Below are 94445 nucleotides of genomic sequence, written 5' to 3' on the forward strand. Positions count from 1 at the left end.
ACACGGGCCCCTGCCACCCCCCCCCGGGGCCCCCCGCCCACCGCCGCCCCCGGGCCGCCGTCTCCCCCCGGCCGGGGGGCCCGGTTCCCCCGCACCGGGGCGGTCCCCCCCCCCCGACGAGGGGGTTCGCGGTGAAGGCTGTGATCATCGGCGGCGGTATCTCGGGCACGGTGACCGCGATGGCGTTGCGGCGGGCCGGCATCGACGCGAGCGTTCACGAGGCGTACCCGTCGGGCGGCGAGGACGCGGGCGCGTTCCTGACGATCATGCACAACGGCATGGACGCCCTGCGCGCGATCGGCGCCGACGGACCGGTGATCGACAACTCCTTCGGCGCGGTCGGGCTGGAACTCGTGACGCCGGACGGGCGCACCGTCGACAGGCGTTCCTACGACATCGACGGCCTCGCCGGGCCACGCACGATGACGCGGGCGTCGCTCTATCGCACGCTGCAGGAGGAGGCGATCTCGCGCGGGATCACCGTCGAGCGCGGGAAACGGCTGGTTTCCGCCTCCCCGGGGGTCGCCCGGTTCGAGGACGGGTCCACCGCCGAGGGCGACATCCTGATCGGCGCCGACGGCCTGCGCTCGGTCGTCCGGACGATCATCGACCCGGACTGCCCGCCTCCGCGCTCGACGGGCCTTGACGTCGTCTACGGCTACACGACCGACACGAGCGTCCCGCAAGCGCCGTCCGTCTACCGGATGATCCAGAGCCTGCACGCCTTCTTCGGCTACACCAGCGCTCCCGACGGCTCGACGTACTGGTTCGCGCGGCTGCCCGCGGCCGAAGGTGTCCGAACAGGACTGTCGGCGGCCGAATGGCGCTCGACGGCTTTCGCCGCCTTCGACGGGGAACCGTTGCCTGCCGCGGAAATCATCCGGTCGACGGGGGACGACGTGTTCGGCGGCCATTCCTACGACGTCCCGTCGACACCGGTGTGGTCCACCGCGTCGATGGTGCTCGTCGGCGACGCGGCGCACGCGGCTTCACCGGCCGCGGGGCAGGGTGCGTCGATGGCACTGGAGGACAGTGTCGTGCTGGCGCAGTGCCTGCGCGATCTTCCCGACGCGCCAACGGCTTTCGCGGCTTACGAGCGACTGCGGCGGGCGCGGGTGGAGAAGCTGGTGGCCAGCAGCGCCGCGCTGTCGTCGGGGACGAATTCCGACGAGGGACGGAATTGGCTGTACCGGCACCACATCGAGTGGGACGAGTCGATCGTCGGGTGACGTCCGTCACATGCTTCGTATTCCGTGGGTGGCGCTTCATGATCGTTAGTACGGTCCGCCTGGAATCGAGCAAAACAACCTGGGGGTTGATGATGGCAAACAAGATTCGCGCGCTTCTGCTCGCCACCTTCGCGGTGGCGGGGCTGGCCGTGGTGAGCGCGCCCGCCGCGCAGGCGGCGTCCTACACGCAGGTGGGCTACGCGAGCTCGTTCGGTCGGCAGGTGTACCTGTGGCGCAACAACGACAACGGGTGCATCCACGCGCAGGGCAAGAGCATGCGCAACGGTGACGAGGTGATCTTGCGGGTGGTCAGCGGCGGCCTGGTCATCGGTGAGGATGTGCAGCGTGCCAACGCCACCGGCGTTTCGGTGAACACGCAGTCGCTTTGCAACAAGGGCGGCGCCGGATTCCGGGGTCTCGTGAAGGACGCGAACGCGAACGGACCGGAGACGGGCACCTACCAGAACTGGTAGCGGGGCCATCCTGTGCTTCAAGCCTGAGACTTCCGGTGAGCATGCCCGCGAAGTGGCGGGTCCGTGAAGGACGCTTTCCCCGCATTACACGCGGTGAAGGGCGCTTTCCCCGCATGGCATGCGGGGAAAGCGCCCTTCACCTCCCGGCGAGCTACTTCTTGTAGAGGGCTTCGATGTCGTTCGCGTAGTTCTTGTTCACGATGTTGCGCTTCAGTTTGAGGCTCGGCGTGATCTCGCCGCCCGCCTCGGTGAAGTCCTTCGACAGGATCGTGAACTTCTTGATCGCCTCGGCCTGCGACACCGCGCTGTTGGCCTGATCGACGGCCTGCTGGATCTCGGCGCGCAGTTCGGCGTCATCGGCCAGATCGGACACGGTGGCGTCGGAAGGCTTGCCGTGCTGCGACTTCCACGACGGGAAGTACTCCTCGTCGATGGTGATCAGCGCGCCGATGAACGGCCGCTGGTCGCCGACCACCATCGCCTGGCTGACCAGCGGGCTGGCCTTGATGGTGTCCTCGAGTCCGGACGGGGCGACGTTCTTGCCGCCCGCGGTCACGATGATCTCCTTCTTGCGCCCGGTGATCTTCAAGAATCCGTCGCGGTCGAGTTCGCCGAGGTCGCCGGTGTGGAACCAGCCGTCCTCCAGCGCTTCGGCGGTCGCCTCGGGGTTGTTGAAGTAGCCGCCGAACACGACGTCACCCTTCAGCAGGATCTCGCCGTCGTCGGCGATCCGCACCGAGGTGCCGGCGACCGGCCGTCCCACGGTGCCGACCCGGAAGCCGTCCTGGGTGCCGACGCAGGCCGCCGCGGAGGTCTCGGTCAAGCCGTACCCCTCGAACACCGGGACACCGATGCCGCGGAAGAAGTGCGCCAGCCGCGTGCCCAGCGGGGCGCCGCCGGACACCGCCGCGACGCACCGGCCGCCCAGTGCCGCGCGCAGCTTGCTGAAGACGAGCTTGTCGAACAGCGCGTGCTTGACCTTCAGGCCCAGCCCGGCCCCGCCGGTGTCCTGCGCCTGGCTGTAGGCGACGGCGGTGGCTTCGGCGGCGTCGAAGATCTTGCCCTTGCCGTCGCCGTGCGCCTTCTGCTTCGCGCTGTTGTAGACCTTCTCGAACACGCGCGGCACGGCGACTACGAACGTCGGCCGGAAGGTGCCGAGGTCGGCGACGAGGTTCTTGACGTCGGAGGTGTGCCCGAGGGTCACCCGCGCGCTGAGCGCGGTCACCGCGATGGCGCGGGCGAGGACGTGCGCCAGCGGCAGGAACACCAGCAGCGAGTTGCCCTGCTCCATCAGCTGCGGGAAGGCGGCGATGTCGGCGCGGATCTCGGCCAGCAGGTTCCGGTGGGTCAGCTCGACACCCTTGGGACGGCCGGTCGTCCCCGAGGTGTACACGATCGTGGCGAGGTCGCTCGCCTTCACCGAACGGCGGCGCTCGTGCAGGTCGTCGTCGCTCAGCTCGGCGCCCCGCGCGGTGAGGTGGTCGACGGCGGGCGCGTCGGCGGCCTCGATCTGCCAGGTGTGCTGGAGCGAGTCGAGGCGGCCCTTGACCGATTCCAGCGTCGCGAGGTGCTCGTCGGTCTCGACGAACACGCCCTTCGCCTGCGAGTCCGAAAGGATCCAGTGGACCTGCTCGGCCGAGGAGGTGTCGTAGATCGGGACGGTGACCGCGCCTGCGGCCCAGATCGCGAAGTCGATCAGCGTCCATTCGTACCGGGTCTTGGACATGAGCCCGACCCGGTCGCCCGGTGCGATGCCCGCCTGTGCCATTCCCTTGGCCACGGCGAGAACCTGGGCGGCGAAGTCCTTCGCGGTGATGTCCAACCAGGTACCGTCGACCTGGCGGCGGAAACTCACGACATCGGAGAACCTCTCGGCGTTCGCCCAGACGACGTCCGCGAGGTTCTCGTCGTCGGTCACCGGATGGGCGGCGGGGGCGCTGTATTCGCGCACGAGGAACCTCCGTGTTCGCGTGCAAGTGGTGTGACCGGTGTTACCCGCCAGTCAACTTAGCGTGCCGTGCACCTTAAGACCATGCTGACGAATCGGCCATACCGAGGGCATGACATTCTGCCGTTCGTGAACCAGGCGCCGCCAGCTCTCGACATCGTCGACGAGACCTTCCTCGTGGTCCCGCCCTCCACCGTGGCCGCCGCCTTCGCCGATCCGCGATCTTGGTCACGTTATTGGCCGGACCTCGTTCTCGAGGTCTACACCGACCGCGGCGACGAGGGATTGCGCTGGACGGTGCGCGGTGCCTTGATCGGTACGATGGAGGTGTGGCTCGAGCCGGTGCTCGACGGCACCTTGCTGCACTACTTCCTGCGCGCCACCCCCGCCGGTCCCGGCGGGGAGCCGCTCGGCCTGGCACCGCGGGAACTGCGCCGCGAGTTCGATCGCCGGGCCCGTGCCGCCAAGGCGATCGCGCTCGGGCTCAAGGAGGTCCTGGAGGACGGGCGCGAACCCGGGGTCGGTCCCCGGAGCGAGTAGGGGAGAGCATGCGGGTTCACGTGGTGTCGGACGTGCACGGCAACGCCGACGCGCTCAAACGCGCCGGTGACGGCGCCGACGCGCTGATCGTGCTGGGCGACCTGCTGGACTTCGTCGACTACCGCGAGCACGACAAGGGCATCATGGGCGCGCTGTTCGGCGCCGAGAAGGTCGGCGAGTTCGCGCGGCTGCGGCGCGAGGGCACCCGTGACGAGACCGTTGCCTTCTCGCGCTCGTTGTGGGCCACTTTGGCCGATCCCGCCGCCGCCGTCGGCGAGGCCATCGTCGACCAGTACGCCATCCTGTTCGGCGCCCTCACCGCGCCGACCTACGCCACCCCCGGCAACGTCGACGACCCGTCGCTGTGGCCCGAGTTCGCCGGCGACGGCATCCAGGTGCTCGACGGCGAGGTCGCCGAGGTCGGCGGCCTGCGCTTCGGATTCGTCGGTGGCGCGCTGCTCCCGCCGAACGTGGTCCCGCGCCGCAACGGCTTCTGGCGGCCGTACCTGCGCACGCGTGAGGAGTACGACGTCGCGGTCGGCGCGCTGGAGGACGTCGACGTCCTGTGCACGCACATCCCGCCCGCCGTCCCGGAACTGACCTACGACGTGATCGCGCGGCGGCCCGAGATCGGGTCGGCGGCGCTGGTGGACCTCATCCGCGACCAGCGGCCGCGGTGGTCGGTGTTCGGGCACGTCCACCAGCCGCTGACGGCGCGGACGAGGCTCGGCAGGACCGAATGCCGTAACGTCGGTCACTTCAAAGAGACGGCACAGCCGTACGTGCTGCGCTGGTGACCGGCGGTCCCGGCTAGAGTTTGTGACATGGCCGAGCAGTCCACGCAATCCATCGAGGTCGACGCCGAGCCCGAGCGGGTCATGGCCGTCATCGCCGACTTTCCCGCGTACCCGGAATGGGCCAAGGCCGTCCGGGAGACCGAGGTGCTCGGCGAAGACGACAAGGGCCGCGCCAAGCAGGTGAAACTCACCCTCGACGCCGGGCCGATCAAGGACGTCTACACCCTCGAGTACGACTGGGACGCCGACGGCAACGGGGTCAGCTGGCACCTGGTCAAGGGCCAGATGCAGAAGGCCCAGAACGGCCGCTACGCCCTCGAAGCGCTGGGCGCCGGGCGCACCAAGGTGACGTATACGCTGTCCGTCGAGCTGGCGCTGCCGATGATCGGGCTGCTGCGCCGCAAGGCCGAGAAGATGGTCATGGACACCGCGCTCAAGGAGCTCAAGAAGCGCGCTGAAGCATCCTGAGTCGAAGGGTAGGCATGCGGATCCTCCTGTTCACCGGCAAGGGGGGTGTCGGCAAGACCACGCTGGCCGCGGCGACGGCCGCCGCGCTGGCCGGGCGGGGCAGGAAGACGCTCGTGGTCTCGACCGATCCCGCGCATTCCCTCGGCGACGCCTTCGGCCGCCCGCTCGGCGCCGAACCGTCCGAAGTGGACACTCTCCTGCACGCGGCCCAGATCGATTCCCGCGGCCTCGTCGACAGCACCTGGCGCGAACTCCGGCAGGAACTGCAGACCGCGCTCGCGGGTGCCGGGCTCGATTCGCTCGACGCCGAAGAGCTGACCGTGGTGCCCGGCGTCGACGAACTCCTCGCCCTCACCGAAGTCCAGCGCCTCGCCGAGCACGGTCCATGGGAGACCGTCGTGGTCGACTGCGGGCCGACCGCGGAAACCCTGCGGCTGCTCGCTTTGCCGGAAGCGGTTTCCGGGTATCTGACGAGGGTGTTCAAACCCGGCGCGCGACGGACGGCGGCCGCGGTGCGGCGGCTCGGCGCGCATCTGGAATCGCTGCGGACGCTGCTCACCGATCCGGCCACCACCACCGTGCGGCTGGTGCTGACCCCCGAACGCGTGGTCGTCGCCGAGGCTCGCCGCACGCTCAGTTCCCTGGCCCTGCGCGGGATTCTGGTCGACGGCCTGATCGTCAACCGGCTGATGCCCGCCCCCGGTTTCTGGCGTGGTGCCGCGGCCTCGTGGATGCGGACCCGCCGCACGCAGCAGAACGCCGTCCTCGCCGAACTCGCCGACGCCGGATTCGGGCCGGACGAGGTGAAGCCGGTCGAACATCGCGCCGTCGAACCGGTCGGCCTGGAAGCCCTGCAGGAAATCGCGTACGAGCTCTACCAAGGCCTGGATCCGTTGTCAGGAAACGGAAAGGGTGTCACCCCGTTGCTTCAGGTGTCCGAATCGGACAGTGGATACCAGTTGCGGATCGCGGTGCCGTTGCACCGGGATTCCGAAGTGGACCTGGCCAGAGTGGACGATGATCTCGCCGTCACCGTGGACGGTTTCCGGCGGCTGATCGCGCTGCCGGAGATGTTGCGCCCGTGCCGGATCACCGGTGCGGAATCCGACGCGCACGGCCTGGTCGTGAGCCTGGCCGGGAACCGGGGACCCGGGTGAGCGAGAACAGTCAGGACACCGGAACGGCGCATCTGAGCCTGATCGAGGAGATCCGGCTACTGATCGAACTGGTCGTCGAGCACGCCGCGCCGTGGCTGGAGGACGTCATCTCCGCCGGGCACGGCTGCGCGGAACACGAGCCGGACGGCTGGTGCCCGCTCTGCGCGATCGTCGAGGTCTTCCGCGGCGGACGGCCCGAGTTCGTGGCGCGGTTGATGGAGCAGGCCGCGCAGCTCGTCGCGTTGCTGCGCGCGGTGCTCGCCGACCGCTGGGAGCCCGAGGGCGGGGTGCATATGCCGGGGTTCCAACCTGCGCGGAAGGAGCCCGTGGCCGAAGATGTGCCGGTGGGAGCTTCGCGGGTCCAGCACATCGCCGTGACCAGGCGCGACGCTTGGCAGCCGGACCAGGAGAACTGAGTGCTGACGGTAGGGGTGGACGTCGGGGGCACGAGTGTGCGCGCCGGCGTGGTGGACGAGCACGGCTCGCTGATGGACACCGCCAGGGTCGGCACGCCCGGCGAGGAGAACGCGCTCGAAGACGCGATCGCGGGGGTCGTGGAAGACCTCCGCAACCGGCACGACGTCTCCGGCGTCGGGCTCGCGGTCGCCGGATTCGTCGCCAAGGACCGGCGGACGGTGATGTTCGCGCCGCATCTGTCGTGGCGCGCCGCGCCGGTCGCCGAGCGGATCGAGAAGCGGGTCGGGCTCCCGGTCACCCTGGAGCATGACGCGAACGCCGCCGCGATCGGTGAGTACCGCTTCGGCGCCGCTCGCGGTGCCCACGTGGCCGCGCTGATCGCGCTCGGCACCGGGATCGGCGCTGGTCTGCTGCTCGACGGCAAGATCTACCGGGGCGCGCACGGCGTCGCCCCGGAACTCGGGCATCTGACGGTCGTTCCCGGCGGGCGGGCCTGCCCGTGCGGGAAGTACGGCTGCTGGGAGCGGTACTGCAGCGGGACGGCACTGGCCGCGACGGCGGTGGAACTGCTCGCGCGGCATCCCGGCCGCTCGACCGTGCTGGCGCGCGAGACCAGGGGCGACCCCGGCTCGGTGACCGGGCGCCGCGTCGCCGGAGCCGCCCGCGACGGCGACCCGATCGCCCAGCGCGCGATGACCGAGCTGGCGAAGTGGCTGGCCGAGGGGCTGGCGCTGGTCGCCGACGTCTTCGATCCCGAAATCATCGTGATCGGCGGCGGGGTGTCCGAATCGGCCCCGTTGTTCCTCGACGAGGCGCGGGAACATTACGCGGGCAAGATCACCGGCGCCGGGCACCGGCCGCTGGCCCGCATCCGCACCGCGCACCACGGGGACGACACCGCCATCGTCGGCGCGGCCGCGCTGGCCGTCGACGCGGCGAAGGCGCTCGGCGCCGAGGTCGGTGTGACAGGCTGAAACCGTGACCCGCCACGATGGCAACGGCTTCGTGAAGTGCGATTTCGGGCATCTTCACTGGGGACTGAACGGTGCCGCCGGGTTGCTGTTGTCCGATCCCGGCCGCGGTGTCCTTCTGCAGCGGCGGGCCTGGTGGGTGCATCACGGTCGCACGTGGGCGTTGCCAGGGGGCGCGCTCGAGGCGGGGGAGAGCGCGCACGAAGCCGCCACCCGTGAGGCGCACGAGGAGGCCGACATCCCGCCCGCCGGGGTCCGCGCGCTGGCGGCGTCGCACGTCGACCACGGGAACTGGCGCTACACCACGATCCTGGCCGCGCCGATCGGCAGGCTCTCGGCCAGGGTGAAGAACGCGGAGAGCGCGGAACTGCGCTGGGTCCGCGCGGCGGAGGTCGCGGATTTCCGTCTGCATCGCGACTTCGCGGTGGCCTGGCCGGGATTGAGGGAACACTTGGATCGCAGGCTGGTACTGGTGGTCGACGGCGCGAACGTCGTCGGGTCACGGCCGGACGGCTGGTGGCGCGACCGGCGCGGCGCGGCCGAACGGTTGCGGGACAAGCTCGCGACGCTGGCCGAGACCGGTTTCACCGATGCCGCGCTGCCCGGCGGCGGGGAGTGGACGTGGTGGCCGAAGATCGTCCTGGTCGTCGAGGGCAAGGCCCGCGGAGTCGCGGCCGTGCCCGGTGTCGAGGTCGTCGACGCCGAGGCGGACGGGGACTCCCGGATCGTCGCCGTGGCCCGCTCCGCCCGCGCCGAAGGCCCGGACGACCACGTGGTCGTGGTGACCGCCGATCGCGAACTCCGCTCCCGCGTCGAGGCCCTGGGCGCTTCCACCCTCGGCCCCGGCACCCTGCTGGGTCACCTCGATCGCGTTTAGCGGGCTGAACGCGACGCGTCAGGGGCGCGGGATCGTGCCTTCGCGCATCTCCGCGATGAGCGAAGCGACGACGGCGCGAAGACTGCCGTTGGACCGCTTCGCCACCGCGCGCTGACGCACGTAGCTGGGCCCATAACGCAGGATCGTCTCCACCGATCGGAGTTCGTCGACGCAGTCCAGGCGCCGGGCCACCGGTTCGAGCCGGTCCAGCAGGTCGAGGGTGTCGTCGGTGACGAGCCGCTCGTTGCCCGCGGCGTCGAGGATGACGATCGCGTCGACGCCGTAGCGGGCCGCGCGCCACTTGTTCTCCTGGACGTGCCACGGCGGCAGCGTCGGCAGGATCTCGCCGTCGTCGAGGCGGGTGTTGAAATCCTCCACGAGACATTGCGTCAGCGCCGCGATCGCGCCGACCTCCTCCAGCGTCGGGAGCCCGTCGCATACGCGCATCTCGATCGTCCCGAAATGCGGCGCGGGCCGGATGTCCCAGCGGATCTCGGAGAAGTGGTCGATCACGCCCGTGGTGAACATGTCGTCGACGTAGCTCTCCAGCTCGGTCCACTTCCGGAACTGGAACGGCAGCCCGGCCGTCGGCAGTTGCTGGAACATCAGCGCGCGGTTCGAGGCGTACCCGGTGTCCTCCGCTCCCCAGTACGGCGACGAGGCCGAAAGCGCTTGCAGGTGCGGCGCGTAGTTGAGCAGCGCGTCCAGGATCGGCAGGACCTTGTCGCGGTGCTCGACGCCGACGTGCACGTGGACGCCGTAGATCAGCATCTGCCGTCCCCACCACTGGGTCCGGTCGATGAGCTTGGCGTACCGCTCCTTGTCGGTGACCTTCTGCTGGTACCACGTCGAGAACGGATGCGACCCGGCCGAGAACAGCTCCACACCCAGCGGGTCGAGCACTGAATGCACGACGTCGAGTGAGGTGTTCAGATCGGCCTTGACCTCGGCGATCGTGTCGCAGATCCCGCTGATCACCTCGATGGTGTTGAGCAGCAGCTCCTGCTTGATCTTGGGATGCTCTTCCGCGCCGTCGGGACGGACGGCGTCGAGCACCTGCTCCGCGACCGACGAGAGCTCACCGGTCCGCCGGTCGACGAGGGCGAGTTCCCATTCCGCGCCGACCGTCGACCGGCGCGAGGGACTGAAGTCGATCTTCATGATCGGAATTGTCCGACAGCTCAGACCTGCGCGCCGTTGTGCGGATCGGCGCCGGGCGGCGGCCCCTGGCGAACCCGCAGCAGGAGCAGGGCGATCGCGGTCGCGAGGGCGAGGATGCCGAGCGGGGTACCGAGCCGCGTGCCCATGCCGATCAGGTTGGGCGCGATCAGGAGCAGCAGGCCGAGCACGAAGAACAGCAGGACGACGAAGGCGCCCTTGCGCGGACGCGGCAGGGGAGGCGGCTCGGGCGGCATGAAATGCCCCTCGTCGTCACCCGGCCCGGCCGGATCGTCCTCGAAGAGGGTCTTGTCCCAGCTGGTGCCACCACCCCGCCAGCCCGGTTCGGGCTCCGCCTCCGAAGAATCGGGCCGGGGCGTCTTCTCCGCCGGCTTCTCCTTGGTCTTCTCGGCGGGTTTCTCCAGGTCGTCTTCGGGGAAGAGGCCGACGCCCTCCGCACGGAGGTCGGCCACGATCTCGGCGAACGTCGCGTCGACGTCCTCCGGCCCGTCCTTGCCTCTGCTCATCCGGCGTCCACCTGTCCCGCCCGGCGCACGGACCGGGCGAAGTCCACCGTACGCGTGAAGATCAGGCCCGCGTCGTGGTCTTGGGTGGCGACGTGGAAGCTGTTCTCCAGCACCACCTCGGTGACGTCCTCGCTGCGGATCCCGTCGAGGATCACCTGGGCGTTGACCGGCTCCACGATGTGATCGACGGCCGAGTGGAGCAGGAGCACGGGCTGGGTGATCTTGGCGAGGTCCGCCCGCGTCACCCGCCACAGCTGGGCGAGGCTCGCCGCGGCGCGCACGGGCGTCCGGGAGTAGGCGAGTTCGGTTTCGCCCGGCTTCGCGATGTCGTTGGCCACGCCGGGTACCGAGGGCAGGACCCTCGACAGCACGGGCAGCAGTTTGGCGTCCCACCGCAGCGTCATGATCGAGGGGTTCACGAGCACGATCCCGGCGATCCGGTCGCCGAACTCCTCGGCCAGCCGCAGGGTCAGCGTCCCGCCCATCGACAACCCGGCGACGAACACCGAGTCGCAGGTCGCGAAGAGAGCCAGCAGCTCTTCGCGGACCGCGCCGTACCAGTCTTCCCAGCCTGTCCGGTTCATGTCCTGCCACCGGGTCCCGTGCCCTGGCAGGAGCGGGCAGCGCACGGTGTAACCGGCCTCCGCCAGATGATCGCCCCAGGGCCGCATACTCGCGGGAGTGCCGGTGAAGCCGTGGCACAGCAGGAACCCTGCTTCGGTCGAACCGGTGTGAGCGAACGGTTCCGCGCCGGCGAGGACGGCCATGCGATCGCCTTCCGTGAGAGCTGGGTAGGTCTCCTATGTTCGCACGAGCGGAGCGGCTTGTGGGCCCCCGGCCGGTGCCGGAATCGGGCCGGACCGGGTGTGAGATCCGTCGCTGGGTACGGGTAACCGGGTGGACTTCGTTGTGCCTGAGGTGCGCGATTCGTAGTCTTGACCATCGGGCGCGGGGGTTGAGCTGCTAGGAGGAGTTTTCGCAGTGCTGTACTGGCTCATGAAACACGTGTTTATCGGGCCACTGCTCAAGGCGCTGTGGCCCACCAAGGTGGTCGGTGCGGAGAACATCCCCGAGACCGGCGGCGCGATCCTCGCGGGCAACCATCTCGCGGTGGCCGACTCCTTCTTCATGCCGCTGCGCGTCAAGCGCAAGGTGACCTTCCCGGCCAAATCGGAATACTTCACCGAAAAGGGCTTCAAGGGCCTGCTGAAGAAGTGGTTCTTCACCGGCGTCGGCCAGTTCCCGATCGACCGCTCCGGCGGCAACGCGGCGCAGGCCGCGCTCGACACCGCGACCCGGCTGGTCCGCGAAGGACACCTCCTCGGCATCTACCCCGAAGGCACCCGCTCCCCGGACGGCCGCCTGTACAAGGGCAAGACCGGTGTCGCGCGGATCGCGCTCGACTCCGGCGGCGTCGTCGTCCCGGTCGTCATGATCGGCACCGACAAGGTCAATCCGATCGGCTCGAAGATGTGGTGGCCGCGCCGCCTCGAGATCCGCTTCGGCAAGCCGCTCGACTTCTCCCGCTACGAGGGTCTCGCCGGTGACCGCTTCATCGAGCGGTCCATCACCGACGAGATCATGTACGCGCTCATGGAGCTCTCCGGCCAGGAGTACGTCGACATCTACGCCGCCAAGGCGAAGGAACTGCTCGCCGCCGAAGAGGCCGGGATCCGCCCGAAGGTGCCCTCGCAGCCGTCCGCCCACGACGTCGCCCGTATCCCGGACACCAAGGTCGGCTGAGAGCCCACTAGGGTTCTCCGGTGCGCTTTTTCTACGACACCGAATTCATTGAGGACGGCGTGACCATCGATCTGGTGTCGATCGGTGTCGTGGACGAAAGAGGCCGCGAGTTCTACGCGGTCTCGACCGATTTCGACCCCGGCAAGGCCGGCCCCTGGGTCCGCGACAACGTGCTCCCGAAACTCCCGTCACCCGCCGACCCGGCGTGGCGCAGCCGCGAGAAGATCCGCACGGATCTGCTCGAGTTCTTCGGCAAGCCACCCGGCGGCATCGAACTGTGGGCCTGGTTCGCCGCCTACGACCACGTCGCGCTGGCGCAGCTGTGGGGTCCGATGCCCGCCCTGCCGCGTCAGCTGCCGCGCTTCACCCGTGACCTGCGGCAACGCTGGGAGGACGCGGGCAAGCCGAAGCTCCCGGCGGCCCCGGACGACCAGCACGACGCGCTCGCGGACGCGCGGCACAACTACCAGCGGTGGCAGATCATCGAGTCCTACTGGCACCGGTAGGCCCTCGCCTTACGGCTGTGCCGCGCGTGAAGGCCCCCTTCCCTCGGCTCAGCCGAGGGAAGGGGGCCTTCACGCGCGGCGGTTGTGACTGCTGGTGCATGTGGGGCCGTCTGTGGCGGTCGTCGAGTCCGTGAAGGCCTCCTTCCCTACCGTCAAGGTAGTGAAGGAGGCCTTCACGGACTGGGCCAAACCTCCCTACGCGAAGCCCGGCGTCCCCCGTCTGCCCTGCGAGGAAAGGTCCTTTCCTGGCAAAATTTGCGAGGAAAGGACCTTTCCTTGCAGCCGCCGCACCCTCACCGGCGTGAGTCGACGGCCTCCGCCAGCGTGTCCAGCAGTTCGGCCGTCGTCTCCCACCCAAGGCAGGCGTCGGTGATCGACTGCCCGTAGGTCAGCGAAGCGGCCTCGCCCAGCGTCAGGTCCTGGCGACCCTCCACCAGGAAGCTCTCCAGCATCAGCCCCGCGATGCCCCGCTCACCGGCACCGATCCGCCCGGCGAGCTCGCGGACGACCGCGGCCTGCCGCACGTGGTCCTTCGCGCTGTTGCCGTGGCTCGCGTCGATGATCACGCGTTCCGGCAGCCCCGCTTTCGCCAGCCGCGCCAGGGTGTCGGTCACCGTCTCGGGGTCGTAGTTCGGCCCGGCGGCACTGCCGCGCAGGATCACGTGGCAGTCCTCGTTCCCGGCGGTGGTGATCAGCGCGGCGAGCCCGTCGGGGTTGATACCGGCGAACACGTGGCTCGCGCCCGCCGCGCGGGTGGCGTCGACGGCGACCTGGACGTCGCCCTCGGTCGAGTTCTTGATGCCCACCGGCATCGACAGCGCACTGCACAGCTGCCGGTGCACCTGGCTCGCGGCGGTCCGCGCGCCGATGGAACCCCAGGTCACGGTGTCGGCGATGAACTGCGGAGTGATCGGGTCGAGGAATTCGCAGCCGACCGGCAGGCCCAGCGCGGAGACGTCGAGCAGCAGTTTGCGCGCCATCCGCAAGCCGTGGTTGACCTCGTAGGTGCCGTCGAGGCCGGGGTCGTTGATCAGGCCCTTCCAACCAAGGGTGGTGCGCGGCTTCTCGAAGTAGACACGCATGACGATGTGCAGGTCGCGGCGGTGCTCTGCGGCCTTCGCGGCGAGGCGGCGGGCGTAGTCGAGCGCGGCGTCCGCGTCGTGCACCGAGCAGGGCCCGACGACGACGAGGAGCCGGTCGTCCCGGCCGTCGAGGATGTCGACGGCCGAGGCCCGCCCGGCTAGGACGGTCTCGGCGATTTCTTCCGTCATCGGATGCTCGTGCCGCAGCATCGCGGGCGACAGCAGCGGATTGATGGCCGCCGTGCGGTGGCCGTCGAGGGCGATGAGGGTGTCGGCGGAGGGAGACATCGCGGGTCTGGTTCCTTTCGAAAGGGATACCGACCCGCGGGAACTCGCCGAGCCGGTGTGATTCCGGCTCGGGGTGGTTCGTCAGCGCAGGTTCACGCCGCCGTGCCCACCCGGGGCCGGCTTCGTAAACCAGAAATAGCGCTGCACGACGCCAAGCTAGCACATCGCCGCCCGTGGACCGATTCCCGAGGTGGTCCGCCCTGCACCGATCCAGAGAACTGCCGCTACGCTGGCGTCGGGACATGTGACTGTCATCTCTACGGAACACAAGACGGAGGCTTCTGATGCGTGTCGGTGTGCTGACCGGCGGTGGCGACTGCCCGGGGCTCAACGCGGTGATCCGCGCTGTGGTGCGCAAGGGCATCGAGGTGCACGGCTGGGACATCGTCGGGTTCCGCAACGGCTGGAACGGTCCCCTCACCGGGGACAGCCGTCCGCTCGGCCTGAACGACGTCGAAGACATCCTCACCCGCGGCGGCACGATCCTGCGCTCCTCGCGGACCAACCCGTACAAGGTCGACGGCGGCGTCGACAAGATCAAGGCCGTGCTCGCCGAGCAGCAGGTCGACGCGCTCATCGCGATCGGCGGCGAGGACACCCTCGGCGTCGCGAAGCGGCTCACCGACGACGGCGTCGGCGTCGTCGGGGTGCCCAAGACGATCGACAACGACCTCGGAGCCACCGACTACACCTTCGGCTTCGACACGGCCGTCTCGATCGCCACCGAGGCCATCGACCGGCTGCACACCACGGCCGAATCGCACCACCGCGCCCTGGTCGTCGAGGTCATGGGGCGGCACGCGGGCTGGATCGCGCTGCACTCCGGCCTGGCAGGCGGCGCGAGCGTGATCCTGGTGCCGGAGCGGCACTTCAACGTCGACCAGGTCGTCTCGTGGGTCGAGCGCCGGTTCGAGAAGGAGTACGCGCCGATCATCGTCGTCGCCGAGGGCGCGCTGCCCGAGGGCGGCGAGGAGAAGCTGCTCACCGGGGAGAAGGACGCCTTCGGGCACGTCCGGCTCGGTGGCATCGGCACCTGGCTCGCCGACGAGATCGCCGCGCGCACCGGCAAGGAGTCCCGCGCGGTCGTGCTCGGGCACGTCCAGCGCGGCGGTACCCCGACGGCCTACGACCGGGTGCTCGCCACCCGGTTCGGGCTCAACGCGGTCGACGCCGTGGCCGACGGTGACTTCGGCGTGATGGTCGCGTTGCGTGGCACGGACATCGTCCGCGTCAAGCTCGCCGAGGCGACCGCCGAGCTGAAGACCGTTCCGGTCGAGCGGTACGAAGAGGCCGAAGTCTTCTTCGGCTGAGCGGTGTTTTCGGAGGAAGGCCCCTTACCCCGTGCTGATCTTGGGTAAGGGGCCTTCGCCGACCTTGCGGCTTCGACCTCGCGGCGAGTTGAATCGGCCACCTGGGGTATCTGGGTGGAAGGGCGGGGTTCTCATGGCCGGAGCGGGATCCAACAGGCGCGAGTTCCTGAGATGGCTGGCCGCGAGCGGGACGGGGGCGGCGCTCGCCGGACTGCTGCCCGGTACGGCCACGGCGGCCACGAACGAGATCGTCGTCATCACGCGGGTCACGCTGATCGACGGCACGGGTTCGGCTCCGCGCCGCGATGTCTCGGTCGTGCTCGTCGGCGACCGGATCGCCTGGGTCGGTAACTCCGGTCAGGTCCCGGAAACCGGTGGCGCGCGGGTGATCGACGGCCGCGGCAAGTACCTCATCCCCGGTCTGTGGGACATGCACACCCACGGCGCGGACCTCGAAGAGATCATCCCGCCGCTGCACCTGGTTCACGGCGTCACGGGTGGCCGCGAGATGTGGGGATACGCGGAGAACCGCGCGACCAGGGACAGGATCGAACGCGGTGAGCTGCTCGGCCCGCGTCTCGTGGTCGGGAGCGGCATAGTCGACGGGCCGGTCACGCTACTGGGCCCGCCGGTGATCAAGGTGTCGACCGAAGCCGAGGCGCGCGCGGCCGTCCGCGCGGAGAAGGCGGCGGGCGCCGAGTTCGTCAAGACCTACTCCTACCTCGGGGCCGACGCCCTGCGCGCGGTCGCGGACGAGGTCCGCCACCAGGGGCTGCGTTTCTCGGGGCACTGGCCGTACAAGGTGTCCCACTTCGACGCGAGCGATCTCGGCCAGCACAGCTTCGAGCACTTCTTCGGGGTGTCCATCCACTGCTCGTCCCGGCGCGACGAGATCCTCGCCAGGTTGAAGGCGACGCCCTTCGACCCGGCGGCGCCGCGCGACTTCTTCAACCTGGCGCGTCGTCTGGAGTTCGAGTCGGTCTCCACGTACAGCCCGAGCGCGGCCTGGTCCTATTTCGGCAGGCTGCGGCGCAACGGCACCTGGCATTCGCCGACGCTGACGATCAACCGGATCGTCACGCAGCCCGCCGAAACCCATCAGCGGGACCCGCGGCTGAAGTACGTCCCCGCCGACATCCGCGAGAGCTGGGCGATGGGCATCGAACGGTTCGCGCCGAAGACGCCGTCGGACATCGCCCTGCAGGAGCGGTACTACCAGGAGACGCTCCGGCTGGTCGGGTTCGCGCACGAGGCCGGTGTCGGGATCATCGGCGGCACCGACTGCCTCAACCCCTACACCTTCCCCGGCAGCGGGCTGCACGAGGAACTCGCCTTCCTGGTCGAGGCGGGGCTTTCACCGGTGCAGGCGTTGAAGACCGTCACCGGCGACGCGGCGAAGTTCCTCGGCAGGGAACGGACGTCGGGCACGGTCGCGGCGGGGAAGGAGGCGGATCTCGTGCTGCTGGAGGCGAATCCGGCCGCCGACATCCGCAACGTCGCGAAGATCGACCTGGTGATCACCCGTGGCCGCGTCCTCGACAAGGCGACGCGACAGCGGATGCTCGACGCCGTCGAGACCGCCGCGAACCGGCCGCCCGCCACCGCCGCGAGCGCCCGGATCCAGTCCCTCGCCCGCCGAGGTTGCTGCTGTTGACCCCGCGGGGTCAGCGCCCTCGGCAAGGGGCATGCTCGCTGCCGGGAGGGAAGCGTGGTCGGGAGCCGACCATGGCCCCGATGTCGCGGTGGAGAACTCGTATTTGTCTACCTACTGGTGTGGAGCTTGTGCGGGTTGCCGACGCGGTCCGGGTGGGGACGATTCCGGCCGTTGAGCGTCCGGAATCTTCCGTTGATCAAGAGGTGAGACCGGGCGACGACGCCCGCGGAACCACCCTCGTCCAGGTCAGGCGTAGGTACACAAATGCGGGTTCCCCTTGGAGACGCTCAGTGTCTCCAACGCGACATGGGGAACAGTAAGGCAAGGTTGTCGTGGTCGGCACTTCTGCGGTGCATACTCCCTCGAGGTCCGCGCCCGCCGCCCGTGTCGCGAACACCGCTGCTCCAGCGTCGAAGCGTGATGTCCTGAAGGCCCCCGTTGAGACCTTCAACGTCTCAACGGGGGCCTTCAGGACATGCCATACTTGAGTTACCCCTCAATAGAACCCCACTTAGCATTCGCGACCCCCTCGAAGAACCTTGCAAAGTAACCAAATCGGGCCCGTACTTCGAAAGTGTCCCGTGTGGACGGTTGCGAGGGCGGTGGGTCCTCTTTTGCCGAGTCCGCGACCACTTCAACTTCAGCACGCCATATTTGCCTTACGGATCGATGAATGCAGGGGTCAGACGAGCGCGAGGGGGTCCAAAAGGGACACCGCCCGCGCGATGTCCTCGGTGAGCGGCCGGTCTTCGAGACTCGGGTCGAGCACGGCCGCGGCGGCCTCGTAGGCGTCTCGCGCGGGCAGGGCGACGAGTTCGGCCTTCCGCATCCGCAGCGCCCGGACGGCCGCGACCAGTTCGCACGCCAGCACCTGCTGGTACGCCGTCCCGGCCGCGGTCGCCGCCCGCGCGGCCTGGGTGGAGAAGCTCGCGTGGTCCTCGATCCCGCGTGAGACGACGGCGGTGCCCAGCGTCGCCGGGAGCGCGGCCTGCCGCAGCTCGGTGAGCGCGTCGTGCGCGACGTACTCCAGGATCATCACCCCCGAACTGCCCGACGGCCCGGCCGCGAGGAACGGCCGCAGCCCGGTGAACTCCGGCTCCACCAGGTCCCCAAGCCGGGCCACCGACAGCTCGGCGACCTGGTGGATGGTCGCGCGGACCTGGTCGAGCGCGGTCGAGACGTACGCGGTGTGGAAATGCGCGTGGTGATAGGCGTCCTGGTGCACCGTCGAGATCATCGGGTTCTCGGTGCTGGCGTTGATCTCCACCGCGAGCACGTCGCGCAGGTAGTGGATCGCGTCCAGTGCGGGGCCCTGCACCTGCGGGAACGCCCGGAGCCCGAACGGGTCCTGGATACGCCGCCCCGGCCGGGGCGTGCCCTCCATCCCGAGCAGCCGCCGCATCTCCGCCGCGCACGCGACCTGCCCGGCGTGCGGCCGGGCCTCGTGCACGGGGGTCGCGTAGGCCTCCGGGTTCCCGTCGAGCGCGATGTAGGTCAGCGCGGCGACGACGTGACTCGCTCGCGTCAGTGTGTCGAGCCGCATGGCCGCGAGGGTCGCTTCGGCCAGCGTCGCGGCGTTGCTGCTCATGAATGCCAGCGCGTCGCCCGCCCGCGCCGGGACGGGAGGCACGTGCCCGGCCAGCCACGGCCGTTCGCCGGTGAGGGCGAGCGCGGTCTCCGCGAGCGGTGCGAGGTCGCCGGTGCCGATCGCGCCGAGCCGGTGCACCAGCGGCAGCGCCCCGGTCCGGACGGCGTCCGCCAGCGCCCCGATCAGCTCGGGGCTGAGCCCGGACCGCCCGGCCAGCAGCTGGTTGAGCCGGATCAGCATCATCGCCCTGGTCTGGCCCGCCGACATGACGTCGCCGCTGCCACCCGCGTGACTGCGCAGCAGCCTCAGGCCGTGATCCGGCGACTCTCCCTCGCCGACCGGGTCCTCTTTGTTGGCGCCGACGCCGGTGGTGCGGCCGTAGACGATCCGGCGCGTACTCAGTTCCTCGGCGAGTTTCCACGCGCTTTCCGCGCCGCGCAGCGCGGCGATCGAGACGTCAATGCCCAGCGGACCCTCGGTGTTCGCGGCGGTCACGACGTCCGCGCAGCGCAGGGTCCGGCCGTCCACCCGGATCACGGAGGCCTCCTTTCACGACCGCCCCACTATGACGCCTCAGTCCGACGGCGGCTGCCACGGCGGGCGGTTGCCCCAGTCCCACTTGGGCATCGGCTCGGGAACGGTGACCTCGCGGCCGGGCTGGGAGAACATCACCGCGAGCCTGCTGCCCCATTCGACATAGGCGGCGAACGCGGAGCGGAACTCCGGGTCGGCCGGGAGCCCGGCCTCGTCGGCGGCGTCGAAGAGCAGGTTCACCCAGCGGCGGCGCTGCTCTTCGGTGATGGCCCTGCCGAGGTGCCGTCCGACCATGTGCCGGTGGCCGCCGTGGTCGTGGCTGTAGGTCTCCGGCCCGCCGAAGACTTCGGCGAGCCAGACCGCGACGTGCTCGGGGTGGCCGGGGTCCATGTCGCGGAAGACCGGCTCCAGCAACGGGTCTTTCAGGACGTGGCCGTAGAAGAGGCGGGTCAGGCGCCGCAGGGCGTCCATCCCGCCCGCCCATTCGTACAACGTCGGCGTCTCGGTCACGTACTGTCCTCTCAGCGGTGATCTTCCGGTCCGGCAAGGCAACCACCACCGGCCGCTCCGGACAACCGCTTACTTTTCGGTGCGTACCAACGGGAGTGGCGATGAAGCGGTACCACTGCGCGGTCGAACTCGCCGTCGACGTCCTCGGCGGCAAGTGGAAGCCGGTGATCCTGTCGCAGCTGAAGGAAGGCGTGCACCGGTACGGCGAACTGCGGCGACGGATACCGGGCGTCAGCGAGAAGATGCTGACCCAGCACCTGCGTGAGCTGGAGGCGGACGGCCTCGTGCGCCGCGAGAGCCTGGACGGCCGGGTGCCGCGCGTCGAGTACCGGCTGACCGAGGACGGGGAGCGGTTACGCCCCGCACTCCAGGCGCTCTACGACTGGGGTGTCCAGCGGGCCGCCGCCACCGGTGTCACGTTCGAGCCGTTACCTATTCACTGACTGTCCTCGTCGAGGTGTCGCTCTAGCGCGTCGATCCGGCCCTCCCAGAAGCGGCGGTACGGCGCGAGCCAGGCGTCGACCTCCGCGAGCGGCTCCGGCCGGAGCCGGTAGCACCTCCGCTGCGCGGCGACGCGGACGGTGACCAGGCCCGCCTCGCGTAGGACACGCAGGTGCTTCGATACGGCCGGTTGGCTCAGTTCGAGGACCTCGACCAGCTCGTTGACCGACCGTTCGCCGTCGCGCAGGAGGTCGAGGATGGTCCGCCGTCGTGGTTCGGCGAGGATCTCGAAGGTCTGCATCATCCGGGAAATGTGCCCTGTGCGGCATATTTCCGTCAAGGAATGTTCGAAAATGTCCATCCGAAAGTCTTGGTCTGAACCATTGACGGAGTGGTCTAGTCCACTTAGCTTGTGCGTGTCCCGCCGCGATCTTCTCGTCACTCGCGGTGATCTCGAAGGGAGAACGCATGTCCCGTCTGAGCAGGTTCACCGCGATCGTGGGCGCCGCGGCCGTCACGCTGGGCGCGCTGACCGTCGCCGCGCCGGCACCGCAGGCGACCGCCGCGGCACCGGCCACTTCGGACGCTTCGGTCGGCAAGGTGCTCGGGTACTTCGCCGAATGGGGCGTCTACCAGCGCAACTACCATGTGAAGAACATCGACACGTCGGGTTCGGCGAGCAAGCTGACCCATATCAACTACTCGTTCGGCAACGTCACCAACGGCGGTTGCGCCCTCGGTGACGCCGAAGCGGCGACGAGCAAGTTCTACGACGCGGCCTCCAGTGTGGACGGTGTGGCGGACTCCTGGGACACGGGCGCCCTGCGCGGGAACTTCAACCAGCTGAAGAAGCTCAAGGCCAAGTATCCGAACCTCAAGGTGCTGTGGTCCTTCGGCGGCTGGACCTGGTCCGGCGGATTCGCCGAGGCCGCGAAGAACCCCGCCGCGTTCGCGGACTCCTGCTACAACCTGCTCAACGACCCGCGCTGGGCCGGGGTCTTCGACGGTATCGACATCGACTGGGAGTACCCGAACGCCTGCGGTCTCTCGTGTGACGCCAGCGGCGCGGCCGCGATCAAGAACCTCGCGCAGGCGCTGCGGGCGAAGTTCGGCTCGAAGCTGGTCACCGCCGCGATCACCGCGGACGGCACGTCCGGCGGCAAGATCGACGCCGCCGACTACGGCGGCGCGGCACAGTACTTCGACTGGTACAACGTCATGACCTACGACTACTTCGGCGCCTGGGCCGCGCAGGGACCGACCGCCCCGCATTCGCCGCTGACCGACTACGCGGGCATCCCGACCGCCGGCTTCCACTCCGACGCCGCGATCCAGAAGCTGAAGAGCAAGGGCGTCCCGGCGGGCAAGTTGCTGCTGGGCATCGGGTTCTACGGCCGTGGCTGGACCGGTGTCACCCAGGAGGCCCCTGGCGGCACCGCGACCGGTCCGGCGGCGGGCACCGAACCGGGCATCCAGGACTACAAGGTCCTGAAGAACACGTGCCCGGCCACCGGCACCGTCGCGGGCACCGCGTACGCCAAATGCGGCAGTGACTGGTGGAGCTACGACACCCCGGCGACCATCGGCGGGAAGGTCGCCTACGCGAAGGACCAGGGTCTCGGCGGCGCCTTCTTCTGGGAACTGTCCGGGGACACCCCGGACGGCGAACTGATCACCGCTCTCGCCAAGTAAGCCTCGCGGGGAAGCGCGTGAAGGCCCCCTTCCCTCGGCTCAGCCGAGGGAAGGGGGCCTTCACGCGAGTCCGTCGGTGGCGGGGATTACCGTCACCCCATGGGTTTCGAGGGTTTCGGTGAGTACGCCATCGACTTCTACGACGGTCTCGAGGCCGACAACTCCAAGTCCTACTGGGACGAGAACCTGGCCACCTACAAGGCCGACGTCCGCGCGCCGATGGAGGCGCTGCTCGCGGAACTGGTCGCGGAGTTCGGGGACGGTTTCGGCGAGGGGAAGGTCTTCCGTCCGTACCGTGACGTCCGGTTCGCCAAGGACAAGACGCCGTACAAGACCCACTGCGGCGCGGTGATCGAGCAGGGACGCGGCGGTGGGGCCTACTACGTCGAGGTCGGGCCTGCCGGGCTGCGCGTCGGCGGCGGCTGCTTCCACTTCGAGTCCGACCAGCTCGCGCGCTTCCGCAGGGCCGTCGACACCGAAGTCCACGGCACCGAACTGGCCAAGCTGCTCGCCAAGCTGGAGAAGGCGGGCTGGGAGATCAAGGGCGATCGCCTCAAGTCCAAGCCGCGGGGCTTCGCCGAGGATCACCCGCGCATCGACCTGCTGAAGTACCGCTCGGTGTACGCCGTCCGGGGCTGGGAGCCGGACGACGTCCTGCACGAGCGGGGTGCGCTCGATCGCGTGCGGAAGGCGTGGCGGCAGGTGCGGGCGTTCAACGAGTGGGCGCGAGACCGGGTCGGGCCGAGCGAGAAGCCGCGCCGATAACCGTCGAACCCTGTTCGGTGGTTGTCCATCCTCCAGGTGAACTGACACTTTTCTTGAACTTTCGGTATCGGTAAAGACGGATCACCGATGAGGGACTACGCTGTACGAACGTGAGCCGACGCGCGAAGATCGTTTGTACCCTGGGCCCCGCGACCGCTACGCCGGAGAAGATGCGGCAACTCGTCGACGCCGGGATGGACGTCGCGAGGATGAACTTCAGTCACGGGACGCACAGCGACCACAAGCAGGTCTATGACCTCATCCGGTCCGCCGCCGCCGAATCCGGCCGCGCGGTGGGCATCCTCGCTGACCTTCAGGGGCCGAAGATCCGTCTCGGCACCTTCGCCGGCGGCCCGGTCGAGTGGCACAACGGCGACATCGTGCGGATCACCGTCGAGGACGTCGCGGGCACCCACGACCGAGTCTCGACCACCTACAAGGGACTCGCCGACGACGCGAAGCCCGGTGACCGCCTGCTGGTCGACGACGGCAAGGTCGGCCTCGTGGTCAAGGAGGTCGACGGCCCGGACGTCGTGTGCGAGGTCACCGAAGGCGGCCCCGTCAGCAACAACAAGGGTGTCTCCCTGCCGGGTATGGACGTCTCCGTGCCGGCGCTGTCCGAAAAGGACATCGAGGACCTCGAGTTCGCGCTCGAACTCGGCGTGGACTTCATCGCGCTGTCGTTCGTCCGCTCGCCCGCCGACATCGACCTGGTCCACCAGGTGATGGACCGCGTGGGCAAGGGCCGCCTCCCGGTGGTCGCGAAGATCGAGAAGCCCGAAGCGGTCTACAACCTCGAAGCCATCGTGCTGGCCTTCGACGCGGTGATGATCGCCCGTGGTGACCTCGGTGTCGAACTCCCGCTGGAGCAGGTCCCGCTGGTGCAGAAGCGCACCATCCAGATCGCCCGCGAGAACGCGAAGCCGGTCATCGTCGCGACGCAGATGCTCGAATCGATGATCAACAGCTCCCGCCCGACCCGCGCGGAGGCCTCGGACGTCGCCAACGCGGTGCTCGACGGCGCCGACGCCCTCATGCTCTCCGGCGAGACCAGCGTCGGCCGCTACGCCATCGAGGTCGTCCAGACCATGGGCCGGATCATCGAGGCCGTCGAGACCGACTCCCCGGTCGTGCCGCCGCTGTCGCACGTCCCGCGCACCAAGCGCGGCGTCATCTCCTACGCCGCCCGCGACATCGGCGAGCGGCTGAACGCCAAGGCGCTGGTCGCCTTCACCCAGTCCGGTGACACGGTCCGGCGGCTCGCGCGGCTGCACACGCGGCTGCCGCTGCTGGCGTTCACGCCGGAGGAGAGCGTCCGCAGCCAGCTCGCGATGACCTGGGGCACCACCACCCGCATCGTGCCGAAGGTCGGTTCCACCGACCAGATGATCCAGCAGGTCGACCACGCGATGCTCGAAATGGGCAAGTACGCCAAGGGTGACCTCGTGGTCATCGTCGCCGGTTCCCCGCCGGGAACGGTCGGCTCGACCAACCTCATCCGGGTGCACCGTCTCGGCGAGGACGACCACGCCTGACGCCGGTCACCGCACGCGCGTGGCCCTCGGCTGTGCCATGAAAGGTCCTTTCCTTGCAAATTTCGCAAGGAAAGGACCTTTCATGGCGTCTTTTGCCCTGGTTCATGGACTCGATGATCGCCGCAGCCGGTGTGACCAGTGCTGCTGCTGAGGCTCGCGACGGCCTCCCGGGCCGTCCCACCGTAGGTATCCGAAACACCCTTGGCCAGAACCGTCGTTACCACTCACGACGGCCCGCGCTCCCTCCCAACCCGGACCACGGAAGCCCACCCGACAAGTCCCGAAGGTGGCCTTCGCGACAAACGTCCCGCCTGACGGGGGCCCAGGGCACCCTTACGGCCTAAAGTCCATGACATGACTGAGATGGCCAGGGAGGCCGCGGCCGGATTCGACACCACCGGCGGAGTGGGCGGTCAGCCCGTGCTCGACCGGTTGGTCGCGCTGCTGGACTTGGAGAAGATCGAAGAGAACATCTTCCGCGGCGTCTCACCGGCCCATTCGCCGGTGCGCGTGTTCGGCGGGCAGGTCGCGGGGCAGGCGCTGGTCGCCGCCGGCCGGACGGTGCCCGAGGAGCGGAAGGTCCACTCGCTGCACGCCTACTTCATCCGCGGCGGCGACCCGAGTGTCCCGATCGTCTACGAGGTCGACCGCATCCGCGACGGCCGTTCGTTCACCACTCGCCGGGTCGTGGGCATCCAGCACGGCAAGGCGATCTTCTCGCTGTCGGCGTCGTTCCAGAAGGACGAGGGCGGCATCGAGCACTCCGAGACCATGCCGGACGTGCCCGATCCCGAGTCGCTCCCGACGTTGCAGGAGCGCGCCGAGGGCTACCTCATGGGCCACCTCGACCGGCCGCGCCCGATCGACCTGCGCTACGTCAACGATCCGCCGTGGGTGACCCGGAAGTCCGGTGAGCGCCCCGCCAGGAACCAGGTCTGGATGCGGGCCGACGGCAAGCTCCCGGACCAGCAGCTGCTGCACGTCTGCGTCCTGACCTACGCCTCCGACATGACGTTGCTGGACTCGGTCCTCGCGCGGCACGGCGTCTACTGGGACCTCGACAAGGTGCTCGGCGCCAGCCTCGACCACGCGCTGTGGTTCCACCGCCCGTTCCGGGCCGACGAATGGTTCCTCTACGACTCCGCGTCGCCGACCGCTTCGGGTGCCCGTGGGCTGGCGACGGGCCGGTTCTTCGCCGCGGACGGGACGCATATCGCCACCGTGGTGCAGGAGGGCCTTCTCCGGGTGGTGTGAACGGTGACGTTCCGCATCAGAGGGCGTTTCGTCCACCCTTTAGAGGGAATGGCGAAACGCATTAACATCTGGAGCCAGAGCATTAAGTAATGGCCGCGGGCATAAAGGGAGGGCCGGAACCGATCGGGGGACGGCTCCGGCCCTGCACCGGGGGTGAATCCGGCTTCGACGGGTATCCTTCCGGAGTCCCATCGGTGCAGCTCGCGGCCCCGCGCCCGTGCCGCGAGCGGATGCGCGACCGCCGGTGAAGGCGGGCGTACCGCGTTGCACGATGCTCAACCTACAACGGCAATCTGCAAATTGCAGGATGAAAATCCGGAAGTGTCGGAAAATGGTCCTGTGACCATCTCACCGAATGTGTCTCGGGCTGGTTAGATGTGCTTCGTGCGAGGTTCGGCGAACACCGTTCTACTCGCCGTGTCGCGATCGGTGTAGCTCGGACAGCCCTGTGGAGGTGCCGTGATGACGAGGGGTCAAGGGCCCACCGTGCGCCGCCGGAGACTGGCGAGCGAACTGAGGCGGTTGCGTGAGGCGGCCGATCTCACCATCGACGAGGTGAGCGAGAAGCTCGAATGTTCGGCGTCGAAGGTCAGCCGCATCGAGACGGGCCACGTCGGTGTCACCCCGCGCGACGCGCGCGACATGCTCGAGCTGTACGGCATCGCGGGCGACGAGCAGGAGGCGCTCGTCCAGCTGGCCAGGGAAGCGCGCAAACGCGGCTGGTGGCACGCGTACAACGAGGTGTTCACCGGCACCTTCGTCGGCCTGGAGGCGGACGCGAGTTCCCTGCGCGCGTTCCAGGCGCTGCTCGTGCCGGGACTGCTGCAGACCGAGCGCTACGCCAGGGCCGTGATCAGGGCGATGCGGCCCGACGCCGAGGAAGCCGAGGTCAGGCGCCGGGTGGCGGCGCGGATGGCGCGGCAGGAACTGCTGACGGACCCTTCGCCGCCGGAGTACTGGGCGGTGATGGACGAAGCGGTCCTGCATCGCACGGTCGACGGTGCCGAGGTGATGGCGGAACAGCTGTACCGGATGGTCGCGATGGCGGGGCGGGCGAACGTGACCATCCAGATCGTGCCGTTCGGCGCGGGTGCCCATCCCGGGATGGAGGGTCCGTTCCTCATCATGGGCTTCCCCGAACTGGCCGATACCGACGTGGTCTACGTCGACAGCACCTCCAGCGGGCTCTACCTGGAGGAACCCCCGGACGTCCGGCGATACGCGTTGATGTTCGACCATCTCCGTGCCGCCGCGTTGAAACCGGACGACTCGGTCGAGGTGATCGCCGAGGCCGCCGGAAGGTTCGCCGAACAGGCGGCCCTCCCGAATACACCGCAGTATCGAGACCTCGGTGTGCTCGAGGTCCCTGGAAACAAGTAAGGAGCGGGGAGCATGACGCCCAACGATGATCTTTCCCAGGCCCACTGGCGGAAGAGCAGCCACAGCGGTGGCGGCAACGACTGCGTCGAGGTCGCCTTCACCGGTTCCGGTGCCGCGCTGAGGGACTCGAAGGATCCCGAAGGAGGAGCCTTCCGTCTTTCGCCGCACGCTTGGCGTGGGCTGCTCGGCGCGGTGCGCCAGAGTGGCCCGGCTCACGACTAGAGACGCTGAACTTCGACCCCTTACGCCCCCCGAGCAGGGGATGGGCGGGAGTAAGGGGTCGAATCACGTCCGGGTGTAGGTGATCACCCGATGCCGCGAGGCACCCCTCAGGACGAATCTGGTCACTACCAAACCAGGTAGTGAGTTCCTAAGGGGAAACGTGATGCACAGCAATGACGCGATGCTCGTCGGAGTACTGGCCGAGGTGGCCTACCGGCGGGAAGAGCTGCAAAAGGCGGGCCGCAGTGTCTGGGTCGACCGGGCTCGGCGGGCGTCCAAGCGGGTCCGGGCGCACCGAGCCGAAGTCCGGGTGCCCGTCCAGCAGCGCCGCGAAGCCGGGCAGATGCCCGCTCGCAGCGGTGAGATCACCCGGTAGAGGCCGAGTGCGATGAAGCTCTCGGTGAAAACCCAGGCGAAGTTGTCGGTCCGGTAGGCAAGAATGCACCTCGTGCCCCGTCTTGGCTCCGGAATCCCGATCGTCGCCCGCACTCAGGAGATGCGGCAGCTCCGCGCCGCCTTCGCCCGTGCAGAACGGGCCGAGGCCGGCGCGGTGCTGCTCTCCGGTGACGCCGGTGTCGGCAAGACCCGTCTGCTGACCGCGCTCGGCGAATTCGCCGCGGGCACGGGCGCCCTGGTGCTCACCGGGCGCTGTATAGACGTCCGCGAAGGCGGGCTCCCTTATCTTCCGTTCGCCGAGGCGCTGGCGCCCCTGGCGACGACCTCGGATCCCGCGGTCACCGCCGCGGTCCGGGCCCGGCCGGCGCTGGGCAGGCTGCTCCCGCAGATGCAGCAGGCGGAGGACTACCCCGCCATCGAAGACGGTCAGCTCACCGCGAGCGAACGGGTGTCGACGCAACGGCTCGGGCCCGAACAGGACCTCGGCCAGCTCCAGCTGTTCGACGCGGTACTGGGGGTGCTGACCGTCATCGCTCAGCGCCGGCCCGTGGTGATCCTGCTGGAGGATCTGCACTGGGCCGACGGTTCCACCAGGAACCTGCTGTCCTTCCTGCTGACGAGGCTGCGCACCCAGCGCCTGCTGGTGGTGGCGAGCTATCGCGAGGAGGACGTCCACCGGCGGCATCCGCTCCGGGCGCTGCTGTCCGAGGTGGTGCGGCTGGGCGCGGTCGAACGTGTCGAGGTCAAGCCGTTCGGCGCCGAGGACGCGCGTGCCTTCGTCGAGGCGCTGGCCGACGAGCCGATCGGCCAGGATCTGATCGCCGACATCGTCTCCCGGTCGGAAGGCAATCCGTTCTTCGTCGAAGAGCTGCTCGCCTCCGCGAAGGACTGCCGCGATCTCCCCGCCGGGCTGGCCGAAGTGCTCCTCGCCAGGGTGGAACAGCTTTCCCAGACCACGCGCCGGGTGCTGCGCGTGGTCTCGGTCGCCAAGGACTCGGTGGCGCACGCCGCGCTCGCCGAGATCTCCGGGCTGGACGAACTCGAACTCGACGAGGCGCTGCGCGAGGCGGTGCAGCATCACGTCCTGGTGATCGAGAACGGTTTCTACACCTTCCGCCACGCGCTGCTGCAGGAAGCGGTCTATGGCGACCTGCTGCCCGGGGAGCGGGTGCGGATGCACGCGGCGTACGCGGCGCGCATCCGGAACCGGACCCAGAGCCGGGGCCAGTACGCGCGGCTCGCGCACCACAGCCTGGAGAGCAAGGACTTCGTCACCGCGCTGGCCGCGTCGCTGCACGCGATGGACGAGGCGGAGAAACTGGGCGCGCCCGGTTCCGCGCTGCGGCACGTCGAGCAGGCACTGTCCATCTGGGACGCCGTACCCGCCGCGGACCGGCCGTCGGACGTCGACGAACTCCGCCTCCTGCACGAGGCGTCGTACTTCGCGAGCACGTCGGGGGAGCCGGAACGCGCGGTCGCCTATTCGCGGTCCGCGACCGAGGCCCTCGGCCCCGGCGTCGGCAACGAGCGGGCGGCCAAGGTCTGGCGACGGCACGCGGAGGCGCTGCTCTCGGTCGACGGCACGCTGGACGAGGTCGTCGACGCGATCGACAAGGCCTGGGAGCTGGTCGAACACACCGAGGCGAGTTCCGCGCGGGCCTGGGTGCTCGCCACCCGTGCCGGGATCCTGCGCTTGATCGACAGGCCCGACGAAGCGCTGCAGTGCGCGCTGGCCGCGGTCGCCGACGCCAGGGCCGTCGGCGCGGACGGGGCGGAGGCGGCGGCGCTGGTCTCGCTCGGGACGCTGGCCGATTCGGCGGGCGACGTCGAGGAGGCACGGGAGCGGCTGCGCGAGGCCGAGCGGAAGGCCAGGGATTCCGGCGCGCTCAACGGCGAACTGCGGGCGCTGCACTTCCTCGGGCTGAGCTACGACGACAGGGCCGAGATCCATTCCGCGCTGAAGTACTACGCCAAGGGCATCCAGCGGGCCAAGGAGACCGGGCTGACCTGGAGCTCGTTCGGCATCGAGCTGCGGACCAAGCACCTCACGCTGCGGTATGTCAGCGGGGACTGGCCGGACGACGACGACGCCGGCCGCGCGGGCCGCGGGGTTTCGAGTGTCGTCGCGGGACGGTTCCTGGGGATCTGGGCGCAGTTCGTCGTCGGCCGGGGCCGGTTCGAGGACGCGGACAAGATCCTGCCCAGTCTGCGACAGCACTGGAGCGCGGACTATTCGATCGCGCTGGCGTCGGGTGACGCGGCGATCCAGCTCGCGTCGTGGCGAGGGGACCACGCGGGCGCGGTGCGCCAGGCGCGTGAGCTGATCGACTGGCTCGAAGAGGTCGAACCGGCGGTGCTCGGCGGGATCCGGATCAGCGTGCACGGCCTCGCGGCCGCCGTCGCGCAAGCCGCCGAAGCGCGGGTCCGGGGCGATCTGGCGATGGTGGAGGCCGCGGTGGCGTCGGGCGAGAAGATGCTCGCCCACGGGCGCCGGTGCGCCGAACACGGCATCCCGCGTTCGGTGCAGCTGGGCCCGGAGGCCCTGGCGTGGCTCGCCCGGCTGGAGGCGCTGGGCGCCTGTCTGCACGGCGCGGGGGAGCCGGCGTTGTGGGCGAAAGCGGTCGAGGCGTTCGGGTACGGCGCGGTGTACGAGCAGGCGATGTGCCGTCTGCAGCACGCGAAATCCCTGCTGGCTTCCGACGGCGACACCGAGCTGGCCGCGTCCGAGTTGCTGGCCGCGTACGCGGTCGCCGACCGGCTGGGTGCCTGCCCGCTGCGGGGAGCCGTCCGGGAGCTGAGCCACCGGGCACGCGTCGAACTGCCCGGGGAGCCCGCGGCTCCGCGTCGCGACGTCGTCGACCCGCTCACCGACCGCGAACGGGACGTGCTGGAGCGGGTCGCGCTCGGCCGGACCAACCGTCAGGTCGGCGAGGAGCTGTACATCAGCGAGAAGACGGTGAGCGTCCATCTCTCGCGCGTGATGGCGAAGCTCGGCGCGAGCCGCCGGGCCGAAGCCGTCGCGATCGCCTACGACCGGGGCCTGCTGGCCGCCCCGACCTCTTCCTGACCCGCGTTTCGTCCTCTGGATGCGGTACTCGCGGACGCAACCACCGCATCCAGAGGACTGAACGCAGGGGAAATCAGCGGCGCGGGAGGCGGCGGAGGACCTTCAGGCTGGCGCTCAGGGCTCGCGCCCACAGCTTCGGCGGGATGCCGCGGCCGGGGCGCAGCGGCATCCCGCGCTGCAGCGCGATCGCCTGGGCCTCGGTGTACTTCAGCAGCCCTTCGGCACCGTTACGCCGCCCGACGCCGGACTCCTTCATCCCGCCCATCGGCAGCCCCACGGTCCCGAAGGTCGCCGCGAAGCCTTCGTTGACGTTGACGGTCCCGGCCTTCAGCCGCGCCGCGACCTCCCAGCCCGCGCGGCCGTTGCGCGACCAGACACTCGCGTTCAGCCCGAACTGCGTGTCGTTGGCGCGCTCGATCGCTTCGGTGACGTCGGTGTAGCCGTAGATCGACACGACCGGACCGAAGGTCTCCTCGGCGAACAGCTTGACGTCCTCGGTGACGTCGGTGAGCACGGTCGGCTCGTAGAACAGCGGGCCGAGGTCGGGCCTGGCCTTACCGCCGGTGAGCACCTTCACGCCCTTGGACCGGGCGTCTTCGACGTGCGCCGACACGGTCGCCAGCTGGTCTTCCGAGGTCAGCGAACCCATCTGCGCCTGGTAGTCGAGGGCGCCCCCGAGCCGCAGCGCGGCGGTCTTGGCGACGAAGGCGCGCGTGAACTCCTCGCGGATGGACTCGTGGACGTAGATCCGTTCGACGGAAACGCACAGCTGGCCCGCGGAGGAGAAGCACGCGGTCACCGCGCCCGCGGCGGTCTTGGCGATGTCCGCGTCGGGCAGCACGATCATCGGGTTCTTGCCGCCGAGTTCCAGCGAGTAGCTCGTCAGCCGCTCCGCCACCTTCGCGGCGAGACCCTTACCCGTCGGCGTGGATCCGGTGAAGCACAGATAATCCGATTCCTCGACCAGCGCGTCACCGATCCGTGAACCGCGGCCGAGCACGATCTGCCAGACGCCGGCGGGCAGCCCCGCCTCCTCGGCGATCTCCTGCAGCCACAGCGCCGAAAGCGCGGTCTGGTTGTCCGGCTTCTGCACGACGGCGTTGCCCGCCGCGAGGGCGGGCAGGACGTCCATCGCGGTGAGCGCGAGCGGGTAGTTCCACGGGGAGATGATCCCCACGACGCCCTTCGGGTGCCGGAGCTCGCCGACCTTCGTCAGCACCGGGATCAGCCCGGCGGCACGACGCGGCGAAAGGATCTTCGCGCTGTGCTTGCCGTAGTAGGCGGCCACGAGCGCGGTGGCGCTGACTTCGTCGAAGGCGTCCATCCGCGCTTTGCCCGCCTCGATCTGCACCAGGTCGAGCGCCTCTTCCTGGCGCTTCAAAACGAGGTCGTGCAGGCGGATCAGGATGCGCTGGCGGTCTTCGACCGAGCGTTCGGCCCACGAGCGCTGCGCCTCCCGCGCCTGGTCGAAGACGGCGCGGACGTCGGCGTCGGTGGCCTGGGGGAGCGTCGCGATCGGTTGTCCGGTGAACGGGGCGCGCATCTGGACCGGCGCGGAGTCCTTGCCGCCCACGACCCGCCGCACGAGCCGTTCCGCCCTCGCCGCGGCCGGGGCGCCGGGGACGCCGCCGATGGTCGCCGGGCCTTCGGTGTGCTGGCTCGCGCTCGCCGGTGTCGTGCTCGTCATGCCGTCTCCGTTCCATGCGGCGTGGAGCCGGGAGGCGCCACGCAGAGCCCAGGTGTTACCGACGAGTACAGCATACTGCCGGTATGGAGACTGTCCAGCGCTGATATGAATAAGTTTCACATATTGCCGGGTTGGGGCGGATTGTCGGGGGACGGGCGCAGGATGTCCTGCTGCTGCAACGCCGACCCCGCCGGTGGTGTCGGAGGAGACGGCGGCTCATAGGCCTGAGGTGGCGGTTGCTGCGGATACTGCTGCTGAGGGACGCTCGGTGGGTAAGGAGCATAGGCGACCGGATAAGGGGCCTGAGGGGGCGACACGGGCTCCCGGCGATTGGCCACGATCGCCAGGACGATGGTGAGCAACGCCACGAGTCCGCCCGCGAGCAGGATCCAGAATCCGCCCCCGGTGCCGTAGCGCGAGACGAACCGGCCGGTGTCCTGGCCGAAGCTCAGGCTCGCCGAGATGTCCATGCCGAGCATCCAGACGCCGATCGCGGTGCCGGCCCCGCCGGCGATCAGCAGTGTCCTCGACGTCGTCGCCGCGGGCGAACCCGAATTCCGCCGGTACGAGGCGAAGCCCACCGCGGCCCCGGCGAACAGCGTCAGCGCCGCGGCGGACAGCGGGATGCCGTACCGGGCGACATGGGTCTTGTCGTAGAACTCCTTCTCCTCCGCCGAGGGTTCGATGTCGAAGGACCGCGCCCACCCGGTCTCGGCGAATTTCGACACCGTCTTGCCTTCGGAGATCTGCTCATAGGTCGACTGCGGAAGAAAGGTGGCGACCAGGACCAGCAGCCCGGCGAAAACGCCCATCATCGCGGCGAACAACCGGGGGAGCCGCGCGTCGGACGGCGGACGCGGTGCGGCCACGGGAGTTTGGACGGGCTGCATTGCGCCGAACGGACCAGTCGGCTGGTACGGCTGCTGCTGCGGCGCGCTCATGGTGGGCTCCTCCGCCGGTTCTGTTGTCCAGCAAGGAATTCCACCACGAATCGGCCGTGGAGATAAGTGTCACCTGTGCTCTGGTGAACGATCTCCGCGCGTGCTACGCGGGGAGTTTCGGCCAGGCGATGGCCGCCAGTTCCCGCGCGACGCGGCACGCGTCCGGTGCCTGCACGGCGAGAATGGCGTGCTCGACCTGGTCCCGCTCCGGGTCGGGTCCGCCGATGTGGCTCGTGAGCACCGTGCAGCCGCCGGAGACCTCCTGGACGAAGGACCGGCGCCCGCCCAGGCGCTCCTCTTGTACGTCCCCGGCGGCCTTCGGATGCGGGCCGAGGCCGAATTCCATCCGGACGAGCCGTGGCGCGCCTTGGTCACCCCAAAGGCATTGGTGGCCGGAGAGATCGCCTTTCCCGGAGACCGCCTCGCCCAGCCGCGCGGAGACCTCGGTGCCGGACAACAGTGCGGAGCAGGCGTCCAGCCGGGCCAGCGAGCCATCGCGGTATTCGAGATGCCTCGCCTGCTTCCCCGTCGCGAGTGACCGGGCGACACCGTCCAGGATCTTCGTGGCCACGGTCAGCACCTCCGGTCCGGCCGCTTCCCGGTTTTCGAAGAACGTGCCGATCCGCAACGAGGAATCGTCGGTGAAGAGCAGGTGGAGAAGAGGCTGGCCTTGAAGATCCGAACGGACCACGCGCAGACCTCGGGGGAGCGACGGCTCGGTGACCGGGGTGGCGGTCGCCAGGCGTTCCTTCGCCCGGTCGTCCGGGAAGCCGAAACTGATCAGGGCCGCGGATCCCGCGATCCTGATCTGGAACGAGCAGGCGCCCATGCTGAGCGTCGGTTCGGACAGCGGAGAAGTCGTCTTCTCGATCTCGGAGAAGTCCAGCAGGCCACAGAAGTCCACCGTCGCGGGGTCGCCGAGCGCTTCGCGCAGCGTCAGGGGCCCTGTCGGGGGCGGGGCCGCCGAGGTGGGCGGCGGGGTGTCCGGTGATGGCGTCGCCGCGCAGCCGGTGAGCATGAGAACGGCCGTGGTCAGTGCGGCGAACGCCGTCGATCTCCCCATGGCGGCAGCCTACGGGGACGCGTCCTCGTACAACATCACCGCGACCCGCTTCCATTCGTCGAGCAGTTGCCGTCGCCGTTTCGGGTCACCGCCGAGTTCGGCGTCCAGCGCGAGGCCCCGGGTGAGGTTCACGGTCAGCCAGAAGAGGATCTCCGCGCGTTCCTTCGGCAGCTCCCCGGCGATCGAGGTGATGTGCTCCAGCGTCGAGCGGCCGAGCGCGCGGTCGACCGGGCGGATCGCCTCGCGCAGTTCGGGGTCGGTCCGCGCCGCGACCCACAGTTCCGTGGCGGCCGTCGACAGCGTGCCCGAATAGCCCTCCCACAGCAGGTCGATCGCCGCCGCGACCCCCGATGCGCCGCCGGGGAGCGCGGCGATCGACGCGGCCAGCCGTCCGCGCAGTTTCCCGGTCAGATGCTCGACGGCGGCCGCCATCAGCTCGGCCTTCGCCGAGAAGTGGTGCTGCACGGCGCCCTTCGACACGCCGGCGCGGGCACAGATCTCCTGGACCGAGGTGCGCGCGTACCCGAGGTCGACCAGGCAGTCGATGGTCGCGTCGAGCAGGGCGGTCCTGGTCTGCTCGCGGCGCTCGGCCTGTGTCCGGTGGGTCTTGCCCAGTACGGCCATCGAACCTCGACCCCCTTTACGTGCAGCTCGGTACGGATGTACATTCCGGTTGGAACTTACATCCTAAGCGTCATGTTTTCCAGGTCCTGATCAGGAGGCGTTGGCCGTGCCCTTGCAGATCCAGAAGAGTTCGTGGAGCACGACGGAGCTCGAAGACCTCCGGGACCTCGCCCGGACCTTCTGCCAGAAGGAACTCGTGCCGAACCAGGAGCGCTGGGCGGCCGAGAAGAAGGTCGACCGAGAGCTCTGGACCAAGGCGGGCGAAGTCGGCCTGCTGGCACTGTCCATCCCGGAGGAGTACGGCGGTGGCGGCGGCACGTTCGCCCACGAAGCCGTGCTCTACGAAGAGCAGGCCCGCTCCGGCGACAGCGCGTGGGGTGTCACCGTCCACAATGGAATCGTCGCGCACTACATCCTCGAGTACGCGGGCGAAGAGCAGAAGAAGGCGTGGCTGCCGAAGTTCGCCTCCGGTGAGATGGTCGGCGCGGTCGCGATGACCGAACCCGGCACGGGATCGGATCTGCAGAGCATCAAGACCCGCGCGGTACGCGACGGCGACCACTACGTGATCAACGGCGCGAAGACGTTCATCACCAACGGTTTCCACGCCGATCTCGTGGTCGTCGCGGTGAAGACCGATCCGGACGCGGGCGCGCAGGGTGTCTCGCTGATCGCCGTCGAGACCGACACCCCGGGCTTCAGCCGCGGCCGCGTCCTCGACAAGATCGGCCTCAAAGGCCAGGACACCGCGGAGCTGAACTTCGACGACGTCCGCGTTCCCGCCGCCAACCTCCTCGGTGAGCAGGAAGGCCTCGGCTTCATCCAGCTGATGCAGCAGCTTCCGCAGGAACGGCTGATCATCGCCGTCACCGCGGTCGCCGGGATGGAGGCCGCGATCGACCAGACCATCGCCTACACCAAGGACCGGCAGGCCTTCGGCCGCCCGATCTACAACTTCCAGAACACGAAGTTCAAACTCGCCGAGGCCGCGACCGAGGCCGCGGTGTCCCGCGCGTTCCTCGACCAGTGCATCGAACGCCATCTGCGCAAGGAACTCGACGTGCAGGGCGCGGCGATGGCGAAGCTGTGGACCACCGAGCGGGTCAACAAGGTCGTCGACGACTGCCTGCAGCTCTTCGGCGGCTACGGCTACATGTCCGAATACCCGATCGCGCGTGCCTGGGCCGACATCCGGATCTCCCGGATCTTCGGCGGCACCAGCGAGATCATGAAGGAAATCATCTCCCGCACGCTCTGAGTGATCCGCTGGCGTAGAAAGGAAAGACGTGGCGAAGAAGGCCGGCCCGCTGAGCGGGCTCAAGGTCGTCGAACTGGCCGGGCTCGCCCCGGCCCCGTTCGCCTGCACGATCCTCGCCGATCTCGGCGCGGACGTCATCCGGGTCGACCGGGCGACACCGGGCAACGACGTGATCGGCTTCCCGAACGATCCGCTCGCCAGGGGCAGGCGCTCGATCGGGATCAACACCAAGACCCCCGAGGGGGTCGAACTGGTGCTGAAACTCGCCGACGACGCCGACGTGCTCATCGAGGGTTTCCGCCCCGGGGTGGCCGAGCGGATGGGCATCGGGCCGGAGCAGGTCCACGCCCGCAACCCGCGGCTGGTCTACGGCCGGATGACCGGTTACGGCCAGGACGGGCCGCTGGCCACCGTGGCCGGGCACGACATCAACTACATCGGCATCTCCGGCGCGCTCGAACCCATCGGGCACGCCGGGCAACGGCCGGTGGTGCCGCTCAACCTCGTCGGCGACTTCGGCGGCGGTGGCCTCCTGCTGGCGATGGGCGTACTGGCGGCGCTGTTCGAACGCCAGTCGTCCGGCAAGGGACAGGTGGTCGACGCGTCCATGGTGGACGGTGCGGCCCTGCTGACCACCAGCCTGCACGGACTGCTGAACTCCGGGCTCTGGCCGGGCGGACGCGGCGAGAACATGCTCGACGGCGGCGCGCCGTTCTACGACACCTACGAGACCGCCGACGGCAAGTACGTCGCCATCGGCGCGATCGAGATGCGGTTCTGGGGCGACCTGGTGAAGGTCCTCGGGCTCGATCCCGAGGAGACCCCGGTCCACGTCGACAAGAACGAGTGGCCGAAGCTGCGCAAGATCGTCGCCGAAGCCGTCGCGAAGCACACCCGCGACGAACTGGTCGCGAAGGCCGAGGGCACCGACGCGTGCCTGACGCCGGTGCTCGCGCCGGGGGAGGCGCCGTCGCATCCGCACAACGTCGCGCGCGGGACGTTCGTCGACATCGGCGGAGTGGTGCAGCCCGCGCCCGCGCCGAGGTTCGACCGCACCCCGGCCGAGACGCCGGAACCGCCGCGGCCCAAGGGCGCGGACACCGCCGGCGTCCTCGCCGAACTCGGGGTGGACGCCGAGGGTGTCGAGCGGCTCAAGGCCGCGGGCACCATCGTGTAAGCCGAAGGTCGCGTGAGCTGAAGGGGACTTTCCCCGCATGAGACGCGGCGAAAGCGTCCTTCACCGCATGGCATGCGGTGAAGGACGCTTTCAGCCCCCGTCCAGGTCGGACCGCAGCATCGAATAGAGGACGTGGTCGCGCCAGGCCCCGTCCCGGAAGGCGTAGCCGCGCAGCACACCTTCGCGGGTGAAGCCCGCCTTGGTCAGGGAGCGCTGCTCGGCGACGTTGCCCGCTTCCGTCGACGCCTCGACGCGGTTCATCTGCGTATGCGCGAAAAGGTAGCGGACCAGCGACCGCTGCGCCTCGGTCCCGTATCCGTGGCCGCGTGCTTCGGGGATCAGCACGAGACCGGCGTTCCAGCAGTACGACGTCGAGCCGGACCTGGTCTTGTGCCAGGAGACGAAACCGAGCCGCTGGCCGTCGAGGTCGATCATCAGCATCCCGTTGTCCGCGGCGAGCATGCCGGTCTCGTGCCAGCGGCGGCGCAGGAAATGCGGGTCGTGCCAGCCGTGCCATTCGAACTCGCCCGCGGCCCGCGGATCGTTCGTGAGCGCTTCGAGCATCGGCAGGTCTTCTTCGGACACCGGTCTGAGCGCGACTCCGGTTTCTGTCATCTGACAGACACTAGGACCTCGGGCCGTCGAAACTGCCGTGACGCCCCGCGCCCCCGCTGAATCGGCTCGCGCCCTCGACGGCTTCTTCGGCGAGCCCGCCGCCGATCAGCGCGTTCGAAAACTCGGACCGCAGTGCCTCTTCTTCGGTGAGCCCGTACTGGCCGTAGGCGGACTTGCGGTCCGCGCGCAGGCACGCCTGCGGGAACGCCGCCAGTTCGCGGGCGAGGGCCTGCGCGGCGCTCACCGCCTCACCGTCGGGTACGACGCGGTTCGCCAGCCCGATCGCGAGTGCCTCGCCGGCGTCGACCGGGCGGCCGGTGAGGATCAGGTCCATCGCCCGCGAGTGCCCGATCAGCCGGGGGAGGCGCACCGTGCCGCCGTCGATCAGCGGGACACCCCAGCGGCGGCAGAACACCCCGAAGACGGCCGTGCTGTCCGCGACCCGCAGATCGCACCACAGCGCCAGTTCGAGGCCGCCCGCGACGGCGTGCCCGCGGACCGCGGCGATCACCGGCTTCGAGAGGGCCAGCCGCGTCGGCCCCATGGGACCGTCGCCCGCCGGGCTGAGCGAGTTGGTGCGGCCGGTGCCGACGGCCTTCAGATCGGCTCCGGCGCAGAAGGCGTCACCCGAACCGGTGAGCACGGCGACCGCGGCCTCCTCGTCGCCGTCGAAGGCACGGAACGCGTCCGCCAGCGCGGCGGCGGTCGGGCCGTCCACCGCGTTGCGGGCCTCGGGCCGGTCCAGGGTGATCGTCGTCACCGGCCCGTCCCGGTGGACGAGAACGTTTTCGCTCATCTATCGCTCCCTCGGGCGGTTCAGGGTGGGCATGGAGGCCCGGATCTCCTTAAAGTGGTGACAAAGTCCGCAGCGCGCGCGGAGTCATCGTCGCCGACACTACGGTGTGATGGGATGGGGCCATGTCGCCCGGCTTGAAGAAATTCGTTGTGATCGCTGTCGTCGCGCTCGTGCTCTTCTTTCTGATCAGCAGGCCGACTCAATCCGCCGACGCCGTCCACACCGCGCTCGGCTGGCTCCGGTCCGGTGCCGAAGCCATCGTCACGTTCGTGCGGAGCCTCTTCTCCTGACCCGTCGCGCCGATCACCGGTGTCCCTGGTGACGCCGGTGATCACCGTGCGCAGCCACCTGCGGATATCACTCCCTGTCACCGACCTCGGATTTCGGTCGGGCGACTCGACCATCCGGGTGGATTGGCCCCGAAAACCCGCAGGTCGACGAATTCGTGCCCAGGAAGCTCTGGCGGAAGAGACCTCCGCGCCCCTACGGTGCTCACATTGCGTGATCGGTTGGTCTTCCAGGCGCCGGAGCCGGCCTCCTGGGCGAGGGTTTCCGCAGGTGCAAGCCCCAGGGCGAAAGCGGACATCCAGCCGGGCAAGTAAGTCAGGACTTGTCAGTCGGGGAATCATGAGGAGGCAGGGATGACCGGAGATCCCGGAGTCGACGCGTTGATCCGGCAGTGGGCCGCCGAGCGCGAGCAGACCCCCGAGGAGCAGGAGGTCGACCGCATCGCGTCCGCGTGGCTCGCCGACGCGCCCCGTCAGGCGCCCGGGATCCCCGGCCAGCGTCAGCAGTCCGGTCAGGCGCGCTGGGCGCCGGTCGAGGCCGCCGACCCCGGCTACCTCGACGCCATGCGCAGCCGTCTTCCCGATGTCCCGCAGGATCTGCTCGTCGCCGCCGCGGGATGGTGGCAGATGGTCGGCGGCGTCGCCGAGGCCGAGGCCTGGTGGGACGCCGGCATCAGCCCGCTCGACCAGCGCGCGCTCGACTACCGCGCGGCCGGGCTCGCCCCGTCCGACCTGAGCCGCCGTCTCGGTCCGATGACCGTTTTGCAGCACCTTCGCCGCGGCAGCGCCCCGGCCTGGTGCGTGGCACGGCTGGCGAGGCAGCAGAAGTCCGCCTGATGAGAACTTCTCGCACACGCGGGTGAACCGGCGTGGCAGAGGCGATCCCGGCGACCGCGTAACGCTAACCTGCGCGGGCTCGTTGTTCGAGCATCGGTCGTGATCGCCGCCCACGCTGGAGGACCCGCTTCGTGCGCACCACCCCGGAAAACGACGAGCTCGTCGCCGACCCGGCCAAGCCCGTTCCGCCACGTCGCGGGGCGGGCGGCGCCGTTCTCGTCAGGCTGGTGGTCGTACTGGCCGTCCTCGGTCTCGCCGGGGGCGGGATCTGGCTGGTGACCAAGGCGTCCGCCCCGGTCGCGAGCCCGACGACGATGGAGATCCCCGCCTTGCAGGTCAAGGCGGCGGACGTGAAACCGGGAACGGTCGTCCCGGTCAACGCCACGCCCGCCGGCGGAGCGGCCCAGCAGACCTCGCCGCAGCAGGCGCAGCCGAAAACGGGCAAGGACCCGCTGGCCGCGTGGACCGAACGGGCGGCGCAGGCCACCGGCATCCCGGCCAGGGCACTGCTCGCCTACGGCACGGCCGAGCTGGCGATGCGCCAGCTGCAGCCGAGCTGCAAGATCTCGTGGGCCACGCTCGCCGGCATCGGCCGGATCGAATCGAATCACGGTCAGTACGGCGGCGCGGTCCTCGGCCAGGACGGCCGCCCGTCGAAACCGATCATCGGTGTCCCGCTCGACGGCTCACCCGGCGTCAAGGCGATCGGGGACACCGACGGCGGTCAGTTCGACGGGGACGCGGCCGTCGACCGCGCCGTCGGCCCGATGCAGTTCATCCCCAGCACCTGGCGCCGCTACGCCGCCGACGGCAATCGCGACGGTGTCGGCGACCCGCAGCAGATCGACGACGCGTCGCTGGCGGCGGCACGTTATCTGTGCGTCGGCAACCGGGACATGTCGGCCGCCTCGGGCTGGTGGCAGGGCATCCTGTCCTACAACAACTCGACGGAGTACGCGCAGAAGGTCTTCGGGCTGGCGGACGACTACGCGAAGGCCGTGCAGTCCCGCTCGTGAGGGACTCTGGCGTGTTGCTTGCGACATCGGGTCGTTCTGGCCAACGGTGTTTAGGTGCCTATGCCGGGTGAGCCCGGTCGCGGCCGGGCCGTGAAGGGCCCCTTGAGGGACTCAGAGTCCCTCAAAGTTCCCCTCACCTCTCGTAGACGAGCCTCACGAGCCTCAGCGGCACCACCAGGCGCAACGGCGGCGCGTGAAGGACCCCTTCCCTCGGCTCAGCCGAGGAAACTCGACCTTCACACCTTCCCCAGTCTGTGAAGGCCTCCTTCCCTACTTTGAGCGTAGGGAAGGAGGCCTTCACGGACTCCGAGCCGCGAGAGCGCCGGAGCCGGGACCAAGGTCCCGAGTGCCCCGGTCGGCGAAGTTTCGGACCGCCGCCAGTGCTAGCGTCGATGCGTGCCCGCACCGTCTGTCACCCTGCGCCGTCTCGGCATCGCCGGCGTCTGCCTGGTGAGCCTGGCGCTGTGCTGCGGGCTCGCCTGGTGGCAGTGGGAGCGGTTCTCCTCGGCGAGCGGGACCTTCCAGAACCTGGGCTACGTCCTGCAGTGGCCGCTGTTCGGATTGTTCCCCGCGTTCATGTTCTGGCGGATCCGTAAGCTCCGCCGCCAGGCCGCGGAGGCCGACACCCCGGAGCGGACGGCCGAGACCGCCGTCCCCGAAGTGCCCGCTCCCCGGCAGAGGCGCGCCCCGGCGCCTCGGCCGCCCGCCCCCGAAGACGACGAGCTCGCCGCTTACAACAGGTACTTGCGCGAACTCAACGCCCGCGACGAGTAGTTCCCCAGAGAGGTTCGAGACCCTATGACCACCCGAACTGACGACGCCGCCCCGGCCCGCTCGGTCTCGCTGGGCGGGCCGCTGATCCGGTTCCGCGTCGCCGCGTACGCCACCGGTGTCGCCCTGCTCGGGCTGGTCGTCGAGATGCTGCTGCAGTACGTCTTCCGCGTGGAACTTCCCCAGTTCGTGAAGATGATCCCCATGGTCCACGGCGGGCTCTACCTGATCTACCTGCTGCTCGCGGTCGACCTCGCGATCAAGGCCCGCTGGTCGATGAAGGGCACCCTCCTCGTGCTGATCGCCGGCTGCATCCCGTTCTTCTCGTTCGTGATGGAGCGCAAGGTCACGCACAAGGTCGACGCGGGTCAGAAGCTCTAAGCCCGGCGCCGGAAGGTCAGCGCCACCAGGAACGACAGCGCCGTCACCACGGCCGCCGCGGTGAAGGCGGCGGTCATCCCGCCGACGGTGGTCTCCGCCGGGCTCCCGGACGGCGTCCGCGTCACCGCGCCGAACACGGTGATCAGGATCGCGAGCCCCAGCGTCGCCCCGACCTGCTGCATCGTCTGCAAAGCGCCACCGGCGGCACCCGCGTCCTCGGTCGGCACCGTCGCCATGATGATCACGCTGAGCGGGGAGAACGCCATCCCCGCGCCGACGCCCATCAGCAGCATCGGCCCGAGCAGATGCGCGAAGTAGCCGCTGTCCGTGGTGAGCGTGGTCAGCCAGACGACGCCGGAGGTCATCAACGCGGTCCCGGTCAGCGCGAGCGGTTTGGGCCCGAACCGGGGGAGCAGCCTCGGGATCAGCCTGCTGAGCAGGAACATGCAGACCGCCATCGGCAGGAACGCGAAGCCGGTCTCCAGTGCGGCGAAACCCGCGATGTCCTGCAGGAACTGGGTCAGGAAGAAGAACATCGACATCATCGCCATCGGCCCGAGGAAGAAGTTGACGTAGGCCGCGGCGCGGTCGCGTTCGGCGAACAGGCGCAACGGGATCAGCGGTTCGCCCACCCTGGTTTCGATGGTGACGAACGCGGCCAGCAGAGCCAGTCCGGCGGCGAGAGCGCCGAGGGTGATCGTGTCGCCCCAGCCGTGTGACGCGGCGTGGGTGAAGGCGAACACGAGCGAGCCGACGCCGAGGGTGCCGGTGAGCGCGCCGGGCAGGTCCAGCCGGGCGCGTCGTCGCGGAGGATCGGCGACATACCGCGAGGTGAGCAGGACGATCGCGAGCCCGAACGGGACGTTGATGTACAGCGCCGCGCGCCACGAGATCCATTCGGTCAGCAGCCCGCCGAGCAGCAGGCCGATCGCGAAACCGCTGCTGGACATCGCCGAGAACATTGCCAGCGCGCGCACCCGTGCCTTCGCTTCGGTGAACGTGCTGGTGATCAGCGCCAGTGTGCTCGGACCGGCGAGTGCCGCGCCGACACCCTGCGCGATCCGGGCGGCGATCAGCATTTCCGCCGAGTCGGCGAGGCCGCCGAGCAGGGAGGCGGCGGTGAACACGCCCGCGCCGACGACGAACATCCGGCGGCGGCCGAACAGATCTCCAGCCCGGCCGCCGAGCAGCAGCAAGCCGCCGAAGACCAGGCTGTACGCGGTCATCACCCAGGAGAGGCCGGTGTCGGTGAAGCCGAGGTCGGATTGGATGCGGGGGAGCGCGACGTTCATCACCGTCGCGTCGAGGATGAGCATGAGCTGGCAGGTCAGCACGATCGGGAGGACCAGCCGGTGCGGACGCGGTGGGGCCTGTGCCGTCTCCGGCCTAGGCTCGGTACGCAGGGTTCGCTCGGTCAAGGAATACTCCAAAGACATAACGAGATGAAGCGGAGAGACTCTCCACTTGAGGTCGTGAGCGATGATATGGAGACTGTCTCCGCTTACGCAAGTGGATTCGGAGAATGTCTCCGTTTTCGTCGCCCGAGGAGGTGCAGATGGTCACGGCCGATCCGGCCCGGCCCATGCGCGCGGACGCGCGGCGCAACTACGAGCGCATCGTGGCCGTGGCGAAGAAGGCGTTCACCGACGACGGGGTGGACGTGCCCGCCGACGACATCGCCAAACGCGCCGGGGTCGGCGCGGGCACGCTGTACCGGCACTTCCCGACCCGCGACAAACTGATCGAGGCGGTCTATCGCGACGAGATCGACGGGATGGCCCAGCAGGCGTTCGACCTGCTCGACCGGCTACCGCCGGGCGAAGCGCTCGAGGCGTGGCTGGCCACGCACGTCGCCTACGTGGTTGAGAAGCACGGTCTCGCGACGACACTGAAGGCGTCCGTCGACGCCGGGTCCGAGGTCTTCGCCTGGTGCCAGTCGCGGCTGCGGTCGGCGTCCGACGCGATCGTGAGGGCGGCTCAGGACGCGGGTGTCCTCCGGGAGGACGTCACCGGGATCGACATCCTGCGGCTGGGCCATGGAGTGGGTTCGGCGGCGAGCAAGGCGTCGCCTGAGGACGCGAAACGGCTGCTCTTGGTCGTGCTGGACGGCCTCCGGACGCCATGAAAGGTCCTTTCCTTGCAAATTTTGCAAGGAAAGGACCTTTCATGGCGCGCGCGGGGCGCAGATCAGGAGCCGATCCCGGTGAGGGACCGCACCTCCATCTCGGCGTGCTTGACCGGATCGGCCTTCGAGCGCCCGACGAACGTGCCGACGAAGCCGCACAGGAACGAGAACGGGATCGACACCAGACCCGGGTTCTTCAGCGGGAACCAGTGGAAGTCGACGCCCTTGATGATCGAGTCCGCCGCCCCGGACACCACCGGCGAGAAGAACACGAGCACCAGGCTCGCGATCAGTCCGCCGTAGATGCCCCACAGGGTGCCGGTGGTGTTGAACCGCTTCCAGAACAGCGAGTACAGCAGCGTCGAGAGGTTCGCCGAGGCCGCGACCGCGAACGCCAGCGCCACCAGGAACGCGATGTTCTGCCCGTTCGCCAGGATGCCGCCCACGATCGCGAACGCCCCGACGGCGACCGCGGTCAGCCGGGCGACCCGGACCTCCGCGGCCGGTTCCGCCTTGCCGTGTTTGAAGATGTTGGCGTAGACGTCGTGGGCGAAGGAGGCCGACGCGGTGATCGTCAGCCCGGCGACGACGGCGAGGATGGTCGCGAAGGCCACCGCCGAGACGACGCCGAGCAGTACGGTGCCGCCGATGTTCAGTGCCAGCAGCGGCGCCGCCGAGTTCTCCCCGCCCGGCGCGTTCTTGATCGCCTCCGGGCCGACCAGCGCGGCCGCGCCGAAACCGATGACCAGCGTGCAGAGATAGAAGACGGTCATGCACGCGGTCGCCCACACCACCGAACGCCGAGCCTCGCGCGAGTTCGGCACCGTGTAGAAGCGCATCAGCACATGCGGCAGCGCGGCGGCGCCGAGGACCAGCGCCAGCGCCAGCGAGACGAAGTCGAGTTTCGTGACCTCGCTCTTGCCGTACGAGCCGCCCGGCTGCAGCAGCTCGTCACCGAGTGGGCTCTTGTCGGCGGCGGCCGAGAGCAGGTTCGAGAAGCTGAAGCCGAACTTGCCGAACAGGAACACGGTGATCAGGGCACCGGTCAGCAACAGGATGGTCGCCTTGATGATCTGCACCCACGTGGTGCCCTTCATCCCACCGACCAGCACGTACAGCACCATGACGATACCGACGACACCGATCACCAGCGCCTGGCCGATCCCGCCGTGGATGTCCAGCAGCAACGCCACCAGCCCGCCGGCGCCCGCCATCTGCGCGAGCATGTAGAAGAAGGAGATCACCAGCGTCGACGTCGCGGCCGCGGCGCGGACCGGGCGCTGCTTCATCCGGAAGCTCAGCACGTCGCCCATGGTGAAGCGGCCGGTGTTGCGGAGCAGTTCCGCGATCAGGAGGAGATCGACCAGCCAGGCGACGAGGAACCCGATCGAGTACAGGAAGCCGTCGTAGCCGTGGATCGCGATCGCCCCGGCGATGCCGAGGAACGACGCCGCCGAGAGGAAGTCGCCCGAAAGCGCGATGCCGTTCTGCCGCCCGGTGAAGGCGCTGCCCGCCGCGTAGTAGTCCGAAGTGGAGGAGTTGCGCGTGCTGGCGCGGTACACCACGTACAGGGTGATCGCGACGAACAGCGCGAAGACCACGACGTTCAGGATCGGGTCGTTGTCGGGGATGCTCATCGCTCACCCGCCTCGACCGAGGCCCGCAGCCGCTCGACCTTGGGGTCGAGCCGCTTGTTGGCGAACCTCAGGTAGGCGATCGTGATCAGCACCGTGCTGGCGAACTGGCCGAGCCCGAGCAGGATGCCGACGTTGACCTCGCCGAACACCTTCCGGCTCATGAACTCGTGCGCGTAGGCCGCCAGCAGCACGTAGGTCATGTACCAGGTGAAGAACAGCAGGCTCATCGGGAACACGAACCGCCGGAAGGACTTGCGCAGCGCGACGAACTCCTTGCCGTGCTGGATCCGGTCGAAGTCCGGGCCGGTGCCGCGGGGCGGCGCGGGCGCGGGCGCTCGCCCCCGGACGAACAGCGCGGGCATCTGCCCGGTGTCCTCGAGAGCGTTGCTCGCCGCGAAGGGACGCGCGACGTCGGTCATGGGTTCCTCCGGGGGCTTGCTGGCATCCGGGCGCGGTATGGAGCGCACATACTAACTACGCCTTCGAGTGCTCTGAAAAGGCGACCCCGCTTGCGTGAACGCATGTGCGGGTATTCGTTTTCCGGTCGCGATTAGGTTCCGGGAATTCGTTTCGGCCGGAATGACAGGGCCTTTATCACTCGTAATAGTGAGCAAGTTTGTCACGCGCGGTCGTCGCCCGAACGGAGCACTGCGGCAAATGGTTGAGGGTGACCACGCTGTGTCCCTCGTTTTGGTGACAGATCGTAGTTTTGCTTCCTGGTCGCGCCGGGCTTCGATACTCTGCCCGCCATCGCGAGGCGGGGAAGATCCCCTGGCTCACCCGGTATCCCGAAAGAAATCACCTGCCTCGGGGTTGCCGAGCCGACCGGAACGGCAAGGCCACAACATCGGGCACAGATTTGGGCTTGACCCACCCATTGGGGGCACGGAAAGTAGTTCGACCGGGCGACGCGGCTACCGAGCGTAGGCTGTTCGGGTGACCCAGGCGCACCCTGCGTCGGCGCAAGCTGTAACCGGAATTCCCTCGTTTGTGACGCGGAGGCGGTTTTCGGTCCTTGTACATCGTTCGGGAATACACTTTTCGCAGGTCAGCGCCCGTGTGCTGAACGGAATTGACGGTACCCGGATTGGTGTACGATTCTTTGGCCCGGCTGACCCGCAGTGATCGATTGGCAAAGCAAAGTTGATCTCGACGACCATGCACTTCGCAGGTTGCGACCTGCACGTGCAGGTGCAAGACCTTCCGGAGCGGACCGGTGTCCCTGGGGGCACCCGGATCGCCGGACCGGGTCTCTCCTGTCGCGGTCGATCACGTGGTCAGGCCGGGGCCGAGTTCTCCGCAGGTAGGTTCCTCGCGGGAACGGACGCCTCAGACCGTGCCAGGACGCCGGACAGGGAGTCACCTACGTGACCGTTGCAGGAGAAGGCCAAGTGCCTGTCGGGGAGCTGCTGGGACGCACTCCCCGGCCATCGCGGTGGGCCACCGGCTGGCGCGCGCTCGTGCGCTGGCGGGACTGGAGCCTGCCGGTGAAGCTGTCGGCCGTGACACTGGTGCCGATCCTCATCGCGCTCGCGCTGGGCATCGCCACCATCGCGAGCCAGGTCGGCCGTTCCGACGGCTATCAGCGGCTCGACCGCCTCGTCGCGCTGAGCGGGCAGATCCGCACGCTCGCCGACGGGCTCGGGCGCGAACGCACCCAGTCCGCCGCCGGGCTGACCGCCGGCACCGTCGGCGGCACCCTCGAGCTCGCCTCCGCCCGCGGCGACGTCGACACGGCCATTCCGTTGTATCGCGCCGCCGCGGTCAGGGCCGTGGAGGCCGAGCCGTCACTCGCGCAGGCGAAGGACGCCGCGACCGCCCAGCTGGACAAGCTGGCCGACATCCGGCAGCGGGCCTCCGCCGGACAGCTCGATCCGGTCCAGGCCATCGGTGAGTACACCGAAGTCACCACCGCGCTGCTCGCCGTCGACACCGCGCTGGCCGCCGGCGCCAGTGAAGACGCCCTCGGCAGCACCCCCGCCGCGTTGCACGACCTCGCCGTGATGAAGGAACAGCTGTCGCTGAGCCAGGCGCTGGTCTCCTTCGGCATCGCCCGCTCGGGTCTCGCGCCGAGCGAGCTCACCCAGGTACGCACCGCCGAACTCCGGCTGGCCGACCGGTTCACCGACTTCCGCGCCGCCGCTTCGGAACAGCAGCGCCAGGAGTTCGCCGCCGTCGTCAGCGATGACGCGATGGAGACGCGCGACAGGCTCGCGAAGACCGCCCTGGGCGACCAGGGCACGCCCACCGAACAAGCCTTCCGCACGCTGTCCGCGCAGGGCTGGACCGACGCGTCGACCACGATGATCACCAAGGTCGGCGAGGTCGCGAACCAGTTCGGCGCGCGGGCGAACGCGGTGTCGGCCGAACTGGTCGACGACGCCAGCAGCGGCGCGGGCCTGCTCGCGGTCCTGCTGTTCGGCGCGATGGTGCTCGCCGTCGCCGTCGTCTTCCTCATCACCCGCCAGCTGCTGCGCTCGCTGAAGGTGCTGCGCGCCAGCGCGCTCGACGTCGCCGAGAAACAGCTGCCCGACGCGGTCCGCAACATCCAGGAGGGCCGCTCGCAGGGCACCGACGTCCACCCCGTCCCCGTCGGCAGCGACGACGAGATCGGCGAGGTCGCCAGGGCCTTCGACAAGGTGCACCACCAGGCGCTGCGCCTGGCCACCGAGCAGGCCTCGATGCGGACCGGCTACAGCAACGTGTTCGTCAACCTCTCCCGCCGCAGTCAGAGCCTCGTGCAGCGGCAGCTGCAGCTGATCGAACGGCTGGAGCGTGACGAGGAAGACGCCGACCAGCTCGCCACGCTGTTCCAGCTGGACCACCTCGCCACCCGCATGCGCCGCAACAACGAGAACCTGATGGTCCTTTCCGGCGCCGAGCCGGGCAGGCGGTCCGGTCAGCCGGTCTCCGCCAGTGACGTGGTCCGCGCGGCGGTGTCCGAGATCGAGCAGTACCAACGGGTCACCGTGCAGAACCCGCCACCGGTCCGGCTGGTCGGGTACGCGGCCAACGATCTGATGCGCCTGATCGCCGAGCTGCTGGACAACGCCACCGCCTTCTCCGCCCCGGAGACGCAGGTGACCGTCGCGACCCGGCTACTCGAAGACGGCTCGTTCGGCATCGACATCCTCGACAAGGGCATCGGGATGAACGAGGCCGAGGTCGCCGAGGCCAACGCCCGGCTCACCGAGGCACCCAACGTCGACCTCACCACCTCGCGCCGGATGGGCCTGTTCGTGGTCGGACGGCTGGCCAGCAGGCACCGCATCGGTGTCTCGCTGCACGGCGGCAAGGACATCGTCGGCGTGCGCGCCACCGTCTCGGTCCCGGCGGATCTGGTGATGGTCCCGGTGGGGGATCCCGGTCCCGCCACCGGTCCGATCACCCAGCGCCTCGCGCCGCTGCCGCCGCAGCAGCCGGGCGGCCTGCCCCGCCGCCAGCGTCCCGCCAACGGCTCGCGGCCTGCCATGCCGAGCGTGCCGTCGCAGGGCGGTGACCGGTGGCCGTCGGCGAACGATCTGGCCGGGCACACCAAATCCGGGCTGAACGGGCACACCCACACCCAGGAACCGCGGCCGCCGTCGGACGTGGAGATCTCGGGAACCGCGTTGTTCAGCCCGATCCCCAAGGACCAGACGACACCTCCGCCCGCTCAGCCGCCGTCGGCGCCGCAGCCTCGCCTGCCGGAGCCGGAGCCCGCCGCCGAATCCGAGCCGGTCGCGAAGGAAGCGGAAAAGCCCGCCGAGCCGAAGAAGGCCGCGTCCGCCGCGACGGAAGGCGAGCTGCCCAGCGGCAAGGAGCTGTTCGAGGCCAAGAACAGCACCACGCTGAGCGAGTGGTGGAGCCAGGCGGCCCCGCCCGCCGCTCCGGTGGTCCCGCCGCCCACCGCGTCGGAGACGACGCCGATCTTCGACGAGATGCTTTCGGCGTGGTTCCGTTCGCCCGCCCCCGCGCCGGAGAAGTCCGCGGCCAAACCCGCGGACAAGAAGGAGAAGCAGGGGAAGAAGGAGCCCGCCGAGAAGAAGGCCGCCGAAGCCGGTTCCGCCGACGAGCAAGAGGCCCGCAACTGGGACTTCGCCAGCGACAAGGCGTTCCGCACGGTCCAGGAGGTCTCTCAGACCGCCCCGTCGACGTTCACCCAGGCCGGGCTGCCGCGCCGCCGCAAGGGCGAGCAGCTGCTGCCGGGCAGCGCGCTGTCGTCGATCCCGGCCGCCGAACCCACCGCCAAGTCGGAGCTGCCGGTCCGCGACCCCGCGAACGTGCGCGGGAGGCTGAGCAGCTTCCAGCAGGGCGTCAAACGGGGCCGCAAGGAGACCGCGGGCAAGACCGCGCCCGCCACCACGCAGCTCCCCGCCCCCGAGACGGCCGCGGCCCCGGAACCCGCCAAGGCTCCCGACGCACCCGAGACCGCCAAGGCGCCGGAGACGGCCGCTCGGCCCGCCTCGCCGCCTGCCACGCTGCCCACCCGGCGTCCGGAGAAGAACGCGCAGGCAGCGACGCCGGAAGCGGAGCCCGCCACCGCCGTCGAGCGGACCGACGCGTGGAACTTCGGTTCCGACGAGGGCTGGAAGGCCGCCCAAGCGGTGTCCCAGTCAGTGCCCTCGAAGACGACTTCGGCAGGATTACCCAGGCGCCGTCGCGGGGAGCAACTGCTTCCGGGCAGCGCGGGACCCCCCGCCGGGGCGGTCACCCCCCGACCACAGCGAGACGCGCACGACGTGCGCGGTCGCCTGAGCAGTTTCCAGCAGGGCATCCAGCGCGGACGGCACCGCACGGCCCAGGCGACCGAAGCCAACCACGAAACCCTGGAGGGTGAATGACCTCGCCGAACCCGGCCCAGCCCCAGCAGAACCAGTTCGGGTGGCTGGTGAATGACTTCGCCGAGCGGGTGCCCGGAGTGGCGCACGCCGTGGTCGTGTCGGCGGACGGCCTCCTGCTCACCGCGTCGAGCAGGCTCCCGCTCGACCGGGCGGACCAGCTGGCCGCGGTCGCGTCCGGGCTGGTGAGCCTGACCCAGGGCGCCGCACGGTGTTTCGAGGCAGGCGCGGTCAACGAGACCGTCGTCGAGATGGAACTCGGCATCATGGTGCTGATGTCCATCAGCGACGGCTCCTGTCTGGCCATCCTCGCCGCCCCGAACTGCGACATCGGACAGGTCGCCTACGAGATGACGATGCTCGTCGACCGGGTGGGCCAGATCCTCACTCCGGAACTCCGCGCGCAATTGCAGGGCGCCGGTGGGTCGCTGATCGGCGAACCGGTGGGATGATGTCTCGATGAGCACCGGGTCCGGATCCTTCGGTGAACAGCCGGGGACGGGTGAACGACAGCCTCCGCGCGCGGGGGCTGCCAATGCTGCCGGTTCACGGGACGACGGCACGTTCGCCGACGTCCTGAACGGCTTCACTCTGGATTCGGGCCGTGGTCGTCGGAAGCGCAAGAAGAGCAAGCAGTCCGAGGATTTCCCGGTGAGCGGAGCACACGCCGCCGGGGAATCGGCAGTCCCGCAGCCGACCGATCAAGGAGACCGCGTGACCTCACTTGCTTCTCCACCCGACAGCGGCGCAGGCGCCGTCGGGCCGAGACCAGGTGGTCTTTTCGACCCGGGCCCGCCCAGTGGCGAGTTCATCATGCCCGCCGTCTTCGAGCAGGGGCCGTCACCGCTCGAAGAGACGGCGATCGTCCGTCCCTATGCCCTCACCGGCGGCCGGACCAAGGCGAACTACGCTCTTGAGCTGGAGACGCTCATCTCCACCAAGGACCACGTCGCCGCGGGTAGCCTCCCCGCGGGGGCCACGGAGCAGATCGAGTGCGTTTCGATCATCGAAGAGTGCCGGACCCCGCGCTCGGTCGCCGAGATCGCGGCGACCTTGCGGGTACCGCTGGGTGTGGCACGCGTGCTGATCAGCGACGCGGCGGACGCGGGACTGGTCAGCGTGCACAAGACGATTTCGGGCAATGACGGCGCCGAGGCACATCTGGTGTTGATGGAAAGGGTTTTGAGTGGACTCCGTCGGCTTTAAGGCACCGCGGGAAACCGCGCCCCCGACCATGACATCCGCGAAGATCGTCGTGGCGGGTGGCTTCGGTGCGGGTAAGACGACCTTCGTCGGTTCGGTGTCGGAGATCGTCCCGCTCACCACCGAGGCGATGATGACGGACGCCAGTCGGGGGATCGACAACCTCGACCAGACGCCCAACAAGTCGACCACCACGGTCGCGATGGACTTCGGCCGCGTGTCCCTCGACGCGGACCTGATCCTCTATCTGTTCGGCACGCCCGGGCAGCAGCGGTTCTGGTTCATGTGGGACGACCTCGTCCGCGGCGCGATCGGCGCCGTGGTGCTGGCCGACACGCGGCGGCTGGCCGACTCGTTCGCCCCGATCGACTTCTTCGAAGACCGGGGCCTGCCCTACATCGTCGGGGTCAACACCTTCGACGGCATCCTCGAACACGACATCAACGACGTGCGTGAAGCGCTGTCGATCGACCCCAACATCCCGATCGTCCGCTGTGACGCCCGGGAGCGGGAGTCGACGAAGCAGACGTTGATCACGCTGGTCGAATACGCCATGCGGCAGTGGATCGCCTTGCGGGCGAGCAACGCGAGGTGACCTGACGGCGGCAGCGTAGGGGCTGCCGCCCAGGGGACACCTCACTCACTTTTCGTAGGTCAGCAGTACCGCGCGCCCGTCCATCGTCCGGGTGCCGGTCAACCGCAGGTCCGTCCGGACGCCGCCGCCGAACACCTGCTTGCCGCCGCCGAGCACCACCGGGTGCACGACGACGTGGAACTCGTCGATCAGGCCGAGGTCGGCGAGCGCCGTGGCCAGTTCGGCCCCGCCCATCAACAGCAGATCCTTGCCGGGCTTGCCTTTGAGCCTGGCGACGTTTCCGGCGAGGTCGCCACCGATGACCTCGGTGCCCCAGTCCGCGGTTTCGAGCGTCCGCGAAAAGACGATCTTGGGTGTCTCCCGCCAGATCGGCGCGTACGCGAGGTCGTGCGGGTGATCCGAAATCTCCTCCGCCCGCGGCCAGTACGACGACATCATGTCCCAGACCCGCCGTCCGTAGAGGAGGGTGTCGGCGCGGTCGTTGAGTTCCTGGGAGTGGGCGGACAGCTCCGGGCCCATCGCGGCCCAGTCGAACTCGCCGTTCGGGCCTTCGACCCGGCCGTCGAGCGAGGTGTGGACGGCGTAGACGAGCTTGCGCATGGCTTGATCCTTCCGGTGTGGCGCCCGCCTTCCGGGCGCCGGACACCAAGGGGTCGGAGCGGAGCCGGGGTTCTCGACATGGCCTCTTCGCATTTAGAGGACTAAATGCGAAGAGGCCATGTCGCCGGCTTTCAAGACAGGCTGGGAGGGAGCCACAGATTCGGGTGCCCTTGAGAGGTAAGGCAAAGGTCCGTGAAGGCCTCCTTCCCTACCTTGAGGGTCAGGGGCCCGGCGAAGTCGCATAACTGCTGGTCGGCTCCACCGTTAGAGCGGGACACAGCGAAAGTGTCGTGATGGACCCGGCGGGAGCGGGGTCACGCGAAGCGGCCACACCCGGCTCTCGACTGTCCTCAAGGGACATTTTATGAGACGAATGTGCCCGGTTTGGGCAAGTTGCGCGGTTTCAGGAGGGGGTCGTGAGTGTTAATGAGCGTTCTAACCCGAATCGCCACTCACGACCCCGCCCCGAACCGTACATAGCGACATCAATCGGATACTCAATCACCCGGCGATGTCCCTTGTGGACACTGAACCCGCTGGCGTCCCTAACCAGGCCTGCCCCACGTTGATCAAACTCCACCACCGGCGCATACGACCCCGTCGCAGCCAGGACGTCTGACCTGCAAGATCACGGACTTCCTGGCCCTCCAAAACCGTACATAGAGGCATCAACCGGAAGTTTTGCCGCCTGGTGAGGACGCTCGGTACCGGTCGGCGCTCGACACCCTCGCCGCATTCAGAGGACTGAATGCGAAGAGGCTCAGTACTCGTCGTGCCGCTTCCACCAGTGCCCGGGGCCGTCGGTCCCGCGACCGGACTCCTCCCACGCCTCCTGCCGCCCGAACGGCGTCAGGTCCAGGTAGCGCAGCGTCCCCACCAGCTGGTCGGCGCCGCGGCCGGCGGTGAAGTACGTCCGGAACACCTCGTCGCCGTCACGCAGGAAGACGCTGACGCCGAATCCGCCATCGATGCCGCAGTCCGGGTTGAAGTCGTCGGCGGTCGAGACCCACGGGACGGTCCAGCCCATCCGTTCCTTGTATCGCTCGATCTCGGGCAGCGTCGCCGGCGCGACCACATACAGCGTGGTGTCGCGGGCGTGCAGGTGCGCGAGGTGGCCGATGTTGTCCACGACCATCGAGCAGCCGGGGCAGCCCGCCTTCTGGCCTGGGTTGAGCATGAAGTGGTAGACGACCAGCTGGCGCCGTCCCTCGAACAGGTCCAGCAGCGTGACCCGCCCCTGCGGTCCCTCGAATTCGTACTTGCCGTCGAAGCGGACCATCGGCAGCCGTCGCCGTTCGGCGGCGACCGCGTCCGCGGCCCGGGTGAGTTCCTTTTCCTTGATCAGCAACGCGTCTCGCGCGACCTGCCATTCGTCGGCCGAGACGACCTCCGGCAGTGTGACGGTCTCAGTCATTTCGTTCGCCTTTCTGCAGTTCCGCCAGATGCTGTTCCATGCGGTCGAAGCCGCCTTCCCAGAAGCGCCGGTACCGCTCGACCCAGTCGGCGACATCGCCGAGCGGAGCGGCCTCCAGGCGGCAGGGCCGCCACTGCGCGGTCTTGGTCCGGCTGATCAGTCCCGCGCGCTCGAGGACCTTCAGATGCTTGGAGATGGCCTGGAGGCTGACCGAAAAGGGCTCGGCCAGCTCGTTGACGCTCGCCTCCCCGGTGGCGAGCCGGGCGAGGATGGCGCGCCGCGTGGGGTCCGCCAGTGCGGCGAACGTGGCGCTGAGCTGATCAGTGGTCATCGCTGCTCAATCAATCGGTTGTTTAACCCTTCGGTTGAATATACTGGTGCGTGTCGATCTGTCAAGAACGAGTGAGAGCGCCGTCACGCGAGTGGATGGGTTTAAAACAGTAGGAAGTCCAAGTATTTTGGAGGGTATGACCACCGACCTGCACCGGCCCGTGAATCCCGTTCGCTTCGTGACGGCGTCGAGCCTCTTCGATGGGCACGACGCGTCCATCAACATCATGCGGCGCATCTTGCAGTCGCAGGGCGCGGAGGTCGTTCACCTCGGGCACAACCGGTCGGTCGACGAGGTCGCCACCGCGGCCATCGCCGAGGACGTCCAGGGCGTGGCCATCAGCGCCTATCAGGGCGGGCACGTCGAATACTTCAGTTACCTGGTCGAGCTGCTGAACGAACGCGGCGCCGGGCACATCAAGGTGTTCGGCGGCGGGGGCGGGGTCATCGTCCGCGAGGAGATCGACCTGCTGCACTCACGCGGCGTCGCGCGGATCTTCTCGCCGGAAGACGGCTACGAGATGGGTCTCCCGGGCATGATCAACCTGATGATCAAGGCCTGCGACACGGACCTGTCCGCGCAGTCGCCGGGCTCGCTGGACAAACTGCTTTCGGGTGACATCCCGGCGTTGTCCCGGGTCATCACCCAGCTTCAGCGCGAATCGCTGTCGCCGGAGTGGCTCGGCAAGATCACCGAAGCCGCCAAGACGCGGCAGGTGCCGGTCCTGGGCATCACCGGAACGGGTGGTTCCGGCAAGTCGTCGCTCACCGACGAGCTGATCCGCCGGTTCCGGCTGGACCAGGAGGACAAGCTCCGCATCGCCGTGCTGGCCGTCGACCCGTCGCGCCGCAAGGGCGGGGGAGCGCTGCTCGGCGACCGGATCCGGATGAACTGCCTCGACGGCAGCCCCGTCTACTTCCGCTCGCTGGCCACCCGGACCACCAGCGGTGAGATCCCCACCGGTCTCTCCGAGTCGATCCTCGCCTGCAAGGCCGCGGGCTTCGACCTGGTGATCGTCGAGACGCCGGGTATCGGCCAGGGTGACGCCGGCATCGTCGACTACGTGGACCAGTCGCTGTACGTCATGACGCCGGAGTTCGGCGCGGCGTCGCAGCTGGAGAAGATCGACATGCTCGACTTCGCCGACGCGGTGGCGATCAACAAGTTCGAGCGCCGCGGCGCCGAGGACGCCCGCCGTGACGTCGCGCGTCAGCTCGTCCGCAACCGTGAGGCGTTCAGCTCCTCGCCCGAGGACATGCCGGTCTACGGCACCAGCGCCGCGAAGTTCAACGACGACGGCGTCACCGCGCTCTACCAGCACTTGCGCGACACGCTCGCCGAACGCGGCCTGACCGTCTCGCCCGGCGTGCTGCCGAAGGTCGAGGGCAAGGTCTCCACCGACGCCAGCACGATAATCCCGGCCAACCGGTCGCGCTATCTCGCGGAGATCGCCGAAACCCTCCGCGGCTACCACGCCAAGACCGAGCAGCAGGTCGCCGCGCTGCGCAAGTACGAGCATCTCGCCGCCGCCAAGGAGGCGCTGGCCACCGTCGACGCGAGCACCGACGCGCTCGACGGGCTGCTCGCCGCGGCCGAGTCCGATGTGGACGGCGAGTCGACGAACCTGCTTTCGCGTTTCCGTGAACTCGCCGAGTCCTACCGCGCCGACGAGCTGGTCGTGAAGATCCGCGACAAGGAACTGCACACCCAGCTCTGGCGCGACACGCTGTCCGGCAACCGGATCCCGCGCGTGGCGCTCCCGCGCTACACCGAATCCGGTGAGCTGCTGTCCTTCCTGCGCCGCGAGCACCTGCCCGGATACTTCCCTTACACCGCGGGTGTCTTCCCGTTCAAACGCGAGGGCGAGGATCCGGCGCGGATGTTCGCCGGCGAGGGCGATCCCTTCCGTACCAACAAACGGTTCAAGCTGCTGTCGGCCGATTCCGAGGCGAAGCGCCTTTCGACCGCGTTCGACTCGGTGACGCTGTACGGGCACGACCCGCACACCCGTCCCGACATCTACGGCAAGGTCGGCACCTCCGGCGTGTCCATCGCGACGCTCGAAGACATGAAGGTGCTCTACGACGGCTTCGACCTGACCTCGCCGAGCACCTCGGTGTCGATGACGATCAACGGCCCGGCGCCGACGATCCTCGCCTTCTTCCTCAACACCGCGATCGACCAGCGCGTCGAGGCGTTCAAGGCCGAACACGGCCGCGCGCCGTCCGAAGCCGAGATCGCCGAACTGCGTGAATGGGCGCTGCGCAACGTCCGCGGCACTGTGCAGGCGGACATCCTCAAGGAGGACCAGGGGCAGAACACCTGCATCTTCTCCACCGAGTTCAGCCTGCGCATGATGGCCGACATCCAGGAATGGTTCATCGAGCACGGCGTCCGCAACTTCTATTCGGTGTCGATCTCCGGCTATCACATCGCCGAGGCCGGGGCGAACCCGATCTCGCAGCTGGCGTTCACCCTGTCGAACGGTTTCACCTACGTCGAGAGCTACCTCGCGCGCGGGATGGACATCGACGACTTCGCGCCGAACCTGTCGTTCTTCTTCTCCAACGGCATGGACGCCGAGTACTCGGTGCTGGGCCGGGTCGCGCGGCGGATCTGGGCGGTCGCGATGCGGGAGCGCTACGGCGCCAACGAGCGTTCGCAGAAGCTCAAGTACCACGTGCAGACCTCCGGCCGGTCGCTGCACGCGCAGGAGATGAGCTTCAACGACATCCGCACCACGCTGCAGGCACTGTGCGCGCTGTACGACAACGCGAACTCCTTGCACACCAACGCCTTCGACGAGGCGATCACCACGCCGTCGGAGAGCTCGGTGCGGCGCGCGATGGCCATCCAGATGATCATCAACAAGGAATGGGGCCTGTCGAAGAACGAGAACCCGTTGCAGGGCTCGTTCATCATCGACGAGCTGACCGATCTGGTCGAAGAGGCCGTCCTGCTGGAGTTCGACCGGATCTCCGAACGCGGTGGCGTGCTCGGCGCGATGGAGACCGGCTACCAGCGCGGCAAGATCCAGGACGAGTCGATCCTCTACGAACGCCAGAAGCACGACGGCACGCTGCCGATCATCGGCGTCAACACCTTCCGCAACCCGAACGCGGGCGAGGACGACGTCGAGGTCGAACTCGCGCGGGCGACCGAGGACGAGAAGCGGTCGCAGCTGGAGCGGCTCGAGGACTTCCAGCGACGCCACCACGACGAGGCGCAGGTCGCGCTCAAGACCCTGCGCGAGGCGGCGACCCGGGGCGGAAACCTGTTCGGCGTGCTGATGGACGCGGCACGGGTCTGCTCACTCGGCCAGATCACCGAGGCGTTCTTCGAGGTGGGCGGGCAGTACCGCCGCAACGTCTAGCGGCAGGGAATATCGCGGCGCGTGTCCGGGTAGTTGCTGGACATGGAGATCGGAATCGCCACCTTCATCACCGATGAAGGCATCAGGCCGGACGTCCTCGCCGCCGCGGCGGAGGAGCGCGGGTTCAGCTCGCTGCAGATCGCGGAGCATTCGCACATCCCGGTGAGCAGGGAAACGCCGTACCCGGGTGGCGGCGAGCTGCCGAGGGTCTACTACCGGACCTTGGACCCGTTCGTCGCGCTGACGGCGGCGGCCGGGGCCACGTCGAACCTGAAACTGGGCACGGGCGTCGTGCTGCTGCAGCAGCGCGACGTCATCCACACCGCGAAAGAGGTCGCTTCGCTGGACCTGGTTTCGCGCGGCCGGTTCCTGTTCGGCGTCGGCGTCGGGTGGAACCGGGAGGAAATGCGCAATCACGGCACGGATCCGAAGACACGCGGCGCGCTCGTCGACGAGCAGCTGGCCGCGCTGAAGGAGATCTGGACCAAGGACGAGGCCGAGTTCCACGGCAAGCTCGTCGACTTCGATCCGATCTTCGCGTGGCCCAAGCCGGTGCAGAAGCCGCATCCGCCGATCTACATCGGTGGCGCGGGGGAGAAGGCGATGCAGCGGATCGCGAAATTCGGTGACGGCTGGCTGCCGCACGCCCACACCCCGCCGGAGGAGCTTCGCAAGGCCCGTCAGTGGCTGGCCGACCAGGGCCGGAGCGACGTCAAGTTCTCCGCTTTCGGTGCTTCGCCGGAGGAGGACGCGCTGCGCGCGCTGGCGAGCGGAGGCGTCGACGAGGCGACGCTCTTCCTGCCGACCGAGCCCGAAGCGGAGACACTGGAACGACTCGACCAGTACGCGAAGGTCGCCGAGAGCTTTCGAAAGGGGCAGCAGGCGTGACTGAGGTTCAAATCGGCTTGGCCGCGGCACTCGAGCAGTTCTCACCGCGCGAGTCGATCCGGCTGGCGGCGCTGGCCGAACAGCACGGATTCTCCGGCCAGATGGCCGCCGACCACTTCCAGCCCTGGGTCCCGCAGCAGGGCGAGGCCTCGTTCGTGTGGAGTGTGCTCGCCTCGCTGGCGGAGAACACCACCGGCGACCTCGGCCCCGGCGTGACCTGCCCGTCGTTCCGGCTGCACCCGTCGATGGTCGCCCAGGCCGCGGCGACGCTGGAGGCCACCTACCCCGGCCGCACCTGGCTCGGCATCGGCTCCGGTGAAGCGCTCAACGAGCACATCATCGGCGGCTACTGGCCGGAGGCGCCCGAGCGGGTGCGGCGGATGTTCGAGGCGCTCGAGGTCATCCGGAAGCTGTTCACCGGCAAGGACGTCAAGCACAGTGGCGAGTTCTTCAAACTGCACACCACCCGGCTGTGGACCCTGCCGGACGAGCCGCCGCCGATCTACATCGCGTCGGCGGGCCCGTACACCTCGCGCAAGACCGGGGAACTCGCCGACGGACTGATCACGCCGGGCGCGTCGATCGAGAAACTCGCGGGCATCCTGGACAACTTCGGCACGGGCGCGCGCAAGGCGGGCAAGGACCCGGACTCGATGCCGAAGCTGCTGCAGGTGCACCTGTCGTGGGCCGAGGACGACGAAACGGCGTGGGCCAACGCGATGGACCAATGGCCCAACGGGGGCATGAAGTTCCCGAAGGCCGACATCCGCTCGCCGTTCGACTTCGCGCAGATGGCCAAACTGGTGCGGCGCGAGGACTTCGAGGGCCGCATGGTCGTCTCGTCCGATCCGGACGTGCACCGCGCGGCGCTGCAGAAGTACGTCGACGCCGGTTTCAACCGGATCTACATCCACAATGTGGGCCGGAACCAGGACGAGTTCATCGAGACGTTCGGGCGGGACGTGCTTCCGAAGCTGACCGCCTGAGACTGCTTGGCTTGGCTTGGCATGGTTCTGATGCGCGTGAAGGCCCCCTTCCCTCGGCTCAGCCGAGGGAAGGGGGCCTTCACGCGCAAAAACGCCACCACAAAAGGCCCATTAGTCACACCAGCCTCAGGCGCCCTCCTTGAGGGAATCAGAGTCCCTCAAGGAGGCCCTTCACGGACCGACCGCCGCAGGCTTACCCGGCAGTAGGTGCTTAGAACATCTCTTGGCTCTGGTCTGAATCGCCACTCATGACCCCGACTTTGCCGAGCCCGACCCCGGGGTGCGCCGGACATGAGGGGTATCCGCGTTGAAGGGGTCTTTCCTCGCTCTCGTGCCATGAAAGGTCCTTTCCTTGCAAATTTCGCAAGGAAAGGACCTTTCATGGCACGAGAGCGAGGCCGGTCAGTCGTTCTTGTCCAGCAGCAGGTGCACCGAAAGTTCCAGCCGGTTCGCCACGTCCGCCGCCGACGCGCGCCGGGTCACCCAGGCGACCAGGTTCGCCATCCAGACGTCGGCGATGACGTGGAAGATGTCGCGGTCGGCCTCGGTCGGGTCCTCGATGCCCATGGCCTTGGCGAACATGTTCTCCATCAGCCGCCCGACCTGCTCGACCTCGGCGGCCGCGGTGGTGTCGGCGAACATGAACGCGCGGACCATGGCCTCGGTCAGATGCGGGTCGCGCTGCATCAGCCGGGTGTTGCGGCCGAGGACGAACATCAGCCGCTCGCTCGGGGTGTCGCCGGGGATGGCGGCGCGTTCGAGTTTCTCCTGCGCGCGTTCGAATTCCCGGGCCAGCCCGGAAACGAGCAGGTGGATCTTCGAGGGAAAGTAGCGGTACAGCGTGCCGAGCGCGACGTCCGCCTTCTCGGCGACCGCCCGCATCTGGACCGCGTCGTACCCGCCTTTCGCGGCGAGGGTCAGGGTCGCGTCGATGATGCGGCGGCGCCGGTCGCGTTGTGCCGCGGAGCCGAGCTCTTCGCCGCCCAGCGCGGAGAGACCGTTGCCGCTTCGCGCCTTCGCGCTCGTGGGTGCCTTGGCCTTCCCTGGCATCGCCACGCCCCCTTCGTCGAACCGCTCTATCGAACCGAGCTTCGGAACTTGTTCCACTTTCCCCGCGTAGCGTACCTAAGCGGACGAACGGTTCAAGTCGCGACCCACTGGGCAAGAAACTGTAACACGTTCTACACTCGCCGGTAGGTCACCGCGAGGAGGTCCCACCCGTGTCGATCGCGCTCACCGAGGAACAGACGGCGCTGGCCGCGTCGATCAGGGCGTGGGCGGCCTCCGCCCGGCCGGTCGACGCGGTCCGAAGCGGACGGATCGCCGGGCCGCCGCCAGGGCTGGCGGAACTCGGCCTGTTCGGCGTCGCGATCCCCGAAGACGTCGGCGGAGCGGGCGGCACGCTCGCCGATCTGGCCGCCGGGTTCGCCGAAGCGGCCGAAGCGCTCGTGCCCGGTCCTGTGCTCGGAACGGCGTTGGGCGGCGCGGTGCTCGCGACGGTTCCCGAGGCCGCCAAGGAGATCCTGCCCGGACTCGCGGACGGCAGTGAACAGCTGGCGGTCGTACTCGGTCCGGGTTTCCTCGTGTCCGACTCGGTCGTCGACGGCGAGTCGGGACCGGCACTCGACGTTCACCCGTCGGCATGGCTGCTGGTTCTCGCAGGCGACCTCTCCGTGCTCATTCCACCGGGGACGTCCGGTGTGGACATCGAGCAGTGCGACCCGTTCGACGTATCCCGTCCGGTCGGCCGGGTCCGGTGCGCGGGGGTGCGTCCCGAAGCGATTTTCGAGTCGCTGCCCGTGGTCGACTACGCCGCCACCCTCGGTGCCGCCGAAGCCGCCGGGATCGCCCGATGGTGTCTCCGGACCGCCGTCGAGTACGCGAAGGTGCGAGAGCAGTTCGGCCGTCCCATCGGGGCGTTCCAGGCGATCAAGCATCTTTGCGCGGAAATGCTCTGCCGCGCCGAAGCCGCCGACGCCCTCGCGTGGGACGCGGCGAGGGCCGCCGAGAACCCGGCGCAGCATCCTCTCGCGGCCGCCACGGCGGCGGCCTACGCCCTCGACGCGGCCGTGGCCAACGCGAAGGACTGCATCCAGGTCCTCGGTGGCATCGGATTCACCTGGGAGCATGACGCGCACCTCTACCTGCGTCGCGCCGTAGCCCTGCGTCAGTGGCTCGGCGGAACCGCCCGCTGGCGCCGTCGCGCCGCCGAACTCGCGCTGGGCGGTGACCGCCGGACGCTGGGCGTCGACGTCGGGGAAGACGTCGAACTCCGTGACCTGGTCGGCGAAATCGCCACCCTGCCGGAACCCGGCCGCCGCGTCGCGCTGGCCGACAGCGGACTTTTGGCGCCGCATTGGCCTCCGCCGTACGGCCGGGGCGCCACGGCCGCCGAGCAGCTGCGGATCGACGCCGCCCTCGCCGACGCGGGCGTCCGCCGTCCGGATCTGGTCATCGGCGCGTGGGCCGTGCCGACGCTGCTCGAACACGGTTCGCCGGACCAGCGGGAACGCTTCGCGGCACCCACCTTGCGGGGCGAGATCACCTGGTGCCAGCTGTTCAGCGAGCCCGAGGCGGGCTCCGATCTCGCGTCTTTGCGCACGACGGCCAGGCGCGTCGACGGCGGCTGGCGGCTGAACGGGCAGAAGGTCTGGACGTCGCTCGCGCGCGAAGCGGACTGGGCGATCTGCCTGGCGCGCACCGATCCGGCCGCGCCGAAACACCAGGGCATCACCTACTTCCTCGTCGACATGACCGCCGGCGGGATCAGCACCCGCCCGCTGCGCGAGATCACCGGCGACGCCGTCTTCAACGAGGTGTTCCTCGACGACGTCTTCGTGCCGGACGACCAGGTGGTCGGCGAGGTCGGCGGCGGCTGGCGGCTCGCGCGCACGACCCTGGCGAACGAACGGGTCGCCCTCGGGAGCGGGTCCGCGGTGGGGGAAGGCGTCGAGAATCTGCTCACCGTCCTCGACGGCGGTGCCGATCTCGACCGCCTCGGCGGCCTGATCGCCGAAGGCAGCGCGTGTTCGGTCCTCGACCTGCGGGCCACACTACGGCGGCTCGACGGCCAGGACCCGGGTGCCGAGTCGAGTGTGCGGAAACTGCTGGGCGTCCGGCATCGGCAGGCGGTGGCGGAATTCGCGCTGGAGAACCTGGGCGAGGACGCGCTCGTCGCCGGGGACCCCGCGCAGCACGAGTTCCTGCTGACCCGGTGCCTCAGCATCGCGGGCGGCACGACGCAGGTGCTGCTGTCGCTGACGGCCGAACGGCTCCTGGGCCTTCCGCGGTCCTGAAAGTCCCGGTCACAGCCCCGCGGCGCGCCATGAAAGGTCCTTTCCTGGCAAAATTTGCCAGGAAAGGACCTTTCATGGCACCGCTGCCCGCCGCCTGTCGGTCCCGTGCTCTAACGTGCGGGTCGTGGAGTTCGGCACAGGAACCCAGGCCACCTTCGTCCCCTCGGATCCCCCGCGGGAGGGCGTGCTGGCGCTCTGGGGAGACGGCGTAGCGGGTGACACCGCGATCGAACTCGTGCTGCCGGTGGGAAAGGTGTTCCGGCGCACGAAGGTCGACGCGGCACTCGTGCCGTTGTCGCGCGCGATTCCCCGGCTGCTGACCGCGGAAGGCGAACTGAGCCCGGCCATCGCCGCGTGGGCGGCCGTCGCCGAAGCCGGGGTGAACCTCATCGCCAGGGGAAGGCTGCTGCCCGCGGCCTCACCCGGCGGGGTGGATTCGTGGCGGGTCGGACCGTTCGACGTCGCCGACGAGGAGATGCTGCGCGGGCTCGCCGCCGCGCTGCCGCCCGAGGCCCACGCGTTGCCGTTGTCCGGGCTGAAACGGATCCGGCTGCACTCGCCGGAGTCGTTGATCCGCGCGTTCTGGGACGCGACGGCGGACGTGCTGGCGCGCACGCCGGCGGCGAGTGTCGCGGCGGGCGGCCCGGCCTTCGCGGCGCCCGAGCCGACGCTGGTGGGGCCGGACGGTGCCGCCTGGCTCGCGGAACTGAGCGCCCGGCAGGCGCGGGGCGCGCATCTCGTCCTGCGCATGGAGGTACAGGAAGCCGAGAGCCCCGAAGAGGAACCCACGTTCGCCGCCGTCCTCGCCGTGCGGAGCGCCGCCGATCCGAGCCTGATCGTCGAGGCGGCGACGCTGTGGGACGCGCCCGAGGCGGTACTGGAGCGGATGGGCGAGCAGGTCGAGACGCAGTTGCTGCTCGGACTGCGTCGCGGCGCCAGGGCATGGGCGCCGCTGGGCCGCATGCTGCGCTCGGCCGCGCCGACCGAACTGGCGTTGGATTACGACGAGGTCGTCGACCTGCTCACCCACGGCGACGTGGCGTTGGGCGGCGCCGGCATCGAGGTGCAGTGGCCGAAGGATCTGTTCGCGGGCGAGCTCAAGGCCAAGGCGAGCGCGACGCAGGCGCCCGGCAGTGTCACCGGGCCCGAGTTCACGCTCAAAAGCCTGTTGCAGTTCCGCTGGCGGCTGAGCCTGGGGGACGAGGAACTCACCGACGCCGAGGTCACCGCGCTCGCCGAGGCGAAACGGCCGCTGGTGCGGTTGCGGGGCAAGTGGGTCAAGGTCGACGCGCGCTTGCTCGCGAAGGTGCGGGCTCATCGCGCGAAGAAGCTGTCCGGTGCCGAGGCGCTGGCCGCGGCGCTCACCGGCGAACTGGAACTGGACGGCGAGAAGGTCGAGTTCACCGCGCCGTCGGCGCTGACGGGACTGCTCCAGCGGATCCGTGACTCGGCCGCGGAACCGATCGAGCAGCCCGCGGAACTGCGGGCCACCCTGCGGCCGTACCAAAAGGCCGGCCTGGCGTGGCTGGCGACGATGACCGGGCTCGGCCTCGGCGCCTGCCTCGCCGACGACATGGGGCTCGGCAAGACGATCCAGCTCATCTCCCTGCACCTGCACCGACGGCCGCTCAAGGAGGGCCCCACCCTCGTCCTGTGCCCGACGTCCCTGCTGGGCAACTGGGAGCGTGAGTTCGCCCGGTTCGCCCCGGACATCCCGGTACGCCGGTTCCACGGCGGTGGACGGCATCTCGACGAGGTCGCGCCGGACGAGGTCGTGCTCGCCACGTACGGCGTCCTCCGCCGGGATCGCGAGACACTGTCCGAAGTGGACTGGGGAATGATCGCCGCCGACGAGGCGCAGCACGTGAAGAACCCGCTTTCGGTCACGGCCAAGGAACTGCGGAAGATCCCGGCGGCGGCGAAGGTCGCGCTGACCGGGACGCCGATGGAGAACCGGCTGACCGAACTGTGGTCCATTGTGGACTGGACGACGCCTGGTCTGCTCGGCTCGCTCGACGGGTTCCGCCGCAAGGTGGCCCGGCCGATCGAGCGTGACCGTGACCCCGTGGCGACCGAACGGCTCGCCACGACCGTCCGGCCGTTCCTGTTGCGCCGCAAGAAGACCGACCCGGACATCGCCCCCGAACTGCCCCGCAAGACCGAGACCGACCGGTTCGTCCCGCTCACCGCCGAGCAGACGACGCTGTACGAGGCGGTGGTACGGGAGAACCTCGCGATGATCCGCGAGCTGGACGGGGTGGCCCGGCGCGGGCAGGTGCTCAAGCTGCTCACCGAGCTCAAGCAGATCTGCAACCATCCGGCGCAGTACCTCAAGGAACCCGGGGTGCTGCACGGCCGCTCCGGGAAGCTCGCCGCCTTCGAGGAGCTGCTCGACGTCATCCTCGACGAGGGCGACAGCGTGCTCGTGTTCAGCCAGTACGTCCAGCTGTGCCGCCTGCTGGAGAAACGCCTCGCCGAACGCGGGCTGCCGACGATGCTGCTGTCCGGGTCGAGTACGCCCAAGGCCCGCGAAGAGATGGTCGCCCGGTTCCAGGCGGGTGAGGTGCCGGTGTTCCTGCTGTCGCTCAAGGCGGGCGGGGTCGGGCTCAACCTGACCAGGGCCACCCACGTGATCCACTTCGACCGCTGGTGGAACCCGGCGGTCGAGGACCAGGCGACCGACCGCGCGTACCGGATCGGGCAGGACAGGCCGGTCCAGGTGCACCGGCTGATCGCCGAAGGCACCCTTGAAGAACGCATCGCCACGGTCCTGGAGACCAAACGCGGGCTGGCCGACGCGGTCATCGGGGCGGGCGAGAACTGGATCACCGAACTGTCCGACGACGAACTCGCCGACCTCGTCCGGCTCGGGGAGACCTGATGCCCAGCGCGACCGGCCGGAAGCGGCGCACCTTCGGCAACACGTGGTGGGGCAAGGCGTGGGTCGAGGCGCTGGAGGAGCGCGCCAAACTCGACCCGAACCGGCTGCCGCGCGGGCGCACGTACGCGCGCAAAGGGACGGTCAGCAAACTGGTCGTCGGCACCGGTGAGGTGACGGCTTCGGTGCAGGGCAGCCGTGCCTCGCCGTACCGGGTGACCATCCACATGCGGGCGTTCACCGAGGAACAGTGGGAGAACCTGCTCGGCATGGTCGGTGCGCGGCTCGGGCACGTCGCCGCCCTCCTCGACGGCGAATTGCCCGGCGAGCTGGCCGAAGACGCGCGGGCCACCGGCGCGGACCTCCTGCCAGGGCCGGGTGACCTGCGCCCGAAGTGCTCCTGTCCCGACAGCGCGAATCCGTGCAAACATGTCGCGGCGGTGTACTACCTGGTCGCAGACGAGGTCGACGCCGATCCGTTCGTGCTGTTCCTGCTGCGCGGCCGTTCGCGTGAGGCCGTGCTCGCGGAACTGCGCGCCCGCCGGGCACCCGCGAGCGCGCCGGGCAAGCGGGTGCGCGCCCCCGCCGCACCCGGTGTCGACCCGAAACGCGCCTACACCCGGCGGATCGCCGCGCTACCGCCCCGGCTGGCCGTTCCCGGCACGGTCGGGCCGCCCGCGGTCCTCGACGTCGACCCGCCGCATCGCACGGGCTGGAGCAGCGACACGTTCGCGGAACTCGCGGCCGACGCCGCCGCGAGGGCCTGGGAACTGCTGGTCATGGGGCCCGAAAGCGGAGCGGAACTGTCGTTCGAGGAGGACTTGGCCCGCCGGGCCGCCAGGAACCCGGACACGATCGCCGAACTCGCGGAGGCCGCGGGGGTCCCGGTGCGGGATCTGGCCGCCTGGACACAGGCCTGGAGTGAGGCGGGCCGGGGCGGGATGGCGGTGGTCCGGGAGGTCTGGCGGCCGGGGCAGGCGCCGCTCTCGCAGGCGAGGGCGGATCTAGCCGAATCGGGGCTCCCGGGGGAGCCGAAGACCTGGCGGAACCGGATCACCCAAGGCGACCTGCAGCTGCGCTACGGCCGTGACGAGCGCTGGTACCGCTTCGTCCGCGACGGCGAGGGCTGGCGGGTCGACGGTCCCGCGTCCACGCGGCCGATGGACCTCATCTACCCGCCCTGACGTCGAGCCTGGTGAGTGGTAATGACGGTTCTATTGAGGGGTAAGTCAAACGTGTCGTGGCGTGCGGCCGGTCGTGAAGTACATGAAGGTCCCCTTCCTTGCGCCTGGCGCCAGGGGTCCGGCAGAGTCGCATAAGTGCTGGTCGGCTGCACCTCTGGAGCGGGACAAGACGAACGCGTCGTGGTGGACACGGCGGGAGCGGGCCACGCAAGGGGTCTCACCCGGGTCCGGACTGTCCATAAGGGACACTTTCCGAGACAAAGATGCCCGATTTGGGCATCTTGCACGGTTTCGCGAGGGGGTCGTGAGTGGCGTTTCGTGTTCTAGCCCGAATCGCCACTCACGACTCGGGCCGAGTGGGTGGTTTCGCGTGGCTGGATGGATGGCGCGTGTGATCAGACGGAGGACACGTGTGACTGGATGGATGACACGCGGGAGCGGCAGGTTTCGTCGGGTGTTCTCCGTTCACTCACGCGTGCTCTCCGTCGGATCACGCGTGTCGCCCGATGGTAGGTACCTAAGACACCAGTGGCCCTCACCCAGAATCGCCACTCACGCCATTCCTCCGAAACCGCACCTGTAGCCCCGCGGCGTCCAGAATCAGGCCTGCCCTACCTCGGCTCGCCCTTGATCAACCTCGACTTTGCCGGGATCCTGGCGCCTAGCGCAAGGAAGGGGACCTTCATGTACTTCGGTAGGGCGTGACTCGCGTGCCTGGCTGCCGCACTCGGTGGTGCGGAGCACGCGAGTGCGGTGTCGCGTCACCCAGCCTGCCGGCTCGCCCGAAACACGACACGCTTGCCTTACCCCTCAAATACCCGCCCTGACCATTCACGAGGCGCTGGACCGGCGTCGCCAGGTGCGGTAACTCCACTCCAGGAACCGCTCCACCCCGCGGACCACATGCGCACTGCGGATCGAGGGGAAGACGTCGAAAGCGTGCTGCGCGCCGGAGATCTCCGCGTAGGCGACTTCGCGGTGGGACTTCTCGCGCAGCCGCCGCACGAATTCGCGGGCCTCGCCCACCGGTACGAGTGAGTCGTGGACGCCGTGGATGACGAAGAACGGCGGCGCGTCTTCGGTGATCCGGTCCAGCGGCGAGGCGGCGATGTAGTCGTCGAGGAAGTTCACCGGATCCCTGTCCGCCTCGAAGACGTGCCGCGCGATCAGCGTCTTCAGCCGCGTCTGGCTGGACCGCCGCCCGCTGGTCGCGGCGAAGTCGTACACGCCGTAGTGCGGGACGCACGCTTGGATGCTCGTGTCGGCCTCGGTGAAACCGGGCTGCAGCGCCGGATCGTTCGCGGTCAGCGCCATCAGCGCCGCGAGATGCCCGCCGGCCGAGCCCCCGGTCACGGCGACGAACGACGGGTCGCCGCCGTAGGACTCGGCGTTGTCCCGGATCCAGGCCAGCGCCCGTTTGGCCGCGACGATATGCGCCGGCCAGCGGGCGGCGGGCGACAGCGGGTAGTTGATCGCGACGCAGATCCAGCCGCGTTTGGCCATATGCAGCATCAGCGGCAGGCCCTGCTGGTCCTTGTTGCCGATCACCCACGCGCCGCCGTGCACCTGCAGCAGGATCGGCGCGCCGGTGACCGGTTCGCGCGGGGCGTAGACGTCGAGCAGGAACCGCTTCCCACCCGGGGCGTACGCGATGTTGCGTTGACGGCGCACCTGCGGGTCGCGCATGCGGAACGGCATGGCCAGCTGCCCCCACGGCGTCGCGAGGTCCTTCGGGTCCGGCGGGTGCTCCAGCTCGTCGAGGTACGCCGTGCCGATGCCTTCAGTGAGCGCGGTCTCGATCTCGTCGCGGGCCCGCTGGGACTGGACGATCAGCGCGCCGAGCCCGGCCGCCGACGCCGCCGCGAGCGCGAGGCCCGTCTTGCTGGAACCGCTCCGGTGCCGTGCGACGTGTGCCGCCGCGTCGGCCGCGGTGAGCGCGAGCAGATGCGGGGCGAGCTCCCCGGTGAGCCAGCCCGCGAAGAACGCCGGGATCGCCGTCCTGGCGGCGCGTGGCGGCTTGAGCGCGTTCGCGGTGAGCGCGAGCTGGAGTGCCTGGCGGAGGACGAAACTCGACTGCATGAGCACCGATGCTACCGCCGGGTGACGCGGTAGAACCGGTTGCAGAGTTCGCCTAGGGTGATTCTTATGCAGAGATTGAGTGGTCTGGACGCGAGTTTCCTCTACCTGGAGACACCGACCCAGGTCCTGCATGTGTGCGGACTGCTCGTCCTGGACGGTTCGACCATGCCCGGTGGCTACGATTTCGAGCGCTTCAAGGAGAAACTGGCCGAACGGGTGGCGCTGATCCCGGCATTCCGGCGCAAGCTGCACAATCCACTCTGGAATCTGACCCATCCCGTCTGGGTCGAGGACGAGGATTTCGACCTCGAAGCCCACGTTCACCGGATCGGCGTACCCGCGCCGGGGGACCGGCGGGAACTGGCCGAACTCTGCGCCCACATCGCGGGACAGCGGCTGGACCGCGCGCAGCCGCTGTGGCAGTTGCACGTCATCGAAGGCCTGGCAGGTGGCGAGATCGCCGTCCTGCTCAAGATGCATCACGCCAGTGTGGACGGCGTCGGCGGCGCGAGCCTGATCACCGCTCTCGCCGGTCTCACCCCGGACGCCCCGCCGCCTGAGGTCGCGCGGGACGAACGCCGCAACGCGGGGGTACCGGGCAGGCGGGCGTTGCTCGGCGCGGGGCTGACGTCGTTCGTGAAAGGTCCCGTGGAGCTGGCGAAACTGCTGCCGGACCTGCTCGGGCTCGCGCCGAAGTGGATCGGGAAGGCGTTGCAGGGCAAGGGAATGCCGGTGCCGTTCACGGCGCCGCGCACCTCGCTGAACGGGACGATCACCGCCCATCGCAGTGTCGCCTACGCCTCACTCGACCTCGACGAGGTCAAGCAGGTGAAGAACGCCTTCGGGGTGACCGTGAACGATGTCGCCCTCGCCGTCGTTTCCGGTGCCCTGCGGCAGTTCCTGCGGGAACGGGGTGAACTGCCGGAAGATCCGCTGGTGGCGACCGTGCCGGTGTCGGTGCACGGACGGACCGAACGCGACCACGGCAGCAACAAGGTGTCGGCGTTCTTCGCGTCGCTGCCCACCCATCTGGAGGATCCCGCCGCGCGGGTGTTCATGCTCGCGGAGTCGAACCGGCTGTCGAAGGATCACCACTACGACATCGACGCCGACATGCTCGGCGATTGGGCACAGTTCTCGGCGGCGTCCATGTTCGGGCTCGCGGTGCGCGCGTATTCGGCGCTGCGCCTCGCCGAACGGCATCCGGTGGTGCACAACCTGGTGGTGTCCAACGTGCCCGGTCCGCCGATGCCGCTGTATCTGCTGGGCTGCCGGATCACCGGGCTCTACCCGCTCGGTCCGGTGTTCCACGGCGCCGGGCTCAACGTGACCGTGCTGTCCAACGCGGGCCGGGTCGACGTCGGCCTGCTCGGCGCCCGTGAGCTCACCGGCGACCTGTGGCCGCTCGCCGACCATTTCCACGACGCCCTCGGGGAACTGGTCAAAGCCGCGCGTGCGCAGACGTGACCGCCGCCAGCAGCGCGGGGACGAACTCGGCCGCCCGCAGGACGCAGGCCGCGTGCCCGGCCGGGATCTCGTAGGTCGCCGCGCCGGGGATCCGCGCGGCCAGTGACCGCTGGTGTGACGGCGCGATGAACCGGTCCCGCGCGGTCACCACCACCGAGACCGGCAGCCGGAGCCGGTGCAGCCAAGCCGTCGAATCGAACCGTCCGATGGCGTCGACGGCGACCGCGATCGCCCACGGGCTGGTCGCGCGGAACTCGGCCAGCGCCCACTGGTGGTCCCGGAGCCGCCGCCCGGAAGCCTTCGCCGGCCGGTCCGCGAAGCGCGCCTCCTCGCGTAAACGCCGCATCGTGTGCCCGAACACGTCGAGCGCGACCCGCTGACGAAGCCCGCGCCGGAAGTTGCTCGCCGTCGAACAGAGCACCAGTGCGGCGACCCGCTCGGGATAGCTGTGCGCCACGAGCTGCGCGACCATGCCGCCCATCGAATACCCGGCGAGGGTGAACCGGCCGACCCCGAGCGCGTCGGCCGCGGCGATCACGTCGTCGCGGCAGTCTTCGAGACTGAACTCCTGCGACCGGATGCCCTGCCCGTGCCAGCGCTGGTCGAACACCACGACGCGATAGCGCTCGGCGAGCCGGGCGAGCACCGGGTACCAGGTCAGCAAACCCGTGCAGGCCACCGAATGCAGCAGGATCAGCGCGGGCGCGTCGCGCGGCCCGGCGTCGACCACCACCGTCTGCCCGCGGCCGGGAAGTGAAACCGGTTCCGGTCGCGGCACGTCCGCGGTCGCGGGCACGGTGACCAGCCGGCGCGTGGCGTGCCAGCCCGCGTTGTTCAGCCGGGTCCTTGCCATGCGCCGCCGCCGTTTCTCGAGGGGGTTGCCGTCCGGCCGCCTTCCGGATAAGACTAGAACAGGTTTCAGTATTGTGCCCGTCCGGCCCGGTGAGGAGCCAGTGTGGACTTCCAGTTCGACGAGACGCAGACCGAGGTCACCGCGCTGACCGCGCGCGTGCTCGGCAAGGAGCGCGCACCCGCCGAGACCTGGCGCGCGCTCGCCGACGCCGGTCTGCTCGCACTGGCGCTGCCCCCCGAACTCGGCGGTGACGGCCTCGGCGTCGCCGAAGTCGCCTTGGTCCTGACCGAACTCGGCCGCGTCGCCTCCACGGTGCCCGCGCTGGCGTCGCTGGCCTTCGGCGTCCTGCCGGTCGGGGCGCTGGGCGGACCGGATCAGCGCGCGGCCCTGCTGCCGCCGGTCGCCGCGGGCGATTCGGTGCTCACGGCCGCGCTGCACGAACCCTCCGCGCCGTTCACCACCCGGCCCGCGACCGCGGCGGAGTCGGCCGGGGACTGGCGGCTGAGTGGGATCAAGATCGGCGTGCCGTTCGCGGCGGAGGCCACCCGGATCCTGATCCCTGCCTCACTGCCCGGCGGCACCGGTGTCTTCCTGGTCGACCCGCACGCGGACGGCGTGACGCTGACCCCGACCAGAACTTCTTCGGGCACCCCGGATTACACGATGAGGCTGGATTCCGTCACCGTCACCGACGCGGACCTCCTCAACGGGCACGGACCCGGCGAGTCGATCGCGACGCTGCACCGCTTCGCCCTCGCGGGCACGGTGGCCTTCGGCGACGGGCTGCTCGCCGGCGCGCTCGCGCTGACCACCAAGCACATCGGCGAACGCGAGCAGTTCGGCAGGCCGCTGGCGGCGTTCCAGGCGGTGGCGCAGCAGATCGCGGACGTCTACGTGGCTTCGAGAACCGTTCAGCTCGCCGCGCGATCGGCGGTCTGGCGGCTCGCGGAGGGACTCGACGCCGAAGCGGAACTCGACGTCGCGGCGTACTGGCTGGCGGAGGAGGCGCCCGGGGCGCTGGCCGTCTGCCACCACCTGCACGGCGGGATCGGCGTGGACGAAACCTATCCACTGCACCGGTTCTCGTCGGCGGTCAAGGATCTCGGACGGACGCTCGGCGGCGCCTCGCATCGGCTGGCCGAGCTGGGCGAACTGGTGGCGGGGTGACACGATGCTGATCGAACTGACCGCGGCGCAACACCAGTTGCGCACCGAGCTGCGGAAGTACTTCGCCGGTCTGGTGAGTGCCGACGAACGGCGCGCGATGCTGCGCGAGCGGCATGGCCCGGTGTACCGCGAGATCGTGCGGCGGATGGGCCGCGACGGCTGGCTCGGCGTCGGCTGGCCGGAACAGTACGGTGGCCGGGGTTTCGGCGAGATCGAGCAGCACATCTTCGTCGACGAGGCCGCGCGCGCCGACGTCCAGCTGCCGTCGGTGACGTTGCAGACCGTCGGTCCCACGCTGCAGGCGTTCGGCACCGAGGAGCAGAAGTCCTTGTTCCTGCCCAAGATCCTGGCAGGCGAGGTGCATTTCGCGATCGGGTACACCGAACCGGACGCGGGAACGGATCTCGCGTCACTGAGGACGACGGCCGTGCGCGAGGGCGACGAGTACGTTGTGAACGGCCAGAAGATCTTCACCACCGGCGGGCACGACGCCGACTACCTCTGGCTCGCCGTGCGGACGGCGCCGGACGCGCCGAAACACAAGGGAATCTCGATCCTCATCGCGAGCACTCGCGATCCCGGGTATTCGTGGACGCCGATCATCACCTGCGACGGCGCGCACCACGTGAACGCCACCTACTATTCGGACGTCCGGGTGCCCGCGAACATGCTGGTGGGCAAGGAGAACGAGGGCTGGCGGCTGATCACCACCCAGCTGAACCACGAACGCGTCATGCTCGGCCCGGCCGGTCGTATCGGCGGCTTGGGCGACCGCGTCCGCGACTGGGCGGCGTCCAGGAAGGCGCCGGACGGCACGCCGTTGCTGCGTTTGCCCGACGTGCGCCGCGTGCTCGCGGAAACGCTGGCGACCGCGCGGGTCAACGAGCTGCTGAACTGGCAGGTCGCGGCGTCGTCGGCGAGCGGACCGGTGGCCGTCGCCGACGCTTCGGCCACCAAGATCGTCGGTTCCGAACGCATTCAGCGGCTGGCGAGGAGACTGGAGGAGATCGTGGCGCGACACGGCGATCAGGCCGACGCCGAAACCGCGGAACTGGCGCTGTGGCTGGACGTGGTGGCCAAACGCAATCTGGTGCTGACCTTCGGCGGCGGGGTCAACGAGATCCAGCGCGAGCTGATCGCCACCGCCGGGCTCGGACTGCCGAGGGTGCCGCGATGAGCGTCCAGGAAGCGGCCGAACGGATCGCCGCGCAAGGGGAATCCTCGCCGAGGGCCGCCCGCGACGCGGTCAACCAGGCGATGGTGAACAACTGGGTCGAGGCCATCGGCGACCGTAATCCCGTCTACACCGACGAGGAGTTCGCGGCCGCGAGTGTCCACAAGGGACTTGTCGCGCCGCCCGCGATGGCGCAGGTGTGGACGATGGGCGGGCTCCACGGCGCGAGGGCGTCGGACGATCCGCTCGGCGCGATGATGGAGGTGCTCGACGAAGCCGGCTTCACCTCGGTCGTCGCGACCAACTCCGAACAGACCTACCACCGCTACCTGCGGCACGGCGAACTCGTCTCGGCGACCTCGAAGCTGGAAAGCGTCGTCGGGCCGAAACGCACCGCCCTTGGCGAAGGCTGGTTCGTGACGACGAAGACCACCTGGTACGTCGGCGACGAGGCCGTCGCGGACATGATGTTCCGGGTACTGAAGTTCCGCCCGCCGGGCGCCGGGCCCGCCACGGCGGCCGCACCGGTGCTGCGGCCGGTGATCAGCAAGGACACCGAATTCTTCTGGGCCGGGCTGCGTGAAGGGGAGCTGCGGATCCAGCGGTGGGGCGAGACCCTCCGGCATCCACCCGGCCCGATGCCGCCGGACCGAGACCTCGACGCCAAACCGGACTACGTCGTCGCGTGCGGCAGAGGGACGGTCTACAGCTACGTCGTGCACCACCATCCGCCGGTGCCCGGCAAGGAGCTGCCGTTCGTGGTCGCGCTCGTCGAACTCGAGGAGGGGGTCCGGGTGATGGGTGAACTGCTCGGCGCCGATCCCGAAACCGTCCACATCGGACTTCCGGTGGAATCGGCCTTCGTGAAGGTCGACGAGGAACTGACCTTGCCCGCCTGGAGGGTCGCGCGATGAAGAACTGTCCGGTCGGCACCGAGCTGCCGCCGCTGACGATCGAGGCCACCCCGACCTTCGTGGTGAGCACCGCGCTGGCGACCCGGGATTTTCAGGACGTCCACCACGACCGGGACGCAGCCGTCCAGCGTGGCTCGAAGGACATCTTCCTCAACATCCTCACCGATACCGGTCTGGTGCAGCGGTTCGTGACCGACTGGGCGGGGCCGGAGGCGTTCGTGCGGTCGATCAAGATCCGGCTCGGCGTGCCGTGCTACGCCTACGACACCTTGACCTTCACCGGCCGGGTCATCGGCCGGGACGGCGACGACGTGGTGATCTCCGTGTCCGGTGTGGACAGTCTCGGTGAGCACGTGGCCGGCACCGTGGAACTCACCCTGGGAGGCGAGTGATGACCCTGTCCGGGCGAGCCGCGATCACCGGTATCGGTGCGACGGAGTTCTCCAAGGATTCCGGCCGCAGTGAACTGCGCCTGGCGGCCGAAGCGGTTTCGGCCGCACTCGATGACGCCGGCCTCGCGCCGTCCGAAGTGGACGGTCTGGTCTCGTTCACCATGGACGGCAACAGCGAGATCGCCGTGGCACGGGAACTCGGCATCCCCGAACTGAAGTTCTTCAGCCGGATCCATTACGGCGGCGGAGCGGCGGCCGCGACCGTGCAACAGGCCGCGATGGCCGTGGCCACCGGCGTCGCGGACGTCGTCGTGGCGTACCGCGCCTTCAACGAGCGGTCGGGGACGCGGTTCGGCCAGGTGTCCTCGGCCGCGGCGGGGCAGGTGAACTCCTCCGGCGTCGACAACGCGTTCCATTACCCGATGGGAATCGCGACGCCCGCCGCGACGGTCGCCATGCTCGCCCGGCGCTACATGCACGAGTACGGCGCCACCAGCGAGGACTTCGGCCGGGTGGCCGTCGTCGACCGCGCCCGTGCGGCGACGAACCCGAAAGCCTGGTTCCACGGCAAGCCGATCACCCTCGAAGACCATCAGGCGTCCCGTTGGGTCGCGGAGCCGTTGCATCTGCTCGACTGCTGCCAGGAGAGCGACGGCGGTGTCGCCCTGGTGGTCACCAGCGCCGAACGGGCGCGCGACCTGCCGCACCGGCCCGCCGTGATCGCGGCGGCCGCGCAGGGGAGTGGTCCGGACCAGTACGTGATGACCAGCTACTACCGCGACGACCTCCCGGCGCTGCCCGAGATGGGGGTCGTCGGGCGGCAGCTGTGGGCACAGTCCGGGCTGGGGCCCGGCGACATGGATCTCGCCGTGCTGTACGACCACTTCACCCCTTATGTCCTGATGCAGCTGGAGGAACTCGGCTTCTGCGGCAAGGGGGAGGCCAAGGACTTCATCGGCGGCGGCACCCTGGAACTCGACGGGAAGCTGCCGCTCAACCCGCACGGCGGGCAACTCGGGGAGGCCTACATCCACGGGATGAACGGCATCGCCGAAGGGGTCCGGCAGCTACGGGGCAGCGCCGTCAATCAGGTCGAGGGCGCCGAGCGCGTCCTCGTGACCGCCGGAACCGGCGTACCGACGAGCGGACTGGTGCTGACCGCGGGGTGAGATCACCTCATTGCCCGATGGTGTACTAGAGCAGCACCTGCCACGGTGAAGGGAACACCGGCCGGGAGGTGCCATGTCCGGAGTCGTCGCTTGGACCCTGACCGCGGTGTTCGCCGCGCTGGTGCTGCCGTGCGTGCTGAGACTCGTCCGACTGGACTACCGCCAGGTGGGCGCGACGGTCCGCAACGGGGATCTGGCCGAACTGCTGCTCGTCGTCGCCATGGTCGCGATGCTGTCCCCGGTGGGCGGCCCGATCCCGGCGGCGGGCTGGCAGGCGGTGCTGGCGCTGACCGCCGGATGGTTCGCGGTCTCGTGGTGGAAGGGCCGGCGCTCCGGGCACGCCACCTGCGGGCACCACGCCGTCTCCGCCGCTGCGATGCTGGTCATGGTGACGTTCATGCCCCACAGCGAGGTCTCCCACGGGCCGTGGCTGGTGATGTCCGGCCCCGACGTCACCCCGGCGCTCTGGTTGTCGCTGGTTTTCGGCGGGGTGGCGGCGTATTTCGCGGTGGACGCGGTGCGGGCCGGGATGCTGGCGGCGCGGGGTGACCCGGGCACCGGACAGGTGTCGCGGTGGGTGTGCCGGGTGATCATGGGGCTGGGGATGGGCTACATGCTGCTCGGCGCGGCCGTCTGACCGCATTTAGCGGGCTAATCGCGTTCAGGTGGCAACGCGTGCCGGGCAGGGGCGGGTCGTCGGAGCGCGGCGATCCGTGACCGTTCACCGCCGAGAGGTTACCGAACGTGACGCTGCAGCTTGGTCCTCTAGTTCGCGTTTAGCGGGCTGATCGCGTTCAGGTGGCAACGCGGCGCACGACCCCGTCCCCGGCGTCGCCCGGGTCCGGCAGGCCGTCGGCCGGGTTGCCCGCGGCCCATTCGGCGGTGTTCGCGATGTCCTTCTCCAGCGCGACGATCAGCGCCTCCGACGACGGGTATGCCTCCTGCTCCCGCAGATGGCTCCCCAGCCAGACGGTCAGCACCTCGCCGTAGAGATCCCCGGTGAAGTCCAGCAGATGTGCCTCGACGAGCCGGTAGCCGTCGGCGCCGTAGTACGTCGGCCGCCTGCCGACCGAGACCGCGGCCGCGATCCGGGTGCCGTCGGCGCGTTCGGCCCAGCCCGCCCACACCCCGTCGCCGACCTGGCCGTCCTGGTCGCGCAGCGCGATGTTGGCGGTGGGGAAACCCAGTTCCCGCCCCCGCTGGTCGCCCTTCTCCACCTGGCCACGGACCACGAAGTATTCCGCCGTCATGCCGCTCCCGTCCCCGCCGTCACGAAAGCCATGAATACCACGAGCCGAACCGGAGGTCGACCGCCGTCCACGCGGCGAGAGGTGTCCACTGTGTACTGAAGATCACGTGGTGACGAGCCGGTACCCGAGGTCCAGCTCGGTCCGTCCCAGCAGGCCGACGTGATGCCGGTGCCAGTGCCCGTCCGCGAGGTCGGCGCGCAACCGGCCGACCGCCTCCGCGACGACGTTCTGGTCCAGCAGCGCGACACCGGACATCCCCGCGCGCACGCGTTCCGACAGGTAGGCCTCCGGCCTGCGCCAATACGCGCCGAGGAAGCCGTCGACGCAGTCCGAGGGCACCGGCAGCGGGGTCACCGACGGCGTCCCGCCCGCCGTGGTCAGCTCCTCGACGATCCTGTCGAGGCAGGCCAGCCGGCTCTCGTGCTCGGCGATCTCCGGCAGATAGTCACGCACCAGCCAGAAGCGGGCGAACACCGCTTGGTCCCAGGTCAGGATCACCTGGCGGCGGGACACGCGCCGCAGTTCGGCGAGCCCGGCGGTCACGTCCGTCCAGTGGTGCACGGTGAGCACCGCGAGAGCGGCGTCGAAGGCGCCGTCCGGGAAGGGCAGGTTCTCGGCGCACGCCTGGACGGCGGGTGCCGCGGTGGCCGGACGCTGTTCGATCATCCGCCGCGACGGCTCGACGGCGAGCACGTCGCGGCCTTCCGGTTCGTAGGAACCGGCTCCGGCGCCGACGTTGACCACCGAGCGCGCGTCGCCGAGAGCGGCGGTCACGGCGGCCGCGATCCGGGGATCAGGACGTCTCGATCGCGCGTAGTCCCGGCCGAGTTCGGCATACGGGTCCGAGATCAAGGGGCGCACCCGGCCGAGTTTAGCCAGAGTTCTGACCAGCGGGGACAAGGATTCAGTCTGTCGTGGTCAACAAAGTGTCCGAAAGAACGGGCGCGTCGTCCCGATCGGGGGCGGTGGTCATGATCATCAGCCCGGCGGGCTCGCGCCAGACGCGGGTCCGCAGCGGTTCGCCGGGGAAGACGACGCCGGCGAACTTGGCCGAGAACGACGCGACGCGGGAGGCGTCGCCGTCGAGGAATTCGTCGGTGACCGCCTTCGCGATGACGCCGTAGGTGCACAAGCCGTGCAGAATCGGCTTGTCGAATCCGGCCGCCGCGGCGAACGCGGGATCGGCGTGCAGGGGGTTGCGGTCCCCGCAGAGGCGGTAGAGCAAGGCCTGCTGCGGCAACGTCGGGGTGTCGATCACCGCGTCCGGTTCCCGCGAGGGGAGTTCGACGCGATCGGACGGTCCGCGTTCACCGCCGAAACCCCCTTCGCCACGGGCGAAGATGCTCGACCGCAGTGTCCATAGTGGAGTCCCGTCGGAATCGGTGGCGACCGTCTCGTTCACGATCACCGCCGCCTTGCCCTTGTCGAAGACGTCGACGATCCGGGTCCGGGCCACGGCCTTGCCGGAGGCGGGGATCGGCCGGTGCGCGATCACTTCCTGCTTGCCGTGCAGCACTTTCCCGAGATCGACCTCGACGCCGGGAAACGAGACCGCGGGCGGTTCGAACACGCGCAGGTTCGCCGCCACGGTGGCGAACGTCGGCAGGACCTGGAGGCCGTCCTCGTAGGTGTAGCGCAGTTCCCGCGGGCTCAGCGGATCCGAGCCCGCGCCCAGCGCCAGATGGTAGAGCTGCACGTCCGACGCGGTCCAGGCGAAACCCACCTCGCCGAGATCGGCACCGATCGCGACCGAAGGATCGATGGGCACGGAAAACTCCTACCCGTAGGTGACGGTGACCTCATCGGTCAGCGGCAGGGACTGGCAGGCCAGCACGATGCCTTCGGCGATGTCGTCGCCGTCGAGGACCTCGTTGTTCAGCATCTTCACCTCGCCGGAGGTGATCCGGCAGGCGCACGCGCTGCACTGGCCTTCGCGGCAGGAATAAGGCGCGTCGAACCCCTTTTCCAGCAACAGGTCCAGCAGCTTGGTCCGGCGTGGCCACGCCAGCTTCCTGGTCTCGCCGTCCAAGGAGACTTCGAGTCCCGCCGGGGTCTCGGCCTCTTCGACGGCGACGGGTTCGGCCACCTCGAACGGATTCCCGCCGAGGGAAAGGAACCGTTCCAAGTGGACGCGTTTGCGCGGTACGCCGAGCTCCTTGAGCACGGTGCGCGCGGCGTCCATGAACGGGGCCGGGCCACAGATGAACGCCTCGTGCGCGGTGTACGGCCGCACCAAGGCGCGCAAGTGGGCCTCGGTCGGCAGGCCCTGCAGGCTTTCCAGCCAGTGCAGCACGATCAGCCTGTCTTCGTGCTTCGCCGCGAGGCCGGCCAGCTCCCGTGCGAAGATCACCGATCGCTCGTCGCGATTCGCGTAGAGCAGCACCACCTTGCCGGTCCCGTGCGCCAGCGCCGATTTCAGGATCGACATCACCGGCGTGATCCCGCTGCCGCCCGCGAGCAACAGGAAGTCCTCGTCGAGCGAGGCGGGGCTGAACACCCCGGCGGGCGGCAGGACCTGGACCTCCTGGCCCGCGCGGAGGTTGTCGCAGAGCCAGTTCGACCCGTAGCCGTCGGCGGTGCGCTTGACGGTGACCTGGACGCGGTTCTCGTGCGGCGCGCTGGAGAGCGAATAGCAGCGGGCCACCGACCCGGTCCGCTCGCTCGGCACGCGGACGGTGAGGAACTGCCCTGGGGTGTAGGCGAAAACCGCGGCGTGCTCGGCCGGGATGTCGAAGACGATCGAGCGCGCGTCGGCGGTTTCGGTGATGACCTCGGCCACGGTCACGGTGACGGGACCGCTCATTCGGGCACCTCCAGCAGGCCGTCCTTCAGCGCGGCGTCGATGCTGTCGCTGAGGTTGGCGCAGGTGTCGAGCAACGCCGTCTGGGCCCCGGACGCCTTCCGCTCCGCGAACACCGGGCAGCTCGCGGCCGCGTCGGTGGTCCACTGGATGCTGGTGTGCTGCACGCTGTTCTTCTTGACCAGCACGCAGGTCCCGCACGTCCGGCAGGCCAGCGGGCGCAGCCCGGCGGTGAGGAATTCGACGGTCTCGGGCTTCACACCCCGGCCTCTTCCGCCTGCTGCCGTGCCAGGTTCTCGGCCACCTCCGCCGCCCAGACCTCGTTCGCGCGGCTGGTGTCCACTTCGAACTCGAAGCGCCGCGTCATGTCCTCGGTGACGTCGGCGGCGTCCACATAGAACTGGTCGTACCAGCGGCGGAGCTGGTACACCGGCCCGTCCTCCTCGCACAGCAACGGGTTGTCGATCCGCGTCTTGTTGCGCCAGATCTCCACGTCCTGCAGGAAGCCGACACCGATGCCCTTGGCGAACTTCCCGGCGATCTTGTCCGCGTGCTCGTCCGAGATCCCGGGGAGCTTCTTCACGATCACGCCCCACTGCAGCACGAACGAGTTCTCGGTGACCGGGTAGTGACAGTTGATCAGCACGTTCTCGATCTCGAAACCCTGGTAGGTGTTGAGCAGGGTGTTGATCATGTACGACGGCCCGAAATAGGACGCCTCCGACCGCAGCAGGTTCTCCTCGCCGCCGTAGTTCGACGCCATTCCCTTGTCCGGACGGCCCTTCGTGTTCAGGTACTGCGTGGCGATATGCCCCTCGAACACGTTCTTGAAATAGGTCGGGAAGGCGTAGTGGATGTAGAAGAAATGCGCCATGTCGACCATGTTGTCGATGATCTCGCGGCAGTTGGAGCCCTCGATCAGGACCGAGTCCCAGGTCCAGTTGCTCCACTCGCCGTTGAACACGCCCTCGATCCGCGGGATGACGACGTCCTCGGGTGGCGGGTTGCCCTCCGGGTCGTTCCAGACGAACAGCTGCTTGTTCTCCTCCAGCACCAGCCACGACTTCGTCCGCGCCCGCAGCGGAACCCTTTTGGCGTAAGGGATCGAGGCGCATTTGCCGTTGCCGCTCCAGCGCCAGTCGTGGAACGGGCAGGCGATCTCGTCGCCCTTGACCTCACCCTGGGTGAGGTCACCGCCCATGTGGCGGCAGTACCCGTCGAGCACGTTCAGCTTGCCGGACGAATCGGCGAAGACCACCAGTTTCGTGCCGAAAGCCGTGATGGCGTGCGGTTTCCCGTCCCGGAACGGTTCGGCCAGCCCGAGACAGTGCCAGCCGCGCGCGAACCGCGAAGGGGGCGCGCCCGCGTCGATCTGCCGTACGGATTCCGTCGTCATCGGCTGCCTCCCGAGTTGGTCTGATCTTGCAGCGCGAGATGCTCGGCCGCAAGGTAGCCGAACACCATCGCCGGGCCGATCGTCGCGCCGGGGCCGGCGTAGGTGCGGCCCATCACCGCCGCGCTCGTGTTGCCCGCCGCGTAAAGCCCGTCGATCACCGAGCCGTCTTCGCGCAGGACACGCGCGTGCCGGTCGATCCTCAACCCGCCCTTGGTGCCCAGGTCACCGGGCACGATCTTCACCGCGTAGTACGGCGCGACGTCGAGCGGGCCGAGGCTCGGATTGGGTTTGTTCCGCGGGTCGCCGTAGTAGTGGTCGTACGCGCTCCGCCCGCGGTGGAAGTCCTCGTCCTCGCCTTGGCGGGCGAAACCGTTGAACCGCTGGATGGTGGCTTCCAGCGCGTCTGCCGGGACCTCCATCCGTTCGGCGAGTTTCGCGATCGTGCTCGCTTTGACCGCGATGCCCGCTTTGAACCAGCGGCCGGGCAGCGGTTGGCGCGGGCCGAGGCCGGTGAACATGTACCGGTTGCGGTTGCGCTGGTCGAACACCAGCCAGGTCGGGATGTTCTCGCCGGGTCCGTCGCCTTCGCCGTACATCGCGTGGACGGCCTCGACGTAGGGCGCCGATTCGTTGACGAACCGCTCGCCTCGGGCGTTGACCATCAGACAGCCCGGCCGCGACCGTTCGGCGAGCGCGAACCACGGGCCGCCGGTCAGCGGGATGGAGGGGCCCCACCAGGCGTCGTCCATCAGGTCGGTGGCGGCGCCGAGTTTGAGCCCGGCGCCGATGGCGTCTCCGGTGTTGGCTTCGGCGCCGACGGTCCACTCGGTGCCGATGGGCGCGCGCTGGTACTTGACCCGCATCTCCTCGTTGCGCTCGAACCCGCCCGCGCCGAGGACGACGCCGAGCCGGGAGCGGATGAGGACCTCTTCACCCTGACGGCGGACCACGACGCCGATCACGCGGTCGCCTTCGATCTTGAGGTCCACCAGTGGCGTGTTCAGCCAGACGGGGACATCCGCTCGCCGCAGCCCCTCGCGCAACCCGGCCGCAAGCGCTTGCCCCATGGAAAGCAGCCGCTGACGGCGGATCCGGCCGACCAGCCAGCGGCCGCCGAGGCCGAGGACACGGACGATCCCGCGCGGATGCCGGGCGAGCAGGCTCAGCCACCGGTAGTCCGCCTGGGTGATCGGGACGCCGAGCGGGGGAGCGCTGTAGGGCGGCTCCAGATTCGCCAGCTCCGGCCCGAGCAGATTGCCGTCGAGGGCGGCCGGTTCGACCGAGCGTCCACCGGCACGCCCTCCCGGGGCTTCGGGGTGGTAGTCCGAGTAGCCGCGGACCCAGCGGAAGCGCAACGGCGTCTTCTCGCAGACGAAGGACAAGACCTCGGGGCCGCGGTCCAGGAACGCCGACCGCAGTTCGGCCGGGACGACGTCACCGACGATCGACTGGAGGTACTCGTGCGCCCGCTCCGGGGGTTCGTCGATCCCGGCCGCGCGCAGGGCGTGGTTGCCGGGGATCCAGACGCCGCCACCGGAGCGCGCCGTCGAACCGCCGAAGTGGGCGGCCTTCTCCACGACCAGGACCTTGAGTCCCCGGTGGGCTGCGGACAGTGCGGCGGTCATCCCGGCGGCACCACTGCCCGCCACGATCACGTCGTAGTCCATACGCCCCTCACCTGGAACACGTTGTAGGAAGCATGTAGCAGCATCCGCGCTGCTCCAGTCACCATAGACGAGAACGTGTTCTAGTTCTAGGGTGGGGGCATGGACTCCCTCGTCGCGGATGTGGTGATCGTGGGTTTCGGTGCGGCGGGCGCCTGCGCGGCGATCGAAGCGGCCGACGCCGGTGCCCGGGTGCTCGTGCTGGACCGGTTCTCCGGCGGTGGCGCGAGCGCCGTGAGCGGTGGGGTCGTCTACGCCGGAGGCGGGACGGCTCAGCAGCGGGAAGCGGGCGTCGACGATTCCGTCGACGCGATGTACGACTACCTGCGGCTCGAGGTCGGTGACGTCGTCTCCGAGGAGACCCTGCGGCGGTTCTGCGCGGGCAGTACGGAGATGATCACCTGGCTGGAGGGCAACGGCGTCCCCTTCGAGGGCAGTCTGTGCCCGTACAAGACGTCGTATCCGAGCGACGCGCACTATCTGTATTACTCGGGCAGTGAGGCGGCGGGCGGCTTCCGCGACGCGGCCAAGCCGGCGCCGCGCGGTCATCGCGTCAAAGGTCCCGGTACTTCGGGAAAACTGCTGATGAAGCGACTCATGGAGGCCGTCCGGAGTCGTGGGATCGAGGTGCTGCCGCAGACCGTGGCGCGAAACCTGATCATCGACGAGAACGGGACCGTGACCGGTGTCGTCGTGTCCACCCTGCGGGACGCGCCCGCCCGGGTGCGGGCCACGCACCGGAGACTGGCCGCGTATGCCGCGAAACCGGGGATCTACGTGCCTTCGATGCGGAAGTCACTGCATCGGCGGGTGGAGCGGATCGAGCGTCGGTACGGTCGTGAGCTGCGGATTTCGGCCACGCGCGGGGTGGTGCTCGCGGCGGGCGGGTTCATCGCGAACCGCGAGATGGTGCGGGAGCACGCACCCGCGTATCGCGGCGGGCTGGCACTCGGGACGTCGGCGGACGACGGGTCCGGCATCCGGCTCGGCGTCGAGGCGGGTGGGGCCACCGCGGAACTCGGGCGGATCTCCGCCTGGCGGTTCATCACCCCGCCGTCGGCGTTTCTTGGCGGTTTGCTCGTCGACAAGGCCGGCGGCCGGATCATCGACGAATCGCGGTACGGCGCGGCCGTCGGCGAACGCATGGTCACCGAACACGGGGGGCGCGGCTGGCTGCTGGTCGACGACGCCATCGTGCGGGAGGTCCGGCGCGACGCTCGCGGGCAAAGTCAGTGGTTCCAAGGACTTCAGGTGCGTTACCTGCTGCGGCAACGCGTGGTCGCCGATTCGCTCGAAGGCGTCGCGCGCAAGGCCGGTGTCGATCCGGGCGGACTGGCCGCCAGTGTGGAGGCCGCCCGCTCCGGTGCCGATCCGACGGGTAAACCCGCCGAGTTCGCGCGGCCACTGGACCGGCCGCCGTATTCGCTGATCGACGTCTCGATCCGGCCCAACATCGGTTATCCGTGCCCGATGCTGACGCTGGGTGGCCTGGTCGTCGACGAGGAGACCGGCGCCGTCCGAGCCGTCTCCGGGGCGCCCATCCGCGGGCTGTACGCGGCGGGCCGGACCGCGGTGGGAATCTGTTCTAGGTCCTATGTGAGCGGTCTGTCGTTGGCCGATTGTGTGTTTTCCGGCCGCCGTGCCGGAGCGCACAGTGCCCTCGACCGGGGATCGGTCGACAAAAACGAGAACGTGTTCTAGTCTTGGATCCGGTTCACGGTCGATGGCGAGAGAGGGAACGCATATGAGCGAGCACGCCGCGCAGGACGTGATCGCGGGGATCCGGGAGCTCCTGCCGGTCCTGCGAGAGCGGGCGCAGGAGGCGGAGGACGCCCGGCGCATTCCCGAGGAGTCCGTCAAATCCCTGCAGGAGACCGGATTCTTCAAACTCCTGCAGCCGAAGACGTTCGGTGGCCTCGAAGCCGACCCGGTGAGCTTCTACACGTGCGTCAAACTCGTCGCGAGCGCCTGCGGGTCCACCGGCTGGGTCGCCTCCATCCTCGGCGTCCACCCGTGGCACCTCGGGCTGTTCGAGGCGCAGGCACAGCAGGACGTCTGGGGCGACGACCCGGACGTCCGGATCTCCTCGTCGTACGCGCCGATGGGCAAGGCGGACGTCGTCGACGGCGGCTACCGGCTCAGCGGGCGCTGGAGTTTCTCCTCCGGCTGTGACCACGCGACCTGGGTGCTGCTCGGCGGCCCGGTGTTCAAGGACGGCAAGCCGGTCGACTTCTGCACCTACCTGGTGCCGATCTCCGACTACACGATCGAAGACGTCTGGGACACCGTGGGCCTGCGCGGTACCGGGTCCAACGACATCATCGTGAACGACGTCTTCGTCCCGAAGCACCGCGCGCTCAGCTTCATCGCGACGTCGAAGTGCAAGACACCGGGCCAGGAGATCAACCCCGGTCCGCTGTACAAACTTCCCTATGGTTCGGTGCATCCGAGCACGATCACCGCGCCGATCATCGGGATGGCGCAGGGCGCCTACGACGCGCACGTCGAGTACCAGGGCAAGCGGGTCCGCGCCGCCTACGCGGGTGAACAGTCCAAAGAGGACCCGTTCGCGAAGGTACGTATCGCCGAAGCGGCGAGCGAGATCGACGCGGCCTGGCTTCAGCTGACGCACAACATCGACGAGCTGTACCAGCTGGCGTGCAAGGGGGAGAAGCTGCCGTTCCCCACCCGGCTGCGGGTGCGCCGCGACCAGGTCCGCGGGACGGAACGCGCGATCTTCGCGATCGACAGGCTCTTCGAAAACTCCGGTGGCCGTGCCTTGCAGGCCGGAACCCCGATCCAGCGGTTCTGGCGCGACGCTCACGCCGGCCGCGTGCACGCGGCGAACGACGCCGAGCGCGCCTACGTCATGTTCGGAACCGGCGCCTTCGGGCTGCCCGTCGAGAATGCGATGGTCTGATGACCGAAGGAAAGTACGTCACCGTCCAAGGTGGACTGAAGCTGCACTACCACGAGGCGGGCGGGGAACATCCGGAGACGGTGATCCTCCTGCACGGTGGTGGCCCCGGCGCGTCGGCGTGGAGCAACTTCGGCCGGAACCTGCCGGTGTTCGCCAAGAACTACCGGACACTGGCCATCGACCAGCCGGGGTTCGGCCGGTCGGACAAGCCGACCGAGCATCCGCAGTACTTCCGCCACAGTGCGGACGCCGTCGTCGGGCTGATGGACGAACTCGGCGTCGAGCGCGCGCATTTCGTCGGCAACTCGCTCGGTGGCGGGACCTCCGTGCGGCTCGCGCTCAACCACCCGAAACGCGCCGGGCGGCTCGTCTTGATGGGCCCTGGCGGGCTGAGCCTGAACCTGTTCGCCCCCGATCCCACCGAGGGCATCAAGAACCTGGGCCGGTTCAGCGCCCCGCCGGGCCCGAGCCGCGAGAAGCTCGAAGCCTTCCTGCGGATCATGGTGCACGACCAGTCGCTGATCACCGACGAACTCATCGACGAGCGGTTCGCCGCCGCGAGCGCGCCCGAGTCGCTGGCCGCGATGAAGGCGATGGGGAAGTCGTTCGCCCAGCCCGACACCTACGAGGAGGGCATGCTGTGGCGTGAGGCGCATCGCCTGCGCCAGCGGGTGCTGCTCATCTGGGGCCGGGAGGACCGGGTCAATCCGCTCGACGGCGCCCTGCTCGCGCTGAAGACGATCCCGCGCGCCCAGCTGCACGTGTTCGGTGGTTGCGGGCACTGGGCGCAGCTGGAGAAGTTCGAAGAATTCAACCGGCTGGCACTCGACTTCCTGGGAGCCTCCTGATGGGTATCCGTTCGCTCGCCTACCTTCGCATCGAAGCCACCGACATGGCCGCGTGGCGCGAATACGGGCTGAAGGTCCTCGGCATGGTGGAGGGCTCCGGCACGAATCCGGACGCGCTCTACCTGCGCATGGACGATTTCCCGGCCCGGCTGGTGATCTTCCCCGGCGAACGGGACAGGCTCGCGCAGGCGGGCTGGGAGGTCGCCAACGCCGGTGAACTCGACGAGATCCGGGCCTCGCTCGACGCGCACTCGGTGCCGTACAAGGAAGGCACGCCGGATCAGCTGGCCGATCGGCGGGTGGACGGTCTGGTGTCCTTTGAGGACCCCTCGGGCAACACGCTCGAAGTCTTCCACGGGGTCGCGTTGCAGCATCGGCGCGTGGTGAGCCCGTACGGCCACAAGTTCGTCACCGGTGAGCAAGGGCTCGGGCACGTCGTACTGTCCACAAGCGACGATGAAGCGTCACTGCGGTTCTACCGGGACGTCCTCGGTTTCCGCCTGCGGGACTCCATGAAGCTGCCGCCGCAGATGGTCGGCAGGCCCGCCGACGGCGCGCCCGCGTGGCTGCGGTTCTTCGGCTGCAACCCGCGTCACCACAGTCTCGCGTTCCTCCCGATGCCGACCCCGAGCGGCATCGTGCACCTGATGGTCGAAGTGGAGAACACCGACGACGTCGGGCTCTGCCTCGACCGGGCCATCCGCCGGAAGGTGCCGATGTCGGCCACCCTCGGTCGGCACGTCAACGATCTGATGCTCTCGTTCTACATGAAGACCCCCGGCGGATTCGACGTCGAATACGGCTGCGAGGGAAGGCAAGTGGACGACGAGAGCTGGATCGCCCGAGAGAGTACGGCGGTATCCCTGTGGGGACACGACTTTTCAGTCGGCGCACCTCGAGTATCAGGTCAGTCGTGACCCCGGTGACGGACGTCGAGGCGGAGATCGATGCCACCCGGTTCCGGATGGTGCTGGGGCACTTCTGCACCGGCGTCGCCGTGGTGACCGGACACGACGGCAAGGCACCGGTGGGGTTCGCGTGCCAGTCGTTCGCGGCGCTGTCGCTCGATCCGCCGCTGGTACTCTTCTGTCCTGCCAAGACTTCCCGGACCTGGGCGGTGCTCGCCGAGTCCGGCCGGTTCGCGGTCAACGTGCTCTCCGAGGACCAGCAGGACGTCAGCGCGGTGTTCGGCGCGCGGGGCGCGGACAAGTTCGCCTCGATCGACTGGACCCCCGCCCCGTCCGGCTCCCCGCTGCTGACCGGGGCGCTGACCTGGATCGACTGCGCGCTCGAAGCCGTGCACGAGGCGGGTGACCACTACGTCGTCGTCGGCCGGGTCACCGCGCTCGGGGACGCATCCGATGCCCGGCCGCTGCTGTTCCATCGCGGCCGGTACACGGTGACCGAGCCGGTGACCGACGACCTCGCGGCGCTCATGCCCTGGCCGCGTCCCGACGATTGGCTCTGATCGGCTCGCCCGCTTCGTGCAGGCTGCGCAACGCGAGTTTGTAGGACTCGGCGAGCCCCGTCTCGTGGTACGGCACGCCGATCTCGGCGCAGTACTCCTGGACGATCGGCCGGGCACGGCGCAGATGCGGCGACGGCATACTCGGGAAAAGATGGTGCTCGATCTGGTAGTTGAGCCCACCGAGCGCGACGTCGACGATCCGGCCACCGCGGACGTTGCGTGAGGTGAGAACCTGCTTGCGGAGGAAGTCGAGTTCGGTGTCACCGGACAGGATCGGCATCCCCTTGTGGTTCGGCGCGAAGATCGATCCCATGTAGACACCCCACAGTGCTTTGTGGACGATGAAGAAGACCAGTGCCTTACCGGGGGAGAGCACGACGAGCAGCGCGCTGAAGTAGAGCGCGAAATGCGCCAGCAGCAACGCCGCTTCGAGCCACCGTGCCCGCAGACCCGGCTTCGCCACCGCGCGCAGACCCGAGAAGTGCAGGTTGAGGCCTTCGAGCGTGAGCAGCGGGAAGAACAGGAACGCCTGATAGCGGCCGATGAACCGCGGGATACCCTTGCTGGCCCTCGCCTGATCCTTCGACCACACGAGAATGTCCGGATCGACGTCGGGATCGAGATCCTCATGGTTCGGGTTGGCGTGGTGACGGGTGTGCTTGTCCATCCACCAGCCGTAACTCATGCCGATCCCGAGGTTGCCCGCGATCCGGCCGGCGATCTCACTCGGGCGGCGGGTCCGGAACACCTGGCGATGCGCGAGATCGTGCGACAGCAGCGCGATCTGGCCGAACATCACCGCCAGGAACACGGCGATCCCCAGCTGCCACCAGGAATCGCCGATCGCGAAGAACGCGACCCAGCCGGAGACGAAGAGAGTGGCGACCAGGGCGATGCGGAAGACGTAATAGCCCGGTCGGCGGTCGAGGAGGCCCGCCTCGCTGATGCGGCGGGACAGGCGGGCGAAATCGCTGCCCGTGCGGAGGTTTGCGGTCACCCTGGTGAGTCTGGTTCGGATCGGGGGTGGGGTGAATGCGGTGCGCAGGTGGGCGGAGGCGGGGGTTGGCCCTACCCTGGGGGCGGCGGGGTGTAGGGAGTCGCAGGGATGGGACGGTGGTCACCTCATGAGGAAGAGCAGGGTCGTGACCTGGGAAGGCTTCCACAACTGCAGAGACCTCGGTGGGTTACCGACCAGGTCGGGACTCAAGACCTGTCATGGCGCGTTCTTCCGGGCGGCGGACCTTCGGTTCGTCACTACCGCGGGCTGGGCCCAAGCACGGAGATCCGGTGTTCGAACCGTCGTCGACCTGCGGAACGCGGACGAGATACGGCACGGAGCGGAGGAGGAGTCCCTGACGGCTCTGGGCGGCTCAGCCCAATTCTCGCCCACTGCCACGGGTGCGGTCACTCCGCCCGGCATCGAGCGAGTCGAGATGCCCCTCGACGACGTCCGAGATGTGGACCTCTGGCGGTACATCAACAGTGAGCGGCTCAATGGCAGCCCTCTCTACTACCGTGTCTTCCTCGAACGGAAGCCTGATCGCTGTGCCGCGGCCATCACGGCGCTGGCCCGGTCCGGCCCCGGTGGTGTCCTTTTCCACTGCGGCGCAGGACGAGACCGGACCGGTCTCGTCACACTCCTCCTGCTGGCACTGGCCGACGTCGAACCCGAAGCGATCGCGGCGGACTACGAGATGTCCATCGAGGCGGTGAAGTCGCTTTTCGCCGCCATGGGCGTGGAAGACCAAAGTCCGTTCATTCAGTCCGTGCTCGCGGAGCGCGGCACCACGACCCGGGCGGCCCTTTTGGACACCCTCGACGGACTTGACGTTGAGCAGTATCTCCTTTCCGCCGGTGTCGGCAGGGACGATCTTGAAGCCATCCGGGGCAGGTTGCTGGGATCACAACCCGCCTGACATCTGGGTTCTGCCGCGGCCGACGGCGTTGGTGTCTTCCCGTTCGTCATTTCGGGCTTTCCTGTGCGGCCCGTTTCAGCTGAACCCTTGCGTTCACTCTCCGCGTAAACCCGATCACATATCTCCTGGATGTAGAACACATGTTCGAGTATGATCAAGGGTATGACCACATCTCTTGCCTTTAATCCGAAGGCTGCTCGTTTTCTGGATACCGCCTATGAAGAGGAGGTCTTGCTTCGTCGGGCGCAGGGGCGGCAGGTACGTTCGATAGCGGGTTTCGCCGCGGTGGGTGGTTCGCGAAGATCGGTGACCGAGGAGGTCGCGTTGGCCTTCTCGGTCTCCCGTAACCAGGCGTTCCTGCTGGTCGAAACCTCGTGTGCGCTGGTGACCCGGTTGCCGAACACGCTGGCAGCGCTGGAAAAAGGCGACATCGATCTCTACAAGGCCTCGAAGGTCAGCCAGCTGACCCGCGAGGTCTCCGACGAGATCGCCGCCCGGGTGGACGCCTGGATGGCCAAGCGCCTCGCCGGGCGAGATCCAACGGCGATCCGGAAATCGGTGGATCGCGCCGTGCAGAAGTTCGATCCCGACGGCTACCGGGAACGCGCCGCGGCGAAACGCGCGTTACGGCATGTCTCGCTGGAACACGAGGACGAGACGATGTCGAAGCTGTCGGGCTGGCTCCCTGCCGAGGTGGCCAGTTCGATCTATGCGTCGCTGAGCCACGCTGCCAAGGCCCGCCGCATGACCGACAAGTCCCGGACGCTGGATCAGCACCGTGCCGATCTCTTCGCCGAACGGCTCCTCGCCGAAGACGGCCACGGCGAACCACGCGCGCACATACACGTCTATGTCGACTTGCAGACCCTCATCGGCGCGCGTGAAGATCCCGCGACCCTGGCCGGCTACGGCCCTGTCCCCGGCTGGCTGGCCAGGGAGATCGCCGCCGACCCGAACTCGACCTGGTCGCGGCTGATCACCGATCCCGCGACCGGCCAGATTCTGGAAGCCGGCCCCGGCACCTACCGATCCCCGGCCTCGCTCGCCCGCCTGATCAAAGCCCGCGACCGCGAATGCACCCACCCCGGCTGCCACCGCCCCGCCGAATTCTCCGAAATCGACCACATCACCACCTGGGCCCGCGACGGCGGCACCGACCACCACAACTGCCACGCCGCCTGCAAAGTCCACAACCTGCTCAAAGAAGAACCCGGCTGGTCCGCCACCCCCACCGGCAACGGCGGCATGACCATCACCACCCCCACCGGCCGCTCCTACACCACGACACCCGAACCACTCCACGACCCACGCCCCACACCAGAGGAGAACGACACCCCGCCCTTCTGACCGGCTTGACGTACCCAAAGCCACCCGGATGCGGGCCCGGGTGGTGGTACCGACGCGCCCACGGACACGTCCGGTCTACAACTAGGGCGTGGCCGGTGGTCGGTGGCGTAGTCACCGGCAGGTGATCAACGCGGTTCGGGCCGTGGAAGACCGCGCATGAGCGGTTGTGGAAGTGGACCGCGGACGAGACTTGGGACCGGATCCTGGAGCACGTCATCGTCAAAGACGACTCGCTGGGAACGCTGGAGGATAACGCCGAGTTCGTGATCAGTGTCGATTCCATCAGCGTCCGGGCGCATCAGCACGCGGCCGGAAAAGGGGCTGCATGGACTGGATCGTGGCATTCCCCGTCGACGGGAAATGCCACGGACGGTCCCGCGGCGGACTGACCACCAAGCTCCACCTGGCCGTCGACGCGGCAGATCTGCCGCTGGCGGTGATCCTCACCCCGGTCGGGCCGGGGACAACCCGCAACTGCTCCGCCACTGTTGGACGAGATCCGTGACATCGACGTGGGTGGCCACCCGACCACCCGACCACCCGACAGGCGACCTTCGCCCCCGACCTCTACAAGCTCCGCAACGTGGTCGAGCGGTACTTCAACCGCCTCAAGCAATTCCGAGGCCTGGCAACACGTTTCGCCAAACGAGCCGCCTATCACCGCTCCGAAATCATCCTCCACCTCCGATGAAGATCCCCAAGACACGCCCTAAGCGCGTAAAAGTCCCCTTCCCGTCGCCGAGCCGAGGAAGGAGTCCTTCACGCGCCCCACGGGGCCGCTACGCCTGCGCAGCGGCCGCCCGAGCCGCGTCGAACGGAGTCCGGTCGAAAATGATCCGCAGCTCCACGATCTTCCCCTCCCGCACGGTCAGCATCTCGGCGCCAGGCGCGCTGGCCACCGGCAGGGTCGCCGTGTCGTACATCAGCAGCGCGGTCGTCTCGTCCCCGAACGCCGAAAGCAGGCTCGACCCGGTCAGGATCTGGGTGAACGGCCCCATGAACCCGCGAAACGCCTCCGCGCCTTCAAGGCGTCCGGCCGGGGCGTGGCAGACGATGTCGTCGGCGACGTAGGTCATCGCCTTCTCGAAGTCCTTGCCGGTCCACGCCTGGTGGTAGGCGAGCGCGACGTCCAAAGCTGGGCTGGTCATGATGGTTCCTTTCGTCGGCTTTCACCAGGTTGGACACCACTGTCGCCCGAAACGGAACGGTGCGCCGCGAAAAAGGTCGTGACAAGATCGGCCCGTGGGCACCACGGCAACGGACGAGCACGCGTTTCGCGAGCTCACCAGTACCTATCGTCACGAGCTGCACCTGCACTGTTATCGCATCCTCGGTTCGCTCACCGACGCCGAGGACGCAGTCCAGGAGACGCTGCTCGCCGCGTGGCGCGGCCTCGACACCTTCGAAGGGCGCTCCTCGCTTCGCACCTGGCTGTACCGCATCGCCACCAACCGGTGCTTGAACATCCTGCGCGACACGGGCCGCCGTCGCCCACCCGAGCCGGTGCCACCGTTCGACCCGCCGGAGCCGAGCCGTCGCGGCGAGGTCACCTGGCTGGAGGCGTACCCGGACGAGCTCCTCGAGGACAGCGAGCCCGGGCCCGAAGCGCGCTACAGCACCCGCGAGGCGGTCGAACTCGCCTTCATCACCGGCCTCCAGCTCCTCCCGCCGAGGCAGGCCGCCACACTCGTCCTGCGGGACGTCCTCTGCTTCCCGGCCGGTGAGGTCGCGAGCATGCTCGGCACCACCGAGACCGCGATCAAGGGCATGCTTCAACGCGCCCGCGCCTCACTCGACAAGCACCGGGCCCGCGCTGCACACCGTCCGTCGGCGCAGGAGCGCGTGCTGACCAGGCGATTCGCCGACGCCTTCACCGAGGGCGACCTCGACGGCGTCCTCAGCCTGCTCACCGACGACGCCTGGCTCGCGATGCCGCCCGCGCCGCACGAGTACCACGGTCGCGACGCGATCGCCGGATTCCTCCGCGTCACCATGGCCATTCCCGTGGAGGGGTTCACCATGACGCCGACGCGCGCGAACAACCAGCCCGCGTTCCACTGCCGTCATGGCGAGGCGCCGGCCGGGCTGATGGTCCTTACTCTGGACGGCGACCGGATCCGTGCCATCACCCGGTTCCTGGATCGGAGGTCGTGAGTGGCGATTCGGGTTCTGGCCAAGGGTGTTTTAGGTACCTACGGCGGTCGCGGACGACCGTCACGAGCCTCAGTAGCACCACCCGCCGCAACGGCTGCGCGTGAAGGCCCCCTTCCCTCGGCTCAGCCGAGGAAACTCGACCTTCACACCTTCCC

The 94445-nt window shown here is 69.0% G+C and carries 88 protein-coding genes and 1 pseudogene; 57 read left to right on the plus strand and 32 right to left on the minus strand.

Annotated elements, in window-relative coordinates; all coding sequences use genetic code 11:
- The first annotated feature begins 131 nt into the window (after positions 1-131).
- Positions 132-1229 (plus strand): FAD-dependent oxidoreductase, encoded by a 1098-nt coding sequence (locus ACZ5ZX_RS24895; protein ID WP_465504380.1) that lies wholly within the window; start codon positions 132-134, stop codon positions 1227-1229.
- 89 nt (positions 1230-1318) lie between these two features.
- Positions 1319-1702: a hypothetical protein gene (locus ACZ5ZX_RS24900; protein ID WP_465504381.1), complete on the plus strand. Its 384-nt coding sequence runs from the start codon at positions 1319-1321 to the stop codon at positions 1700-1702.
- Between the two features lie 151 nt (positions 1703-1853).
- Here the strand turns inward: ACZ5ZX_RS24900 and ACZ5ZX_RS24905 are convergent, their stop codons facing one another.
- Complete coding sequence (locus ACZ5ZX_RS24905; RefSeq protein WP_465504382.1) at positions 1854-3653, minus strand: AMP-dependent synthetase/ligase; 1800 nt, start codon at positions 3651-3653, stop codon at positions 1854-1856.
- A 126-nt stretch (positions 3654-3779) separates the two neighbouring features.
- Between ACZ5ZX_RS24905 and ACZ5ZX_RS24910 the strand changes: the two genes are divergently transcribed.
- The 7 genes from ACZ5ZX_RS24910 to ACZ5ZX_RS24940 are packed head-to-tail and all read left to right on the plus strand — an operon-like array spanning position 3780 to position 8877.
- Positions 3780-4190, plus strand: a complete 411-nt coding sequence (locus tag ACZ5ZX_RS24910) for a polyketide cyclase / dehydrase and lipid transport (protein WP_465504383.1) — start codon at positions 3780-3782, stop codon at positions 4188-4190.
- 8 nt (positions 4191-4198) lie between these two features.
- The gene (locus ACZ5ZX_RS24915; RefSeq protein ID WP_465504384.1) at positions 4199-4987 is read left to right on the plus strand and encodes a metallophosphoesterase family protein; all 789 of its coding nucleotides are present in this window, start codon (positions 4199-4201) and stop codon (positions 4985-4987) included.
- Positions 4988-5014: 27 nt separating this feature from the next.
- Positions 5015-5455, plus strand: coding sequence for an SRPBCC family protein (locus ACZ5ZX_RS24920; protein ID WP_465504385.1), 441 nt, complete (start codon positions 5015-5017; stop codon positions 5453-5455).
- A gap of 14 nt (positions 5456-5469) precedes the next feature.
- The gene (locus tag ACZ5ZX_RS24925; RefSeq protein WP_465504386.1) at positions 5470-6612 is read left to right on the plus strand and encodes an ArsA family ATPase; all 1143 of its coding nucleotides are present in this window, start codon (positions 5470-5472) and stop codon (positions 6610-6612) included.
- Positions 6609-7028 (plus strand): hypothetical protein, encoded by a 420-nt coding sequence (locus tag ACZ5ZX_RS24930; RefSeq protein ID WP_465504387.1) that lies wholly within the window; start codon positions 6609-6611, stop codon positions 7026-7028. The genes ACZ5ZX_RS24925 and ACZ5ZX_RS24930 overlap by 4 nt, the downstream gene beginning before the upstream one ends.
- Before the next feature lie 15 nt (positions 7029-7043).
- Positions 7044-8003: an ROK family protein gene (locus tag ACZ5ZX_RS24935; protein ID WP_465504460.1), complete on the plus strand. Its 960-nt coding sequence runs from the start codon at positions 7044-7046 to the stop codon at positions 8001-8003.
- A gap of 4 nt (positions 8004-8007) precedes the next feature.
- Positions 8008-8877 carry an NUDIX domain-containing protein gene (locus ACZ5ZX_RS24940; RefSeq protein WP_465504388.1) on the plus strand — a complete coding sequence of 290 codons (870 nt, stop codon included), beginning with the start codon at positions 8008-8010 and terminating at the stop codon, positions 8875-8877.
- An 18-nt stretch (positions 8878-8895) separates the two neighbouring features.
- On the opposite strand, the gene ACZ5ZX_RS24945 is transcribed toward ACZ5ZX_RS24940, so the two are convergent.
- Genes ACZ5ZX_RS24945 through ACZ5ZX_RS24955 form a run of 3 tightly spaced genes read right to left on the minus strand, consistent with a single transcriptional unit; the run spans position 8896 to position 11329 of the window.
- The gene (locus tag ACZ5ZX_RS24945; protein ID WP_465504389.1) at positions 8896-10038 is read right to left on the minus strand and encodes a glutamate--cysteine ligase; all 1143 of its coding nucleotides are present in this window, start codon (positions 10036-10038) and stop codon (positions 8896-8898) included.
- Between the two features lie 20 nt (positions 10039-10058).
- The gene (locus tag ACZ5ZX_RS24950) at positions 10059-10562 is read right to left on the minus strand and encodes a hypothetical protein (protein ID WP_465504390.1); all 504 of its coding nucleotides are present in this window, start codon (positions 10560-10562) and stop codon (positions 10059-10061) included.
- Positions 10559-11329, minus strand: coding sequence for an alpha/beta hydrolase (locus tag ACZ5ZX_RS24955; RefSeq protein WP_465504391.1), 771 nt, complete (start codon positions 11327-11329; stop codon positions 10559-10561). The genes ACZ5ZX_RS24950 and ACZ5ZX_RS24955 overlap by 4 nt, the downstream gene beginning before the upstream one ends.
- A gap of 214 nt (positions 11330-11543) precedes the next feature.
- Here ACZ5ZX_RS24955 and ACZ5ZX_RS24960 point away from each other — a divergent pair, with 214 nt between their 5' ends.
- Together ACZ5ZX_RS24960 and ACZ5ZX_RS24965 are read left to right on the plus strand one after the other, a co-directional pair.
- Positions 11544-12305: a lysophospholipid acyltransferase family protein gene (locus tag ACZ5ZX_RS24960; protein ID WP_465504392.1), complete on the plus strand. Its 762-nt coding sequence runs from the start codon at positions 11544-11546 to the stop codon at positions 12303-12305.
- A 20-nt stretch (positions 12306-12325) separates the two neighbouring features.
- Entirely contained in the window at positions 12326-12811 is a 486-nt protein-coding gene (locus ACZ5ZX_RS24965) for a polyadenylate-specific 3'-exoribonuclease AS (RefSeq protein ID WP_061984256.1), read from the plus strand.
- Between the two features lie 293 nt (positions 12812-13104).
- Here ACZ5ZX_RS24965 and ACZ5ZX_RS24970 read toward each other — a convergent pair whose 3' ends face one another.
- The gene (locus tag ACZ5ZX_RS24970) at positions 13105-14181 is read right to left on the minus strand and encodes a 3-deoxy-7-phosphoheptulonate synthase (protein ID WP_465504393.1); all 1077 of its coding nucleotides are present in this window, start codon (positions 14179-14181) and stop codon (positions 13105-13107) included.
- A 284-nt stretch (positions 14182-14465) separates the two neighbouring features.
- Here ACZ5ZX_RS24970 and ACZ5ZX_RS24975 point away from each other — a divergent pair, with 284 nt between their 5' ends.
- Positions 14466-15491 carry a 6-phosphofructokinase gene (locus ACZ5ZX_RS24975; RefSeq protein ID WP_044854286.1) on the plus strand — a complete coding sequence of 342 codons (1026 nt, stop codon included), beginning with the start codon at positions 14466-14468 and terminating at the stop codon, positions 15489-15491.
- Between the two features lie 133 nt (positions 15492-15624).
- On the plus strand, positions 15625-17145 hold the full coding sequence (locus ACZ5ZX_RS24980; RefSeq protein ID WP_465504394.1) for an amidohydrolase family protein: 1521 nt from the start codon (positions 15625-15627) through the stop codon (positions 17143-17145).
- Positions 17146-17827: 682 nt separating this feature from the next.
- Here the strand turns inward: ACZ5ZX_RS24980 and ACZ5ZX_RS24985 are convergent.
- Positions 17828-19270, minus strand: a complete 1443-nt coding sequence (locus tag ACZ5ZX_RS24985; RefSeq protein WP_465504395.1) for an aromatic amino acid ammonia-lyase — start codon at positions 19268-19270, stop codon at positions 17828-17830.
- A 36-nt stretch (positions 19271-19306) separates the two neighbouring features.
- Entirely contained in the window at positions 19307-19777 is a 471-nt protein-coding gene (locus ACZ5ZX_RS24990) for a group II truncated hemoglobin (protein WP_465504396.1), read from the minus strand.
- Between the two features lie 101 nt (positions 19778-19878).
- On the opposite strand from ACZ5ZX_RS24990, the gene ACZ5ZX_RS24995 reads away from it, so the two are divergent.
- Complete coding sequence (locus ACZ5ZX_RS24995; RefSeq protein WP_465504397.1) at positions 19879-20220, plus strand: winged helix-turn-helix transcriptional regulator; 342 nt, start codon at positions 19879-19881, stop codon at positions 20218-20220.
- Here ACZ5ZX_RS24995 and ACZ5ZX_RS25000 read toward each other — a convergent pair.
- Positions 20214-20522 (minus strand): ArsR/SmtB family transcription factor, encoded by a 309-nt coding sequence (locus ACZ5ZX_RS25000; RefSeq protein ID WP_037304077.1) that lies wholly within the window; start codon positions 20520-20522, stop codon positions 20214-20216. The two genes, ACZ5ZX_RS24995 and ACZ5ZX_RS25000, sit on opposite strands and share 7 nt — an antisense overlap.
- Positions 20523-20686: 164 nt before the next feature.
- On the opposite strand from ACZ5ZX_RS25000, the gene ACZ5ZX_RS25005 reads away from it, so the two are divergent.
- The 8 genes from ACZ5ZX_RS25005 (at position 20687) to ACZ5ZX_RS25040 (ending at position 30529) form a co-directional block, all read left to right on the plus strand.
- A complete protein-coding gene (locus tag ACZ5ZX_RS25005) occupies positions 20687-21910 on the plus strand; it encodes a glycoside hydrolase family 18 protein (protein WP_465504398.1) in 1224 nt (407 codons plus the stop codon).
- A 99-nt stretch (positions 21911-22009) separates the two neighbouring features.
- Positions 22010-22675, plus strand: a complete 666-nt coding sequence (locus tag ACZ5ZX_RS25010; protein WP_465504399.1) for a DUF2461 domain-containing protein — start codon at positions 22010-22012, stop codon at positions 22673-22675.
- Positions 22676-22785: 110 nt separating this feature from the next.
- Positions 22786-24210, plus strand: coding sequence for a pyruvate kinase (gene pyk / locus ACZ5ZX_RS25015; RefSeq protein ID WP_037304072.1), 1425 nt, complete (start codon positions 22786-22788; stop codon positions 24208-24210).
- A gap of 354 nt (positions 24211-24564) precedes the next feature.
- Entirely contained in the window at positions 24565-25464 is a 900-nt protein-coding gene (tesB, locus tag ACZ5ZX_RS25020; protein ID WP_465504400.1) for an acyl-CoA thioesterase II, read from the plus strand.
- A gap of 462 nt (positions 25465-25926) precedes the next feature.
- Positions 25927-26844 carry a helix-turn-helix domain-containing protein gene (locus ACZ5ZX_RS25025; RefSeq protein ID WP_465504401.1) on the plus strand — a complete coding sequence of 306 codons (918 nt, stop codon included), beginning with the start codon at positions 25927-25929 and terminating at the stop codon, positions 26842-26844.
- A gap of 12 nt (positions 26845-26856) precedes the next feature.
- Positions 26857-27066 (plus strand): DUF397 domain-containing protein, encoded by a 210-nt coding sequence (locus ACZ5ZX_RS25030; RefSeq protein WP_465504402.1) that lies wholly within the window; start codon positions 26857-26859, stop codon positions 27064-27066.
- A gap of 163 nt (positions 27067-27229) precedes the next feature.
- A complete protein-coding gene (locus tag ACZ5ZX_RS25035) occupies positions 27230-27442 on the plus strand; it encodes a hypothetical protein (RefSeq protein ID WP_465504403.1) in 213 nt (70 codons plus the stop codon).
- A gap of 63 nt (positions 27443-27505) precedes the next feature.
- The gene (locus tag ACZ5ZX_RS25040; protein ID WP_465504404.1) at positions 27506-30529 is read left to right on the plus strand and encodes a helix-turn-helix transcriptional regulator; all 3024 of its coding nucleotides are present in this window, start codon (positions 27506-27508) and stop codon (positions 30527-30529) included.
- Between the two features lie 73 nt (positions 30530-30602).
- Here the strand turns inward: ACZ5ZX_RS25040 and ACZ5ZX_RS25045 are convergent, their stop codons facing one another.
- The 4 genes from ACZ5ZX_RS25045 to ACZ5ZX_RS25060 all read right to left on the minus strand — a co-directional run bounded on the left by ACZ5ZX_RS25045 (position 30603) and on the right by ACZ5ZX_RS25060 (position 34844).
- Entirely contained in the window at positions 30603-32216 is a 1614-nt protein-coding gene (locus ACZ5ZX_RS25045) for a succinic semialdehyde dehydrogenase (protein WP_465504405.1), read from the minus strand.
- 116 nt (positions 32217-32332) lie between these two features.
- Positions 32333-33157, minus strand: a complete 825-nt coding sequence (locus ACZ5ZX_RS25050) for a hypothetical protein (RefSeq protein WP_465504406.1) — start codon at positions 33155-33157, stop codon at positions 32333-32335.
- Positions 33158-33260: 103 nt separating this feature from the next.
- The gene (locus ACZ5ZX_RS25055; RefSeq protein ID WP_465504407.1) at positions 33261-34220 is read right to left on the minus strand and encodes a hypothetical protein; all 960 of its coding nucleotides are present in this window, start codon (positions 34218-34220) and stop codon (positions 33261-33263) included.
- A gap of 9 nt (positions 34221-34229) precedes the next feature.
- Positions 34230-34844, minus strand: coding sequence for a TetR/AcrR family transcriptional regulator (locus ACZ5ZX_RS25060; protein WP_037304058.1), 615 nt, complete (start codon positions 34842-34844; stop codon positions 34230-34232).
- Positions 34845-34950: 106 nt separating this feature from the next.
- Between ACZ5ZX_RS25060 and ACZ5ZX_RS25065 the strand changes: the two genes are divergently transcribed.
- A complete protein-coding gene (locus ACZ5ZX_RS25065; RefSeq protein ID WP_465504408.1) occupies positions 34951-36102 on the plus strand; it encodes an acyl-CoA dehydrogenase family protein in 1152 nt (383 codons plus the stop codon).
- Positions 36103-36130: 28 nt separating this feature from the next.
- Positions 36131-37279: a CaiB/BaiF CoA transferase family protein gene (locus tag ACZ5ZX_RS25070; RefSeq protein WP_465504409.1), complete on the plus strand. Its 1149-nt coding sequence runs from the start codon at positions 36131-36133 to the stop codon at positions 37277-37279.
- A gap of 90 nt (positions 37280-37369) precedes the next feature.
- Here the strand turns inward: ACZ5ZX_RS25070 and ACZ5ZX_RS25075 are convergent, their stop codons facing one another.
- Together ACZ5ZX_RS25075 and ACZ5ZX_RS25080 are read right to left on the minus strand one after the other, a co-directional pair.
- On the minus strand, positions 37370-37894 hold the full coding sequence (locus ACZ5ZX_RS25075) for a GNAT family N-acetyltransferase (RefSeq protein WP_465504410.1): 525 nt from the start codon (positions 37892-37894) through the stop codon (positions 37370-37372).
- 10 nt (positions 37895-37904) lie between these two features.
- A complete protein-coding gene (locus ACZ5ZX_RS25080) occupies positions 37905-38690 on the minus strand; it encodes a crotonase/enoyl-CoA hydratase family protein (protein ID WP_465504411.1) in 786 nt (261 codons plus the stop codon).
- A gap of 149 nt (positions 38691-38839) precedes the next feature.
- Between ACZ5ZX_RS25080 and ACZ5ZX_RS25085 the strand changes: the two genes are divergently transcribed.
- The 5 genes from ACZ5ZX_RS25085 (at position 38840) to ACZ5ZX_RS25105 (ending at position 41982) form a co-directional block, all read left to right on the plus strand.
- Positions 38840-38980 carry a hypothetical protein gene (locus ACZ5ZX_RS25085; RefSeq protein ID WP_005166069.1) on the plus strand — a complete coding sequence of 47 codons (141 nt, stop codon included), beginning with the start codon at positions 38840-38842 and terminating at the stop codon, positions 38978-38980.
- Positions 38981-39331: 351 nt separating this feature from the next.
- Complete coding sequence (locus ACZ5ZX_RS25090) at positions 39332-39814, plus strand: helix-turn-helix transcriptional regulator (RefSeq protein ID WP_465463570.1); 483 nt, start codon at positions 39332-39334, stop codon at positions 39812-39814.
- Positions 39815-39945: 131 nt separating this feature from the next.
- On the plus strand, positions 39946-40830 hold the full coding sequence (locus ACZ5ZX_RS25095) for a lytic transglycosylase domain-containing protein (RefSeq protein ID WP_465504412.1): 885 nt from the start codon (positions 39946-39948) through the stop codon (positions 40828-40830).
- A gap of 396 nt (positions 40831-41226) precedes the next feature.
- Positions 41227-41604 (plus strand): hypothetical protein, encoded by a 378-nt coding sequence (locus tag ACZ5ZX_RS25100; RefSeq protein WP_465504413.1) that lies wholly within the window; start codon positions 41227-41229, stop codon positions 41602-41604.
- A gap of 24 nt (positions 41605-41628) precedes the next feature.
- Positions 41629-41982, plus strand: coding sequence for a DUF3817 domain-containing protein (locus ACZ5ZX_RS25105; RefSeq protein WP_465504414.1), 354 nt, complete (start codon positions 41629-41631; stop codon positions 41980-41982).
- Here the strand turns inward: ACZ5ZX_RS25105 and ACZ5ZX_RS25110 are convergent.
- Positions 41979-43400, minus strand: a complete 1422-nt coding sequence (locus ACZ5ZX_RS25110; RefSeq protein ID WP_465504415.1) for an MFS transporter — start codon at positions 43398-43400, stop codon at positions 41979-41981. The genes ACZ5ZX_RS25105 and ACZ5ZX_RS25110 overlap by 4 nt on opposite strands.
- A 137-nt stretch (positions 43401-43537) precedes the next feature.
- Here ACZ5ZX_RS25110 and ACZ5ZX_RS25115 point away from each other — a divergent pair, with 137 nt between their 5' ends.
- On the plus strand, positions 43538-44107 hold the full coding sequence (locus ACZ5ZX_RS25115; RefSeq protein ID WP_465504461.1) for a TetR/AcrR family transcriptional regulator: 570 nt from the start codon (positions 43538-43540) through the stop codon (positions 44105-44107).
- A gap of 62 nt (positions 44108-44169) precedes the next feature.
- Here ACZ5ZX_RS25115 and ACZ5ZX_RS25120 read toward each other — a convergent pair whose 3' ends face one another.
- Positions 44170-45744, minus strand: a complete 1575-nt coding sequence (locus tag ACZ5ZX_RS25120) for a solute symporter family protein (RefSeq protein ID WP_465504416.1) — start codon at positions 45742-45744, stop codon at positions 44170-44172.
- Complete coding sequence (locus ACZ5ZX_RS25125; RefSeq protein WP_465504417.1) at positions 45741-46163, minus strand: DUF485 domain-containing protein; 423 nt, start codon at positions 46161-46163, stop codon at positions 45741-45743. Before ACZ5ZX_RS25125 ends, ACZ5ZX_RS25120 begins: the two co-directional genes overlap by 4 nt.
- A gap of 972 nt (positions 46164-47135) precedes the next feature.
- Here ACZ5ZX_RS25125 and ACZ5ZX_RS25130 point away from each other — a divergent pair.
- Genes ACZ5ZX_RS25130 through ACZ5ZX_RS25145 form a run of 4 tightly spaced genes read left to right on the plus strand, consistent with a single transcriptional unit; the run spans position 47136 to position 52362 of the window.
- Complete coding sequence (locus ACZ5ZX_RS25130) at positions 47136-50567, plus strand: sensor histidine kinase (RefSeq protein WP_465504418.1); 3432 nt, start codon at positions 47136-47138, stop codon at positions 50565-50567.
- Positions 50564-51016 carry a roadblock/LC7 domain-containing protein gene (locus ACZ5ZX_RS25135; protein WP_005166055.1) on the plus strand — a complete coding sequence of 151 codons (453 nt, stop codon included), beginning with the start codon at positions 50564-50566 and terminating at the stop codon, positions 51014-51016. Before ACZ5ZX_RS25130 ends, ACZ5ZX_RS25135 begins: the two co-directional genes overlap by 4 nt.
- Before the next feature lie 7 nt (positions 51017-51023).
- On the plus strand, positions 51024-51770 hold the full coding sequence (locus tag ACZ5ZX_RS25140; RefSeq protein ID WP_465504419.1) for a DUF742 domain-containing protein: 747 nt from the start codon (positions 51024-51026) through the stop codon (positions 51768-51770).
- Positions 51771-51798: 28 nt separating this feature from the next.
- A complete protein-coding gene (locus ACZ5ZX_RS25145) occupies positions 51799-52362 on the plus strand; it encodes a GTP-binding protein (protein ID WP_007033694.1) in 564 nt (187 codons plus the stop codon).
- 45 nt (positions 52363-52407) lie between these two features.
- Here ACZ5ZX_RS25145 and ACZ5ZX_RS25150 read toward each other — a convergent pair whose 3' ends face one another.
- The 3 genes from ACZ5ZX_RS25150 to ACZ5ZX_RS25160 all read right to left on the minus strand — a co-directional run bounded on the left by ACZ5ZX_RS25150 (position 52408) and on the right by ACZ5ZX_RS25160 (position 54707).
- Positions 52408-52962 carry a dihydrofolate reductase family protein gene (locus ACZ5ZX_RS25150; RefSeq protein ID WP_465504420.1) on the minus strand — a complete coding sequence of 185 codons (555 nt, stop codon included), beginning with the start codon at positions 52960-52962 and terminating at the stop codon, positions 52408-52410.
- A gap of 760 nt (positions 52963-53722) precedes the next feature.
- Positions 53723-54376, minus strand: a complete 654-nt coding sequence (locus tag ACZ5ZX_RS25155; RefSeq protein ID WP_465504421.1) for a DUF899 domain-containing protein — start codon at positions 54374-54376, stop codon at positions 53723-53725.
- Positions 54369-54707, minus strand: a complete 339-nt coding sequence (locus ACZ5ZX_RS25160) for an ArsR/SmtB family transcription factor (protein ID WP_465504422.1) — start codon at positions 54705-54707, stop codon at positions 54369-54371. The genes ACZ5ZX_RS25155 and ACZ5ZX_RS25160 overlap by 8 nt, the downstream gene beginning before the upstream one ends.
- 136 nt (positions 54708-54843) lie before the next feature.
- Between ACZ5ZX_RS25160 and icmF the strand changes: the two genes are divergently transcribed.
- From icmF to ACZ5ZX_RS25175, 3 genes are read left to right on the plus strand one after another with little or no spacing between them, the layout of a single operon-like run.
- On the plus strand, positions 54844-58080 hold the full coding sequence (gene icmF / locus ACZ5ZX_RS25165) for a fused isobutyryl-CoA mutase/GTPase IcmF (protein WP_465504423.1): 3237 nt from the start codon (positions 54844-54846) through the stop codon (positions 58078-58080).
- A 42-nt stretch (positions 58081-58122) separates the two neighbouring features.
- Entirely contained in the window at positions 58123-58968 is an 846-nt protein-coding gene (locus ACZ5ZX_RS25170; RefSeq protein ID WP_465504424.1) for an LLM class F420-dependent oxidoreductase, read from the plus strand.
- Complete coding sequence (locus ACZ5ZX_RS25175) at positions 58965-59954, plus strand: TIGR03557 family F420-dependent LLM class oxidoreductase (protein WP_191254397.1); 990 nt, start codon at positions 58965-58967, stop codon at positions 59952-59954. Before ACZ5ZX_RS25170 ends, ACZ5ZX_RS25175 begins: the two co-directional genes overlap by 4 nt.
- Before the next feature lie 402 nt (positions 59955-60356).
- On the opposite strand, the gene kstR is transcribed toward ACZ5ZX_RS25175, so the two are convergent.
- Positions 60357-61004, minus strand: a complete 648-nt coding sequence (gene kstR, locus ACZ5ZX_RS25180; RefSeq protein WP_037304445.1) for a cholesterol catabolism transcriptional regulator KstR — start codon at positions 61002-61004, stop codon at positions 60357-60359.
- Positions 61005-61174: 170 nt separating this feature from the next.
- Between kstR and ACZ5ZX_RS25185 the strand changes: the two genes are divergently transcribed.
- From ACZ5ZX_RS25185 to ACZ5ZX_RS25195, 3 genes are all read left to right on the plus strand, one after another.
- Complete coding sequence (locus ACZ5ZX_RS25185) at positions 61175-63250, plus strand: acyl-CoA dehydrogenase family protein (protein WP_465504425.1); 2076 nt, start codon at positions 61175-61177, stop codon at positions 63248-63250.
- A gap of 115 nt (positions 63251-63365) precedes the next feature.
- Complete coding sequence (locus tag ACZ5ZX_RS25190; RefSeq protein WP_465504426.1) at positions 63366-66131, plus strand: DEAD/DEAH box helicase; 2766 nt, start codon at positions 63366-63368, stop codon at positions 66129-66131.
- Entirely contained in the window at positions 66131-67312 is a 1182-nt protein-coding gene (locus tag ACZ5ZX_RS25195) for an SWIM zinc finger family protein (RefSeq protein WP_465504427.1), read from the plus strand. The genes ACZ5ZX_RS25190 and ACZ5ZX_RS25195 overlap by 1 nt, the downstream gene beginning before the upstream one ends.
- An 831-nt stretch (positions 67313-68143) precedes the next feature.
- Here ACZ5ZX_RS25195 and ACZ5ZX_RS25200 read toward each other — a convergent pair.
- Complete coding sequence (locus ACZ5ZX_RS25200; RefSeq protein WP_465504428.1) at positions 68144-69391, minus strand: alpha/beta hydrolase fold domain-containing protein; 1248 nt, start codon at positions 69389-69391, stop codon at positions 68144-68146.
- 66 nt (positions 69392-69457) lie between these two features.
- Between ACZ5ZX_RS25200 and ACZ5ZX_RS25205 the strand changes: the two genes are divergently transcribed.
- Entirely contained in the window at positions 69458-70858 is a 1401-nt protein-coding gene (locus tag ACZ5ZX_RS25205) for a WS/DGAT/MGAT family O-acyltransferase (RefSeq protein WP_465504429.1), read from the plus strand.
- On the opposite strand, the gene ACZ5ZX_RS25210 is transcribed toward ACZ5ZX_RS25205, so the two are convergent.
- Positions 70833-71711 (minus strand): alpha/beta fold hydrolase, encoded by an 879-nt coding sequence (locus tag ACZ5ZX_RS25210; protein ID WP_465504430.1) that lies wholly within the window; start codon positions 71709-71711, stop codon positions 70833-70835. The genes ACZ5ZX_RS25205 and ACZ5ZX_RS25210 overlap by 26 nt on opposite strands.
- A 102-nt stretch (positions 71712-71813) precedes the next feature.
- Here ACZ5ZX_RS25210 and ACZ5ZX_RS25215 point away from each other — a divergent pair, with 102 nt between their 5' ends.
- From ACZ5ZX_RS25215 to ACZ5ZX_RS25240, 6 genes are all read left to right on the plus strand, one after another.
- Positions 71814-72878 carry an acyl-CoA dehydrogenase family protein gene (locus tag ACZ5ZX_RS25215; protein ID WP_465504431.1) on the plus strand — a complete coding sequence of 355 codons (1065 nt, stop codon included), beginning with the start codon at positions 71814-71816 and terminating at the stop codon, positions 72876-72878.
- Positions 72879-72882: 4 nt separating this feature from the next.
- Complete coding sequence (locus ACZ5ZX_RS25220; RefSeq protein ID WP_465504432.1) at positions 72883-74055, plus strand: acyl-CoA dehydrogenase family protein; 1173 nt, start codon at positions 72883-72885, stop codon at positions 74053-74055.
- The gene (locus ACZ5ZX_RS25225) at positions 74052-74966 is read left to right on the plus strand and encodes a bifunctional MaoC family dehydratase N-terminal/OB-fold nucleic acid binding domain-containing protein (protein WP_465504433.1); all 915 of its coding nucleotides are present in this window, start codon (positions 74052-74054) and stop codon (positions 74964-74966) included. Before ACZ5ZX_RS25220 ends, ACZ5ZX_RS25225 begins: the two co-directional genes overlap by 4 nt.
- Positions 74963-75358: a MaoC family dehydratase gene (locus ACZ5ZX_RS25230; protein WP_465504434.1), complete on the plus strand. Its 396-nt coding sequence runs from the start codon at positions 74963-74965 to the stop codon at positions 75356-75358. The genes ACZ5ZX_RS25225 and ACZ5ZX_RS25230 overlap by 4 nt, the downstream gene beginning before the upstream one ends.
- The gene (locus ACZ5ZX_RS25235; RefSeq protein ID WP_465504435.1) at positions 75358-76527 is read left to right on the plus strand and encodes a lipid-transfer protein; all 1170 of its coding nucleotides are present in this window, start codon (positions 75358-75360) and stop codon (positions 76525-76527) included. The genes ACZ5ZX_RS25230 and ACZ5ZX_RS25235 overlap by 1 nt, the downstream gene beginning before the upstream one ends.
- A 73-nt stretch (positions 76528-76600) precedes the next feature.
- Complete coding sequence (locus ACZ5ZX_RS25240; RefSeq protein ID WP_465504436.1) at positions 76601-77164, plus strand: DUF5134 domain-containing protein; 564 nt, start codon at positions 76601-76603, stop codon at positions 77162-77164.
- Positions 77165-77321: 157 nt separating this feature from the next.
- Here the strand turns inward: ACZ5ZX_RS25240 and ACZ5ZX_RS25245 are convergent, their stop codons facing one another.
- The 7 genes from ACZ5ZX_RS25245 to kstD all read right to left on the minus strand — a co-directional run bounded on the left by ACZ5ZX_RS25245 (position 77322) and on the right by kstD (position 83640).
- Positions 77322-77777 carry a riboflavin kinase gene (locus ACZ5ZX_RS25245; protein ID WP_465504437.1) on the minus strand — a complete coding sequence of 152 codons (456 nt, stop codon included), beginning with the start codon at positions 77775-77777 and terminating at the stop codon, positions 77322-77324.
- Between the two features lie 102 nt (positions 77778-77879).
- Positions 77880-78629: a class I SAM-dependent methyltransferase gene (locus ACZ5ZX_RS25250; RefSeq protein WP_465504462.1), complete on the minus strand. Its 750-nt coding sequence runs from the start codon at positions 78627-78629 to the stop codon at positions 77880-77882.
- Between the two features lie 52 nt (positions 78630-78681).
- Positions 78682-79545 carry a MaoC/PaaZ C-terminal domain-containing protein gene (locus tag ACZ5ZX_RS25255; protein WP_465504438.1) on the minus strand — a complete coding sequence of 288 codons (864 nt, stop codon included), beginning with the start codon at positions 79543-79545 and terminating at the stop codon, positions 78682-78684.
- A gap of 9 nt (positions 79546-79554) precedes the next feature.
- Positions 79555-80580 carry a 2Fe-2S iron-sulfur cluster-binding protein gene (locus tag ACZ5ZX_RS25260; RefSeq protein ID WP_465504439.1) on the minus strand — a complete coding sequence of 342 codons (1026 nt, stop codon included), beginning with the start codon at positions 80578-80580 and terminating at the stop codon, positions 79555-79557.
- A complete protein-coding gene (locus ACZ5ZX_RS25265) occupies positions 80577-80837 on the minus strand; it encodes a hypothetical protein (RefSeq protein WP_037304005.1) in 261 nt (86 codons plus the stop codon). Before ACZ5ZX_RS25265 ends, ACZ5ZX_RS25260 begins: the two co-directional genes overlap by 4 nt.
- The gene (locus tag ACZ5ZX_RS25270; RefSeq protein WP_465327995.1) at positions 80834-81973 is read right to left on the minus strand and encodes a Rieske 2Fe-2S domain-containing protein; all 1140 of its coding nucleotides are present in this window, start codon (positions 81971-81973) and stop codon (positions 80834-80836) included. The genes ACZ5ZX_RS25265 and ACZ5ZX_RS25270 overlap by 4 nt, the downstream gene beginning before the upstream one ends.
- On the minus strand, positions 81970-83640 hold the full coding sequence (kstD, locus tag ACZ5ZX_RS25275; RefSeq protein WP_465504440.1) for a 3-oxosteroid 1-dehydrogenase: 1671 nt from the start codon (positions 83638-83640) through the stop codon (positions 81970-81972). The genes ACZ5ZX_RS25270 and kstD overlap by 4 nt, the downstream gene beginning before the upstream one ends.
- 99 nt (positions 83641-83739) lie before the next feature.
- On the opposite strand from kstD, the gene ACZ5ZX_RS25280 reads away from it, so the two are divergent.
- The 5 genes from ACZ5ZX_RS25280 to hsaB are packed head-to-tail and all read left to right on the plus strand — an operon-like array spanning position 83740 to position 88873.
- Positions 83740-85338 (plus strand): FAD-binding protein, encoded by a 1599-nt coding sequence (locus tag ACZ5ZX_RS25280; protein WP_465504441.1) that lies wholly within the window; start codon positions 83740-83742, stop codon positions 85336-85338.
- A 43-nt stretch (positions 85339-85381) separates the two neighbouring features.
- A complete protein-coding gene (gene hsaA, locus ACZ5ZX_RS25285; RefSeq protein WP_037304000.1) occupies positions 85382-86557 on the plus strand; it encodes a 3-hydroxy-9,10-secoandrosta-1,3,5(10)-triene-9,17-dione monooxygenase oxygenase subunit in 1176 nt (391 codons plus the stop codon).
- Positions 86557-87405, plus strand: a complete 849-nt coding sequence (gene hsaD, locus ACZ5ZX_RS25290) for a 4,5:9,10-diseco-3-hydroxy-5,9,17-trioxoandrosta-1(10),2-diene-4-oate hydrolase (protein ID WP_465504442.1) — start codon at positions 86557-86559, stop codon at positions 87403-87405. The genes hsaA and hsaD overlap by 1 nt, the downstream gene beginning before the upstream one ends.
- Positions 87405-88322, plus strand: a complete 918-nt coding sequence (gene hsaC, locus ACZ5ZX_RS25295) for an iron-dependent extradiol dioxygenase HsaC (RefSeq protein WP_044854335.1) — start codon at positions 87405-87407, stop codon at positions 88320-88322. Before hsaD ends, hsaC begins: the two co-directional genes overlap by 1 nt.
- Entirely contained in the window at positions 88319-88873 is a 555-nt protein-coding gene (hsaB, locus tag ACZ5ZX_RS25300; RefSeq protein ID WP_465504443.1) for a 3-hydroxy-9,10-secoandrosta-1,3,5(10)-triene-9,17-dione monooxygenase reductase subunit, read from the plus strand. The genes hsaC and hsaB overlap by 4 nt, the downstream gene beginning before the upstream one ends.
- On the opposite strand, the gene ACZ5ZX_RS25305 is transcribed toward hsaB, so the two are convergent.
- On the minus strand, positions 88839-89870 hold the full coding sequence (locus ACZ5ZX_RS25305; RefSeq protein WP_465504444.1) for a fatty acid desaturase family protein: 1032 nt from the start codon (positions 89868-89870) through the stop codon (positions 88839-88841). The genes hsaB and ACZ5ZX_RS25305 overlap by 35 nt on opposite strands.
- A gap of 127 nt (positions 89871-89997) precedes the next feature.
- On the opposite strand from ACZ5ZX_RS25305, the gene ACZ5ZX_RS25310 reads away from it, so the two are divergent.
- The 4 genes and pseudogenes from ACZ5ZX_RS25310 to ACZ5ZX_RS25325 all read left to right on the plus strand — a co-directional run.
- Positions 89998-90789, plus strand: coding sequence for a tyrosine-protein phosphatase (locus ACZ5ZX_RS25310; RefSeq protein WP_465504445.1), 792 nt, complete (start codon positions 89998-90000; stop codon positions 90787-90789).
- Positions 90790-90951: 162 nt separating this feature from the next.
- Entirely contained in the window at positions 90952-92136 is a 1185-nt protein-coding gene (locus ACZ5ZX_RS25315) for an HNH endonuclease signature motif containing protein (protein WP_465504446.1), read from the plus strand.
- 325 nt (positions 92137-92461) lie between these two features.
- On the plus strand, positions 92462-92641 hold the full coding sequence (locus ACZ5ZX_RS25320; RefSeq protein WP_465504447.1) for a hypothetical protein: 180 nt from the start codon (positions 92462-92464) through the stop codon (positions 92639-92641).
- 45 nt (positions 92642-92686) lie between these two features.
- Positions 92687-92827 (plus strand): annotated as a pseudogene (locus tag ACZ5ZX_RS25325) (transposase); the annotation flags it as partial.
- An 88-nt stretch (positions 92828-92915) separates the two neighbouring features.
- Here ACZ5ZX_RS25325 and ACZ5ZX_RS25330 read toward each other — a convergent pair.
- Positions 92916-93284: a nuclear transport factor 2 family protein gene (locus ACZ5ZX_RS25330; protein WP_465504448.1), complete on the minus strand. Its 369-nt coding sequence runs from the start codon at positions 93282-93284 to the stop codon at positions 92916-92918.
- A gap of 94 nt (positions 93285-93378) precedes the next feature.
- On the opposite strand from ACZ5ZX_RS25330, the gene ACZ5ZX_RS25335 reads away from it, so the two are divergent.
- Positions 93379-94290 carry an RNA polymerase subunit sigma-70 gene (locus ACZ5ZX_RS25335; protein ID WP_465504449.1) on the plus strand — a complete coding sequence of 304 codons (912 nt, stop codon included), beginning with the start codon at positions 93379-93381 and terminating at the stop codon, positions 94288-94290.
- Positions 94291-94445: the final 155 nt, after the last annotated feature.

This window comes from Amycolatopsis sp. NPDC033938 (genome assembly GCF_055575975.1).

Excerpts from the sequence above, each read along its gene's own strand:
- ACZ5ZX_RS25330 (WP_465504448.1), bottom strand. The coding sequence starts at position 93,284 with ATGACCAGCCCAGCTTTGGACGTCGCGCTCGCCTACCACCAGGCGTGG.
- ACZ5ZX_RS25225 (WP_465504433.1), top strand. The coding sequence starts at position 74,052 with ATGAGCGTCCAGGAAGCGGCCGAACGGATCGCCGCGCAAGGGGAATCC.
- ACZ5ZX_RS24920 (WP_465504385.1), top strand. The coding sequence starts at position 5,015 with ATGGCCGAGCAGTCCACGCAATCCATCGAGGTCGACGCCGAGCCCGAG.
- ACZ5ZX_RS24980 (WP_465504394.1), top strand. The coding sequence starts at position 15,625 with ATGGCCGGAGCGGGATCCAACAGGCGCGAGTTCCTGAGATGGCTGGCC.
- ACZ5ZX_RS24915 (WP_465504384.1), top strand. The coding sequence starts at position 4,199 with ATGCGGGTTCACGTGGTGTCGGACGTGCACGGCAACGCCGACGCGCTC.
- ACZ5ZX_RS25045 (WP_465504405.1), bottom strand. The coding sequence starts at position 32,216 with ATGACGAGCACGACACCGGCGAGCGCGAGCCAGCACACCGAAGGCCCG.
- ACZ5ZX_RS25030 (WP_465504402.1), top strand. The coding sequence starts at position 26,857 with ATGACGCCCAACGATGATCTTTCCCAGGCCCACTGGCGGAAGAGCAGC.
- ACZ5ZX_RS25210 (WP_465504430.1), bottom strand. The coding sequence starts at position 71,711 with ATGGCAAGGACCCGGCTGAACAACGCGGGCTGGCACGCCACGCGCCGG.
- ACZ5ZX_RS25075 (WP_465504410.1), bottom strand. The coding sequence starts at position 37,894 with ATGACAGAAACCGGAGTCGCGCTCAGACCGGTGTCCGAAGAAGACCTG.
- ACZ5ZX_RS24950 (WP_465504390.1), bottom strand. The coding sequence starts at position 10,562 with ATGAGCAGAGGCAAGGACGGGCCGGAGGACGTCGACGCGACGTTCGCC.
- ACZ5ZX_RS25270 (WP_465327995.1), bottom strand. The coding sequence starts at position 81,973 with ATGACGACGGAATCCGTACGGCAGATCGACGCGGGCGCGCCCCCTTCG.
- ACZ5ZX_RS25105 (WP_465504414.1), top strand. The coding sequence starts at position 41,629 with ATGACCACCCGAACTGACGACGCCGCCCCGGCCCGCTCGGTCTCGCTG.
- ACZ5ZX_RS25155 (WP_465504421.1), bottom strand. The coding sequence starts at position 54,376 with ATGACTGAGACCGTCACACTGCCGGAGGTCGTCTCGGCCGACGAATGG.
- ACZ5ZX_RS25040 (WP_465504404.1), top strand. The coding sequence starts at position 27,506 with ATGCACCTCGTGCCCCGTCTTGGCTCCGGAATCCCGATCGTCGCCCGC.
- ACZ5ZX_RS25160 (WP_465504422.1), bottom strand. The coding sequence starts at position 54,707 with ATGACCACTGATCAGCTCAGCGCCACGTTCGCCGCACTGGCGGACCCC.
- ACZ5ZX_RS25035 (WP_465504403.1), top strand. The coding sequence starts at position 27,230 with ATGCACAGCAATGACGCGATGCTCGTCGGAGTACTGGCCGAGGTGGCC.
- ACZ5ZX_RS25145 (WP_007033694.1), top strand. The coding sequence starts at position 51,799 with ATGACATCCGCGAAGATCGTCGTGGCGGGTGGCTTCGGTGCGGGTAAG.
- ACZ5ZX_RS25090 (WP_465463570.1), top strand. The coding sequence starts at position 39,332 with ATGACCGGAGATCCCGGAGTCGACGCGTTGATCCGGCAGTGGGCCGCC.
- hsaD (WP_465504442.1), top strand. The coding sequence starts at position 86,557 with ATGACCGAAGGAAAGTACGTCACCGTCCAAGGTGGACTGAAGCTGCAC.
- ACZ5ZX_RS25320 (WP_465504447.1), top strand. The coding sequence starts at position 92,462 with ATGGACTGGATCGTGGCATTCCCCGTCGACGGGAAATGCCACGGACGG.
- ACZ5ZX_RS24995 (WP_465504397.1), top strand. The coding sequence starts at position 19,879 with ATGAAGCGGTACCACTGCGCGGTCGAACTCGCCGTCGACGTCCTCGGC.
- ACZ5ZX_RS25235 (WP_465504435.1), top strand. The coding sequence starts at position 75,358 with ATGACCCTGTCCGGGCGAGCCGCGATCACCGGTATCGGTGCGACGGAG.
- ACZ5ZX_RS25010 (WP_465504399.1), top strand. The coding sequence starts at position 22,010 with ATGGGTTTCGAGGGTTTCGGTGAGTACGCCATCGACTTCTACGACGGT.
- ACZ5ZX_RS25050 (WP_465504406.1), bottom strand. The coding sequence starts at position 33,157 with ATGAGCGCGCCGCAGCAGCAGCCGTACCAGCCGACTGGTCCGTTCGGC.
- ACZ5ZX_RS25055 (WP_465504407.1), bottom strand. The coding sequence starts at position 34,220 with ATGGGGAGATCGACGGCGTTCGCCGCACTGACCACGGCCGTTCTCATG.
- kstD (WP_465504440.1), bottom strand. The coding sequence starts at position 83,640 with ATGGACTACGACGTGATCGTGGCGGGCAGTGGTGCCGCCGGGATGACC.
- ACZ5ZX_RS25220 (WP_465504432.1), top strand. The coding sequence starts at position 72,883 with ATGCTGATCGAACTGACCGCGGCGCAACACCAGTTGCGCACCGAGCTG.
- hsaA (WP_037304000.1), top strand. The coding sequence starts at position 85,382 with ATGAGCGAGCACGCCGCGCAGGACGTGATCGCGGGGATCCGGGAGCTC.
- ACZ5ZX_RS24925 (WP_465504386.1), top strand. The coding sequence starts at position 5,470 with ATGCGGATCCTCCTGTTCACCGGCAAGGGGGGTGTCGGCAAGACCACG.
- ACZ5ZX_RS25125 (WP_465504417.1), bottom strand. The coding sequence starts at position 46,163 with ATGACCGACGTCGCGCGTCCCTTCGCGGCGAGCAACGCTCTCGAGGAC.
- ACZ5ZX_RS25245 (WP_465504437.1), bottom strand. The coding sequence starts at position 77,777 with ATGACGGCGGAATACTTCGTGGTCCGTGGCCAGGTGGAGAAGGGCGAC.
- ACZ5ZX_RS25080 (WP_465504411.1), bottom strand. The coding sequence starts at position 38,690 with ATGAGCGAAAACGTTCTCGTCCACCGGGACGGGCCGGTGACGACGATC.
- ACZ5ZX_RS25170 (WP_465504424.1), top strand. The coding sequence starts at position 58,123 with ATGGAGATCGGAATCGCCACCTTCATCACCGATGAAGGCATCAGGCCG.
- ACZ5ZX_RS25240 (WP_465504436.1), top strand. The coding sequence starts at position 76,601 with ATGTCCGGAGTCGTCGCTTGGACCCTGACCGCGGTGTTCGCCGCGCTG.
- ACZ5ZX_RS25005 (WP_465504398.1), top strand. The coding sequence starts at position 20,687 with ATGTCCCGTCTGAGCAGGTTCACCGCGATCGTGGGCGCCGCGGCCGTC.
- ACZ5ZX_RS24945 (WP_465504389.1), bottom strand. The coding sequence starts at position 10,038 with ATGAAGATCGACTTCAGTCCCTCGCGCCGGTCGACGGTCGGCGCGGAA.
- kstR (WP_037304445.1), bottom strand. The coding sequence starts at position 61,004 with ATGCCAGGGAAGGCCAAGGCACCCACGAGCGCGAAGGCGCGAAGCGGC.
- ACZ5ZX_RS24975 (WP_044854286.1), top strand. The coding sequence starts at position 14,466 with ATGCGTGTCGGTGTGCTGACCGGCGGTGGCGACTGCCCGGGGCTCAAC.
- ACZ5ZX_RS25120 (WP_465504416.1), bottom strand. The coding sequence starts at position 45,744 with ATGAGCATCCCCGACAACGACCCGATCCTGAACGTCGTGGTCTTCGCG.
- ACZ5ZX_RS25025 (WP_465504401.1), top strand. The coding sequence starts at position 25,927 with ATGACGAGGGGTCAAGGGCCCACCGTGCGCCGCCGGAGACTGGCGAGC.
- ACZ5ZX_RS25000 (WP_037304077.1), bottom strand. The coding sequence starts at position 20,522 with ATGATGCAGACCTTCGAGATCCTCGCCGAACCACGACGGCGGACCATC.
- icmF (WP_465504423.1), top strand. The coding sequence starts at position 54,844 with ATGACCACCGACCTGCACCGGCCCGTGAATCCCGTTCGCTTCGTGACG.
- ACZ5ZX_RS25260 (WP_465504439.1), bottom strand. The coding sequence starts at position 80,580 with ATGAGCGGTCCCGTCACCGTGACCGTGGCCGAGGTCATCACCGAAACC.
- ACZ5ZX_RS25200 (WP_465504428.1), bottom strand. The coding sequence starts at position 69,391 with ATGCAGTCGAGTTTCGTCCTCCGCCAGGCACTCCAGCTCGCGCTCACC.
- ACZ5ZX_RS24970 (WP_465504393.1), bottom strand. The coding sequence starts at position 14,181 with ATGTCTCCCTCCGCCGACACCCTCATCGCCCTCGACGGCCACCGCACG.
- ACZ5ZX_RS25195 (WP_465504427.1), top strand. The coding sequence starts at position 66,131 with ATGCCCAGCGCGACCGGCCGGAAGCGGCGCACCTTCGGCAACACGTGG.
- ACZ5ZX_RS25140 (WP_465504419.1), top strand. The coding sequence starts at position 51,024 with ATGAGCACCGGGTCCGGATCCTTCGGTGAACAGCCGGGGACGGGTGAA.
- ACZ5ZX_RS25205 (WP_465504429.1), top strand. The coding sequence starts at position 69,458 with ATGCAGAGATTGAGTGGTCTGGACGCGAGTTTCCTCTACCTGGAGACA.
- tesB (WP_465504400.1), top strand. The coding sequence starts at position 24,565 with ATGACTGAGATGGCCAGGGAGGCCGCGGCCGGATTCGACACCACCGGC.
- ACZ5ZX_RS25115 (WP_465504461.1), top strand. The coding sequence starts at position 43,538 with ATGGTCACGGCCGATCCGGCCCGGCCCATGCGCGCGGACGCGCGGCGC.
- ACZ5ZX_RS24955 (WP_465504391.1), bottom strand. The coding sequence starts at position 11,329 with ATGGCCGTCCTCGCCGGCGCGGAACCGTTCGCTCACACCGGTTCGACC.
- ACZ5ZX_RS25135 (WP_005166055.1), top strand. The coding sequence starts at position 50,564 with ATGACCTCGCCGAACCCGGCCCAGCCCCAGCAGAACCAGTTCGGGTGG.
- ACZ5ZX_RS24900 (WP_465504381.1), top strand. The coding sequence starts at position 1,319 with ATGATGGCAAACAAGATTCGCGCGCTTCTGCTCGCCACCTTCGCGGTG.
- ACZ5ZX_RS25310 (WP_465504445.1), top strand. The coding sequence starts at position 89,998 with ATGAGGAAGAGCAGGGTCGTGACCTGGGAAGGCTTCCACAACTGCAGA.
- ACZ5ZX_RS25280 (WP_465504441.1), top strand. The coding sequence starts at position 83,740 with ATGGACTCCCTCGTCGCGGATGTGGTGATCGTGGGTTTCGGTGCGGCG.
- ACZ5ZX_RS25150 (WP_465504420.1), bottom strand. The coding sequence starts at position 52,962 with ATGCGCAAGCTCGTCTACGCCGTCCACACCTCGCTCGACGGCCGGGTC.
- ACZ5ZX_RS25060 (WP_037304058.1), bottom strand. The coding sequence starts at position 34,844 with ATGGCCGTACTGGGCAAGACCCACCGGACACAGGCCGAGCGCCGCGAG.
- ACZ5ZX_RS25230 (WP_465504434.1), top strand. The coding sequence starts at position 74,963 with ATGAAGAACTGTCCGGTCGGCACCGAGCTGCCGCCGCTGACGATCGAG.
- ACZ5ZX_RS25315 (WP_465504446.1), top strand. The coding sequence starts at position 90,952 with ATGACCACATCTCTTGCCTTTAATCCGAAGGCTGCTCGTTTTCTGGAT.
- hsaC (WP_044854335.1), top strand. The coding sequence starts at position 87,405 with ATGGGTATCCGTTCGCTCGCCTACCTTCGCATCGAAGCCACCGACATG.